At 53.4% G+C, this 115,343-nt stretch carries 100 protein-coding genes, 3 tRNA genes and 4 pseudogenes (1 of these 107 cut by a window edge); 47 read left to right on the forward strand and 60 right to left on the reverse strand.

Features of this window, described 5'->3' with window-relative positions; genetic code table 11:
• Positions 1–17: 17 nt before the first annotated feature.
• From recA to ACHZCX_RS10420, 5 genes and pseudogenes are all read right to left on the reverse strand, one after another.
• On the reverse strand, positions 18–1,052 hold the full coding sequence (recA, locus tag ACHZCX_RS10400; protein WP_324292482.1) for a recombinase RecA: 1,035 nt from the start codon (positions 1,050–1,052) through the stop codon (positions 18–20).
• Between the two features lie 24 nt (positions 1,053–1,076).
• The gene (locus ACHZCX_RS10405) at positions 1,077–2,312 is read right to left on the reverse strand and encodes a CinA family nicotinamide mononucleotide deamidase-related protein (protein ID WP_319587172.1); all 1,236 of its coding nucleotides are present in this window, start codon (positions 2,310–2,312) and stop codon (positions 1,077–1,079) included.
• A gap of 30 nt (positions 2,313–2,342) precedes the next feature.
• Positions 2,343–3,677 (reverse strand): tRNA (N(6)-L-threonylcarbamoyladenosine(37)-C(2))-methylthiotransferase MtaB, encoded by a 1,335-nt coding sequence (mtaB, locus tag ACHZCX_RS10410; protein ID WP_319587173.1) that lies wholly within the window; start codon positions 3,675–3,677, stop codon positions 2,343–2,345.
• A pseudogene (mnmA, locus tag ACHZCX_RS10415) lies at positions 3,674–4,735 on the reverse strand (tRNA 2-thiouridine(34) synthase MnmA); the annotation flags it as partial. The gene mtaB and the pseudogene mnmA, both read right to left, overlap by 4 nt.
• A gap of 86 nt (positions 4,736–4,821) precedes the next feature.
• Complete coding sequence (locus tag ACHZCX_RS10420; RefSeq protein ID WP_319587174.1) at positions 4,822–5,193, reverse strand: helix-turn-helix transcriptional regulator; 372 nt, start codon at positions 5,191–5,193, stop codon at positions 4,822–4,824.
• A gap of 263 nt (positions 5,194–5,456) precedes the next feature.
• Between ACHZCX_RS10420 and ACHZCX_RS10425 the strand changes: the two genes are divergently transcribed.
• The 4 genes from ACHZCX_RS10425 to ACHZCX_RS10440 all read left to right on the forward strand — a co-directional run bounded on the left by ACHZCX_RS10425 (position 5,457) and on the right by ACHZCX_RS10440 (position 8,966).
• Complete coding sequence (locus ACHZCX_RS10425) at positions 5,457–5,828, forward strand: diacylglycerol kinase (protein ID WP_319587175.1); 372 nt, start codon at positions 5,457–5,459, stop codon at positions 5,826–5,828.
• 425 nt (positions 5,829–6,253) lie between these two features.
• Entirely contained in the window at positions 6,254–7,291 is a 1,038-nt protein-coding gene (locus ACHZCX_RS10430; RefSeq protein WP_319587176.1) for an energy-coupling factor ABC transporter permease, read from the forward strand.
• A gap of 95 nt (positions 7,292–7,386) precedes the next feature.
• The gene (gene cbiQ / locus ACHZCX_RS10435; RefSeq protein ID WP_319587177.1) at positions 7,387–8,199 is read left to right on the forward strand and encodes a cobalt ECF transporter T component CbiQ; all 813 of its coding nucleotides are present in this window, start codon (positions 7,387–7,389) and stop codon (positions 8,197–8,199) included.
• Entirely contained in the window at positions 8,196–8,966 is a 771-nt protein-coding gene (locus ACHZCX_RS10440) for an ABC transporter ATP-binding protein (RefSeq protein WP_319587178.1), read from the forward strand. The genes cbiQ and ACHZCX_RS10440 overlap by 4 nt, the downstream gene beginning before the upstream one ends.
• A gap of 82 nt (positions 8,967–9,048) precedes the next feature.
• Here ACHZCX_RS10440 and ACHZCX_RS10445 read toward each other — a convergent pair whose 3' ends face one another.
• Genes ACHZCX_RS10445 through ACHZCX_RS10455 form a run of 3 tightly spaced genes read right to left on the reverse strand, consistent with a single transcriptional unit; the run spans position 9,049 to position 14,171 of the window.
• Complete coding sequence (locus tag ACHZCX_RS10445; protein ID WP_319587179.1) at positions 9,049–12,717, reverse strand: AAA family ATPase; 3,669 nt, start codon at positions 12,715–12,717, stop codon at positions 9,049–9,051.
• The gene (locus tag ACHZCX_RS10450) at positions 12,714–13,952 is read right to left on the reverse strand and encodes an exonuclease SbcCD subunit D C-terminal domain-containing protein (protein WP_319587180.1); all 1,239 of its coding nucleotides are present in this window, start codon (positions 13,950–13,952) and stop codon (positions 12,714–12,716) included. The genes ACHZCX_RS10445 and ACHZCX_RS10450 overlap by 4 nt, the downstream gene beginning before the upstream one ends.
• 18 nt (positions 13,953–13,970) lie before the next feature.
• Positions 13,971–14,171: a DUF1737 domain-containing protein gene (locus tag ACHZCX_RS10455; protein WP_319587181.1), complete on the reverse strand. Its 201-nt coding sequence runs from the start codon at positions 14,169–14,171 to the stop codon at positions 13,971–13,973.
• Between the two features lie 27 nt (positions 14,172–14,198).
• Here ACHZCX_RS10455 and ACHZCX_RS10460 point away from each other — a divergent pair, with 27 nt between their 5' ends.
• On the forward strand, positions 14,199–14,822 hold the full coding sequence (locus ACHZCX_RS10460; protein ID WP_319587182.1) for a DUF309 domain-containing protein: 624 nt from the start codon (positions 14,199–14,201) through the stop codon (positions 14,820–14,822).
• A 139-nt stretch (positions 14,823–14,961) separates the two neighbouring features.
• Positions 14,962–15,038, forward strand: a tRNA-Arg gene (locus tag ACHZCX_RS10465).
• A 495-nt stretch (positions 15,039–15,533) separates the two neighbouring features.
• Here ACHZCX_RS10465 and ACHZCX_RS10470 read toward each other — a convergent pair.
• Together ACHZCX_RS10470 and ACHZCX_RS10475 are read right to left on the reverse strand one after the other, a co-directional pair.
• Positions 15,534–16,439 carry a tyrosine-type recombinase/integrase gene (locus ACHZCX_RS10470; RefSeq protein WP_319585388.1) on the reverse strand — a complete coding sequence of 302 codons (906 nt, stop codon included), beginning with the start codon at positions 16,437–16,439 and terminating at the stop codon, positions 15,534–15,536.
• On the reverse strand, positions 16,366–17,547 hold the full coding sequence (locus ACHZCX_RS10475; protein WP_319585389.1) for a tyrosine-type recombinase/integrase: 1,182 nt from the start codon (positions 17,545–17,547) through the stop codon (positions 16,366–16,368). Before ACHZCX_RS10475 ends, ACHZCX_RS10470 begins: the two co-directional genes overlap by 74 nt.
• Positions 17,548–18,486: 939 nt before the next feature.
• Between ACHZCX_RS10475 and ACHZCX_RS10480 the strand changes: the two genes are divergently transcribed.
• A protein-coding gene (locus ACHZCX_RS10480) for an IS3 family transposase (protein ID WP_319585211.1) occupies positions 18,487–19,634 on the forward strand; the annotation gives its coding sequence in 2 pieces (ribosomal slippage) (positions 18,487–18,745 and positions 18,745–19,634; 1,149 coding nt in all).
• Between the two features lie 49 nt (positions 19,635–19,683).
• Complete coding sequence (locus ACHZCX_RS10485; protein ID WP_319587183.1) at positions 19,684–22,425, forward strand: DUF4347 domain-containing protein; 2,742 nt, start codon at positions 19,684–19,686, stop codon at positions 22,423–22,425.
• Positions 22,426–22,462: 37 nt separating this feature from the next.
• Here ACHZCX_RS10485 and ACHZCX_RS10490 read toward each other — a convergent pair.
• Positions 22,463–23,610, reverse strand: a protein-coding gene (locus tag ACHZCX_RS10490; protein WP_319585211.1) for an IS3 family transposase whose coding sequence is annotated in 2 segments (ribosomal slippage) — positions 22,463–23,352 and positions 23,352–23,610 — 1,149 coding nt in all. Because the reading frame shifts where the segments join, the coding sequence is not laid out codon by codon here.
• A gap of 250 nt (positions 23,611–23,860) precedes the next feature.
• On the opposite strand from ACHZCX_RS10490, the gene ACHZCX_RS10495 reads away from it, so the two are divergent.
• Positions 23,861–24,523, forward strand: coding sequence for a cysteine hydrolase (locus ACHZCX_RS10495; RefSeq protein WP_319587184.1), 663 nt, complete (start codon positions 23,861–23,863; stop codon positions 24,521–24,523).
• A 12-nt stretch (positions 24,524–24,535) separates the two neighbouring features.
• Here the strand turns inward: ACHZCX_RS10495 and ACHZCX_RS10500 are convergent, their stop codons facing one another.
• Both ACHZCX_RS10500 and ACHZCX_RS10505 read right to left on the reverse strand, forming a co-directional pair.
• A complete protein-coding gene (locus ACHZCX_RS10500) occupies positions 24,536–25,633 on the reverse strand; it encodes an IS630 family transposase (protein WP_319587185.1) in 1,098 nt (365 codons plus the stop codon).
• A gap of 289 nt (positions 25,634–25,922) precedes the next feature.
• The gene (locus ACHZCX_RS10505; RefSeq protein ID WP_319587186.1) at positions 25,923–26,282 is read right to left on the reverse strand and encodes a hypothetical protein; all 360 of its coding nucleotides are present in this window, start codon (positions 26,280–26,282) and stop codon (positions 25,923–25,925) included.
• Between the two features lie 767 nt (positions 26,283–27,049).
• Here ACHZCX_RS10505 and ACHZCX_RS10510 point away from each other — a divergent pair.
• From ACHZCX_RS10510 to ACHZCX_RS10530, 5 genes are all read left to right on the forward strand, one after another.
• On the forward strand, positions 27,050–28,186 hold the full coding sequence (locus ACHZCX_RS10510) for an IS4 family transposase (RefSeq protein ID WP_319587187.1): 1,137 nt from the start codon (positions 27,050–27,052) through the stop codon (positions 28,184–28,186).
• A gap of 219 nt (positions 28,187–28,405) precedes the next feature.
• The gene (locus ACHZCX_RS10515; protein ID WP_319587188.1) at positions 28,406–28,672 is read left to right on the forward strand and encodes a hypothetical protein; all 267 of its coding nucleotides are present in this window, start codon (positions 28,406–28,408) and stop codon (positions 28,670–28,672) included.
• Between the two features lie 126 nt (positions 28,673–28,798).
• Positions 28,799–29,227, forward strand: a complete 429-nt coding sequence (locus tag ACHZCX_RS10520) for a hypothetical protein (protein ID WP_319587189.1) — start codon at positions 28,799–28,801, stop codon at positions 29,225–29,227.
• Between the two features lie 346 nt (positions 29,228–29,573).
• Positions 29,574–30,683: a glycosyltransferase gene (locus ACHZCX_RS10525; protein WP_319587190.1), complete on the forward strand. Its 1,110-nt coding sequence runs from the start codon at positions 29,574–29,576 to the stop codon at positions 30,681–30,683.
• A gap of 12 nt (positions 30,684–30,695) precedes the next feature.
• The gene (locus ACHZCX_RS10530; RefSeq protein WP_319587191.1) at positions 30,696–31,010 is read left to right on the forward strand and encodes a hypothetical protein; all 315 of its coding nucleotides are present in this window, start codon (positions 30,696–30,698) and stop codon (positions 31,008–31,010) included.
• Positions 31,011–31,185: 175 nt separating this feature from the next.
• On the opposite strand, the gene ACHZCX_RS10535 is transcribed toward ACHZCX_RS10530, so the two are convergent.
• Both ACHZCX_RS10535 and ACHZCX_RS10540 read right to left on the reverse strand, forming a co-directional pair.
• Complete coding sequence (locus ACHZCX_RS10535; protein WP_319587192.1) at positions 31,186–31,698, reverse strand: PaaI family thioesterase; 513 nt, start codon at positions 31,696–31,698, stop codon at positions 31,186–31,188.
• Between the two features lie 376 nt (positions 31,699–32,074).
• A tRNA-Pro gene (locus ACHZCX_RS10540) sits at positions 32,075–32,152 on the reverse strand.
• Positions 32,153–32,431: 279 nt separating this feature from the next.
• Here ACHZCX_RS10540 and ACHZCX_RS10545 point away from each other — a divergent pair.
• The 3 genes from ACHZCX_RS10545 (at position 32,432) to ACHZCX_RS10555 (ending at position 35,170) form a co-directional block, all read left to right on the forward strand.
• On the forward strand, positions 32,432–33,550 hold the full coding sequence (locus ACHZCX_RS10545) for an AI-2E family transporter (protein ID WP_319587193.1): 1,119 nt from the start codon (positions 32,432–32,434) through the stop codon (positions 33,548–33,550).
• Positions 33,551–33,736: 186 nt separating this feature from the next.
• Positions 33,737–34,537: an undecaprenyl-diphosphate phosphatase gene (locus ACHZCX_RS10550; protein WP_319587194.1), complete on the forward strand. Its 801-nt coding sequence runs from the start codon at positions 33,737–33,739 to the stop codon at positions 34,535–34,537.
• Between the two features lie 9 nt (positions 34,538–34,546).
• On the forward strand, positions 34,547–35,170 hold the full coding sequence (locus ACHZCX_RS10555) for a DedA family protein (RefSeq protein ID WP_319587195.1): 624 nt from the start codon (positions 34,547–34,549) through the stop codon (positions 35,168–35,170).
• On the opposite strand, the gene ACHZCX_RS10560 is transcribed toward ACHZCX_RS10555, so the two are convergent.
• The 5 genes from ACHZCX_RS10560 to ACHZCX_RS10580 are packed head-to-tail and all read right to left on the reverse strand — an operon-like array spanning position 35,167 to position 38,732.
• Positions 35,167–35,634, reverse strand: coding sequence for an SRPBCC family protein (locus tag ACHZCX_RS10560; protein WP_319587196.1), 468 nt, complete (start codon positions 35,632–35,634; stop codon positions 35,167–35,169). The genes ACHZCX_RS10555 and ACHZCX_RS10560 overlap by 4 nt on opposite strands.
• 21 nt (positions 35,635–35,655) lie before the next feature.
• Positions 35,656–36,864 (reverse strand): methyltransferase domain-containing protein, encoded by a 1,209-nt coding sequence (locus ACHZCX_RS10565; protein ID WP_319587197.1) that lies wholly within the window; start codon positions 36,862–36,864, stop codon positions 35,656–35,658.
• Between the two features lie 15 nt (positions 36,865–36,879).
• Positions 36,880–38,307 carry a deoxyribodipyrimidine photo-lyase gene (phrB, locus tag ACHZCX_RS10570; RefSeq protein ID WP_319587198.1) on the reverse strand — a complete coding sequence of 476 codons (1,428 nt, stop codon included), beginning with the start codon at positions 38,305–38,307 and terminating at the stop codon, positions 36,880–36,882.
• A gap of 20 nt (positions 38,308–38,327) precedes the next feature.
• On the reverse strand, positions 38,328–38,519 hold the full coding sequence (locus tag ACHZCX_RS10575) for a hypothetical protein (RefSeq protein WP_319587199.1): 192 nt from the start codon (positions 38,517–38,519) through the stop codon (positions 38,328–38,330).
• Between the two features lie 45 nt (positions 38,520–38,564).
• The gene (locus ACHZCX_RS10580; RefSeq protein WP_319587200.1) at positions 38,565–38,732 is read right to left on the reverse strand and encodes a hypothetical protein; all 168 of its coding nucleotides are present in this window, start codon (positions 38,730–38,732) and stop codon (positions 38,565–38,567) included.
• Between the two features lie 426 nt (positions 38,733–39,158).
• Between ACHZCX_RS10580 and ACHZCX_RS10585 the strand changes: the two genes are divergently transcribed.
• Positions 39,159–40,640, forward strand: a complete 1,482-nt coding sequence (locus ACHZCX_RS10585) for a DegQ family serine endoprotease (RefSeq protein WP_319587201.1) — start codon at positions 39,159–39,161, stop codon at positions 40,638–40,640.
• Between the two features lie 84 nt (positions 40,641–40,724).
• Here the strand turns inward: ACHZCX_RS10585 and ACHZCX_RS10590 are convergent, their stop codons facing one another.
• The 4 genes from ACHZCX_RS10590 to ACHZCX_RS10605 form a co-directional block, all read right to left on the reverse strand.
• Complete coding sequence (locus ACHZCX_RS10590) at positions 40,725–43,982, reverse strand: PAS domain S-box protein (RefSeq protein ID WP_319587202.1); 3,258 nt, start codon at positions 43,980–43,982, stop codon at positions 40,725–40,727.
• Between the two features lie 426 nt (positions 43,983–44,408).
• Positions 44,409–45,242: a UPF0280 family protein gene (locus tag ACHZCX_RS10595; RefSeq protein WP_319587203.1), complete on the reverse strand. Its 834-nt coding sequence runs from the start codon at positions 45,240–45,242 to the stop codon at positions 44,409–44,411.
• Positions 45,188–45,598, reverse strand: a complete 411-nt coding sequence (locus ACHZCX_RS10600; protein ID WP_319587204.1) for a 4Fe-4S binding protein — start codon at positions 45,596–45,598, stop codon at positions 45,188–45,190. Before ACHZCX_RS10600 ends, ACHZCX_RS10595 begins: the two co-directional genes overlap by 55 nt.
• Positions 45,595–46,788 (reverse strand): homocysteine biosynthesis protein, encoded by a 1,194-nt coding sequence (locus tag ACHZCX_RS10605; protein WP_319587205.1) that lies wholly within the window; start codon positions 46,786–46,788, stop codon positions 45,595–45,597. Before ACHZCX_RS10605 ends, ACHZCX_RS10600 begins: the two co-directional genes overlap by 4 nt.
• Positions 46,789–47,000: 212 nt before the next feature.
• Here ACHZCX_RS10605 and acnA point away from each other — a divergent pair, with 212 nt between their 5' ends.
• The 3 genes from acnA (at position 47,001) to ACHZCX_RS10620 (ending at position 51,610) form a co-directional block, all read left to right on the forward strand.
• A complete protein-coding gene (gene acnA / locus ACHZCX_RS10610) occupies positions 47,001–49,682 on the forward strand; it encodes an aconitate hydratase AcnA (RefSeq protein ID WP_319587206.1) in 2,682 nt (893 codons plus the stop codon).
• 45 nt (positions 49,683–49,727) lie between these two features.
• Complete coding sequence (locus tag ACHZCX_RS10615) at positions 49,728–50,015, forward strand: GIY-YIG nuclease family protein (protein ID WP_394708825.1); 288 nt, start codon at positions 49,728–49,730, stop codon at positions 50,013–50,015.
• An 80-nt stretch (positions 50,016–50,095) separates the two neighbouring features.
• Complete coding sequence (locus ACHZCX_RS10620; protein ID WP_319587208.1) at positions 50,096–51,610, forward strand: DUF4080 domain-containing protein; 1,515 nt, start codon at positions 50,096–50,098, stop codon at positions 51,608–51,610.
• A 67-nt stretch (positions 51,611–51,677) separates the two neighbouring features.
• Here ACHZCX_RS10620 and ACHZCX_RS10625 read toward each other — a convergent pair whose 3' ends face one another.
• Complete coding sequence (locus ACHZCX_RS10625; RefSeq protein WP_319587209.1) at positions 51,678–52,469, reverse strand: AcvB/VirJ family lysyl-phosphatidylglycerol hydrolase; 792 nt, start codon at positions 52,467–52,469, stop codon at positions 51,678–51,680.
• A 133-nt stretch (positions 52,470–52,602) separates the two neighbouring features.
• On the opposite strand from ACHZCX_RS10625, the gene ACHZCX_RS10630 reads away from it, so the two are divergent.
• A complete protein-coding gene (locus tag ACHZCX_RS10630) occupies positions 52,603–53,739 on the forward strand; it encodes an IS4 family transposase (RefSeq protein ID WP_319587210.1) in 1,137 nt (378 codons plus the stop codon).
• A gap of 224 nt (positions 53,740–53,963) precedes the next feature.
• Here the strand turns inward: ACHZCX_RS10630 and mprF are convergent, their stop codons facing one another.
• Complete coding sequence (mprF, locus tag ACHZCX_RS10635; protein ID WP_319587211.1) at positions 53,964–56,519, reverse strand: bifunctional lysylphosphatidylglycerol flippase/synthetase MprF; 2,556 nt, start codon at positions 56,517–56,519, stop codon at positions 53,964–53,966.
• 239 nt (positions 56,520–56,758) lie between these two features.
• On the opposite strand from mprF, the gene ACHZCX_RS10640 reads away from it, so the two are divergent.
• Positions 56,759–58,156: an MATE family efflux transporter gene (locus ACHZCX_RS10640; RefSeq protein ID WP_319587212.1), complete on the forward strand. Its 1,398-nt coding sequence runs from the start codon at positions 56,759–56,761 to the stop codon at positions 58,154–58,156.
• Here the strand turns inward: ACHZCX_RS10640 and ACHZCX_RS10645 are convergent.
• A complete protein-coding gene (locus tag ACHZCX_RS10645) occupies positions 58,137–59,009 on the reverse strand; it encodes a methylenetetrahydrofolate reductase (protein WP_319587213.1) in 873 nt (290 codons plus the stop codon). The two genes, ACHZCX_RS10640 and ACHZCX_RS10645, sit on opposite strands and share 20 nt — an antisense overlap.
• A gap of 263 nt (positions 59,010–59,272) precedes the next feature.
• On the opposite strand from ACHZCX_RS10645, the gene ACHZCX_RS10650 reads away from it, so the two are divergent.
• Positions 59,273–59,428 (forward strand): hypothetical protein, encoded by a 156-nt coding sequence (locus ACHZCX_RS10650; protein WP_319587214.1) that lies wholly within the window; start codon positions 59,273–59,275, stop codon positions 59,426–59,428.
• Positions 59,429–59,464: 36 nt separating this feature from the next.
• Here the strand turns inward: ACHZCX_RS10650 and ACHZCX_RS10655 are convergent, their stop codons facing one another.
• The 3 genes from ACHZCX_RS10655 to ACHZCX_RS10665 are packed head-to-tail and all read right to left on the reverse strand — an operon-like array spanning position 59,465 to position 61,304.
• Positions 59,465–59,797: a J domain-containing protein gene (locus ACHZCX_RS10655; protein ID WP_319587215.1), complete on the reverse strand. Its 333-nt coding sequence runs from the start codon at positions 59,795–59,797 to the stop codon at positions 59,465–59,467.
• A complete protein-coding gene (gene plsY / locus ACHZCX_RS10660) occupies positions 59,794–60,405 on the reverse strand; it encodes a glycerol-3-phosphate 1-O-acyltransferase PlsY (protein ID WP_319587216.1) in 612 nt (203 codons plus the stop codon). Before plsY ends, ACHZCX_RS10655 begins: the two co-directional genes overlap by 4 nt.
• Positions 60,406–60,443: 38 nt before the next feature.
• The gene (locus tag ACHZCX_RS10665; RefSeq protein WP_319587217.1) at positions 60,444–61,304 is read right to left on the reverse strand and encodes a hypothetical protein; all 861 of its coding nucleotides are present in this window, start codon (positions 61,302–61,304) and stop codon (positions 60,444–60,446) included.
• A 128-nt stretch (positions 61,305–61,432) separates the two neighbouring features.
• Between ACHZCX_RS10665 and def the strand changes: the two genes are divergently transcribed.
• The 4 genes from def to ACHZCX_RS10685 are packed head-to-tail and all read left to right on the forward strand — an operon-like array spanning position 61,433 to position 64,583.
• Positions 61,433–61,996 (forward strand): peptide deformylase, encoded by a 564-nt coding sequence (def, locus tag ACHZCX_RS10670; RefSeq protein ID WP_319587218.1) that lies wholly within the window; start codon positions 61,433–61,435, stop codon positions 61,994–61,996.
• Entirely contained in the window at positions 61,993–62,934 is a 942-nt protein-coding gene (fmt, locus tag ACHZCX_RS10675) for a methionyl-tRNA formyltransferase (protein WP_319587219.1), read from the forward strand. The genes def and fmt overlap by 4 nt, the downstream gene beginning before the upstream one ends.
• On the forward strand, positions 62,934–64,118 hold the full coding sequence (larC, locus tag ACHZCX_RS10680; RefSeq protein ID WP_319587220.1) for a nickel pincer cofactor biosynthesis protein LarC: 1,185 nt from the start codon (positions 62,934–62,936) through the stop codon (positions 64,116–64,118). The genes fmt and larC overlap by 1 nt, the downstream gene beginning before the upstream one ends.
• 6 nt (positions 64,119–64,124) lie before the next feature.
• Entirely contained in the window at positions 64,125–64,583 is a 459-nt protein-coding gene (locus tag ACHZCX_RS10685; protein ID WP_319587221.1) for a phosphatidylglycerophosphatase A, read from the forward strand.
• Between the two features lie 527 nt (positions 64,584–65,110).
• Here ACHZCX_RS10685 and ACHZCX_RS10690 read toward each other — a convergent pair.
• Complete coding sequence (locus tag ACHZCX_RS10690; RefSeq protein WP_319587222.1) at positions 65,111–65,371, reverse strand: hypothetical protein; 261 nt, start codon at positions 65,369–65,371, stop codon at positions 65,111–65,113.
• On the opposite strand from ACHZCX_RS10690, the gene ACHZCX_RS10695 reads away from it, so the two are divergent.
• Positions 65,370–65,510: a hypothetical protein gene (locus tag ACHZCX_RS10695; protein WP_319587223.1), complete on the forward strand. Its 141-nt coding sequence runs from the start codon at positions 65,370–65,372 to the stop codon at positions 65,508–65,510. The genes ACHZCX_RS10690 and ACHZCX_RS10695 overlap by 2 nt on opposite strands.
• 466 nt (positions 65,511–65,976) lie before the next feature.
• Here the strand turns inward: ACHZCX_RS10695 and ACHZCX_RS10700 are convergent, their stop codons facing one another.
• Entirely contained in the window at positions 65,977–66,282 is a 306-nt protein-coding gene (locus tag ACHZCX_RS10700) for a hypothetical protein (RefSeq protein ID WP_319587224.1), read from the reverse strand.
• Between the two features lie 98 nt (positions 66,283–66,380).
• Here ACHZCX_RS10700 and ACHZCX_RS10705 point away from each other — a divergent pair.
• A pseudogene (locus ACHZCX_RS10705) lies at positions 66,381–66,929 on the forward strand (DUF4372 domain-containing protein); the annotation flags it as partial.
• 109 nt (positions 66,930–67,038) lie between these two features.
• Positions 67,039–68,267: pseudogene (locus ACHZCX_RS10710) on the forward strand (ISL3 family transposase).
• 1,268 nt (positions 68,268–69,535) lie between these two features.
• Here the strand turns inward: ACHZCX_RS10710 and ACHZCX_RS10715 are convergent.
• From ACHZCX_RS10715 to ACHZCX_RS10740, 6 genes and pseudogenes are all read right to left on the reverse strand, one after another.
• Positions 69,536–70,285: a hypothetical protein gene (locus ACHZCX_RS10715; RefSeq protein WP_319587226.1), complete on the reverse strand. Its 750-nt coding sequence runs from the start codon at positions 70,283–70,285 to the stop codon at positions 69,536–69,538.
• A gap of 109 nt (positions 70,286–70,394) precedes the next feature.
• Positions 70,395–70,925 (reverse strand): lipocalin-like domain-containing protein, encoded by a 531-nt coding sequence (locus ACHZCX_RS10720; RefSeq protein WP_319587227.1) that lies wholly within the window; start codon positions 70,923–70,925, stop codon positions 70,395–70,397.
• Between the two features lie 62 nt (positions 70,926–70,987).
• Entirely contained in the window at positions 70,988–72,085 is a 1,098-nt protein-coding gene (locus ACHZCX_RS10725) for an IS630 family transposase (protein ID WP_319587228.1), read from the reverse strand.
• An 85-nt stretch (positions 72,086–72,170) separates the two neighbouring features.
• Positions 72,171–72,692, reverse strand: a complete 522-nt coding sequence (locus tag ACHZCX_RS10730) for a DUF3237 domain-containing protein (protein ID WP_319587229.1) — start codon at positions 72,690–72,692, stop codon at positions 72,171–72,173.
• A 620-nt stretch (positions 72,693–73,312) separates the two neighbouring features.
• Positions 73,313–73,906: pseudogene (locus tag ACHZCX_RS10735) on the reverse strand (IS4 family transposase); the annotation flags it as partial.
• A gap of 7 nt (positions 73,907–73,913) precedes the next feature.
• Positions 73,914–75,143, reverse strand: coding sequence for an ISL3 family transposase (locus ACHZCX_RS10740; RefSeq protein ID WP_319585207.1), 1,230 nt, complete (start codon positions 75,141–75,143; stop codon positions 73,914–73,916).
• A 322-nt stretch (positions 75,144–75,465) separates the two neighbouring features.
• On the opposite strand from ACHZCX_RS10740, the gene ACHZCX_RS10745 reads away from it, so the two are divergent.
• Positions 75,466–76,548 (forward strand): transposase, encoded by a 1,083-nt coding sequence (locus ACHZCX_RS10745; protein ID WP_394708826.1) that lies wholly within the window; start codon positions 75,466–75,468, stop codon positions 76,546–76,548.
• Positions 76,549–76,596: 48 nt separating this feature from the next.
• Here ACHZCX_RS10745 and ACHZCX_RS10750 read toward each other — a convergent pair whose 3' ends face one another.
• The 9 genes from ACHZCX_RS10750 to ACHZCX_RS10790 form a co-directional block, all read right to left on the reverse strand.
• The gene (locus ACHZCX_RS10750; RefSeq protein ID WP_324292483.1) at positions 76,597–77,073 is read right to left on the reverse strand and encodes a putative sensor domain DACNV-containing protein; all 477 of its coding nucleotides are present in this window, start codon (positions 77,071–77,073) and stop codon (positions 76,597–76,599) included.
• 823 nt (positions 77,074–77,896) lie between these two features.
• The gene (locus ACHZCX_RS10755) at positions 77,897–78,694 is read right to left on the reverse strand and encodes a hypothetical protein (RefSeq protein ID WP_319587232.1); all 798 of its coding nucleotides are present in this window, start codon (positions 78,692–78,694) and stop codon (positions 77,897–77,899) included.
• Positions 78,695–78,778: 84 nt separating this feature from the next.
• Positions 78,779–79,300 carry a hypothetical protein gene (locus ACHZCX_RS10760; RefSeq protein WP_319587233.1) on the reverse strand — a complete coding sequence of 174 codons (522 nt, stop codon included), beginning with the start codon at positions 79,298–79,300 and terminating at the stop codon, positions 78,779–78,781.
• A 69-nt stretch (positions 79,301–79,369) separates the two neighbouring features.
• A complete protein-coding gene (locus ACHZCX_RS10765; protein WP_319587234.1) occupies positions 79,370–79,915 on the reverse strand; it encodes a hypothetical protein in 546 nt (181 codons plus the stop codon).
• A 1,412-nt stretch (positions 79,916–81,327) separates the two neighbouring features.
• On the reverse strand, positions 81,328–82,269 hold the full coding sequence (locus tag ACHZCX_RS10770) for an IS3 family transposase (RefSeq protein ID WP_319585350.1): 942 nt from the start codon (positions 82,267–82,269) through the stop codon (positions 81,328–81,330).
• A gap of 74 nt (positions 82,270–82,343) precedes the next feature.
• Positions 82,344–82,670 carry a transposase gene (locus ACHZCX_RS10775; protein WP_319585208.1) on the reverse strand — a complete coding sequence of 109 codons (327 nt, stop codon included), beginning with the start codon at positions 82,668–82,670 and terminating at the stop codon, positions 82,344–82,346.
• Positions 82,671–82,699: 29 nt separating this feature from the next.
• Entirely contained in the window at positions 82,700–84,883 is a 2,184-nt protein-coding gene (locus ACHZCX_RS10780; protein WP_319587235.1) for a VapE domain-containing protein, read from the reverse strand.
• Between the two features lie 840 nt (positions 84,884–85,723).
• The gene (locus tag ACHZCX_RS10785) at positions 85,724–85,966 is read right to left on the reverse strand and encodes a hypothetical protein (RefSeq protein WP_319587237.1); all 243 of its coding nucleotides are present in this window, start codon (positions 85,964–85,966) and stop codon (positions 85,724–85,726) included.
• A gap of 260 nt (positions 85,967–86,226) precedes the next feature.
• The gene (locus tag ACHZCX_RS10790) at positions 86,227–86,937 is read right to left on the reverse strand and encodes a transporter (protein WP_319587238.1); all 711 of its coding nucleotides are present in this window, start codon (positions 86,935–86,937) and stop codon (positions 86,227–86,229) included.
• On the opposite strand from ACHZCX_RS10790, the gene ACHZCX_RS10795 reads away from it, so the two are divergent.
• Positions 86,931–88,078, forward strand: a protein-coding gene (locus ACHZCX_RS10795; protein WP_319585211.1) for an IS3 family transposase whose coding sequence is annotated in 2 segments (ribosomal slippage) — positions 86,931–87,189 and positions 87,189–88,078 — 1,149 coding nt in all. Because the reading frame shifts where the segments join, the coding sequence is not laid out codon by codon here. The genes ACHZCX_RS10790 and ACHZCX_RS10795 overlap by 7 nt on opposite strands.
• 44 nt (positions 88,079–88,122) lie before the next feature.
• Here the strand turns inward: ACHZCX_RS10795 and ACHZCX_RS10800 are convergent.
• From ACHZCX_RS10800 to ACHZCX_RS10820, 5 genes are all read right to left on the reverse strand, one after another.
• Positions 88,123–88,395, reverse strand: a complete 273-nt coding sequence (locus ACHZCX_RS10800) for a hypothetical protein (RefSeq protein ID WP_319587239.1) — start codon at positions 88,393–88,395, stop codon at positions 88,123–88,125.
• Between the two features lie 144 nt (positions 88,396–88,539).
• Positions 88,540–89,577 (reverse strand): energy-coupling factor ABC transporter permease, encoded by a 1,038-nt coding sequence (locus ACHZCX_RS10805; protein WP_394708786.1) that lies wholly within the window; start codon positions 89,575–89,577, stop codon positions 88,540–88,542.
• Between the two features lie 237 nt (positions 89,578–89,814).
• Positions 89,815–90,027 (reverse strand): hypothetical protein, encoded by a 213-nt coding sequence (locus ACHZCX_RS10810; RefSeq protein ID WP_319587241.1) that lies wholly within the window; start codon positions 90,025–90,027, stop codon positions 89,815–89,817.
• Between the two features lie 414 nt (positions 90,028–90,441).
• On the reverse strand, positions 90,442–91,632 hold the full coding sequence (locus tag ACHZCX_RS10815) for a tyrosine-type recombinase/integrase (RefSeq protein WP_319587242.1): 1,191 nt from the start codon (positions 91,630–91,632) through the stop codon (positions 90,442–90,444).
• A 92-nt stretch (positions 91,633–91,724) separates the two neighbouring features.
• Positions 91,725–92,336 (reverse strand): hypothetical protein, encoded by a 612-nt coding sequence (locus ACHZCX_RS10820; RefSeq protein ID WP_319587243.1) that lies wholly within the window; start codon positions 92,334–92,336, stop codon positions 91,725–91,727.
• A gap of 639 nt (positions 92,337–92,975) precedes the next feature.
• Here ACHZCX_RS10820 and ACHZCX_RS10825 point away from each other — a divergent pair.
• Complete coding sequence (locus ACHZCX_RS10825) at positions 92,976–93,476, forward strand: lipocalin-like domain-containing protein (RefSeq protein WP_319587244.1); 501 nt, start codon at positions 92,976–92,978, stop codon at positions 93,474–93,476.
• A gap of 280 nt (positions 93,477–93,756) precedes the next feature.
• Here the strand turns inward: ACHZCX_RS10825 and ACHZCX_RS10830 are convergent, their stop codons facing one another.
• The gene (locus ACHZCX_RS10830) at positions 93,757–94,986 is read right to left on the reverse strand and encodes an ISL3 family transposase (protein ID WP_319585207.1); all 1,230 of its coding nucleotides are present in this window, start codon (positions 94,984–94,986) and stop codon (positions 93,757–93,759) included.
• Positions 94,987–95,198: 212 nt separating this feature from the next.
• Here ACHZCX_RS10830 and ACHZCX_RS10835 point away from each other — a divergent pair, with 212 nt between their 5' ends.
• A complete protein-coding gene (locus ACHZCX_RS10835) occupies positions 95,199–95,483 on the forward strand; it encodes a protease inhibitor I42 family protein (RefSeq protein ID WP_319587245.1) in 285 nt (94 codons plus the stop codon).
• Between the two features lie 23 nt (positions 95,484–95,506).
• The gene (locus ACHZCX_RS10840; RefSeq protein WP_319587246.1) at positions 95,507–96,997 is read left to right on the forward strand and encodes a C1 family peptidase; all 1,491 of its coding nucleotides are present in this window, start codon (positions 95,507–95,509) and stop codon (positions 96,995–96,997) included.
• Between the two features lie 428 nt (positions 96,998–97,425).
• On the opposite strand, the gene ACHZCX_RS10845 is transcribed toward ACHZCX_RS10840, so the two are convergent.
• A tRNA-Phe gene (locus ACHZCX_RS10845) sits at positions 97,426–97,501 on the reverse strand.
• 58 nt (positions 97,502–97,559) lie between these two features.
• Positions 97,560–98,315, reverse strand: coding sequence for a hypothetical protein (locus ACHZCX_RS10850; RefSeq protein ID WP_319587247.1), 756 nt, complete (start codon positions 98,313–98,315; stop codon positions 97,560–97,562).
• Between the two features lie 531 nt (positions 98,316–98,846).
• On the opposite strand from ACHZCX_RS10850, the gene ACHZCX_RS10855 reads away from it, so the two are divergent.
• A complete protein-coding gene (locus ACHZCX_RS10855) occupies positions 98,847–99,932 on the forward strand; it encodes a cytochrome c peroxidase (RefSeq protein ID WP_319587248.1) in 1,086 nt (361 codons plus the stop codon).
• A gap of 261 nt (positions 99,933–100,193) precedes the next feature.
• On the opposite strand, the gene ACHZCX_RS10860 is transcribed toward ACHZCX_RS10855, so the two are convergent.
• Positions 100,194–100,580, reverse strand: a complete 387-nt coding sequence (locus tag ACHZCX_RS10860; RefSeq protein WP_319587249.1) for a hypothetical protein — start codon at positions 100,578–100,580, stop codon at positions 100,194–100,196.
• A gap of 200 nt (positions 100,581–100,780) precedes the next feature.
• On the opposite strand from ACHZCX_RS10860, the gene ACHZCX_RS10865 reads away from it, so the two are divergent.
• Genes ACHZCX_RS10865 through ACHZCX_RS10880 form a run of 4 tightly spaced genes read left to right on the forward strand, consistent with a single transcriptional unit; the run spans position 100,781 to position 103,148 of the window.
• Entirely contained in the window at positions 100,781–101,257 is a 477-nt protein-coding gene (locus tag ACHZCX_RS10865; RefSeq protein ID WP_319587250.1) for an RNA polymerase sigma factor, read from the forward strand.
• Positions 101,254–101,835 (forward strand): glycogen-binding domain-containing protein, encoded by a 582-nt coding sequence (locus ACHZCX_RS10870; protein WP_319587251.1) that lies wholly within the window; start codon positions 101,254–101,256, stop codon positions 101,833–101,835. Before ACHZCX_RS10865 ends, ACHZCX_RS10870 begins: the two co-directional genes overlap by 4 nt.
• Positions 101,832–102,152 carry a hypothetical protein gene (locus tag ACHZCX_RS10875; RefSeq protein ID WP_319587252.1) on the forward strand — a complete coding sequence of 107 codons (321 nt, stop codon included), beginning with the start codon at positions 101,832–101,834 and terminating at the stop codon, positions 102,150–102,152. The genes ACHZCX_RS10870 and ACHZCX_RS10875 overlap by 4 nt, the downstream gene beginning before the upstream one ends.
• 60 nt (positions 102,153–102,212) lie before the next feature.
• Positions 102,213–103,148, forward strand: coding sequence for a hypothetical protein (locus ACHZCX_RS10880; RefSeq protein WP_319587253.1), 936 nt, complete (start codon positions 102,213–102,215; stop codon positions 103,146–103,148).
• A gap of 114 nt (positions 103,149–103,262) precedes the next feature.
• On the opposite strand, the gene ACHZCX_RS10885 is transcribed toward ACHZCX_RS10880, so the two are convergent.
• Positions 103,263–105,020: a bifunctional metallophosphatase/5'-nucleotidase gene (locus tag ACHZCX_RS10885; RefSeq protein ID WP_319587254.1), complete on the reverse strand. Its 1,758-nt coding sequence runs from the start codon at positions 105,018–105,020 to the stop codon at positions 103,263–103,265.
• A 345-nt stretch (positions 105,021–105,365) separates the two neighbouring features.
• Here ACHZCX_RS10885 and ACHZCX_RS10890 point away from each other — a divergent pair, with 345 nt between their 5' ends.
• The 3 genes from ACHZCX_RS10890 (at position 105,366) to ppk1 (ending at position 108,940) form a co-directional block, all read left to right on the forward strand.
• Positions 105,366–106,061, forward strand: coding sequence for a CPBP family intramembrane glutamic endopeptidase (locus tag ACHZCX_RS10890; protein WP_319587255.1), 696 nt, complete (start codon positions 105,366–105,368; stop codon positions 106,059–106,061).
• A 225-nt stretch (positions 106,062–106,286) separates the two neighbouring features.
• The gene (locus ACHZCX_RS10895) at positions 106,287–106,532 is read left to right on the forward strand and encodes a hypothetical protein (protein ID WP_319587256.1); all 246 of its coding nucleotides are present in this window, start codon (positions 106,287–106,289) and stop codon (positions 106,530–106,532) included.
• A 245-nt stretch (positions 106,533–106,777) separates the two neighbouring features.
• On the forward strand, positions 106,778–108,940 hold the full coding sequence (ppk1, locus tag ACHZCX_RS10900; protein ID WP_319587257.1) for a polyphosphate kinase 1: 2,163 nt from the start codon (positions 106,778–106,780) through the stop codon (positions 108,938–108,940).
• Positions 108,941–109,370: 430 nt separating this feature from the next.
• Here ppk1 and ACHZCX_RS10905 read toward each other — a convergent pair whose 3' ends face one another.
• The 3 genes from ACHZCX_RS10905 to ACHZCX_RS10915 form a co-directional block, all read right to left on the reverse strand.
• Positions 109,371–111,095, reverse strand: coding sequence for a lysophospholipid acyltransferase family protein (locus tag ACHZCX_RS10905; protein WP_319587258.1), 1,725 nt, complete (start codon positions 111,093–111,095; stop codon positions 109,371–109,373).
• Positions 111,096–111,143: 48 nt separating this feature from the next.
• Entirely contained in the window at positions 111,144–111,956 is an 813-nt protein-coding gene (locus ACHZCX_RS10910) for a hypothetical protein (RefSeq protein ID WP_319587259.1), read from the reverse strand.
• A 124-nt stretch (positions 111,957–112,080) separates the two neighbouring features.
• The gene (locus ACHZCX_RS10915; protein WP_319587260.1) at positions 112,081–112,995 is read right to left on the reverse strand and encodes an alkaline phosphatase family protein; all 915 of its coding nucleotides are present in this window, start codon (positions 112,993–112,995) and stop codon (positions 112,081–112,083) included.
• 272 nt (positions 112,996–113,267) lie between these two features.
• On the opposite strand from ACHZCX_RS10915, the gene ACHZCX_RS10920 reads away from it, so the two are divergent.
• The 3 genes in view from ACHZCX_RS10920 to ACHZCX_RS10930 are tightly spaced (each overlapping or abutting the next) and all read left to right on the forward strand, a layout consistent with a single transcriptional unit that may run on beyond the window.
• Positions 113,268–114,044, forward strand: coding sequence for a DUF1045 domain-containing protein (locus ACHZCX_RS10920; RefSeq protein WP_319587261.1), 777 nt, complete (start codon positions 113,268–113,270; stop codon positions 114,042–114,044).
• Positions 113,986–115,326, forward strand: a complete 1,341-nt coding sequence (locus ACHZCX_RS10925; RefSeq protein WP_319587262.1) for a PhoH family protein — start codon at positions 113,986–113,988, stop codon at positions 115,324–115,326. The genes ACHZCX_RS10920 and ACHZCX_RS10925 overlap by 59 nt, the downstream gene beginning before the upstream one ends.
• Positions 115,323–115,343, forward strand: the 5' portion of a protein-coding gene (locus ACHZCX_RS10930; RefSeq protein ID WP_319587263.1) for a hypothetical protein. Its footprint extends 681 nt past the window's final position; only the first 21 of its 702 coding nucleotides appear in the window; it begins with the start codon at positions 115,323–115,325; its stop codon lies beyond the right edge, outside the window. The genes ACHZCX_RS10925 and ACHZCX_RS10930 overlap by 4 nt, the downstream gene beginning before the upstream one ends.

Raw genomic sequence — 115,343 nt, forward strand, 5'->3', positions numbered from 1 at the left:
CGAAAACTGGCAGACAGTTACGGGGAAACGGGTTCCTCGATGTCAACCGGCATGCCCAAGGCCAAGCGCAGCTTGTGTTCGATGTTGGCCAGGGTTTCCGGATGCTCCTTGAGAAACTTCTTCGCATTCTCCCGGCCTTGGCCGATGCGTTCCTCCTGATAAGAGTACCAGGCACCGCTCTTGTCGACAATCCCGTGAGTCACACCCAAATCGAGCACATCGCCGGTCCTGGAGATACCCTCGCCAAAAATGATGTCCACCTCCGCATGTTTGAAGGGGGGCGCCACTTTGTTTTTGACGACCTTGATCCTGGTCTGATTCCCGATCGCCTCTTGGCCGTCCTTGATCTGGTTGATCTTGCGGATATCGATGCGGATCGAGCTATAGAATTTGAGGGCATTGCCGCCGGTGGTTGTCTCGGGACTCCCGAACATGACCCCGATCTTCATCCGGATCTGGTTGATGAAGATGAGCACGGTATTGGTACGGCTGAGCACACCGGTGAATTTCCGCATGGCATGCGACATCAGGCGGGCCTGGAGGCCCACGTGCTGATCGCCGACATTGCCGTCGATCTCGGCCCGAGGCACCAGCGCCGCCACCGAGTCAATGACCACCACGTCAATACCGCCGCTGCGGATGAGGATCTCGGCTATCTCCAGGGCCTGCTCACCGAAATCCGGCTGGGAGATGAGCAGATTATCCGTATCCACCCCCAAGCGCTCGGCATAGTTGGTATCCAGGGCATGCTCGGCGTCGATAAAGGCCACATTACCGCCCCGCCGCTGGGCCTCGGCAATGACATGCAGGGCCAAAGTGGTCTTACCCGAAGATTCCGGGCCATAGATCTCAGTCACCCGGCCGCGGGGCAAGCCGCCGACACCCAGGGCCAAATCGACCGAAATGATGCCGGTGGGGATGACCGGGATATTTTCACGCTCGGTGGTTCCCAGGCGCATGATCGAGCCCTTGCCGAACTGCCGGTGGATCTGGGTGATGGCATTGTCGACGCTTTTCAGGCGGCCTTCACTCACTTCATTGGACGCTTTCATGGAATTCTCCTTCTCTGATCTCTATTAGCTTGCAAGTAAAGCGCGGCGCACCATATCCACTGCTGTTTGCGCGGTTTTCTCCTGAATCTGCCGCCGGGAGCCGTTGAACCGGCACAGCCGGTCAACCACTGTGTTTTGATACCAAAGCCCCAGATAAACCGTTCCCACCGGCTTCTCTGCTGTTCCGCCCTCGGGACCGGCAATGCCGGTGGCCGAGACCGTTATATCGCAACCCAGCCGCTGGGCCGCCTGACTGGCCATGGCCTGGGCTGTTTCGGCACTCACCGCCCCGTAACGTGCGAGCAGGGCGGAGTCAATGCCGAGCAACTGCTCTTTCAGTTCGTTGGAATAGACAACCACCCCGCCTTTGAACCAGCGGGAACTGCCCGGCACCTCGGTGATGGCGGATGCAATAAGTCCACCGGTGCAGGACTCGGCCACGCCCAGCATCAATTCCCGCGCCTTCAACAGCTGCCCGGTGACCGATGCCAGGGTATCCTGATTGATTCCGTAGATATTGTGCCCCAAGGCCTTGCGGATAAAGGCGTCGGCCTCTTGGAACCGTGGAGCATCAACACCAAGCTCCAAGTTGTGGGCGGTGAGGCTGACGTGCACCTCTGCGCCGACCGGGTAGTAGCCGATCTGCACCCCGTTTTGTTCCAAGGTATGTAGACGGTTGTTGATCTCGATCTCAAACAGCCCGCAGGTCCGGTAGACCCGCTGGCTAACGGGAACAGCCCGCGCGGTATCAAAGGTCTGCAAACCGGGAAGCACCTTATCGTGCAGCAGTATTTCCATCTGCGGTGGCACGCCGGGCAAAAAATAGATGGGTTTACCCTGATAACGGAGCAGATAGCCGGCCATGCGGCAGTCATCGTCCAGCACCTCGGCGCCCTCGGGCAGTTGGGCCAGTTTGGCGAGCGAAACCGAGGCGTTGCGGTTTTCCTTCCCCATGCGGGACTCGATATTGGCCTGGACGCAGGGGTGAAGAACAGTGTTCAACTCCAGGGCCTTGATGACTGCTTCGTTGGTCAGGTCATCGGTGGTGGCGCCCAAACCACCAGTCACGAGGACAAAATCACACCGATTAATAGCCGCTTTGAGGGTCTCGCCGATGAGGTCCGGGGCATCACCAATAGTATGCATGGCCTGGATCCCATGGCCCAGCAAAAACAACGCTCGGGCCGCATACCCGCTGGTGGTGTTGGTGATGCGGCCCGAGGTCAGCTCATCGCCGATGGCGATTATTTCTCCAATCATTGCTTCGTCCTCACAGGTTGAGGCCCCACCTTACCTGTTTTGGCGACTTTCCTCAAGCAGGTCCTCGGCCAGGATGCCCATGGGCTGTCCGTCCTCAACAGCGGTGAGCCGTACCGGGACGACCCGGCGAATCAGTCCCGAGCCGCCGGCAAACTGGATCGGCAGATAGTTCTCGGAAAACCCCTGCAAGAGGCCGCTTTTCGCCTGCCGACGCTCCACCAGCACCCGATGGATCCGGCCGATATTGTCCCTATACATGGCCTGCCGTTTTTCCGTATCCAGGGTGCGCAGTCGCTGCACCCGCGCCTCTTTGACCGGACCAGGCAGGTGCTGGCCAAAAGATGCGGCCAGGGTACCAGGCCGGCGGGAATAGGGAAAGACATGGAGATAGCTGACCGGCAGCCCGGCCAGGAGATCGTAGGTATTGGCCGCCTCTGCCTCGGTCTCGCCAGGGAAACCGCCGAGGACGTCGCAACCGATGGCGGCCATGGGCAGGGCGTAACGCACCCGCTGGATCACTGCTCCAAATTCGGCGCGGGTGTAGCGTCGATTCATTCGGGCCAGAACCACGTCGTCGCCGCTCTGCAGGGGAATGTGCAGATGGGGCATGAAGTTGGCGTGCGAGGTCATCAGTTCCAGGAGGGTATCGTTGACCTCGGTCGGCTCAATCGAACTGAGCCGCAGACGGAGATCTGGAAAGTCGTTGCAGAGGCGGTCAAGCAGGCTGTAGATGGTCTGCCCTTCGTCCAGATCGAGGCCGTACTTGCCGACATTGATGCCGGTGATCACCAGCTCTTGGTAGCCCTGCTCGACAAAGAGTGCCGTCTGCTGCAGCACCCTGGCCAGAGGCACACTGCGGCTCCGCCCCCTGGTGTAGGGCACGATGCAGTAGGAACAAAAATTGTCGCAACCGTCCTGGATGCGGAGATAGGCCCGGGTGCGGCCCCGGAACCGTTTGACCGGCAGGTCGCAGATTTCCTTTTTCTCGCGGATTTTGCCCATGAGCATGACCAGGTCAGGCGGCTGTTCGGACAAGGCCGCCGCCACCAGCAGATGCTTGTTGCCGTTGCCGACGATGGCCACCGGGTGCTCGGCAAGGTTGAGCACTGTTTCCGGGTCCATCTGGGCATAACAGCCGGTGACGATGATCCGCGCACCGGGACGCTCATGCAGCACGCGGCGAATCAATTGCCGCGACTGCTGACCGGCCTTGGCCGTGACCGTGCAGGTATTGATCACATACACATCCGCCTCGGCCTGAAACGGGACCATTGCACAGCCCAAGGCCTCGAAGCCACTGGCAAAGGCGGCGGACTCGAACTGGTTGACCTTGCAGCCCAAGGTGGTAATGGCGATTCGTTTCATGTGCACGCCTCCGCTCTTTTGCTTGCCCCGATCACCGCACTGCCCACAACCCGATCATCCTGGTAAAAAACCGCGAACTGGCCTGGGGTGATGGCACGCTGCGGGCTATCGAAGACAAGGCGCCAAGTATCCGCGCTGGTTCGGCTCAAGTCGGCACAAGCAGGAAAATGACGGGAGCGCAACTGCACCTGTCCCCGCCAGGGCAAAGGCGGCGGCTCTTGCGTCCAAACCAGCGACAGCAGCGTGCAGCCGGAGTGCAGGAGATCTTGCTGCTTGCCGACAATCACCCGGTTTCTCGGGCCGTCCAGGCCCACCACATACCAGGGGGTGGCATCCGGCAGGCCGAGTCCCCTGCGCTGCCCGATGGTGTAATGCCACACGCCCCGATGTTCACCGATCTGTCTGCCGTCAAGGGTGAGCACCGGACCGGATTGATCGCCAATACCCTGTTCTGCAAGAAACGCAGGTAAACCGGACGTGAGAAAACAGACATCCTGGCTTTCTTCACCGCCAAATTGAAACCCAAGGCCCGCGGCTCGCTCATAGATCTGTGCCTTGGTCCAGTCACCCAAGGGAAAAAGGACTATGCGCAGCTGTTCGGAGGAAAGCCGGGCAAGGAAATAGGACTGGTCTTTGACCTGATCAACGCCGCGTGCAATAAAATAAAGGCCGCTGCGGCTGTGAAGACGGGCGTAGTGGCCGGTGGCGATGCGATCCATCCCGGCACGCCGCATTGCCTGGGCGAGCAGGTCAAATTTAATGGTGGAGTTGCAGTGGATACAGGGATTAGGGGTCAAGCCGGCTTGATACGATTGGGTGAAATAGCCGATGACCTGCTCGGCAAACCGGGCGCGGAGATCGATTTGCGTCAGGGGGATAGATAACCGATCGGCCACCTCCTGCACCCGCCGCTGTTGTGCCTCCAGATTGGCAAGCGGCAACATCATAAAAAATCCGTGGACCTGGTGTCCCTGTTCCTGCAAGAGAGTGGCGGCCATGGTCGAATCCACGCCGCCGCTCATGGCGACGCCAACCTTCAGGGCGACCATGGAAAGGTGGCCATCGACAGCAGAGAGCGGAAAACGGCGGGAAACAGCAGAGTTAAAAAAAGAGACATGGGCGGCAGCACGAACCGGAAATTAAATCACAGCAGCGAAGTCAGCACCTCGCAGTCGCGACAGACGGTCATCTTCTCTTTCCAATTCTTGTCCGCCGTGCACTGGCAGAGGGTGCCGCTGAGAAACCAGCAGAGATGGCCCGCCTGAAACTCCCAGGCCGGGCATTCTTTTTTTTGTTCGCATTTTTTGATGGTCCAGCAATCCTTGCGCTTGGTTGGGTTATCGCTCCGCTTGCTCACCGCCAGAAAATAGAGCTGGCGCTCGACATGAACGGGAATCGATCGCCATCCCTGTTCATAACTCTGCACCGCTTTGAGGGAGACTCCGAGCAGTCCGGCAAGGGCCTTTTGGGTTTTTCCTAATTTTGCCCGCAAGTTAGAAAATATTTCACGATTCATGATTCTGCCCCGGATAGAATAATTCGTGCCTAAGAGATACCACAAGGTGCGGAGACCGGCAATCCCTTTTACCGGCAGTACGCAGGCGGCAAAGTGCGGAAGCTGGAGAGGTGCTTCTTCGGAAAAGTCCCTGGAAAAGAAGGCAGCAATAGTGTATTTTCCCGGTAAAGGAGAACGATGATCACCCTTTCCCGTGATCCCCGATTCTCCCTCCGTACAGGCAAATATCTCCAGGTAAAACATCGGACAAGAGCGTGACAGAGATGAGCGAACAGCAAAAAGTGAACGGTACCGGCCTTGCACGATTGAAACGGGCCATGCACTGCTCGTACCTGGGCCTCTCCGCAGCCTATCGCAACGAGGAGGCCTTCCGCCAGGAGCTGCTTGCCTGCCTGGTGCTGCTCCCCTTGGCCTGCTGGCTTGGCGACACCAACGTCGAACGCGCCCTGCTGGCCGGCAGCTTCATCCTGTTGCTGATCGTTGAACTGCTCAACACCGCCGTCGAGGTGGTGGTCAACCGCATCGGTCTTGACCGCCATGAACTGTCCGGACTGGCCAAGGATCTGGGTTCGGCTGCCGTTTCCATGGCCATTATCAACACCGTGGTCATCTGGCTGCTGGTGCTCTTCACCTAAAAAAAATCCTTTCACCATCATCAGCCGTCTTCCCCGGACAATCCCGTGGGGCAAGGCTTCCTGCCTGAAAAACGATTCACCCGAGGCGGGACAACGCCACCCTTCTTTTATACCCAGACATCATCTGCCTGTTTGCACCCATCATACACTTGATTTCGCCAGCCACCCTCTGAGCACTGGCGGCCGTGCTCTTCTTCTCATATCCCGGATGCTGGTGGTGAATCGCCCCAAACTTCCCGTGTGGCAATAAAATCATCCATGCGCCTTGTCTGAAAATTTTCATGCAATTTCTATTTGACACACGAGAAATGATTTTGTAACACATACCGATATTACCACAGTATATTTTGTGTTACCATTTCCGTCTCCACTTTTGGTCGAACGACAAATAAAAATTGACGGACATTCCCAGAGGAGAAGCAACCATGCATATGGCCGATGCCCTTCTTTCACCCGCCGTAGGCGGCACGCTGTGGGTAGCTACCGCCGGAGCCATTGCTTTCTGCGCCAAAACAGTCCAGCGGGATCTTGATGACCGAAAGATTCCTCTCATGGGTGTTCTGGGCGCCTTCATCTTTGCCGCCCAGATGATCAACTTTACCATCCCGGCCACGGGCTCTTCCGGTCACCTGGGTGGCGGCATGATCCTGGCCATCCTGCTTGGCCCCTCTGCGGCCTTCCTGACTATTGCTTCAGTCCTCACTGTCCAAGCCCTTTTTTTTGCTGATGGCGGCTTACTGGCCTTAGGCTGCAATATTTTCAATCTCGGCATTTTTCCCTGTTTCATCGCCTATCCCTTGATCTACAAACCCCTCGCCGGAGACAGGAAAAGCCCGGTACGCATTGCCATCGGCGCCACCCTCGCCGGAATCGTCGGGCTGCAACTGGGTGCCCTGGGGGTGGTGTTCGAAACCGTCTTGTCCGGGATCTCGGAGTTACCGCTTCATACTTTTCTCTGGGCCATGCTACCGATTCATCTCGCCATCGGACTGGTTGAAGGCTTGGTCACCACGGCCGTGATTTCCTTTGTCTGGAAGGCTCGACCGGAGATCCTTGAGTATTCCGCTACCTCGCGCCCGTTGGGAAATCTACCTATCACCAAAGTACTGACAGGCCTCGCGCTCGCAGCGGCGATCACCGGAGGGGTGTTGTCCTGGTTCGCCTCCTCGTTCCCTGATGGCCTGGAATGGGCGATGGCAAAGACATCGGGCCAGGAAGAGCTGGTAGCTCCAGATAAGGGTATTCATCATTTTCTCGCTGGAATTCAGGAAAAAACCGCTTTTTTGCCTGATTATGCGTTCCAGACCAACGAGCAGGAACCGGCTTCGCAGGAAAAAACGCCGCCCTCTTGGCCAGCTGTGGATACAGGCACAACGGTCTCAGGTCTGGTCGGCGGCGGCCTGACGCTGATGCTGGCGATCACGATTGGCTTTTTGTTCAGGAAACGCAGCCAGATCATATAGCCGATTGTTGCTGACAGCTGCGATCTCCCAGCAGCGGTGGTAGCGTACCATCGCTGCTTTTTTTATGGAGCATGCCCAGGGCAGGAGTCTCACGCATGGCCAAAATCGAATCCGCTTTCCGTGATCTGAGCCATCTCGATACACTCGCCGCCAGGGATTCGATCATCGCCCGGCTTGATCCCCGGATCAAGGTGCTGACTGCGGCTGTGTTTGTGCTCTGTGTCGTCTCCTTCGACAAGTACGTTATTGCCGCGATGCTGCCTTTTGCCTTGTTCCTGAGCCTGATCATGGGGTTGGGCGGCATACCTGCCCACTTTATCCTCAAAAAGCTGGTCCTGGTTTCCCCCTTTGCCCTCCTGCTCGGCATGTTCAATCCTTTTCTGGACCAGCAGACCCTCCTGTACCTTGGCCCTATTCCAATATCCGGTGGCTGGCTGTCCTTTCTTTCCATCCTGCTGCGTTTCTGCCTGACGGTCGGCGCCATGCTGATCCTGATTGCCACCACCGGCTTCAATGGCGTCTGCATGGCCATGGAAAAGATGGGCATGCCCAAGATCTTTGCCGTCCAGTTGCTGCTGCTCTATCGCTATATTTTTGTGCTCATGGATGAAGGCCAACGGATGTACCGGGCCAGGGCGCTCCGTTCCTTTCAGGGACGCGGCACCGATATGAAGACCTTTGGCCATCTGATTGGCGGGCTGCTGCTGCGCACCCTGGATCGTGGCCAGCGCATCCATCTGGCCATGCTCTGTCGTGGTTTCGACGGCACGATCCGCACCCGGAGCACCCCTCGGCTCACCACCCGGGACATTCTGCTGTTCGTCCTCTCCTGCCTCATCCTCATCACCATGCGCCGCTACGATTGCTCGTTGCTGCTCGGTCAGTTACTCACAGGATTTGCCCAATGAGCCATCACATCGTCGAGGTCCAGGATCTGAGCTACACCTATCCGGACGGGACCGCCGCTGTTCGCGGCATCTCCTTTCGGATTCATCATGGCGAATCGGTTGCGGTGGTTGGTGCCAATGGAGCGGGTAAATCGACCCTGCTGCTCCATCTCAACGGCTACCTTACCCCCCAATCGGGCACGGTTCGCATTGGTGATTTCCCCCTCACCAATGCAACACTCAGAGATATCCGCCGGACCGTCGGCATGGTTTTCCAAGATCCTGATGATCAGCTGTTCATGCCGACCGTCTATGAAGACGTCGCCTTTGGCCCCCTGAACCTTGGTTTGCCGCCAGATGAGGTTGAGCTGCGTGTGCAGCAGGCCCTGGCGCGCGTCGGGGTTGCACATCTCCGGGAACGCCCGCCCTACAAGCTGTCCGGGGGCGAAAAACGGGCGGTCTCCATCGCCACCGTGCTGGCGATGTCACCCGATATCCTGGTCATGGATGAACCGTCGTCCAATCTTGACCCCCGCGCGCGCAGAACGCTGATCGAACTCCTAACCGGTTTTCAGCACACCAAAATCATCGCCACCCATGATCTCGACCTGGTGCTCGATCTCTGCAACCGGACCATCGTTCTCCGCGAAGGCCAAATTATGGCCGACGGGCCAACCATCGAAATATTCCAAAACGATCAGATGCTCGAACAATGCCATCTGGAAAAACCCCTGCGTATGCAGGCCTGCCCCCTTTGCAGCCGAAAGTCTGACTCAATGGCCCCCTGAGATTGTGCAAGAGTCTGCGGGAATAATAGTGCGGGCTGTAACGGGAGAACAGACAGGAGCGTTGAGCCCTTGCCGTACTCGTTCAGGAAGAGTGACGGCAGCCCGGACCGAGCAGCCGGCTGTTGCCGCCCGGTCCCGGTAGGACCTGGATGCGAAGATCGATGCGGTCTTTGAGCATCGGTACATGAGAGATGATGCCGATCAGCTTGCCGTCCTGCTGCAGTTCGGTCAGGGTCTGCAGGGCGGAATCCAACGCCTCCTCGTCCAGGGTACCGAACCCCTCGTCGAGGAAGAGGGAATCGACCCGGACATTGTGACTGGCCATGGCGGACAGCCCCAGAGACAGGGCCAGACTGACGAGAAAGCTCTCGCCGCCGGAGAGGTTGCGGGTTGACCGGGTTTCCCCGGCCTGGTAGTTGTCGATCACCTGCAGGGCCAGGGGCTCTTTGGGGTCGCGCAGGAGGATGTAACGATCGTTCATCTTGCGTAACTGGCGGTTGGCATGGCTGATCATGGCGTCAAAGGTCAACCCCTGGGCAAAGACCCGGAACTTCTTGCCGTCGGCTGAGCCGATTAATTGGTGCAAGAGTTCCCAGCGCTCCTGCTCCACCTGCTGGGCGGCCAGAACCTGTTGCTGCACCTCGAACTGCTGTTTGTGCCGACTGTTGACCGCCAGCCGTTCCCGGTCGGCGCCGATCTGCTGTTGCAGGGTCTCAATCTCCCGAGTGAGCGCTTGCTGCTCTTCAAGAAGTTCGATTTGGTCTTTCTGGCCCCGCTGCTGCACCTCCTCCCGTTCCAGGACAGTGGCCTGTTCGGCCTTGCGGGCGGTGAGCACGGCCTGTTCTTTGTCCAACCCCTCCTTCAGTCGACCAAGTTCCGCCAAGGCCTCCGGCGGCAGCAGGCCGCTCCGCAAATCCGCCAAGTCCTCGAATCCAGCTGTGGGCAGACGACCGAGCAGGTCGGCCTCCAGTGCCCGGCCTTGGGGCTGCAGGACGGCCCATTCCTCGGCGCACATCCGCGCCTGTTCGCTCTGGCCGTGCAACTCTTTGTCGATCCCGGTCAGGCGGGTGCGGATTGCCAGTTCCCCCGCTTGGGCCTGTTGCACCAAGGCTTTGAGCTTTTGCTCCTCCAGATTGGGATCGCGGTCACCATAGAGTTCAAACCGCTCTCCTCGCAAGCGCCCTTCTTCCCGGCGCACATCCTCAAGCTCCGTCGTCTGCTGGGACAGGGTCTTATCGATGGTGGTCAGCAACAAGTCAATCTTGTCCTGTTCTGCTTGCACATGGGTTTGGCGCTGCACCAGTTGCTCCTGCCGCTGTTGCTGCTCTTTCCAGGCCTGCTGCCGGATTTCCAGGCGGACCAGTAGTTGATCCGTTTGCTGCGGCGGGCATTCACTGATGTTCAGAGGCTGCAACTGGCTCAGCAATTCAGCGCGACAGCTGTCGATCTGGACACGCTCCTCCTGCGTCTGTTCTTCCAGCCGCTTCATCTCGTTGTCCATTGCTTCGCCAGCATGACGAAACGCTTGTGCCTGCCGGAGCAGGTCGGTGTGTACTGCAGTGGCCTGCTCCAATTGGTTCCGCACGGTATTCACCTCACCTTCCAATCGTTCAACCGCCTGAATGCGCAGCCGCAGAGTTGCCACCAACTCCCGGCCTTGCGCCAGCAAAGAAGCTGTCAGCGCGGTCCGATCCGTACCCGCTTCGTCCCCGAGAAGTGGGAGCAACGGTCCCAGCTGTTGCTCCAACTCCACTCGTTGCTGCCGCCCTTTGTCGACGGCCCTCCCTGCGTGTTCGATATCCTTGGTCAGTCCGACCAGCTCTTCCCGTTTCCGGGTCATTGCCACCAGCATCTGTTCCAGCTCTTTCCGGCTCTGGGCAAGTGCCTCTTCTGACGCCTCGACCACCGGCTGCCCATCGGACCAGGGGTGGTGGGTGGACCCGCACAAGGGGCAGGGAGTGCCGTTTTCCAAGCGGGCTCGCTCTTCTTCGTAACTGTGAATGTGCAGGGCCAATCGGTGGTTCTGCTCACAGGCAACCACCAGTTGCTGCTGGAGTTGCCGTTTTTCCTCCAGGGTCTGCAGCTCAATTGCGTGTTGCTGTGCCTGGGCCTGGGATTCCCTGACCGAGCGACCGAGTGCCGCCATTTCCTCTTCCAGGACCTTCTTCCGGGTCAGGAGTTCACCGGTCTGTTCCAACTGCCGGAGCTGCTGTTCCTCTTGTTCGACCTGCAAACGCCAAAAAGAGAGGGCCTGACCGTCCAGATGACCCTGGATATCTACTTGGAGGTGTTGCTGCCGCTCTCGCAGCGCCACCAAGGCCTGGCCCGACTGCCCCTCCGCCTGGCTCAGACGACTGATATTCTGGGCCGCCGAAGTCCGAGCGTCCAGCTTTTCTTTCCGGGTTTGCTCCAACCGGAGCAGATCGCTTTCCTTTGCCCCCAACTGCAGGAGTTGTTGACGGAAACCGGCCAGATGCTCCACCAGCAGGCTGTCGCTGGCATGCTCCTGTAAAAAGGCCGCGAGTTGCTCTAGTTGCGCGACCATCTCCCCTTGTTTGCGCGCCAGATCCCGCTGCTGCTGCAGGAGTTGATTCCGCTCCTTTTCAACCTGGGGCAGCAGAGCGCTCACCTGAGCAATGGCCTCTTTCTTCTCATGAATGTGAAGATCAAGAGCCCGCACGGCCTTGATCCTGTCGTTCTCCCGGCTCTGGATCTCTTCAGTCTCCTGGACCTGATGGCAGGCCCGAACATGGTCTTCAGCCTCCCGTCGGTGATCCTGCTGGAGCGTGTCGATGACAACGCGAAGTACTTCGCCCTTGGCGCGCAGGCTGGCGATCCGCTCCTGAATGTGCGTGAGGCGGGTATACTCGCCAAGCAAGGACTGGGCGCGCTGGCCGCGATCCAACCTCTCCAGATCACTCTTGGCCTCCTCCCGTCGGCGGGCCAGATCGTGCAAATGTTGATCGACATCAAGGATCTGTTTCTTCAGCAACTCGATCGTCTCTATCCGGCGCAGAGCCTCACCCAGCAGGGTAAGCCGTTGCTGGAGACCAGCCACAGTTGCCGCTCCCATGCCGATCGCAGTCGCCAGCGCCTTTTCTTGCTCATCTTCCAAAAGGACAACCGTACCCATAGCCTCCTGGAGGAGGGCGGTTTTGCTCCGTTCCTCGCTGGTGCGTTCGTGGACGGCGATGGAGATCCGGGAATAGATGCCGGTGCCGGTGATCTGCTCGAGAATCGGGGCGCGCTGATCGGCATCGGCCTCGAGAAAGGCGGCAAAGTCGCCCTGTGCCAAGAGGATCGAACGGGTAAACCGGTCATAATCCATGCCGGTCACCTGCTCCACCAACCGGCCCACCTCTTTGCTCCTGGTTTCCAGCACCTTGCCGCTCCGGGCATCGACAATCTCGTGCCGGGGCGGTTGCAGCTCACCTTCCGCACTGCGGCGGGCCCGGTGCTGTCCCCAATGGCAGCGGTAGCGGCCCTGCCGGGTTTCGAATTCGACCTCGGCAAAACAGTCGCCGGCCCGGCGCGACAGAATCTCGTTGCTGGATTTGCTGATATGGCCGAGCCGCGGCGTCCGGGCAAACAGGGCCAGACAGACGGCGTCGAGGATGGTGGATTTGCCCGCTCCGGTGGGCCCGGTGATGGCGAAGATACCCGAAGCCGCGTATTCGGGCGCGGTGAAGTCGATGGTCCAGGAGCCGGCCAGCGAATTGAGGTTGCGAAGACGGATGGCGAGGATTCTCATGAGCCGCTCTCCGTCTCGCCGTCCTGGCGGGCCAGGGCCTCGCGCACCTCAGCAAAAGCCTCGCGCAGCAGCTGCCGCTGAACCTCCTCTACCCGGTTGCTCTCCAGACAGCGCTCAAAGACCTCGTCAACGCTGAGATCATCGAGCGATTCCGCCGCCTGGCCCTGCTGCAGGGCGAAATCGTAAATGCGGCTGTTGCGGATGCGCAGGACAACCAGCTCCGATCCTTCCACCGCCGCCAGCAGTTGCTCGCGCAGATTGGGGATGATTGCCTGGCCTTGATAGTGCAATTCAACCCAGGCTGGGCTTGCCGCCGCTTTCAACCGCTTCACCCCATCCAGCAACTCCGGCAGATCGCCGCGCAGGGAGACAAACAGTTGGAACGAAGGGACGGGGATCGATTCCACGGCCACCATCCGCCCTTCACAGTGTACCGCGAGGATCTGCTTGCGCTGATCGGCCTCGGAAAAACTCATCGGCAGCGGTGCGCCGGAGTAGCGCCGGGTTGCGGACCCGCCCACCAATTGACCAAGATGGAGGTGACCCAGCGCGAGGTAATCAATACACTCCGGAAAACTGGTCCCCTCGATGCGTTCCAGGCCGCCGACGGACAGCTCGCGTACGCCGTCGCCTTCTTGCGTCTGCCCCCCGGCGACAAAGAGATGGCCCAGAGCCACCAGAGGCAGGTGCGGGTCGATCTCCCGGCGCAATTGGTCGGCGGCCTCGCAAACCTGTTGGTAATGAAGCCGGATCCCGTCGCGCAGCTGCCGCCCCTTTTCCTCCAGCGATTCACCGGCCGCAGCCAGACGGATATCACGATCCCGCAAAAAGGGGACGGCGCAGACCAGCAGTTCGGCCTCTCCCTCCTGGTCCCGCAGCAGCAGGATCTCCTTATCCCGGTTCTCCTCGGACATGCCCACCACATGGATGTCCAACTGCCGCAACAGCTCGCGCGGCGCCTCCAGCAGGGCGGGCGAATCGTGGTTCCCGCCGATGATCACCACATGGCGGCAGCCGGAACCGGCCAGCCGATGAAGAAACCGGTAATAGAGGGCTTGGGCTCGGCTCCCTGGGGTGGTAGTGTCAAAAACATCTCCCGCCACCAGCAGGACATCGATGGTTTCCACCTCGATCAGCCTGACCAGCCAGTCGAGGAAACGGCCCTGTTCCTCGTGGCGCTGCCGCCCGTGAAAGCGGTGGCCCAGGTGCCAGTCCGAGGTGTGGATCAGGCGCATTGTTCGCTTCGCGGCGAATTAATACGCGCCAATCTTGGTATCCATGGTGAAGACTTCGCCCTCAACCGTCTTGACCAGGGCCTGACCGGCAATCACCGTCTTGCCGTCATAGGTCAGGGTAGGACCGCTATGGAGCTGCCAACCGCGATTGAGCTTATCGGAGACGCGTTTGCAGAAGGTCTCGTCGTCCGGGCCGGTAATACAACTGTACAGGATCATTTTTGCACCTTATCTGTAGGAACTAACATGATGAATGATGAAAAAGGCAAGATTGCCGCCGGAGCCAGGGTCACAGACTCCGGCCAATATACTACTGACCAGACCGGAGAACGACAAATGATTCATCACCCTTTCGACCCGTTCCGTGATCGATTGAGCAGGGACATCCGCAACGACCTCTCCGAATCGCTGCTCATCTGCTTGCGGGAACTTCGACTCAGTCACGCCCGCGAGGTGGCGGACCGGTTTCTTGCCGCCAACCCCGGGCCCGAGCAGGTGGCGTATATCGCTCTCCGGCTGGAACGCTACGAACAGTTTCTCGACCAAATCGCTCAGGGGCCGGACGATGTGGTGTGGCAGGGGCTGGTTCTTTGGGATCTCGGCCTGCATTTCGAGGTGCATGAGATCCTGGAACATGCTTGGCTGCGCGCCCGGGGCGAGGAAAAGAGTCTTCTCCAAGCCCTGATTCGGGCCGCTGGGGTGTATATCAAGGGGGAGTACGGCTTTGACGAGGGAGCGGCCAAACTGGCGGCCAAGGCTCTGCCGGTGCTGGTGGCCAACCGGGATCGCCTTGCCACCTATACCGACCCGGATCGGCTGATTACCGCCCTGCGCTCACCCAAGGGAGACGCCCCCCTGCTGCTCGCCTGATCGTTTTTCCTTCCCTCCGGGCTGCGGCAGGGTTGACGACGCCGGCTGTTTCCGAGTAAGGTGACTATTCATTTGCTTGCCACGTCATCACAATGATCAAGCCCCACTTTTCAGGGCTATCTGTACAGCATTCATCGCTGCGCCCGTAGCTCAGCTGGATAGAGCACCGGACTTCGAATCCGGGTGTCGGGGGTTCGAATCCCTCCGGGCGTACCAAGTAGTCAAGGGTTTAGGAGTTTCTCCTAGACCCTTTTTTTTGTTCTCCGGTCGCCCTCCGGTCCGCGCTCGAGATTCCTTTTCCGAACAAGGTTTTTTCTACCCGATTTTTCACGCCCCTTTTCAGCGTACACACCCAAACTCGTAATTCATATCTGTTTTGTATTCAAAACCGACATTGTCATCACTGGACCGGGAATGTTGTATGCAGTTAATCCCAAACGCAACTATTGGTCTTACGTGCAAGGGGTAGGGCCTTCGGATTTCAGCAGAGAACAAGTCCTAGCAGCACCGAAATCGTGATTGACAGTCTATATACGTAACAGATCCTATTTTTCCTTTTAGATTAATCTGTTACTTGCGTCTATTCTCTACCCTTCACATATGATCTGTCAAGATTATTTGCCACCTCGATGGTAGCTCTGTCAAAGTCTGATTCCGAGAATGGGCCTCTACTTATTGCTCGTCGGAGGAATTGGGCTTTGGCAGAGCGGATTATGACCTCGAACTCTCTTCTAGCGGATTGCCCAAAGCCCTTTCAGTGATCACTTCCATGGCTGTGAAGTAATCTTGCTGTACTTTCAGATTTGACAACTTACTGTAACGCTGAGTGGTTTTGATCTTAGTATGACCTAGAATTTCCTGAATGCTCACCAAGTCTGCGTCGGCATTGAGAAGCTGTGTTGCCATAGTATGCCGAAACCTGTGACAGGTAACAGGAATCTCACTAATTTTTGCGTAGTATTCTACTCGTTTCTGTATCGCGCGAACCGATATGGGCTTGCCACGACACCGACCTTTTTCAGCCAGGAATATTCGACTTTCCTTTGTCACAGACCTGTGTTGCAAATAGACCGCCAAAGCACTAGCTGCATCGTTACTGATGAAAACTATCCGATCTTTTGCGCCCTTACCATTTCTGACCATTATCCGGCTGCGTCTGTAATCAATGCAATCGAGAGATAAATTCGCAATTTCGTTAACCCGTAAACCACAACGGAGCATCAGCATAAAAATTGCAAAATCCCGCTTATTGGAAACGAATCTAAAAAATCCCTCTACCTCATTATCGGTTAAATATCTGGGAAGCGGTCGTGATTCCTTGAGCAGGAGACCTCCGATAACTGGATTTTCTAGGATGATATTCTCCTCATCTACCAGATAATCATAAAACAGCCGGATACTCGACAGGTGACAGTTGATGGTACGTGGGGCTACACGTTTTTCAAGCAAGTAGTCAATATACAATCTAATCTCCGCCACAGTCGTCAATTCAACAGCCGTTGAAACCCAACTGAAAAATCGCTGCAAGCGGTGAAGATAGTTTTTAATCGTGAGAGGAGAAAAATTTTTTCTCTTCAAATACTGCCTGTAATTCAGGATTGACTCTGTCATATTCATGGCGACCTCCCTGCTCAATAACTGCCATAGCTTTGAAGTAGGCTTCTTCCTGTGTAAAGTTCGATATCCTTGCATATCGCAGTGTCATGTCAATGTTCAGATGCCCCAGAAGTTGCTGTAAAACTTCCACTCGTAATCCAGCATTCAGCATATTAGTTGCGTAGGTATGTCGCAAAGAATGGAGGCTGTACCCTTTGTGTTCAAGTCCGGCTTTGTGAATAACGCTTTTCATCATCTTCCGCGCTCCTGCATAGGACAGTGATTTCCCCTTGTAACCGTAGAAAAGGTATTCATTAGCCGGGTCTCTGATCGACAGCCACGCGTTCAGTGCCTTCTCTGCTGTGTTGCCGTAATAGACAACCCTACCGTGTAAATTTTTCTCGCCGACGTACAATAAAATTTTTCGTTCTGATTGTACGATATCTGGCAACCGGAGGTTGAGGAGCTCGCCTATTCGCATCCCTGTATGAAGGAGTAAAAGGATAAGAGCTCGATCCCTGGTGTTAGTTACAGTTTGGAGAATTTTGTCCACATCTTCTGCTGGAATTGCTTTGGGGAGAATCTCTGGCAGTCGCAACCGGATCTTTTTCAGCAGTATATCTGCGGGAAGTATATCGTTTCTGACCAGATAATTGAGGAAGGAATATACCGTATGCAGGTGCTGACGGACTGAGTTGATCTTTAACCCACGCTCCTGCTCCCGCTCGACGTATTGAGCAATATCTTTCCTGCTGATCTGCTCAATATGGTGCCGTCCTAACCCATTGAAAAACAACAAAAAGGAATAAAGAGTCCTGCCTGTCTGCCTGATCGAGGATATCGAGTGATTACTACGGTATTTGCTGTAAAGATACGAAACGACGTACTCAAAACCAGGGAGGCTACTTGCTTCTAATCTGTCTGCAGCCCTGTTGAGTGCTCTCCGTCTTTCACTGGGTTGGTGAAAATAGAGAGCGCCGGCGCTAGGAAAGGAGAATGTTTGTAATGATTCAGCTTCAAAAATGGGGCTATCCTGAAGCGGAATGAATAAAGAATGGTTGGTTGAGTAAACCGAACTAAGCCATTCAGTGGGGTAATAATTGTTCGAAAAATCGAGTGAATTGGCCATCACATCCTCCTTCTCTCTTCGAAAAAACAGGATTTTGACAACCGTATTTTATCACTTTCTCGGTCTCAATTTTATTACGTATATACAAGCGATATCTTTACTTGTTTTGGAGGTAATATAAAAAAAATGACGCTGTTTTCGCTGGATTTGTCCTGTTAGTTAATAAACATACATCCACATTTTCGACATACAGCTTCATTGTCTTGTGGGTATAGTTCAATATTTACCAAGTTATCAGTATTACAGTAACTGCAGGCAACCACCAGTCCTTGAAAGTTATCAAGCCCAGTAGCTCGATGAATCATTCTGACGGCAAAGGGGGCACCGTAGAAATTTACCGGTCTTTTCAAAGCTAGCAAGTTCAAGAATCGCATGAAAAAGGAGACAGGTTAGAGGGTAATACCGGTGGTCGAAAGTGATTCGAACAGCCGCCAAACATGATATAAACACCCTTTATCATATGTAGTTTTGAAAAGACAAATTGCGCTAATTAAAAAAGATTCCTTGTGTTATAAAAAAAATTTACGGACAATAAACAAGTTTTGTCAATTTAATACAAGCCAAGGGGGGATCTCCACTCTGTGACGTAGATCCAGGCCAGAAAACACCAAAATTCTGCAAAAAGGGCTTGCGGCTCGTGCGAATAAAACTGAATGCATTGAAACAGTCATATCACTGGATGTCTTCGCCCGCCTGCTGCCAGGGGCCTGCTCCATTTAATGTTGAACTTTGTTTCTCTCTTTGCTGAACAACGCATGCAACCGACTGGTTGCTGATAACAGCGCTTGAGAGAAGCATCACATAGGAGGCAATGATGGCCGATTTACTTTACATGAGCAAAACAACCCAAGAGATCTTTTTCATTGACGGTGAAGAGGTGCCGATTATTGAGACAGGTGTATAAGCAATGAACCAACCTATTTTGCAAGGAGAAGTTCAATGTCAAACCCACCTCATCGTCCACGTCACAGCGCAGAATTTAAGGCCACAGTAGCCCTGGCCGCACTGTCGGAGTCCAAGACTCTGGCTGAACTGGCTACTGAGTACCGGGTTCACCCGACCCAGATCACCCGCTGGAAGCAGGATCTGACCAAGAACGCTTCTGAGCTTTTTGGCAAGGGCAAGAAGAAAGAAGTCAACCATGAGGCCGAAGTGGCCGAGCTCCACCGTCAGATCGGCAAGCTCAAGGTTGAGAACGATTTTTTAGCCAATCTGCCCGGTCTGAACTTGGCCGGGCGCAGAAACAACAGGTGATCGCTATGGGACATCCTGAAGTTTCTGTTCAGCGTTGCTGCCAGCTTTTCGGACTGCCTCGTTCCAACTATTACCGCGGCCTTGGCTTCGGTCTACGTGTTGGTGATTTGGAACTGATGGCCCGGATAGACAAACTCTATATTGAGCACCCCTGGATGGGGAGCCGTTCCTTTGCTGATCACCTCACAACTCCCGAACTCGTGGTGGGAAGAGGTCGTGTCCGTCGCTTAATGCGGGTCATGGGCATCGAGTCTTTAGCTCCCAAGCCGGGCACCAGCAGGCGACAGCCGAAGCATCCGGTCTATCCCTATCTGCTCCGGGGAGTGACCATTGACAGGCCCGATCAGGTGTGGGCGACTGACATCACCTACATCCCTATGGCTCGGGGTTTCATGTACCTGATCGCGATCATGGATTGGGCCACCAGAAAGGTTCTCGCCTGGCGACTATCCAACACTCTGGACACCAGATTTTGCGTTGAGGCTTTGAAAGAGGCTCTCTTTAAATATGGCGCTCCTGAGATATTCAATACTGATCAGGGGTGCCAATTCACCAGCGAAGCGTTCACCTCAGTCCTCAAGGCCTGGAACGTCAAAATCAGCATGGACGGCAAAGGACGATTCAAGGACAATATCTTTATCGAGCGACTTTGGCGCACCCTGAAATACGAAAGGATCTACCTGAAGTCATACGAAACGGGAACTGAGCTTGTCAAGGATCTGACTTCCTGGTTCGGCTGGTATAATGAGAAAAGAAAACATTCGTCACTTGACAAGCAGACTCCAAATGAGGCTTATTCAAAACGAATCGAACAATTGAGCAAGGCAGCCTGAGGCCTGTAACTGTATAATAAAAGCAACATTGCTTATTTCACACCTCAGGATGTCTCACAAACCCCGACCACCTCACGGTGGGCTTGACGATGTCAATGTGCTGATCTCCGGCCTACCTCCTGGGGCCACCTACTTTATTCTTGATCCTGCAACTGACGGCATTGTGCAGATGGCGAATATTGCATCAGGTTACAACGATCTGACTGCAATTCATATATTGTCACATGGTTCCCAGGCCAGCCTGAACCTGGGTTCAACAGTTCTGAATCAGTCTTCGCTGGCAGTATACTCCAGTCAGTTATCAACGATTGGCAATGCCCTCTCGGCAACCGGCGATCTCCTGCTCTATGGCTGCAATGTGGCCCAGGGGGCAACCGGCCAGGACTTCATCGAGCAAATGGCGGCGTTCACCGGCGCCGATGTGGCGGCCTCCACTGATTTAACGGGTTCGGCAGTGCAGGGTGGGGATTGGGTGCTGGAAGCCAGTACCGGGCCGGTGGAAACCGCTGGTCTCGATGGTTCCGGCCTGGGCGACCTTGTGCTGGGCATGACCAGCACTCCGATTCCCTTGCAATATTTTGGACATACTTCGGGTGAATTTACCAATAGGCTTGCCTTTGCCGCGCTGAAGGCGGACGGCAGCGTGGTCACTTGGGGGGATTCAGGTTCCGGCGGCGACAGCAGTACGGTGGCTTCTTCTCTTGCCGGCGTCCAGCAGATCTATTCTACAGGGTTCGCCTTTGCCGCGCTGAAGGCGGACGGCAGCGTGGTCACTTGGGGGGATTCAGGTTCCGGCGGCGACAGCAGTACGGTGGCCTCTTTTCTTACCGGCGTCCAGCAGATCTATTCTACAGAGTACGCCTTTGCCGCGCTGAAGGCGGACGGCAGCGTGGTCACTTGGGGGTGGTCAGGTTTCGGCGGCGACAGCAGTACGGTGGCCTCTTCTCTTACCGGCGTCCAGCAGATCTATTCTACAGGGTTCGCCTTTGCCGCGCTGAAGGCGGACGGTAGCGTGGTCACTTGGGGGGATTCAGGTTCCGGCGGCGACAGCAGTACGGTGGCTTCTTCTCTTGCCGGCGTCCAGCAGATCTATTCTACAGGGCACGCCTTTGCCGCGCTGAAGGCGGACGGTAGCGTGGTCACTTGGGGGGATTCAGGTTCCGGCGGCGACAGCAGTACGGTGGCCTCTTCTCTTACCGGCGTCCAGCAGATCTATTCTAATATGAACGCCTTTGCCGCGCTGAAGGCGGACGGCAGCGTGGTCACTTGGGGGATGTCGGGTTCCGGCGGTGACAGCAGTGCGGTGGCCTCTTTTTTTACCGGCGTCCAGCAGATCTATTCTACAGGGCACGCCTTTGCCGCGCTGAAGGCGGACGGCAGCTTAGTCACTTGGGGGGATTCAAATTTCGGAGGCGACAGCAGTACGGTGACCTCTTCTCTTACCGGCGTTCAGCAAATCTATTCTACAGAGTACGCCTTTGCCGCGCTGAAGGCGGACGGTAGCGTGGTCACTTGGGGATATTCATTTTTCGGAGGTGACAGCAGCGCGGTGGCCTCTTCTCTTACCGGCGTCCAGCAGATCTATTCTAATATGAACGCCTTTGCCGCGCTGAAGGCGGACGGCAGCGTGGTCACTTGGGGGAAATCAGGTGACGGCGGCGATAGCAGTGCAGTGGCCTCTTCTCTTACCGGCGTCCAGCAAATCTATTCTACAGGTGTGGCCTTTGCTGCGCTGAAGGCGGACGGCAGCGTGGTCACTTGGGGGGCAATTGACGGCGGCGATAGCAGTGCGGTGCAAAGCCAACTGGTCAATGTCGTGGGGCTGGCGGATATCAGCAGCGATGACGACTACTCTGTCACCAATAGTTTCACAGCTCCAGATACGGGCATACTGTCTGTGCAACCGGTTGGTACGGAATGGGTAAGACAGGGAAACGGCACCTTTATCTTCTCCGGCAATGCCGCCATCGGCCTCAAGGGAGCTAATCAAACCATGCTCGCCGTCAGCGACGGTACCTATGTACTCGACGGGGATGACCTGACTATCAACGGCACCTTTATCTCCATCATCGATGGCGTATCCCGACCTCTCTTTTCGGGTCAAGTATCGCTCTCCCTGTCCGAGGCCGACGGCACCATCGATCCATCTACAACACAATTTCGAGCAGCCGGCCTCAAACCGACTTTCACCGCTCTTAATCTCGGTAATAATGATCTACGCCTCCAATACGATACGTGGGGACTCCCCGAAGACCTTATATCAGGTCCATTATCACTTGATCCTGGCACCTTGGTCATCACTACCGCCGGCCCGCATCTAGGGGTGAGCGGTAATGTCGAATTTCCCGGCGTCAGCTTTGATCTTTTTGATATCGTGTCCGTCGAGGCCACGGACTGGTCGATAAGCTATGATGCCTTGAGCGATCAGTTTGCCATCCTCGGTGGCTTCAAACTCAAAACCGGCTGGCCCGTTTTTCCAGCCATCAGCGCTGAGCTCACCGGTGACGGCCTGATTATCCATGACGGCAAGGTGGTCGACGTCGCCCTGGAGGTCACCCTGGATAATTTCGACATCAAGGGTTGGGGCTTCAACGATACCGGCTTTAGCCTCGACACTGGAGAAAATAACTTCACTGCCCAAGGAACACTATCTTTACCCTTCGCACCAAGCTACAGTTTTTCTTCTGGATTGGGCTTCACCCTCAGCCCCTTCGAGCTCGACAGTGCTTCCCTGGAGGTGACCCTCCCCGACCTGAGGTGGTCGGGGTTTGTGAGACATCCTGAGGTGTGAAATAAGCAATGTTGCTTTTATTATACAGTTACAGGCCTCAGGCTGCCTTGCTCAATTGTTCGATTCGTTTTGAATAAGCCTCATTTGGAGTCTGCTTGTCAAGTGACGAATGTTTTCTTTTCTCATTATACCAGCCGAACCAGGAAGTCAGATCCTTGACAAGCTCAGTTCCCGTTTCGTATGACTTCAGGTAGATCCTTTCGTATTTCAGGGTGCGCCAAAGTCGCTCGATAAAGATATTGTCCTTGAATCGTCCTTTGCCGTCCATGCTGATTTTGACGTTCCAGGCCTTGAGGACTGAGGTGAACGCTTCGCTGGTGAATTGGCACCCCTGATCAGTATTGAATATCTCAGGAGCGCCATATTTAAAGAGAGCCTCTTTCAAAGCCTCAACGCAAAATCTGGTGTCCAGAGTGTTGGATAGTCGCCAGGCGAGAACCTTTCTGGTGGCCCAATCCATGATCGCGATCAGGTACATGAAACCCCGAGCCATAGGGATGTAGGTGATGTCAGTCGCCCACACCTGATCGGGCCTGTCAATGGTCACTCCCCGGAGCAGATAGGGATAGACCGGATGCTTCGGCTGTCGCCTGCTGGTGCCCGGCTTGGGAGCTAAAGACTCGATGCCCATGACCCGCATTAAGCGACGGACACGACCTCTTCCCACCACGAGTTCGGGAGTTGTGAGGTGATCAGCAAAGGAACGGCTCCCCATCCAGGGGTGCTCAATATAGAGTTTGTCTATCCGGGCCATCAGTTCCAAATCACCAACACGTAGACCGAAGCCAAGGCCGCGGTAATAGTTGGAACGAGGCAGTCCGAAAAGCTGGCAGCAACGCTGAACAGAAACTTCAGGATGTCCCATAGCGATCACCTGTTGTTTCTGCGCCCGGCCAAGTTCAGACCGGGCAGATTGGCTAAAAAATCGTTCTCAACCTTGAGCTTGCCGATCTGACGGTGGAGCTCGGCCACTTCGGCCTCATGGTTGACTTCTTTCTTCTTGCCCTTGCCAAAAAGCTCAGAAGCGTTCTTGGTCAGATCCTGCTTCCAGCGGGTGATCTGGGTCGGGTGAACCCGGTACTCAGTAGCCAGTTCAGCCAGAGTCTTGGACTCCGACAGTGCGGCCAGGGCTACTGTGGCCTTAAATTCTGCGCTGTGACGTGGACGATGAGGTGGGTTTGACATTGAACTTCTCCTTGCAAAATAGGTTGGTTCATTGCTTATACACCTGTCTCAATAATCGGCACCTCTTCACCTCAAACACCACTTTCGATCATAACTCCAACGCCTAAGGCACTAACTTGAGACAGGCGCGACCAGAAAAAGTACTCCTCAAAAATTATTATGCGTTGAATAGTGGGTAGTAAACATTAAATTCCAAATAGCAGTTTCAGTCGTTGGCATGATAAAAACCAGACAATAAAAGGGGGTAGTTATGAAAAATCTTTTCGAAACAGCCGCAATACCCACCGCATTTATCGCTGTAATGATCATGATGTGTCTTGTTGTCGGCGTTGGCGTCAATACCAGTCAGGCACAGACCGTTGTGGATGAATGGAGCGGAGTGAAAATTCCCCCTCCACCAGAGTTGAAGCAGGCCAATATCAAACCCGAGACAACTGCTCTGCTTTTGCTGGATTTCAATTCACAAACATGCAATATGAAAACCCGACCGCGCTGTATCGAATCAATTCCGGCAGTAAAGAAACTCCTTGTTGATGCGCGGTCAAAGGGTGTGTCTATTATTTATAGCCTCTCCCCTGGAGCCGAGGTTAAAGACATTGCGGCGGAACTTACTCCGATGAGTGGAGAGCCAGTGGTTACTTCCGGCCCCGACAAGTATCTTGGCACCGACCTTGAAAAGATACTGAAGGAAAAGAAGATAGAGACGGTTATTGTGACTGGCACAGCGGCGCATGGTGCTGTTCTTTATACAGCAAGTGGTGCTGCTTTTAGGGGGATGAATGTGATAGTTCCGGTTGATGGGTTATCAGCAGAGTCTCTTTTTCCTGAACTTTATACCGTCTGGAATCTTGCCAATGCACCCAGAGTGTCGGCAAAGACTGTCATTACCAAGATGGGACTGATAACTTACTGAATCAGGCACTAACTAGTGTCCCGTGCGGTTAGTCTCGTTGTTTAATGATTGTTTTGCTCTTTCCACTTTATCAAGGATACCATCGGCGCTTTTTGTCCACTTGAAAGGTTTTGCCGTCTTTGAATTATGAGGGCTTATGAAACGGTGGATTTCGTTTCTCAGTTCTTTGACACTGGTAAAAACTCCGCGATAAAGAGAACGACGTTCCAGCTGTCCAAACCAGCCTTCTACAGCATTAAGCCATGATGCGCTGGTTGGGGTAAAATGCATTTTGAAGCGGGGATTGGTCTTGAGCCACTTCTTCACTTCAACCGTTTTGTGTGTACTGCTGTTGTCCAGAATAACGTGGAGGTCAACATCTGACGGCATTGCTTTTTTTATTTGCCGAAGAAAATCGAGAAATTCTTTTGCCCTGTGCCGTGCTGTCGTCCTCCCAATAACCTTACCGGTTACAATGTCAAAGGCAGCGTAAAGGCTGGTGGTCCCGTTTCGCTTATAATCATGTGTCCGACGTTCAATTTGGCCTGGCCGCAACGGGAGCATCGGTTGGGTTCGATCTAATGCCTGAATTTGAGTTTTTTCGTCAACGGATAAAACAACCGCATTTTCAGGAGGATTCATGTACAGCCCAACGACATCTATAACCTTTTCAGCAAAGTGTGGATCATTGCTGATTTTGAATGTCTTGAGCCGATGGGGTTTTAAGTCGGCAGCCTTCCATATTTCCCGCACTTGCCAGGTGGTGACATGAGCCGCTTTCGCCATGAGGCGGACACTCCAATGAGTCGCCTCTCGAGGAATGCATTCCACAGTCATTCTCAGCACTTTCTTGACTTCTTCTTTGGGAAGCTTCTTGGGCTGACCACTTCGAAAACGATCCTGAAGGCCCGTGAGGCCTTGGTCTTTGAATCGCTTCCTCCAGCGGTAGACAGTCAGTGCAGTGGTCCCGAGCTGGCTTGCCACTTGCTCAACTGTCTTTCCAGAAGCCGTCAGCAGGATGATCTCCGCACGGAATACAAGGCTTTGCGCTGTTTTAGGAGAACGCAGCAGGGCTTCGAGGCTCCGCTGCTCGTCTTCATTAATTGTGTAGTTTTCATGTGTGCGTGGCATGACGCACTATAACACATAAATTGATAAATATGTCTAATTAACCGCACAGGAAACTAGGACAAACCCATACAGAAAATCGATGACATCACCTCTTCGCCACCCACCCGACAGTCGGAATAGGCTGGGTTGGGTGGTTGGTGGGTGAAAATTTTGAGGCCGATTTAAGCAAAGAATTTATCTGTGTAAAATCGGGGTTATGCATACGTCGAGCAGTTGGGTGATGGTTGGGTCGCTGGGCAACCGAAGCCATAAATTCACCGCAAACCCTCGAAAACACTCAAACTTCGAATCAGGCTTCCGCTAACTGGTAGTAGGAGTGCATCTTGATCCCCTTGAAACCTTCGTCGTGGACCGTCTGCAGATGCTCAAGCAGGAGGGGATCGTTGGGATGAAGCGAGGGAAAGGGTACGATCCGCTCCGAGCGGATTTCCTTGGACCATTCGAGGATGGGGGCGAACTGCTCCGGACGGGTGGCGATCGAACAGAGCACCGATTGCTCGATACCGGCCCGATCCATGGAGGCAAGCAAACCCGCCACCGTGCCGTCGAGATAGGCCTTGATTCCTCCCTCTTTTTCCAAGGAGGGGATGGCAACCTTGGCGATGGGATCTGGAAAGGCATGGGTGTGGATGTCGATGTAACCGGCCATGGAAGCTCCTGCGTTTTATATATCTTCGACCCTTTTCTGCCCGGCAAGGTCGAACATGATGCCCAGATTGCCGGAAACAGTTTCAGTATATCAGAAAACACGAAAGAGCAACCAGGATTGTTCTCAGCCGTTCGTAGCGAATACTTGCTGGCTTGTGAGCCGAAAAGGTCCATAGCGACCTTCATGCACGCTGGCCACCCAAACGGGCAAGACCAACCAATTGTTTGCGGATCAAGGTTTGCTGTCTGTCAAAGAACTTGGGGCATCATTCATTATTCGGCCACGATCTGATAATCTATGGGAACCGATGGTACGGACCAGCATGCCAAGTGGTGTGGGACGGACGGGAGAGGAACCCGTCCTTACCCGATTAGTTTTTTTGAGTATGAGGCCTCAGTTCTTCAAGATGACGTGCTCATGTTTGAGAATAAAAAAGCAAGATGCGCCGACAGTAGGCGCTGTCGTGAACAGCCGCTCTTGGCCCACCCCTTGACATGAGCTCGCTGGAATCGGTGCCGGGCTTTGCGATGGAACGTGCTCATACTGCTCCTCCGTGGTGGTTAACGTCGGGCGCAGTATGACATCATCACCAGCGCAGCAATAGATGCGGGTATTTTGACGCGACCGGTTGACCGGCTTAACCATTGACCGCAAAAAGGATGGAGGTCACTGCTATCTCATAATTCATCAATAAAAGAGGCTCAGAGAGCTCTTTGGGGTATAATGATTTTGCGAAAAAGATCATACAAACCAAGGAGATCCGAGCCATGGCCCATAGCGATACCGCGCTGAAGCAACTGATTGCACTTATACCGAGATATGAATTCGATGCTCTTGCCAAAGTACATCATGCAGGACAGAAGTTCCGCTCCTACAACCGGTGGAGTCAGTTCCTGGCTCTGCTGATCGGGCAGATGTCCGGCAGAAGAAGTCTCCGGGACATCACCGATAACCTGAAGGCGCAAGGTCAACGTCTCTATCACCTCGGCATGAAAAAAACTTCCAAAGCGACACTGGCACGGGTGAATGCCGAGCAGCCTGCCACCCTCTATCAAATGCTGTTCGCCCGACTGTTGAGCCGATGCCAACTGGCTGCTCCCAAACACAAGTTTTCCTTCCAGGGCAAACTCTACCTCTTGGACGCCACGGTGATCAATCTCTGCCTGTCCGTGTTTCCATGGGCCGAGTTTCGGCAGAAAAAAGGGGCCATCAAGTTCCACATGGGGCTGGATGCCGATGGCTTTATCCCCGCGTTCATGGACATGACCAGCGGCAAGGTGCATGAGATCAACTGGGCCAAAACCCTCAAACTTCCCAAGGGATCCTTTGTCTGCTTTGATCGCGGCTTCACCGATTACGCCTGGTACAACGACCTGACCATAAACTCCATTTTCTTTGTCACCCGCCTGAAAAGCAACGCCGATGTCGAATACCTGCTCAAACGGGCTGGACGTAAAAGCCCCGGCATCACCAATGACCAGTCCATCCGGCTCAAGGGCGTCAAGGAGCCGCTTCGCTTGGTCGCGTACACCGATGCGGAAACCGGTGTCGAATATCGCTTTGTCACCAATGCCCACCACCTGAAAGCCAAGGAGATCGCAGCTATTTATAAGGAGCGCTGGCAGATCGAGCTGTTCTTCAAGTGGATCAAGCAGAATCTGAAGATCAAAACTTTTCTGGGAACATCCAGCAACGCAGTGTTGACCCAGGTGTGGATAGCCCTATGCGTGTACCTCTTGGTCGCTTATCTCAATTTTAAAGCAAAATTGAGTAGTTCCATGCAGCAGATCCTCCGGGTGCTGCAGCTCAACCTCTTCACCAAGAGGAATTTAATCGATCTTTTCAAACCACCTGCTGTTCAACCCCCTGTTTCCCCACAAATTTTACTGTGGGGAAACTTGTGAGACAGCAATGTATGGAGGTATCATTCGCCGAATGAAGTATTCTTCGCGACGAAAGTGAGCAATAGCACGCCACCGCTAGCTATTGCAATCCGCCAGTGAATTAATTTCAAAGCTTCTCATTTACCGTTGACAGGGTTTTATTCATTCACATTATAGTCAAAGAAAATAACGGGACAATTACTTGCTTATCTGAACAACAATGGAACAGAGAGGTTACTCATGGGGATCAAAGAAGAATTTGACTACTTGGTCAAAAAAATAAAAATGGAACGAGATGAACTCAAGCTGAAGGCGCATCTTGCTTCAATGGACGCCAGGAAAGAGCTTGAAGGTGCGGAAAAAAAATGGGACCTTTTGAAAGAAAAAGCCTCAGAAATAGCAGATGACACCATAGAGACTTCCGAGGAGTATATCGTCAAAGCCAAGATCGTGGGCGAAGAACTGAAGGAAACATACAAACGCATTGCCAAACGGCTGTCTGAGTAAGGAAAGCTTTCTTTGGGGGATTGAGCCATTCGATTGGCCCTTATCGCCTTAAAGGGAACTGGCGAAGGTACAAACTTCATATCCACTTACCCCCCCCAATTATAGTACCTTTTCAAGGCTGCAGGGATGACAACCTCATCGAAAAAACCGATCATAGACGGCGATAGAGTATTCAAAGCCACCAATGTCAAAAAAATCCACCCGGTTTACCTCGGACTTGCCGAAGGCCTTTCCGGTGTCGATTTGCTGAGATTTATCAAAATCTATAACGACAGGCTCTGTGCTTCTAATTTGTTGAGCACTGACGGGAAAAAAGAACCCCTCGTTGAGACCAGCAGAAAAGACCTTGTTGGAGTAGAGTTACTCATTGATCCCGCATTTAAAACCGTCCAATTTTTCTCTATAGTCTCGTACAAAAAAGGATCTGGCAGAAAGATGGTGGCTGCCGTTGTCAAGGCTACACCGGAAGATTGGTTGCTGGCGGTGGCCATGGATTGGAGTGGTGGATTCTGGGGAAAAATGAGGGAAGAATACCCGCGAATTATGGTTTTTTAGGGTTTCGCGAGAGGGTTGAGAGGGGTACGTTTCCTTTGTAGGAAGATCAGAAAGAAGATATAATGACCAGCTATTGGCCGGAGAAGGTTTTGGCCATAATATTTTTTTGGTGCTCCACAGTTAGTTGTTCAATATCGACGTCCTGCTGAGCAAGTCGTCGACTTCCCCTTGGCGCATCAGTGCCCGGAGGAAGTGGGCGGAAGACCGAAGGGGGCACTCTTTTTTGATCGTTCGTCCACGGCCCTTAATTTTTTGCCCGCCTTGCTCCACGTTCAGCGTTGAGGCGACCGTATACTTGCAACAGATAGCCCGCCGGAAATGTCCAAAGCGGGACGAGGTATAAATTTTGCGTGTCCAATCTGAACAGAGCCCGCTTGTGGTTCATACCGACGGGAGCCGGGCCTGGGGTGGGCAAGAGATTCGTACCCTGACCGAACTCCGGGAGATGCGTCGAATGGGATTCCGTGTTGCCCTAATCGTGCCCGTCGATTCCGAACTGGCGAGACGGGGCAAAGCCGAGGATTTTCCCGTTCATGCCATTTCATCCTTCGCCAAATTCAGCCTCAGATCCTGGCTGGAACTGTTCCGCATCTTCACCGCAATCAAACCGACGGTGCTCAACACCCACTCCTCCGAGGACTCCTGGATGGCGGGTGCCGTTGCCCGCCTTTTCAGGGTGCCGCTGGTCATCCGCACCCGCCACGTCCTGGCGCCGATCTCCTCTGCCCTCAGTTACAACCTCTTTCCCCAAGTCATCTTTACTTGTGGCGCAACTATTGCTGAACGCATAGTGTCGCAAGGGGTGCGTTCAGATAAAATCGTTGTGCTGCCAACGGGAAACGATGAAAATCGATTTCGTTTTTCAATGGAAAACAGAGAAAAGGTACGCTCGATGTACGGTATAGGGGAGAAAGATATACTCGTCGGCAACATCGGCTTTCTCCGCCGTCTCAAAGGGCACCCTTACATTCTCAAAACAGCAGCAGCCATGCCGGAAAATTACCGGTTTATGTTTGTCGGCGATGGAGAGGAACGCCCAGCCCTTCAAGCAATGGCTCATGAACTGGGAATTGAAAACAGGGTTATTTTCACCGGTCATCAAGAACGCCCGGAAGATTTCTTAAGCGCTTTGGATATTTGCTTTTTTTCATCTCATATAGAAGAAGGCGTTTCCCAGGCCCTTGTCCAGGGACTACTCAACGGCCTGCCTGTGCTGGCCTGCCGAATCCCTTCGACCATGGAACCGCTAAGCCTGATCGAGGATTACCGATTGGTCGATTATGACGATGTTCCCGCCGCCTGCCAAGGTCTGGCCGAATTGGTCAGCCTGCCGCTCCGTGACCCGCAACGAATGACGCGGCAACACCAGGTCATCGCCCATCGCTACGGCCTCCAGCGCATGGTCAAAATTCTGGTGGATACCTATGACCAGTATGGGGTCCGCTGTTTGTCCTGAAAGAGAAAAGCCATGAGAAGAAACTACCAGCAATCGACGACACATCAAGTCTCTCAAAAAAACGAACATCCGGAACGACGTGCACCTATGTCCGACCGCCGGAACGCCTCAGACCGTCGGTCAAATGAAGAAAGACGGTATGACAATCGCTTGGCGCCGCCTAAACAACCCAAGTCGATGAAAGCCTGGATACGCTCCCTTACCAATTCACGTTTAGGCGTGGATCGACGAAAAAAAGCAGATCGGCGTTCCATTGAAGATCGACGCCTGCAACGGTTAGAATCACTCCTGACTCAAGAAGAGCTTGCCGATCTTCTCGGTGATTAACGGTTTCGTTTCCCCGTGGCAACTTCAAGACCTGCCGCTCAATCTTCCAAGCCGCCGTCAGGCTGTCCCATCAGGCACGGACTCTTTCTCTCCGACTTCCTTCTGCATTTTTAACGTTCCCTGCAGGGGCCAAGGGCTCAAAGGAGATGCGTATTCATGCATGCCTTTCTTTCGATCAAGCCCTTTCGCTTTGCTGCAGAACGGGCAGGAACCGCTCCATATATTCAGAACTCATAACCCCAAGGCGAACCGCAGTTTTGGCCGGCATGGCAGCAAAATCACCGGTAGCCCTTGCACAGAGGGTATCTCCGTCAGCGTAAATTGCACCGGTCACTATGATCTGGCGTTCGGATCTACTTTCCTCAATGCTGCCGACCACAGTCAGCTGTTTCCCCACGTGGACAGGTTTCATGAAGTCGACAGTCATGGATTTGGTCACGCCGATTTTCTTCAGCAGATAGATGACCGTCCAGCCCATAATTTCATCCAAAATGGTGGAAATGATCCCGCCGTGAACGGTTTGATCCCACCCGGCCATGGCCGTAGGGACCGTTACCAGGGAATAAACACGCTGCTCGTCTGTCAGGAATTGCATGTGTAGACCGAAGGGGTTTTTTTCGCCGCAACCGAAACAGGTCTGTCCTTCCAGATTCGATATTTTTTTCAGGGCTGCCTGATTGATGATCATGATCGCTTCACTCCTCTTGTTTCAAACTCAACAACAGTCTTGTTGTGATTTTGCCCCTCATTCAGATCGTCTATAACCTCTTGAAAATATAAGATAACCATCCGCACTGCCATTTTGGGCACTCTGCGTTCGCAAGGAAGGGGAAAGGTACGGCATGGTCAACTGGAGGCAGGGCAACAGGGGACATTCCCTTCACGATGAATGCTTATCACATTTGATACGGATTGCCAACCTGAGGGAAATCACCTCACGCAACCGTTGGTTGTTGACCTGGAAAACTCCATGATTTCGAAGGGAAAGGGCAGCTGACTTGGGTTTGAAACAAAAAAAAGCAAAAAAGGGTTCAAGGCAAAAACCTTGAACCCTTTGATATTGTTGGTCGGGGCGGAGTGATTCGAACACTCGGCCTCCTGCTCCCAAGGCAGGCGCGCTAACCAGGCTGCGCTACGCCCCGACGTTTTGTGTTTGATGCGGTCGAAAGGAAAAGTTATCTACACCATTCGGCCCATGCTTGCAAGCCTTTTTCCAGAGAGAGACTGCTAAAAGAGCCGGAAATCCCGATCGATGCGGCCACCTTTTCAACCATCCGCCACCTTTCCCTTTTCTCCGCCGGCCGGTGCCGACTCGCCATATTAGGCTGGCACAAACCCGGGTTGCCCTTTAAGATAGACAAGAATCATTCTTCCGCCGGCTTGCAACCGGCTTACGTAGACGAGCTCCATCAGGAACATCCATGGCAGTCCCACCTCCCCCGATACAACGCATCACCTTTCTTTTCATCTTTTTTGCGGCCCTGCTGGCGCTTGGCCTGGTGCTCTGGCCATTTTGGACCCAACTGTTTCTCGCCTTTCTTCTGGCCAGCGTTTTTTATCCCGCCTATCTCCGGCTATGCGCTCGCATCCGGCCCTGGATCGCCGCTTGTCTCACCTGCCTGCTGATCACTCTGTGCGTCTTTCTCCCCCTGCTGTTCTGTATCGGTGCCCTCTCGGCCGAAATCCCCGGGGTGATTCAACTCGCCAAGGGAAATGACGTCCTTGTCCTGCTGCGGCAAAGTCTGCAAAACAATAGCCTGGTCCACCGGGCCGACGACCTGCTCTCCGGATTCGGCATCCACATGGATTTCGATCGCCTTCCCGGCCTGATCACCGATCTGTCCACCACGGTCGGGGTGTTCATCTATACTCAAGTTTCGGCCTGGGCCACCAATATAGTGCGCTTTATCCTCCAATTTTTGATCGTGATCACCGGCGTCTTTTTTCTCCTGATGGAATACGACCGACTGACCAACTTCCTGCTTCGGCTCTCGCCCCTGCCCGAATCGCAGAACCGCTTTCTCATTGCCCGTTTTTCCACGATCTCCGGAGCCATCCTCGTCGGAAACAGCCTGAGCGGCCTGATCCAGGGCATCTGCGGCGGTCTCTATTTCGCGGCCATGGGTCTAATCTCTCCGGTACTCTGGGGCGCGGTCATGGCGGTGGTTGCTTTCATGCCGATCGTTGGCATCGGCCTAGTCCTGCTGCCGACCGCCCTGATTCTCGCGCTCAAAGGACATGGCTGGCAGGCGCTGGCCACCGTGCTTTTTTACCTGATCCTCACCTTTGCCGTGGACTACCTGTTCAAACCGAAGTTCGTCGGCAAGCAGGCGAACCTGCCGCCGCTGCTGGTCCTGCTCTCTATCATCGGCGGCATGAGCCTGTCTGGCGTCATGGGCATTATCTACGGACCGCTGGCAGTCACCACCTTTTTCACCCTCATTGACATGTACGTCCTTGAATACCAGCCTTATCTCGATCACCGGGATAAAAACGGCCTTCAAGACACCTCCAGCGGCGCGAACGCAGATTCTCTTTAAGCCCCGTCAGCCGCACTCTGGCCTTCTTCCCTTGACAGAAAAAAATCTTTCAGTTAACAGCAGGTGACCTATTCTGACCCCGCCCGAGCCATCCTACCTGAAGCGGCCCCGGAACAGACGACAAGGTCCACACGGTTGCCCGATTACGCACCCCTTCTGCCCCCTTGATTTGGAGTGGTTTCTATCATGGATATTTATGCGCTGATCCAAAGCGTGATTCTTGGGGTCGTTGAAGGCCTGACTGAGTTTCTGCCGATTTCCTCGACGGGGCATCTGATTATCGCCGGTGACCTGTTGGCCTATACCGGCGAGCAGGCCAAGACCTTTGAGATCTGCATCCAGCTCGGCGCAATTCTTGCCGTCTGCTGGCACTACCGGCAGCGGCTGCTGCGAGTAGTGAGCGGACTGACCCGCGAGGCCGGCGCCCAGCGGTTTGTTCTCAATCTGATCGTTGGCGTCCTGCCCTCGGCAATCTTCGGCCTGCTCCTGCACAAGCTGATTAAGGCGCATCTGTTCAACTCGGTGGTGGTGTCTATTGCCCTGATTGTCGGCGGGTTCATCATTCTTCTGGTCGAACGACGCGAGCGCCAACCGCGCATCACCGAGGTCGATCAAATGAGCTGGCTCGATGCCCTCAAACTCGGGCTTGCCCAGGTCTTTTCCCTGATTCCCGGCACCTCCCGCTCCGGGGCGACGATCATCGGCGGCCTGCTCACAGGTCTTTCCCGGAAGGCGGCCACGGAATTTTCCTTTTTCCTGGCCATTCCCACCATGTTTCTTGCCACGGGTTATGACGTCTTCAAGTCCTGGGACACCTTGGCCCAGCAGGATCTTGCCTTCTTTGCCGTTGGTTTTGTCACGGCCTTTTTCAGCGCCCTGCTGGCGATCAAGGGGTTAATCCGGTACGTGGCCCATCACGATTTCAAAATTTTTGCCTGGTACCGTATCATCTTCGGGGCGATTGCCCTAGTCTACTTCCTCCGCTGAAAATCCGTCATGATCACTGAACTCATCAGCAAAATTGCTGTTCAAATCCTCGAGACCACCGCCTATGTCGGCGCCTTCATCCTCATGGCCCTGGAAAGCATGATTGCGCCTGTACCGAGCGAGGCGGTCATGCCCTTTGTCGGTTTTTTGGTCACCGACGGCAAATGGGACCTCTGGCTCGCCCTGTTGGCCACCAGTCTCGGCTCGCTGGTTGGCTCATTGGTCTCCTATTGGATGGGCTATTACGGCGGCAAGCCGCTAGTGCTCAAGGTCGGCAAATATCTGCTGCTCAACCGCCACGACCTGGAACTGACCGAACGCTATTTTAATCAGCGACAGGGACTGCTGACCGTCTTTCTCGCCCGGTTCATCCCAGTAGTCCGCCACTTCATCTCCATCGCCGCCGGTATGGGCAAGATGCCCTTGGTGCCGTTCATGCTGGTCACCGTTATCGGCGCAACCATGTGGAACGGCTTTCTCCTCTACCTGGGCATGCGACTGCGCGAGCACTGGACCGTGGTGCAGAAGTATTCGCATCAGGTGGATATTGTCATCATTGTCGTGGCGGTCATCGGCATCGGCTGGTTCATCCGCTCCCGCTTGGCGGCCCGCAAGCGCAAGCTCAACAATTAGCCTGCGGTCGGCGGTCCAGAGAGAAATTCTTCCAGGCGCTGCCGCCGGTACTCAAAAATCCGCTCCAGGGTCCTGCGGATGTAAAACCGATGGAGCAGTTGCCCCAGTAGGCCAAAGGGCGGCTGATAAAAAACCTGGTCGATCAGCAATACCCCGTCGTTTTCCTGACGAATTTCATGATAATGGTACCAGAAGCGATACGGCCCGAGGCGCTGCTCATCGACAAAGCTCAACCCCTCGCGGATGTGCTTGATTTCGGTCACCCAGGTGTGGGTGCCGAGTAGAGGAATGGTAATCCGGTAGTCGACGATCAGGCCATTGAACATGATGGCCGGAACATCGGTGACGATCCGGAATTGCAGGTCCGGCGGGGTGATCCGGTCCAGATTGGCTGGATTCTGCAGAAAGGCCCAGGCCTGTTCCACTGATGCGGTCACCCGCTGCTGTCGCTCCAGAATGTACATCGCAGTGCTCCTTCGTCTCCCTTACGCCTTCATTCCCCAAACCATGTAGACCGGGTCGCTCACCCAGAGCTCCTGGTGCGGATCGTCCGTTGGCCGGGGCAGGCCGCGCCGCGACAGGGTGTTGATCTTGTTGAACCCGCCGGTTGCATGGAACAGCTCCGCCACCAGGCCAAGCCGCTCGAACTCATGCATTTCCGACCAGAGCCGGATGGCCTTGGGTGGAAACCAGCGGTTGGAAAAGGCAAAGGCCAAGAGGCCGCCTGGCCTGAGAATACGCCGAATTTCGGTCATGATTGCCAAGGGGTTGGTCAGATATTCCACTGAAGCGGTGCAGATGACTGCATCGAAGCTCTCTTTGGTAAAGAAGAGCTGCGGCTCGCCGTTGAGATCCTGCACCACGGTTGCGGTGGCCCGATGGTTTTGCCTGAGTTCCTCTTCGTTCATCCCCAGAACAGTTAGTTCACTCAGTTCCAGCCTGTCCGGCAGGTGGGAAGTCCAACTGCCCATCAGGTCAAGGACTCGGCTGCCAGGGCGAATCAGATCGGCATAACGCCGGCTGATTGCCGCGCGCGCTGTGCTGTCGAGATGATGCACCAATCGCGGTTGCCGGTAGAAGAGCGCGTCCGGCTGTTCATCGCGGCGCGTGAAATTCCCTTTGGTAAACACCCCGCCCTCACCTGTAAACCCTGCCTGCATCCCCGGCCCGTCCGAGCTGATCCGCTCCAGCCAATCCTCGCAACGGCCGCCCCGCTCTTTTTTTTGCGGCGGGTGGATGGCGGCAATCTCGGCCTGCAGGACGAGGTCGCGACCGGCCAGGGGGTGGTTGAGGTCAAAGACCAAACATTCCCCTTCCCTACCCAAACAGCGACAGGGACTGGTTGACGCCCTGTAGACGCCGCTCACGCCACTGAGCAACCCTTGGGGATAAAAACGGCCGGGTGAAGGCGTTAGGCCGTTTCCCTGGCTGTCCGTTCCCAAAAATTGCTCGGGCCGCAGCATAACGCGCTTACGCGTATCAAAAGGGCTCGGAAAACGGCCGGCTGGAATCACTATCGTCTCTCGCTCGCCCACCCCTTTTCCCAACAATCCGTTGGCCAACTGTGGAACCAGAACATCCCGCCAGAAACTGACCGGATCAGCCCAGAGCTGGTCCGTGTGGCTGGCCTTTTCACTGTTCCAGGTCAAGGTGAATTCCACCGCCGCCCGGCTGTACTGGTCAATGTGCTCCATGGTTGCTCCTCGTGCTCAAAGGTCTCCGGATACCGGAAAGAGCGAGGGCTGTCCCGGCGTCCAGGTGCGGATATAACGGTTGACGTCGAACTTGCGGCGGGCGCCGGCCTCGTTCATGTATCGAACGGTGCCAAAAATCGGCCGTTCGGGCCAACCCCGGTCGTGAACCCCGCCGATCGACCAGGCAATGCCGGTGTAGCCGTTGGTTTCGCGGCCATCAAGGGCGTAGCGGTCGTTGAGATGAATGGCAATCCGCATGGCCCGAGCCGGGTCCTCGGTCCATTCCAGGATTTTCTTGCCCCAGTACATGCGCAGGTAGCTGTGCATCGTGCCGGAGTTCACCAACTGATTCTGGGCTGCGTTCCACAACAAATCGTGGGTTTGGGCCCGGTCGAACTGCTCGTCACTGTAGAGGTAAGGACGCGGGTCCCCCTGATGCTGGGCAAGACTGCGGCGCGCCCATTCGGGAAACCCGGCGACCCGATCATAGTCAGGTGTATACAGACAAAAATTATCAGACAGTTCACGCCGAACTACCAGTTCCTCGAGAAACCCGTCCACGGCCTCGCCCTGGAGCCCGCGCTGCCGCACTTCAAGCACAATGGCCTGAGCGGATATCATGCCAAAATGGAGGTAGGGCGAGAGATCGGAACAGGCGTTTCTATTGGGATCGTTGCGCAAGGGGTAGTCGGCCAGGCGGTGATCGACAAAGGTTTCCAGGGTGGCACGGGCAGCAGCCTCGCCGGGCACGAGCCACGAAATCGGCTGGACGCTGGTATCCACCCTGAGTCTAGCGCGCAATGAGGAAAGAACATGACTAAAAACCGGGGGCGTCCACGGAAAAGTATGGGGAGCGAGTTCGGGAAAGGGTTCGAGAAATTCCTGGAGATGCCGGTGAATCCGGGGCCGGAAGGTTCTGGCCATGAATTCCCGGTGGGTTGATGCAATCCAGGCGGGCACAATATTGCGGGAATCGACCTCATGCACTGGGCACAAGAGCTGCTCGAGCAGGGTGTGGTGCCACTGTTTTTTTATCCGCAAGGGATCGAAATCGGTGACCACGAGGGAAGGGCGAATCTCGCCGCATAAACGAAGCATCTCCTCCGCCGGCTCGCCGCTCCGTAGAATCAGGGGAATGTTAGCTGCTCTCAGGCCTTCCGCTGTTTCCTCTAAACCTCCCAGGAGAAAATCGTACTGCCTGAGCGTCGCCCCAAGAAAAGACGGGGCCAGACAAAAAGCCACTGCCACCGGCGTCCCCAGGCGCAGAGCCTGCTGGCGGGCCCAGATGAGCCCCCAATTGTCCTTGGCCCGGAACTCTCTGTGCATCCAATACAGAACAGGACCTGGCCTCTGCTCCGTACCGTTATATATCCGCACCCGCCGTGGATTGACCCGATTGTCCATCTTGTTTGCCAACGCAAAAAAATCCCCGATGGAATCCATCGGGGAGAGAAAGCATCAACTTACCAGCGTTCAATCTGGTTAATATTGGTACAACTGGACCGCTCATGATCTGTTAGGTCACCGATGCTCTGCACCCCGTTCCGAGCGCTATCCAACGAACAACTGAACTCATTGCCGCTGTCATCCTCGACCCATACCAGTGACTCGTATCCAACACTATTGACCCCAGGGTCTCTTTCGATGATTTCCATGACGTTCTCCTTATTATATTAAATATTATATTTGGTTATATAGAGTTACCAGCGTTCAGTGCCGATAATCATGTTGACATCCATACAAGCTCGCCGTTCTTCTTCGTTCAATTCAAAACGATCACGAGTATCGCCCTTGAGCACATCAATCGGACAAACATACTCCTTACCGTTCTTATCTTTGATCCAGGCTAACGATTCATATCCAACCATGGCGTCCTCCGTTGGTTTTTTTTCTCTCTAGTAATATCCTCTTGTCCTACAAGGTAACCAGGAAAATAACCGCCACAATGGGGGATAAAAAGGGTTTTAATGATACCTAATACTATCATTTACCTGTCTAAGCAAAAGGAACCATAGCAGAAGGAAGGTTCAGTGGTTTGCGCACCCCGGATAAGAAGATTGAAAAACTTCTCCAAACCATTTGCGATAAATAAATCTTTACTCTCAGACTGTCGCTGGAACGGATGCATTGCCCACGCCCGGCTTCTTCAGGGTTTCAGCTTCGGCGGCTCTTGACGAACCGGAAGCCCGGTATAATTATCTCAGATACGTTTCAACTCCCTGCTGTTTTCACTGCCAAACCGTCACCCTATCGGGTGACACACCCTTTTCCATGATCAAATGGAGCTTTTTATTATGCACAGACTAACCAAACCCGTAACGAGAACCGTTCTTGCCTCCTGCCTGGTCTGCCTGACCCTGCTGGCTGGCGGACATCATCCCGCCTACGCCCAGAGCGAAGAGGATCTGGTCCTGCTTGATCGTTCGGCCAAGGCCTTTTCCTCGGTCGTGAAAAAAGCCGGCCCCGCCGTGGTCCATGTTGGGGTGGAGAAGGAAACCTCCGCCAAAAACATGGGGCAAATCCCTTCCGACCTGTTCAACGACCCGTTTTTTGAACGATTCTTCGGTCCGCAGTTCCGCCATCCCCGGACCAATCCGAACAACCCCAAGCAAGACAAACAGACTTTCAAGCAGCAGGCTGCCGGATCCGGCTTCATCATTGCCAGTGACGGTTACATCCTCACCAACAACCATGTGGTTGAAGACGCCAGCAAAATCACGGTGCGATTGGCTGATCAACGCGAATTTCCGGCCAAGGTGGTTGGCACGGATCCCCAGTCGGATGTGGCCATCATCAAAATTGAAGGCAAGGACCTGCCGGTCCTGCCCTTGGGCAACTCAGACAAGCTGGAGGTGGGCGAGTGGGTCATTGCCATCGGCAGCCCCTTTGAGCTGAGCCAGACCGTCACCGTCGGCGTGGTCAGCGCCATTGGCCGCAATCGCATGGGCATCACCGATTATGAAAACTTTATCCAGACCGATGCGGCCATCAATCCCGGCAACTCTGGGGGACCGCTGCTCAATATTCGTGGCGAGGCCGTAGGCATGAATACGGCCATCTTTTCACGGAGCGGCGGTTATATGGGTATCGGATTCGCTATCCCCATCAACATGGCCAAGTCCATTGAGCAGCAGTTGCGCAAAAGCGGCAAGGTGACCAGAGGCTGGCTCGGCATCCTCATTCAGGATATCAATGAAGAACTGGCCAAGTCCTTTGGCGGCAAGGTGGGCGGCGGCGCCCTCATCTCCGAAGTGACCGACGGCTCGCCCGCCCAGAAGAGCGGTTTACTCCAGGGTGATATCGTCACCGCGATCAATGGTGAACCGGTCAGCAATGTGGCCGATCTGCGCAACAAAATCGCCATGACCCCACCGAACACCGAGTTGAAACTGCGGATTCTGCGCGACGGTAAGGAAAAGGAGATGGTGGCGAGCGTCGGTGAGCAACCCGCTGACATGGCCTCGATGGCCAAGAAGATGACCGGTTCCACCTTGAGCGAACTCGGCCTCTCCCTCCAGGATCTAACCAAAGAAGTTGCCGAGCAGTTCGGCTACAGCAAGGATCAGGGCGTTCTGATCGCCGATGTCGAGGCCGACAGCCCGGCCGCCGAGCTGGGCTTGCAGGCCGGGATGCTGATCGAGGAGGTCAACCGCACCAGGGTCCGCAGCCTCAAGGAACTGCAGCAGGCCCTGAAAAAGGCGAACAATCCCAAGCAGGTGCTGCTGCGGATCCGTTCCGGCGAGCATAGCCAGTACGTGGTTATGCAGACCAAGTAACGCCTGCATCTTTTCCTTAACAAAACAGCCGGTAGGGAATGCCCTACCGGCTGTCTCTGTTTTTAACGATGAACCGAGCGCCTTTTATTCTCCTGATGCTTCTCCTTCGTTTAAACTGTGCTCGATTCCTTGCAGCAAGACCTGAAGACTAAAAGGTTTCTTGATAAAATGCAGCGTCGTATCCGCCCCTTCCTCCGGCAGGATGTCCGCAGCATAGCCAGACATGAACAAGACCTTGATCTCTGGCCGGCTGAGGGTAATGTGGCGGCTCAACACCCTGCCGTTCATTCCTGGCATAATCACGTCGGTGAGCAGCAGGTCAATCCGCTGGCCCTTGTCGGCGGAGATCGTCAGCGCTTCCTCTGGGGTTGCTGCCACAAACGTGGTATACCCGCTCTGTTCCAACATATCGTTGGTCATCTGGCGGACTGTTTCCTCGTCCTCGACCAGGAGGATGGTGGCGGAGCGTCGCATGGTCAGAGGTTCAGCTCTCTCCTCGACCGTTTCTTGCAACTCCACCTCGCTGCGAGGGAAAAAAACTTTGAAGGTGGAACCGGTGCCCCATTCGCTCTCGACCAGCACCAGCCCCTTGTTTTGCCTCACTATCCCATAGACCGTCGCCAGGCCGAGCCCCGTGCCCTTTCCCGTTTCCTTGGTCGTATAAAAGGGTTCGAAAATATGCTGCCGGGTTTCTGCACTCATGCCGCAGCCGGTATCACTCACAGTGAGTTGGACATAGTCACCGGCCGTGGTCTCAGGATACTGCCTGGCAACGTCCCAATCAAGCCGGGCATTTCCGGTTTCGACAACCAGCGAGCCGCCGCTGTCCATGGCATCACGGGCATTGACGATCAGATTCATGATCACCTGATCTACCTGGGTGGGGTCCATATGGATCGGCCACAGTCCCTCCGTCAGCCTGAGCTCGAAGCGGATGTCCTCACGGATTAACCGCCCCAACCCCTTCCGGACGCTTTTGACCAGGGTGTTCAGATCCAGCACCTGCGGCGAGATCACCTCTTTGCGGGAGAAGGCGAGCAACTGATGGGTGATGTCCCGCGACTGGTTCGCGGCCTTGATGATCTGGTTGATATACCCCCGGGCTTTGTCCGGTGCGGCAGAGCCATTCTTCATAAGGTCAGCATACCCCAGGATGACCGCCAGCTTGTTGTTGAAGTCATGGGCGACACCGCCGGCCAGCCTTCCTATGGCCTCGATTTTCTGGGCCTGACGCAATTGGTCTTCAAGCTTGCCTTTTTCCTTTTCCTCCTTTTTTTTGCTGGTGATATCGACCATGATCCCGCGCCGCCATTGCGGCCCTTCATTTTCAGCCACTACGGTAACGAAATCCTGGACCCATAAGGTGGTGCCGTCTTTGGCAAGGAACCGATATTCCAGTTCATGATCTTCCCTCCTTGCCGTGGAGGCGCGGGAAGCGGCAAATATTTCCTCTCGGTCTTCTGGATGGAGGTGCTGCCACCAGAATCGCTCTCCGTACCACTCCTGTACCGGGTAGCCCAGTAATCGCTCGGCCTGCTTGCTGACATAGGTGAAGGTGAAGGTTTCGGCATCCGCCTCCCAGACAACGCCGTCCACTGAATCAACCAGATTGATGAAGCGGGTGCGCTGCTTGCGCAGTTCCTCTTCAATCCGTTTCTTTTCCGTGATATCCCAGGCGATTCCCATCACCCCGATGACAAGACCGCCAGAATCATAAATGGGGGCCTTTACGGTTTCCACCAACTCCCGATGGCCGTCACTGGCGTAGGTGATCCATTCCTCATTGTGGCACGGCGCCCCGGTGGCAATGGCCTTCTGGTCGTGTTCACGAAAAGAATCAGCAACATCTTTATTGAAAAAGTCATAATCGGTCTGGCCAAGAATTTCAGATTCAGGCGCACCCAACAGACGCTCGAATCGTGCATTACAGGAAAGAAACACCCCTTGAGGATCCTTCATCCAGACCAAGGCAGGGATGGTTTGCAGCAGGTTGCGCAGCCGGGCTCGCTCCTTCTCCAGAACGACGTGCGCCTGTTTCAACTCGGTAATGTCACGGGCGATGAAAAAGAGGCATTCCTCGCCCCTGACCTTGATTGGCGCCAGGAACATCAGGGCATTGCGCTTTTCCCCTGATTTGGTGCCGAGAAGAAACCCATACTTTTCCAGCCGCCCCTGCTCTTTAACAATAGCCACGGCACCGGCCCTGGCTTCCGGCGTCCACAAACCTATCGCCACCGAGGTCCGGCCGATAATCTCGTTCTTTTCCCATCCGGTTATGGTGGTGAAGCCTGCATTCACCTCCAAAAAAGTACCGTCCGCCATACGGGTGATACCGACCATGTCGGGCATCAATTGAAACAAAGACGCGTATTTCTGCTCGGAGAGCCGGAGCTCTTCCTCGGCCCGGCTCCTTTCGGCCATTTCCCGGCGCAAAGCCACGTTGCGTATCCTCTCTCGATTCGGCAGTGACACCAGCCACCAGATGAAGGCGGCGGCAAAAAAGCTGTTGACCAAACCGACGAGGAAAAGGGGAGAATCCAGTGCGCCCCCCCTCGGCCAGCCGTCCTTGGGAACTGCGGCCAGTTGCCACACTCCGCCGGGGACCGAGACCATCAAGCTCACCGGCAGGCGGGCAAAAACCTCTTCTGCCCCCCGCATCATGGAGCCGGCTTGGCCTTGATCATCAACCTTGCGTAACCCAATATCCAGGGTTTGAGATGCCTGCACCCCTCCGGCGTCAAGCAAGGCATCAAAATAGGTGACCACTGATACCACCCCCCAGTAGCGGGCTTCTGACCCTTGCGGCTCCCCTGCGCGGGTAAAAACAGGCACTCGGGCAATCAAGCCTTTGCCGCCTTGAATCAGATCATGGGGGCCGGAAAAGACCGGTAGCCTGGTTTGCATCGCCTGGTGAACGGTTGCAAATTGTTCGGGGATAGACTCGTAGCGAAGGCCAAGGACCTGCCTGTTGCCCTCAAGGGGGTACAGCAGGGTGATGGTGTCGTCGGGCGCAGCGACGATATTGCGAATAGCGGGATAGCCGGTGATCGCCTGGCTGGCCAGGGCATTAAACAGATCCGGACTGATGCCGCCTTGGTAGGCAATCACCCCGGTCAGGCCGGAGGTGGCACTGAAGACCGCATTGACTGTTCCTTCCAAACGGGCGCGGATGGTGGCGAGTTCCTGAATAACCTGGCTGCGGGCATCGCTCAATTGACGTTCCCTGTCCAGGTGTCCTGTCTTGAGACTGATCAAAACGCCGAGTAGGAGGATCAGGACGGCCATAAACCACGGGAGTTGAGCAAGTCGGATGAGGGCTTCCCATACATTCCTCCGTGGCATCACCACCTCCCCCAAACAGCTTGATAGCATTGAGATTGAACCCGATATTATAGATATGTATTCAGAATACCAAGGGCCGCTCCAATGTCAAGGCGCTAAACAGACAAGAGACACACACCGGTTGCCTCGATTTTACCCGCACCTCGGGGACTTTGTTCTCCTTTCAGATATTCGTAACGGAATGTTGTTGTTTCAAATAAGCCTAGAGACGAGGGGGCTTTAGACAAAGGTGAAGGGGTACCAAGTGTTCTGAAGACTGCGAAAGGAGGACACGACTGCACAGTGCGTTGTCCGAAGTGCGACGAGGGGGTGTGATCTTGGGATGATCCGGGAGCCGGAAGTCCTGTCTCCTCCTGAACGACAAAGGGGCACCCTGGCCAGGGTTGTACGTTCAAAGAGTTCCACGGACCTCGCCGGTCCCCGTTCTCAACCCTGGAAATCGGAGCGGAGGTCGCGGGTGATTTTGCTGCGGCCCTCGGCATCCTGATTGCGGATCAGGTCGGGCAGCTGACCCCACATGCCGATCTTCTTGTTCTTAACGGCGAAAATACCATCGATTCCCGGAATGGCGCCGACATCGTTCAACACCGGTGTCAGGTCGTGTTCCGTCTTGATCAGGTTACAGACCAGCGTCACGGCGGAGTCGGCCAAGGCCCCGTCCTTGGCGACCACGGTGGCCAGATCGCACTGGCCAAAACTCAGGGAGTGGCCCATTGTGCTCGACGAGGAACAGAGGGAGAGGGGGAGGTTCTTCGGGCCGATTCGGAAGGCCAGCTGGTTGCCGATGGCGTTGTCGCCGGCATAGATGCCGATGGTGACTTCGGTGTCGGAATGGATGAAAATATCGCCGCCGTTTTCGATGATCGCCTCCCGGCAGCCTGCGGCCATGGCTGCCTCCACGCCCATCTGCGCCAGGGTCCCGGCTACCGAGGCCATGGGGCCGAGCCCGGTGAGGCTGGCAGCGGCGGCCATGCGACGCGCCACCTCGGGCGCCTCCTCAAGGAGAACAACCGGAATAAGGGCGGTCTTGAATTCGGGATGGCGGCCGATATACCGCTCGAGCTTCCGGCGCTCCGAAACCACGGCTCGGGTCACCAGGTCAAAGGCCTCGCAGGCGACCCGCAGGTTCGTGTCTTTCCAGGAAAAGGAGCGATAGACGCGCATGGCTGCACCATTCAACGATCCGTTGCGGATCGCCTTTGTCTCTAGAACGTCGACGAACAGGCGCCAAAGGGACAGGCGGCGATGCAGGCCAGACACTCGACACAGCTTTCCTCGTTGAAGGCGACGGTGCGAGTAGCCCTATCGACGATCGACAGCGCTCCGGTCGGGCAATGGACCACGCAGGCGCCGCACTGGGCGCAGCGACTCTCGTCCCAACGCACCCCCTTGTTGCCCGCATGGATGACCACATCAAAGCCGCCCAAAAAGGCGAAGGCCCGGTCAATATTTTCCGCTGTCCCCGTCACCTCCAGGCTGAGGTATCCCTCTTCCTCGGGGGTCACTTTGGCCCGGAAGATGTTGACGATCAGGTCATATTCCTTGACCAGTTGGTAGACGATCGGCTTCTCGGTCTCGCTCTTGGGAAAATACAAATAGATTTTTTTGGTAATCATCTGACCGGCCCCGTAATATTCAAAGATTGCATGCCCTGATTCAGCGGCAGGCGCTGGCTGGGCTCGGACAGCAGAAAACGGCCGTCCTCAATTTCCGCCTTGAGCAGGTTGCAGATCTTGAGCGCCTTGCTGTAGGAGGAAAGCGAGGTCACCGGCACCTTCTTGCCCAGCAGCTCGACCTCGCCGGAGCGCAGCTCTTCGTAATTGAATCGGCCCAGGACCTTGCCGGTCTTCTCCGGATAGTCCGCAGAATAATCGATGACGCAGGCGGTGATGTCGCGGTCGCGGACCGTGGTCCGCCTGAGGATCTCCGGGTTGAGAATCGGAATGGGGATGCCGACCCCCAGGGCCAGCGACACGCCGTAGCCCTTGAAACTGGTGCCGCGGACAAACTCGGGCAGCATCTCCTTCATGTTGGCGGTCAAGGCGAGTGTTCCCGCCCCCTCCACCGGCACGTCGTTATCGCCGCGCTCCACCAGCGAGCAGTGCTGGGTGCCCTGGGCGTAGACAATGCCCCGTGCCCCGGCCAGCCAGATGCTGGTGCCGACCCCGATGGTCTCATACAGCGGATCGTTCAAGAGCGGCGCCAACTGCCCGGCCGAGCAATAGGTCATGTTGCGCATCTTGGCCCGGAGGATGCCGAGATAGGTGTAGATCCGCTTGTCCGAGACGTTGACCGCGACGTTGTAGTTCTGGTAGCAGTTGCGCGGGTTGACCATGATCGCCTGATTGAGATCATTGATGTCAAACAGGGTGCGGATCTCCCGGCGGGGATAGTCGTCGGTGCCGTAGGAGAGCCCGAACAACTGGAGTTTCTTACCGGCCACCAGATCCTCGATCACATGGCCGCCGCCGTAGCGGAACTCGCCGGGGTGGTACATGTTGGCCGGATCGTTGTGACGCAGTTGGGTGGCGCCCATGTAGACATCGACCGCTGCCACCCCGCAATAGGCCATGACATCGTTGATCCAGGCCTCGGAGATGCGCATCTTGGGTGTACTGTGGCCGAAATTAAGAAAGCAGCCGGACGAGCACATCGGCCCGAAGGTGGCGGTGGTGACCACGTCCACCTCTTTGGCGGCCGCTTCCAGGCCCCGTTTGTCAACGTAATCGATCACCTCTTCAGCCGTGAGGACCACGGCCTTGCCGGATGCAATTTTCTGGTTAATTTCCGCGTAGGTCTTGCTCATAGCGCATTCTCACAGGTAAGGGCCCTCGGGTTCGCCTTAAAAGGCTGTACTATAGGACGTCCGGATAAAAACAGCAAGTTGCCGACGCTCTCGGGCGCGAAAAAGAACCGAGTCTATGGATGAAAATACGGGCGTCTTGTTTTTTGCAAATACGGTAGAATCGTGTATTGATAGTTCTTATCGAAATAATCCCTTCCCAGGAGGAGCCTTATATGACTGCGCCCAAGGATTTCACCCTCTTCAATCCCCGGATAACCCTGCAGGTTGGCGGCAAGGACTACATCGTCTATTCGGTCAAGGCACTGGAAGGCCTCGGCTACGGGCCCATTGAAAGATTGCCCTATTCCCTGCGCATCCTCCTGGAAAACCTTTTGCGCCATCATTGGCTAGGATTGGCGAGCAGTGAAGATATCGACAACCTGGCCTCCTGGCAACCCGATGCGGTCAGCCCTGAGGCCATCCCCTTCATGCCCAGCCGAGTCATTCTCCAGGATTTCACCGGCGTGCCTGCCCTGGTTGATCTGGCGGCGATGCGATCTGCCTTGGCCCGGCACGGCGGCGATCCGGCCACCATGAACCCCTTCATCCCCGCCGATCTGGTCATCGACCACAGTATCCAGGTGGATCGCTCCGCTGACAGCCAAGCCTTTGGGGTCAACGTCGGCCTGGAGATGGAACGCAACCGCGAACGGTACACTATGCTCCACTGGGGCCAGCGGGCCTTCCGCAATTTCCGGGTAGTGCCGCCGGGCACCGGTATTGTTCACCAGGTGAACCTTGAATACCTGGCCTCGGTGGTGACGACCAGCGAGGAAAACGGCCAGCCGGTACTCTCTCCGGACAGCGTGCTCGGCACCGATTCCCATACCACCATGATCAACGGCCTGGGCGTCATGGGCTGGGGCGTCGGCGGCATCGAGGCGGAGGCGGTCCTGCTCGGCCAGCCCTATTCGCTCCAGATCCCCGAGGTGGTGGGAGTGCGCCTCGACGGCACCCTGCGACCGGGAACCACGGCCACCGATCTGGTGCTGACCATTACCCGCTTTCTCCGCACCAAGGGAGTGGTCGGCCGTTTCGTCGAGTTTTTCGGACCGGGACTTGCCGCCTTGAGCCTGCCCGATCGGGCGACCATAGCCAACATGGCGCCCGAATATGGCGCCACCATGGGCTTCTTCCCGGTGGACGCCGAAACCCTGCGTTATCTCCGCGCCAGCGGCCGGCCGGAGTCCCTGGTGCAGTTGGTGGAGACCTACTGTCGGCAGCAAGGCTTCTTCTTTGTCCCGGAGAGCCGCGAGCCGGACTATTCGGTGACTTACGACATCTCCCTCGACACGGTGGTTCCCAGCCTGGCCGGGCCCAAACGGCCCCAGGATCTCTTACCGCTGGCCGGCGTGCGCCAGGATTTTGGCCGCCAATTTGAGCAGCAACTGGCGAGCAGCACTGCGGTTGCCACCGACAAACCCGATCAAACCCTGACCAACGGATCGGTGGTCATCGCCGCCATCACCAGTTGCACCAACACCTCCAACCCGGATGTGATGATCGGCGCCGGATTACTCGCCCGCAAGGCCCGGGCGCGCGGCCTGACCAGCAAACCCTGGGTGAAAACGAGCCTGGCTCCCGGCTCCCGGGTGGTCACCCGCTACCTGGAGCAGAGTGGCCTCCTGCCCGATCTCGAGGCCCTGGGTTTCCACGTGGTCGGCTACGGCTGCACCACCTGCATCGGCAACAGCGGACCGCTTGATAACGACATCGCCGCCGCCATCAAGGAGCACAACCTGGTGGTGGCCGCCGTGCTCAGCGGCAACCGCAATTTCGAGGCCCGCATTCATCCCCAGATCCGCGCCAACTACCTCGGATCACCGCCGCTGGTGGTGGCTTATGCCCTCGCCGGCACCATGCTCATCGACCTGGAAAACGAACTGCTGGGGGTTGATGGCCAGGGACAGCCGGTGTATCTCCGCGACATCTGGCCGAGCGCAGAAGAAATCCGGGTTGCGGTGCGACAGAGCCTCAAACCCGATCTGTTCACCGTCAGCTATAGCTCGGTCTTTGCCGGCGACGCCCAGTGGAATGCGCTTGAGGGCGGCAGCTCTGAGCTCTATCAGTGGGATCCCCATTCTTCCTACATCCGGGAACCGCCCTTTTTCCAGGCGATGACCGCGGAGCCGCAACCGGTCACCGACATCGAGGGCGCCCGCATCCTCGCCCTGTTCGGGGATTCAATCACCACTGACCACATCAGCCCGGCTGGTTCGATCGGGCCGCAGACCCCGGCAGGACTCTATCTCCAGCAACTGGGGATTGCCCCTCCGGATTTCAACAGCTACGGATCCCGGCGCGGCAACCATGAGGTGATGATGCGCGGCACCTTTGCCAATATCCGCATCAAGAACCGGATGGTGGAGCGGGAGGGCGGCTGGACGCAATTGTGGCCCGAGGACGTGGAGATGCCGATCTATGACGCGGCCATGCGCTATCAGCAAACGGGGACGCCGCTGGTGATTTTTGCCGGCAAGGACTACGGCTCTGGTTCATCGCGCGACTGGGCCGCCAAGGGCACCATGCTGCTCGGAGTCAGGGCGGTGATCGCCGCCTCCTTTGAGCGCATTCACCGCTCCAACCTGGTGGGGATGGGCGTCCTGCCACTGCAGTTCCCCGAGGGGACTGACGCCACCACTCTGGTGTTGGACGGCAGCGAAATCATCAGCCTGAGCGGTCTCGCGGGCCCGCTCACCCCTGGGCAGACGGTGGAGCTGTGCATCGACCGGGCCGATGGTCGCCGCCGGATCATTCCGGCAATCCTCCGCCTTGATAATGGGATGGAAATCGACTATTACCGGCACGGCGGCATCCTCCACAAGGTGCTCCGGCAGCGGTTGAAGAAAAAGTGAGTCGGCTCCGTATGAGGCGTGAATCAAATTAGACAGATGCTAACCGTGAAGGTCATTTACAAAATCACCTACCCAAATGGCAAAATATACGTCGGTAAAGACATAACCGACAGTATCAATTACTTTGGAAGTGCCTGCTGCAGTTTGATTGAAAAAGACTTCACAAGAGAACAACGGCTGGATTTCACGATTAGAAAAGAAATTCTGTGGGAATCTGAAACGGCATCGGACAGAGAGGTCGGGCAAAAAGAAGTCGAGTACATCAAACTCTTTAGATCAAATGATCCTGCCATTGGTTACAATCAGTGGCCAAAGTTAAGAAACGGGGAATAAGAACCATCTCAATAGGCTCTTGCGAAGGGTCGCAAAAGGTCTAGCCCTCTAAAGAGTACCTCGGAACACTAATTCACCCCATGCCCGGAATTGTCCTTGCTACCATCAATGCCCGTTATATCCACGCCAGCCTTGGCCTGCGCTGGTTGTATGCCAACCTGCGCGACCTACAGGCACAGGCCAGTTTGCAGGAATTCTGCCTCACCGACCAGATCGCCGATGTGGCCGAAAAGATCCTGGCGAGCAAGCCGGTGATCGTCGGCATCGGCGTCTACATCTGGAACGCGGCCGAGGTGCGGCAACTGGTGGGGATCCTCAAACGGGTGGCGCCGAATACAAAAATCGTTCTTGGCGGGCCGGAGGTCAGCCACCTGCCTCTACGGGTCGATCTGAGTGAGGCCGACTATATCGTCCAGGGCGAGGGGGAGCATGCCTTTCGCGACCTGTGCGCGGCCATCCTTTCCGGCACCCCGCCTGCGGAAAAACTCATCCCTGCTCCCCCGGTCGAGGTCGAGACCCTGACCACGCCCTACCCGTTCTACACCGGCGAGGACTTGGCCCACCGGCTCACCTATGTCGAGGCCTCGCGCGGCTGCCCCTTTACCTGCGAATTCTGCTTCTCCTCCATTGACAAACGGGTCCGCCCCTTTGCCATCGTCCCCTTCCTGGACGAAATGGAAGACCTTTGGCAGCGGGGAGCACGAACCTTCAAGTTTGTCGACCGGACCTTCAACAGCAACCCGGAGGCGGCTGGCCGCATCCTCGATTTTTTCCTGGCCAAGGAGCCTCCTTTTCACGCCCATTTCGAGGTCATCCCGGACCATTTTCCGGAGGTTCTCAAGGAGCGCTTGCGTCGTTTTCCCGCCGGCACCCTGCAACTGGAGGTCGGCATCCAGACCCTGCATCCCGAAACTGCGGTCAACATCAGCCGCAGGCTTGATCTCGACCGGATCAAAGAAAATATCGCCTTCCTCGAACGAGAAACCCCGGCGCACCTCCATGTCGACCTGATCGTTGGCCTGCCCGGCGAATCCATCGAACAATTCGGTCAAAACCTCAACAACCTGGCCGCCCTGACCCGCGGCGAGATCCAGATCGGTATCCTCAAGAAACTCTCCGGCACCGCCATCAACCGTCACGATCGCACCTATGGCATGGTCTATTCCCCGGACCCGCCCTACGAAATTCTGCAAAATAATCTGATATCCTTCACCCAGATGCAGACCATGAAACGGCTGGCCCGGTTCTGGGACCTGGTCTACAACAGCGGCAATTTTCGCCGTACCGCGTCGCTGCTCTGGCCGGAGGGCGATGTCTTCCACGGCTTTCTCGATTTTTCCCGTTGGTTGTACCAGGAAACCCGGGCCACTTGGCAGATCGGGCTCCCCCGCCTCGCTGAACTGCTGTTCCGCTACCTGGTGGAACAAAAGGGGATGGAAAAATCCGAGGTGGCCGACAGTCTGGCCGCTGACATCCTGGTGATCAAGGGGAGGGTGCTGCCGGCAACGATCAAAGAGCATGTCACCCGCCTGCCCGAGGAACGCCACAGCCTCGACAAACCCCTGACCAAGCGGCAGAGCCGCCACCGGGAGTGAGCAAGAGCCGGACTGCAGTTCTCTGGCACAAACACAACAACGCTCCCACCCTCCATGGCGGGGGCATTTACCTTCGTTGAACCGCCGCCATTTCGGTAAAAATCGCCTCAATAACGGCTGCATACTTGTAGTTGTAGTGGTGCCCGCCCGGCATCGGCAACGTCTTGACCGTCTCTCCTGTGAGCAAAGGGCAGATTGAGTTGTCCTCCTCTTTTCCAAAAACACACAGAACCGGTTTGCTGATCCGGGCCGCCTCGGGCAGAACTTCCAAGGCCCCTTCGCGTCGCTCGTCGCCGACCCAATCCATAACGTGCACCTCGACATTGACGAAGGTGCTTGGCCCAAGCAAAACGCACAACTGAATTTTGGCAAGAATGTCAGCCGGCAAACGATTGACGAGAAAAGGAAGCCAGCACGCGCCAAAGGAAAAACCGACGAGGAGCACCTTTTTTTTCCCCCAGGCCTGGAGATAATATCGCGTCATTTTGTCAATATCAGCTGAAACTTCGGCAGGTTGCCGCGTCTTCCAGAAATATTTGAGACTATCGAAACCCACCGTTGAGATGCCGCGTTGCTGGAAAGTCTCCCCAAAAACTTTATCAAGATCGGCCCAACCGCCGTCACCGGAGAGGATGATGGCCAACGTATCGTTCCGGCTATCAGCGGCAGGGAGCTCAATCAACGGCAGATCGGCCACGGCATCGCGACCGGATGGCAACACCCCAGTATTGGAGCCGGCCCAACCGCATGGGACCGCAGCCGCACAGCACAGGCAGACGCTGAGGAATGACAGGCAAACGGATTGGATGAAGGCGACCAGAACCGGGCACTTTTGCACAACAACAGATTGCTGATGCATAACTTCCTCCTTGAACATTTGTCATAGGCAAACACTGCTGTCTCATAAATGATCAATAAAAAGAGGCTCAGAGAGCTCTTTGGGGTATAATGATTTTGCGAAAAAGATCATACAAACCAAGGAGATCCGAGCCATGGCCCATAGCGATACCGCGCTGAAGCAACTGATTGCACTTATACCGAGATATGAATTCGATGCTCTTGCCAAGGTACATCATGCGGGACAGAAGTTCCGCTTCTACAACCGGTGGAGTCAGTTCCTGGCTCTGCTGATCGGGCAGATGTCCGGCAGAAGAAGTCTCCGGGACATCACCGATAACCTGAAGGCGCAAGGTCAACGTCTCTATCACCTCGGCATGAAAAAAACTTCCAAAGCGACATTGGCACGGGTGAATGCCGAACAGCCTGCCACCCTCTATCAAATGCTGTTCGCCCGACTGTTGAGCCGATGCCAACTGGCTGCTCCCAAACACAAGTTTTCCTTCCAGGGCAAACTCTACCTCTTGGACGCCACGGTGATCAATCTCTGCCTGTCCGTGTTTCCATGGGCCGAGTTTCGGCAGAAAAAAGGGGCCATCAAGTTGCACATGGGGCTGGATGCCGATGGCTTTATCCCCGCGTTCATGGACATGACCAGCGGCAAGGTGCATGAGATCAACTGGGCCAAAACCCTCAAACTTCCCAAGGGATCCTTTGTCTGCTTTGATCGCGGCTTCACCGATTACGCATGGTATAATGACCTGACCATAAACTCCATTTTCTTTGTCACCCGCCTGAAAAGCAACGCCGATGTCGAATACCTGCTCAAACGGGCTGGACGTAAAAGCCCCGGCATCACCAATGACCAGTCCATCCGGCTCAAGGGCGTCAAGGAGCCTCTTCGTTTGGTCGCATACACCGATGCGGAAACCGGTGTCGAATATCGCTTTGTCACCAATGCCCACCACCTGAAAGCCAAGGAGATCGCAGCTATTTATAAGGAGCGCTGGCAGATCGAGCTGTTCTTCAAGTGGATCAAGCAGAATCTGAAGATCAAAACTTTTCTGGGAACATCCAGCAACGCAGTGTTGACCCAGGTGTGGATAGCCCTATGCGTGTACCTCTTGGTCGCTTATCTCAATTTTAAAGCAAAATTGAGTAGTTCCATGCAGCAGATCCTCCGGGTGCTGCAGCTCAACCTCTTCACCAAGAGGAATTTAATCGAACTTTTTAAACCAACCGTTGCTCAACGTACTGTTTCTCCGCAGATTTTATTGTGGGAAAATCTATAAGACAGCAATGATAGGCAAAGAAATGGATGCTGAACTTCTTGCAAAAGAACGTCTGCATGCGGTGTCATTTCGACCAACGGGAAAAATCTCGTGTCTCAAAGGAAAAAATTTCTCGTTATCACTTGAAATAACAAGAAAAAACGTTTCGCTCTTTTCTGGATAGTCGGGTCGAAACAAACAATCTTTTCATTGTGCAAAAGGCTCTGCTGAGAACGGCTTGCTCTTTATTTTCCCAGAATGCCTTGGGCGCCCCCGGAGATCAGGGTGGCAATATTGGTTAAAATGCGCGGTAAGGCCATGCCGCCGGGGGATGCTAGATATCGCGGTTCCCAGATCGGGTCGAATTTTTCCTTATAAGCTCGTAATCCCTGAAAATTATAAAAATGTTCGCCATGTTGATAGACCATAGCCCCAACCCGATGCCACAGGGGGGCATGCGGCCGGTTCTCCAATCCGGCCAGAGGCGCCATGCCAAGATTGAACCAGTGATAGCCCTGTTGTTTGCCCCACAGGATCAGGCTGATAAACAGGTAATCCATGGTTGCGTGGGGGGCGCCGGGTAAAAACCGCATCAGATCGATTGATACCTCTTCCTGCTGCGCCCCCAGCCAAACATTGGCGAATGCAACTAATGTGCCCTTGTACCGCACCACGGCCACCGGGTTGGCCCGCAGATAATCCGGCTGGAAAAATCCCAGGGAAAACCCTTTTTCCTTGGTATTTTTTCCGGAAAGCCATGTATCGGAGATGTTTTGCAACTCTGGCATCAGCTGCGATACCTTTGAAGTGTCGATGATTTCAAAGGAGCACCCCTCTTTTTCCGCTCTGCGGTGGGAATAGCGCAACCCGCTTCGCGCCTTGCCTTCAAGGGAAAACTGGGCGAGAGGCACCTTGGCCTCCTCACCGAGTTTGATCAGGGTCAGGCCGAGATCAAGATAGAGGTAGGTGGTATTGTGGCTGATCTCATAAAAAACCGGCCACCCTTCGGCCCGTTCACACACCTCACGGAATCGCCAGATCAGTTCCTGCTGCTCTCGCCGGGGACCTCCAATGGGATCGCCGAGCGCGACCCAGCTCCGCCCTTCCACGGCATACATGATGAAGGCCGTGCCTGAATCGTTGAACAACAAGGTCTTGTCACCCAGCAGCGCCAAATTGGCAAAAGTCTCCACGCTGGTTGCAATCACTGCTTTCGCCTTTTCGATTTCTGCGGCACGGGGTAGTCCGGGAATCTGACGAAGGGGCCGGAGCAGCTTAGCCCCCGCGAACAGGAGCAGCAGCGTTGTCGTGCCGACCAGAGCGCGGAGAAAACGGGGAGCGTCACCGGTAAGGGCAAAATGCCACCAGAGATCGTGGGAGTAATCGACATGTTTGTAGACAAAAAAACCCAGCCACAGTGAACAACCCATGACCAAGAGGATCATGAGGCTCCAACCCGCGCTGAACGGTTCGTTGACTAAGGAGGTTCGCCGGTAAAAATGACGGCGGCAAGGGAGCAGGGCCATAAGCATCAAGCCCAGAAGCATCGCTTCTTCGTAATCCGCTCCCTTGAGCAGTGAAAAAAGGGAGCCGCTCGCCAGCAGCGCCGCCGACAGCAGATAGGCGGCATCGAGCCGTCGCTGCAGCCCCCAGGCGACCAGGAGCAGCCCGGCGCCAACCAGGCTGCCGAAAAAATGGGAAATCTCCAGCACCGGCAGGGGCACGATGGCATGCAGCCAATGCAATCGTCCCGGAACTCCCGGCGTAGCCCCTGAAAACAGCAGGATCGCACCGCCTGCCAGGGTGGAGGCCGCCAGCAGCTGTGGGGTCAACGCAACCCCCCAACGCACCGCCACCCGCATGATCCGGCCGGCAAGTGCCCGTTTGCGAAAAAACTCTATTCCCCCCAGGAGGAGCGTGGCGACCGCCAGCGGAAACAGATAATAGATGCTCCGATAGACGAGAAGTATACCGGCCAGGGTATCCAGCGGCACCTCTGGCATGCTGACGAGAATCAGGGATTCAAAGACGCCGAGCCCGCCGGGAACATGACTGATCAGGGAGACTATCTGGGCCAGGAGATAGATACCCAGCAGATGAAAAAGCGAAAGGGAAGTGGCCGGCGGCAGGAGAACATACAGGACGCTGCCGGCGATAATCCAATCAAGAGTGCCGACCAGGATCTGCGCCAGGGCCAGCCGGGGTTTTGGCAGGGAAAATTGCCAGCCCGCCACGAGAAAAGGGGTTTTCCGGATCATGATCACGATGAGATAACCCGCAACCAGGAGGAGAAAAAAGAGGCCAAGAGGACGAACCGTCCCCAGTGGCAGATCCAACACAGCGGGGATGGCGAGCGGTTCGATCACAAACGCCAATCCGCCGGCGGTGCAGACCCCCAGCCAAAAAGTGGCCACTGTGAAAGATATCACCCGGGCAATTTCTTCTGTCGACAGGCCCCAGGTGGAATAAAGGCGGTAGCGGATCGATCCGGCCGCCAGCAGCGACAGGCCGATATTATTGCTGAAGGCGTAACTGATAAACGAGGTCAGTGCTACCTTGGCCGCTGCAAGCGGATGCTCGATATAAAGGGTCGCCAGCCGGTCATAACCGGTCATGATCAGGTAACTCAAGGCGGTCAGGGCCAGGGCGCTGAGGATCTGCAGGGGACTGAGGGAATGCAGCTGCCGGAGAATGTCATGATAATGAAACGCTCTCAAGGCGTGATGCAGCATCCACAGCGCCCCACCGAACAGGGTCAGGGCAAGAAGAGGCATCAAAAAGGTCAGGCGCACGCTTTTCATGCACATATCTCCCGGGCAATCTCGCAATCACACATTTTACAGAGAAAACAATTTAGCAAAAAAATCTCATTTTTCCTATGATTACAAAAAGAATCCCTGTTCTCCAAACGTGCAGACGTCAGGGCGAAGGTCAGCGGTTCAAGAGTGAAACTTGCGGTCTTGCCGAACGCCTGGTAAAAAATGCGTCTCATGTTTCTGCATACCATGTATCCACTTCACGGCCACCTATCCAATCCGTTGTGAAAACTCTTTCCCTTTTTCGCCACGAGGCCGCTGCCCTCCTCCGGCTGACCGGCCCGCTGGTCCTGGCCCAACTCTCGCAAACAGCCATGGGCTTTGTCGATACGGTCATGGCCGGTCGAGTCAGTGCGGTTGATCTGGCGGCGGTGGCGGTGGGTTCCTCGATCTTTTTCCCGGTCTACCTGTTCCTGATCGGCCTGCTCAGCGCCGTCACCCCGCTGGTGGCGCAGGCGCACGGCCGGGGCGACGGCACTGCGGTGCGGCGATCCATCCGCCAGGGGATGGCCATCGGCCTGGTGACCGGTCTGCTCCTGATGCCGATTCTCTGGCTGATGCAGCCCTTCATGGTCTGGATGGGGGTGAGTCCCGAGGTTATCCCCATCACCGGCCGCTTTCTGTTCGCCATCTCCTGGGGCCTGCCGCTGGGTGGCCTCTTTTTTGCCATCCGTAACGGTGGCGACGGCCTGAGCAAACCACGACTATCGATGTTTGCCGGTTTTCTGGGTCTTTTGGTGAATATTGGCGCCAATTACCTGCTGATTTACGGCAAGTTCGGGCTCCCGGCCCTGGGAGGTGTCGGCTGCGGTTGGGCGACCACCCTGTCGATCCTTGCCATGCTGGGATGCATGGCCCTATTTCTCAAAAAAAGCAGGATCGACGGGACCAACCGGCTCTTCTCAACTCCTCTCACCTGGAAGAGTTCATCGGGAGCATCGCTGGCCTCTTTTCTCCGCCTGGGGGTGCCGCTAGGGTTGGCCCTGTTTGTCGAATGCTCGATCTTCACGGTCATCGCTTTGTTCATCGCCAAGCTCGGTGCCGAGGTAGTAGCCGCCCACCAGATCGCCCTCAATTTCACCTCACAGCTTTACATGCTGCCCTACAGCCTGGCGATGGCCCTGACCGTGCGCATCGGCTTTACCATCGGCCGGAAACGCATCCAACGGATCCGGCGGATTGTCCGCACCGGTCTGGTCCTGGCGCTGGCCGGATCGGTCCTGACCTGTCTGCTCGTCCTTGGCTTTGCACAGGAAATCGCGGCCCTGTACACCGCTGACCCCGCTGTCCGGCAGTTGGCCGCCTCCCTGCTGGTTTTTGCGGCCATCTTCCAGATGCCGGATGCCATCCAAGTGAACTGCGGCGGCGTTCTGCGCGGCTGCAAGGATACGAGGGTGCCGCTGTTGCTGATGCTGCTGGCTTACTGGGGAATCGGGTTGCCGATGGGGTATGGACTGGGATTGGCGCACCTGGGGGGCTTGGAACCGGGCCCCCAGGGCTTCTGGATAGGATTGATCTGCGCTTTGACGGCCGCCGCCGGGCTGCTCGGTTATCGGGTGCTGGTCATGCTGCGCCGGTTGGAGGGGCAGGGGAGACAGCCGGTCACAACAGGCCGTCCATAACCGCCAGGCACATGTCCGCCTTGTTGAGGGTATAGAGATGGACGCCGGGCGCGCCGCCGTCGAGCAATTCTTTAACCTGCGCCCGAGCGTGGGCCACGCCGATCTCGTAGACTGCGCTTGCGCCGCCCTGCTCGTGCGCCTTCATCAGCGAATTGATCAGCCGGCCCGGCACCCGGGCATTGCACATCTCCAAGACAAAACGCAACGAAGCCAGACTGCGGATGGGCAGGATGCCCGGCACCACCGGCACGCTGACCCCCTGCGCCCGCAATCGTTCCACGTAATCAAAATACACCCGGTTGTCGAAATACAGCTGGGTGATAATGAAATCGGCGCCACATTCAACCTTACGCTGCATGACCGCAAGATCAGCTGCAAAGGAAGGGGCCTCGGCATGGGCCTCGGGAAAACCGGCCACACCGATGGCCAACTGCGGGTGGTGGTCATGGATGTACGCCACCAAGTTCGAGGCATGGGGGAAGGTACTGAACAGCTCCGCATCCGTGCCGGTGAAACCGGCGGGACGATCACCGCGCAGGGCCAGAACATTGCTAATTCCCATCGCCTTGATCGCCCCAAGGAAGCCGTCGATTTTGTCCTTATCGGCCGCGACGCCAGTGAGATGGGGCATGATCTCAAAGCCGCAGGTGGCAATCAGCTGCTCGCAGATCTCCAGGGTATTGGATTGGGTGGAACCGCCGGCACCGTAGGTCACCGAGGCAAACAGCGGCTGCAACTGCTTCAGCTCCTGGGCCACTTCGAGAAATCCCGGCCACTCCTCCTGCTTTTTCGGCGGGAAAAATTCAAGGGAAACAAACGGACTGCGCTCTGTGATCAATTGAGGAATCTGCATCCTCGTACTCCTTATGTATGACTGTGCTGGTTGAAGGCTCCTTCTCGAGCCAGGCCACCACGGTTAAAAAACGTTCCTCTTCAGGTTGGCTAGGCTGTCGGCCCTCTGGGCCCTGAAACTGTTAGGAAAAACCAAAGAAAACTGCCTTGTTGCCACTCGCTTTCAACTCTCTCATCCTCTCAACGCCTCCAGGCTAAACACCTCGGAAAAAAAAGCCGATAAGGAATTCAGGAAGTATTCTTGTTTACCACGGAGGGTAAACCATGACACCCAAACAAGCCATCCATATCCTGATGCTCAGCCCCTGTTACTGGCTGCTCAACCTTTCGGCACGCAAACAACTGGTTCGTGAATACTGTGCGTCCTTTGCCGCCTGGCAACCCTGCTCGATCCCGCTCAAAAAACCGCTCGAACCCTGAGTCCGTTGCGCATCGATCCAATCTTGCCCCTGAGCGCTATCGGTTTTTCTTGCCGCTCCACAGCGGATCCTGGCCGAACCGAGCCTGCCACCAGTCTTCGGGATCATACGGATCAAGCCCTTCGGACTGCCCCTCTTCCCGCTTCAAGGGAAATCGATAGTCATTGCAATAGCGCATCAGCAGTTCGTAGGCGGCGGTGATCCGGTACATCTGCTCGCCGCTTTGCACACTTGCTGTCTTGGCCGTGTCCGGATGATGCTGTTTGCTCAGGCGATGGTAGGCTCGTTTGATCTCGGCCAGGGTCACCAGGTCGCCAAGCCCCAACACCTCTCTGGCCTGTTCGATGGCCTGCCAGTCCTTGGCGTTCACGCCTCAACCTTTTTCTTCCAGGTTTTTTCCGTGCCACGCACCAATCGCCCGATGTTTTGATAATGTTTGATCCAGATCATAAGGACAATGAAGGCGGCCAGCCACAGGTTCCACGCCGGGGCCTGGAGGAAAAAGAGCCAGAGCAGAATCGAGGCCGAACCGAGGAGGGAGCCCAGAGAGACAAAACCAAAAAGATACACCGAGGCAACAAAGACCAGCAAACAGCCAAGCACCGCAAGCGGGGCAAGATAGAGAAAGGCGCCGAGTGCGGTGGCCACACCTTTGCCGCCTTTAAAGTGCAGGTAGACCGGAAACATATGCCCCAAAACCGTGGCCGCGCCGCAGAGAGCGATAATCAGGTCGCGGTGAGGGTCGGTTTGCAAGAGCAGGCCGGCGAGAAACATCGGCAGGTACCCTTTGCACATATCAAAAACCAGGGTCAGCGCACCCTTCTTCTTGCCAAGCAAGCGGGTCACGTTGGTGGCGCCGATATTCCTGCTCCCCTGGGTACGGATATCGATACCGCTCTTCCGGGACAGCAGCAGGCCAAAGGGGATAGCCCCAAGAAGATACGCGGCAAAAATACAGAAAATTCCGATGCTATTCATAGAGTTTCGTTGTGTGTTATAAACCGCAGCGCCGGGACTCAGGCCTTATTCTGCCGGAAAACCATCTCCAGTTCGCAGGCTGCGGCATAGGCGGTAATCTCGTCTTGCAGCAGTTGGACATAGGGACAGTCCACCACCGCCAGCAACGTCTGCCGCAGACGGAAGGCCGGTTGTCCCTGGTCTTCAATTGGTTCCACCACATAGGGGAAAATCTGCGGCCGGCGGCAGACCTGGGGCCGATCAGGATAGACATGACAACGACCCGAAGCCTCCAGGTTGGGGCAGCAGCTCGCCTTGGGCAGGATCAGGCTCCAACCCGGCTGCCAGCGGATCAGCGCCGGCTCCGCACGGTCGAAAAAATCACGGCCACTCACTTTGAGCGGGGGTTCGTCGTCAACCCGATGGGCCTGCGACTCAGCAGAATCGATCCGCTCCAGCGGGAAAAAATCGATTTCTCCCGGTTGCAGCGGGATCTCGAAATAGGCCTGGGCCATGCCCGCATCCGGGCCGGAGCAGCAGAGAGTGCAACCGCACGGTGCACAGAGCAGGCTGTTGATTCGCTCCAGTTCCCGGACAAGAATATGTTGCGCCACCAGGGCTCCGGTCGCGACCATGGGGTCAACCGGATGCCCGTCGGAATCAACCACCCGATCGTGCGGTGGTACGCCTGCCTTGAGAGCAACCAGAGGCTGCAGCAAATCCGCGTAGGGCGCAAGCAACGAGGCCGCATCCCCATAGAGGGCATAACCGGTTTCGATGTCTGCAGGCATTTGGCCGATCACCTCCTCCACCGAGGCAAAGTCACCGGTCAGATACAAAAATTGGACAATCCCAACCAGGGGCAGGACTGGTTGTCGCAGCAACGCGAGCCCCGCCTTCAATGCTTCTTTCTCGACCATTTCGCTCCCACCAAGAATTAGGCCCGCACCCTACACAAAAAAATGCCGAAAAACAAGCCGCCACCGCGCCCAACCCAGCCAAGACGGCGCAGACGTCTTTACTTTAGCCCGCAAACTGATTACATACAATGGGGTCAACCCGCACCAAAAAGGTGCTCGCGCACCATGAACAACACATCACTATGGCTATCAGAACGATCATCACTTACCCGCATCCGGTTCTCCGGCAAAAGGCGGAAAAAATAACGATTTTTGACCAGGAATTGAAAAACCTGGTCGCAGATATGGCGGACACCATGTACAAAGCCCCGGGCGTCGGTCTGGCGGCAAACCAGATTGGCGTTGCCCGCCAACTGGTGCTGGTGGACCGCTCCACCGTCGAAAACCAGCGAACGTATATCACCTTGATCAATCCTGAGATCACCGGCGGCGAGGGCAGTGTCATTGACGAGGAAGGCTGCCTGAGCGTGATCGAATGTTACGCCAATGTCAAACGCTTCCGCAAGATCCATGTCACCGCCCAGGATGTGGACGGCAATCCCCTGGAGTTTGATGCCGAAGACCGCTATGCCCGCATCATCCAGCATGAGGTCGATCACCTCTTGGGCACCCTGTTCATCGACCGGCTCAGCTCACTCAAGCGCGCTCTCTATAAAAAGAAGCTGAAGAGAATCCTCCAGGAGGAGGAATGAGCGCACCCTTGCGGATCGTCTTCATGGGCACCCCTGATTTTGCCGTGCCCTCGCTCCAGGCCCTCATAGAAGGCCCGAATCAGATGGTAGCGGTGGTCTGTCAGCCCGACCGCCAGCGTGGCCGGGGCAAGGTACTGAGTCCGCCACCGGTCAAGGTGCTGGCCGAACAGCATGATATCCCGGTGCTCCAGCCGCCGTCGGTGCGCAAGGAGCCTTTTTTAGAGCAGCTCCGTGAGCTCGCGCCGGACCTGCTGGTAGTGGTGGCCTACGGCAAGATCCTGCCAGCTTCTCTGCTGCAGTTGCCCCGCCTGGGGGCGATCAACGTCCATGGTTCGCGCCTGCCCAAATACCGGGGGGCAGCCCCGATCCAGTGGGCGGTGATCAACGGCGAAACCGAGACCGGCATCACCATCATGCAGCTGGATGAGGGCATGGACACCGGCGACATCCTCTTGACCGTGCCGGTGACTATCGGCCCACAGGAGACGGCGGGTGAACTGTTTGACCGCCTGGCCCGGTTGGGCGGCGAAACGCTCGGCCCTGCCATTGAACGACTCAAGCAGGGTCAACTGACACCGCAGCCGCAGGATCACACCCTGGCCAGTGCCGCGCCAATGCTGACCAAGGAAATGGGCCATCTCGACTGGAGCCTGCCTGCCGCCCGGCTCCACTGCCTGATCCGAGGGCTTGATCCCTGGCCCTCGGCCTACGGTTTTATCGACAGCAAGCGCTACCGTTTTTTTAATCCAGAAATCGTCAGATATAAAGCCGCCCAACCGCCCGGCACCCTCTGTCGTGTCGACAATCAGGGACTTTTGATCGCCACCGGCGAAGACTCCCTGCTCATCCGTGAGATACAACCCGAGGGCAAAAAGCGGATGGAGGTTGCGACCTGTCTCCGTGGCGCCCACATTACACCCGGCACACCTATTACCTGATGAACACCGCCTATCTTGACTGTTTTTCCGGGGTCAGCGGCGACATGCTGTTGGGTGCCCTCCTTGATGCCGGACTGCCCGAGGCGTATCTGCGGGAAGTGCTGGCCGCCCTGCCGCTGCACGGTTTCAATCTGGCAGTGGCGCGGAAAACCGTGCAGGGGTTTGCCGCCACTCAGGCGACCGTCGAATGTAACAGCCACGATCATCATTCCCATGAACACCGCCATCTGGCGGAGATCAGCAGCTTGCTCGGCAAAGCTTTAATTCCGGCTCAGATCCGGGACAAGGCCCTGGCAGTCTTCACCCGTTTGGCCGAGGCCGAGGCGGCAGTCCACGGGACCACCATCGAGCAGATTCATTTCCACGAGGTCGGAGCCGTGGACGCTATCGTTGACATTGTCGGTGTGGTGGCCGGTTTCGAATATCTCAAGATTAACCGCCTGATCTGCTCCCCCCTGCCCATGGCCCGGGGTTGGGTCACCTGCGCCCACGGCGATATTCCCCTGCCGGGACCAGCGGTCTGCCGATTATTGGCAGGTGTACCGGTGTATGGTGAAAACATCGACCAGGAGCTGGTCACCCCCACCGGCGCGGCCCTTGTTCGGGAACTAGCCAATGATTTCGGCCCGATGCCGCCGATGCGGCTTGCCCGGACCGGCTACGGTGCCGGCTCAATGGAGCGGCACGACGGACGGCCCAACCTGCTGCGCCTGCTGCTCGGCCAAAGCATGGTGGTGCAGGAAGCTCAGCAGGTCGAGGTGATCGAGACCCATCTCGACGACTGGAATCCGGAACTCTGGCCCCATGTGAGCGAGCGCCTGATGACCGCCGGCGCCCTCGACGTCTGCCTGATTCCCATACAGATGAAGAAGGGGCGGCCGGGCTTTCTCCTGCGGGTGATCGCCGAACCGGCCACCCGGGAGACTGTCACCAACATGGTCTTCAGTGAAACCAGCGCTATCGGCCTGCGTCTGCGGCGAGAAGAGCGCCTGACCCTGCCCCGAGAAATAATCACCGTCACCACCCCCTGGGGCGATCTGCCCGCAAAAAAAATCAACACTCCGACCGGCACGGTCATCACCCCCGAGTATGAGGCCTGCCGCACGCTAGCCGAGGCGCATCACCTTCCGCTGCAGGAAGTGTATGCCGCCGTCCGCCGTCACTCCCCGCCAACGTCTTCCTGAACCGCCATGGACCGTCTGCTGATGTTCATTGCCACCGGGGCCTACAGTGGCTACCTGCCAAAAGCCCCTGGGACCTGGGGCTCAGCGGTTGGGGTGTTGATCTGGCTGCTGCTTAACCGGTTGGGAACAATTCCGTATATCTCCGTCATCGGCACACTCTTTGTCATCGGCATCTTCAGCGCCGGGGCGGCGGAAAAGATTGTCGACCGGCCCGATCCGGGCATTGTGGTCATTGATGAAATCGTCGGCCTCCTGATTGCGCTCAGCCTAGCCCCCGCACACCCGGCCGCTGTTTTCGCCGGATTTTGTTTATTTCGTTTTTTTGATATATGGAAGCCCTTCCCGGTTAACTGGATAGACTGTCATCTGCATGGCGGCCTGGGCATTATGCTCGACGATGTTGTCGCCGGATTGTACGCCTTGCTGGTGCTCGAGCTCGGACTCTGGCTGATCAGGATGTTATGAGAAGAAGGGTCGAAAAACCCTCTACAGGGTACAAGAAGAAGCTTCTATGGCTGGTTACATCGACTCCACACCCATGCCTTTCCTGATCCCATCCCCGAATGGTCCAAGGAGAGCCGCTCGGAGCGGATCGTTCCTTTTTCCACGCTCCACTCCGAGGCCCTCTCTCGCTACCGGAGCTTAGATTCGAAATCTTTATTCTTTTCGAGATGTTGTGATGATTTTTTTGGCCATCAAGCTCCACTCACCCAACTGCCATCCAACTGATCTCGGTATGGTTTTTTTCCCGTTTTTCTTCGATAAATTCTTTATCTAAATCGTCCCCTCAAATTTTGCGCACCACCGACCTACCCCAACCCATGCCGGACTTCTGGATGGGTTGACTGACGGGGTAAAACCTGCAGGTACCGTTGGGTGTTTGTTTTAGCTTCTGGTTGAAAAAAAAAGCCATGAAATAACGGGCAGTACACCCATTTCCTCCTGGCTTTTTTTAGAATTTCTACGTTATCCGTAGGGCTGTTTTGAATTACTTACCAACGGTGATAATCTCCAAGGTAATTATCCATGCAGCGTTGAAAGCGATGGCCGCCAACACGATAGCGATTAGCGCAGTTGTGGTAAGCACGCCTATAGCGCTGTTCGTAGACATGTTGTTCGCGGCTGTGGTGATCTCTGTTGTCATAATAATAGCCATCGCGGCCGCTAGCAGATGCAATTGAAAATGATCCAGCCTCCATTATCGTGCTGAATGCAAGGCCCACTATACAAATAGCTCGGATAAATCGTTTCATGAGTGAACACCTGATAGAAGAGTTTTGCTGCCATCGTCTCTGCCAGAAATTAACAGGATTTATCTTCTTTCATAATAGCCACCGCCTCTATGGTGATCGTATCTACCACGTCCATACCCATCATCATGCCAAGGCCTAGGCCAGCAACACCCGCCAAGCGATACAAGCATTGTCACCAGGACCACTCCCAATATAATTATTTTCTTCATTGCGCTCACCATTGATTTTTTTGTTGAAAGGTTATGTTGTCAACTGAGGGTATTATGTTGGGAGCGGGCGGTTCCATGGCGGTCTTTTTTGTGTGAGATGAAGGAATGTGAACCCCTTGAAAATTAAATTTTATCGCAGGAGATAACTCTTGGATAGCATACGGCATACCATTTTTCTCATGCTGGTCGCTGTGGAATAAAAAATCTATTTAATCAATGTGTTGGCTGAATTGTTTGAGCGCCATTTGGTTTGACAGTAAGGTCTGCTGGATAATTATTACTCGCAGCCAGCCTATGTGTGTATTTGTTACTCACTCCCATTTGCTTCAACTGCATTGAGCAAGTCAGCCAGATATCCGTAATTGTAGCTAGATCACCCAAAAATCAGGCTTTACGTCACAGTCGCCGAGAAGGTCTTCTCTTGTCCATCCAACAGGGCACGAATATTGCCCAAGTCCAGCCTTCACTACTGAAGGCACCACTGCTGTCATTTGTCGAGATGCGGACGTAGGACTTGCTGGTGTCCTCATCAATGCCGATTTCATAGGACAGGTCTCCCCTACCCCTGGCGGTGAGCTTTGAACAGGTTCCTCGGTAGAGTATTCTGATGATCTTGATGGATTTTTTTACCTCTAGTTTGCTGAATTTATTCTCTGGCGCCGGTTTGGTGGAATTTTTTTCATGGTTTTCTCCTGAAATCACTGCTGTCTCATAAATGATCAATAAAAAGAGGCTCAGAGAGCTCTTTGGGGTATAATGATTTTGCGAAAAAGATCATACAAACCAAGGAGATCCGAGCCATGGCCCATAGCGATACCGCGCTGAAGCAACTGATTGCACTTGTACCGAGATATGAATTCGATGCTCTTGCCAAAGTACATCATGCGGGACAGAAGTTCCGCTCCTACAACCGGTGGAGTCAGTTCTTGGCTCTGCTGATCGGGCAGATGTCCGGCAGAAGAAGTCTCCGGGATATCACCGACAACCTGAAGGCGCAAGGCCAACGCCTCTATCACCTCGGCATGAAGAAAACCTGCAAAGCAACACTGGCACGGGTGAATGCCGAGCAGCCTGCCACCCTCTATCAAATGCTGTTCGCCCGACTGTTGAGCCGATGCCAACTGGCTGCTCCCAAACACAAGTTCTCCTTCCAGGGCAAGCTCTACCTCTTGGACGCCACGGTGATCAATCTCTGCCTGTCCGTGTTTCCATGGGCCGAGTTTCGGCAGAAAAAAGGGGCCATCAAGTTGCACATGGGGCTGGATGCCGATGGCTTTATCCCCGCGTTCATGGACATGACCAGCGGCAAGGTGCATGAGATCAACTGGGCCAAAACCCTCAAACTTCCGAGGTTCCCCGCACGAAACGGTGCGTAAAACAGCTTAACAAATTTAAAAGCATGAGTTCTTTTAGGTAGATAAAGGCCGGCCAGCCAATAATCTATCTACAGAGGAACTCATGCTTGTTGAACAGATAATCAAACAGACGGTTGATTTGCAAGGTTTTCGAGTACATACGGTCACCAAAGACTCCGATGGAATAATCGCTGAAATTCGTCCTGATGCCCGCCACAGGGTGCGATGCGGGTCATGCGGACATCCTGCCGTCTACCGGGATCGGCGAGAGGTGCGATTCTTTCGCCACGTGCCTCTGTGGAATATACCTGTCTGGGTCAAATATGTACCTCGTCGGGTGTCTTGTTCTCGATGTGGAGGCGTCCGCACGGAGAAACTTCCCTGGGTGACGGGCAAGCAACGCTTTACTCTTGCCTACAGTTGCTACCTGGCCAAGTGGGCCGAGATGCTGCCCTGGTACTCTGTCGCCAAACTGTTCAGTTGTGCCTGGGGTACGGTTGCCACAGCAGTCAAAAGCGTAGTGAAATATGGCATGGAGCATCGCGATCTCAGCGGCATTACGCATATTGGTATTGATGAGATTTCGCGGAAAAAAGGTCATGTCTACCTCACCAATGTGTACGATCTCCGCTCAAAAACCTTGATCTGGAGCGGGGTTGAAAGAACCAAAGATACCTTGCGCAGCTTTTTCAACTACCTCGGGCCAGAGCGGACAAACAAACTCCAGGGCATCTGTTGCGATATGTGGAAGCCCTATGTCGAGGTGATCAAGGAATGTGCTCCGCAGGCAACTCTTGTTTTTGATAAATTTCATATCGTTCGCCACCTGATGGAAGCGGTTGATCAAGTCCGGCGAGATGAGATCCGAGAAAAAGGAAAGGAACACAAGGAGCTCATGAAGGACAGCCGGTATATCTGGCTTAAGAATCCTTGGAACCTTACGCCGAAGCAAAGGATCAGACTCAGCAGCCTTGAGCATATGAATCTGAAGATCAACAGGGCCTATCTCCTCAAAGAGCGCTTTCGAGATTTATGGTCCTATAAGACAAAAACCTGGGCCAGGAAGCACTTGAAGCAGTGGTTTTGGTGGGCAACGCATTCTCGCCTGGAACCCTTACGCGAGTTTGCCTGGATGGTCCGACGCCATGAAGAAAACATCCTGACCTGGTTCCACATGCCATCAGCAACGGCACTGTCGAAGGGCTCAACAATAAAGCCAAAGTCGTCAGCCACAAGGCCTATGGGTTCAGAACAGCTGACCTCTTTATCTGCAACCTCTACCACTGTATGGGCAACTTACCGGCCATACCGCTCATGCACCGTTTCATGTGAGGAACCAGATGTTCATATCCTTTCATGACAGCCTCCTTGGCTTTTATTATTAAATTAGTCAATCCTAATATTAACATAAACCCTAATAGGTTGATGTCAATTATTTAGCTCCCAAAATCCATTATCTCTGGATTCTTCATTCATCAACTTAGAGTTGAATCGGCGAGTGAAAAATAAGGTATTCCAAACTGATAATCGATTGATCGTTTCCACTATTTTAAAAAATGGACAGGCCGCTCTGTTGACTGTCCGTTTTTAAAACAATAGTTGGTTGTTACAGAATGTTTATTATATTATACAGTTAGACCGTGCTCACTTGTAACATTGTCCGATTACAGGACGTTTTCTTCGTTTTCGTCATCGTTCTTTCTTTCGTCTTTATCCGGATTCCCTACTGTTTACGTCCTTTTTTTAATCTCTGTCAAAATAAACCGAATTATTACGGAATGATACCATGCGCTCGTCACTTGTGGCATAAATACTGCTTCAATAGAGGCAGTCAGCTTTTTATAACTTGATGCCCGATGAACAGAAAAAGAACGCTGATACCGTATCCGAGAAAGGGATAATCAGGAAACATAAGAGGAGCTTGGAATAAACCCAAGAATGAAGTGACTTCATGATCAAATTAAGCAGATGGCATTTTCGACTCATAATAGGCCAGGTGATGATGGGGTTAGTTTTTACCGCAATATTTAGCAGTATAAACGTAACGCCCTCCTACGCCGATGATGGTTATTACCCTAGAGGAAGAGGTGACTGGCATGACCATGACCGCCATAGGCATGGGCGCTGGCATGATAGGGGTAGATATCGGTATTATGATGATGGGTACAGGGAACTCATTTATGTTGATCCTGGCTACACGGAGAGAGTTTATGTGCCGCCACCACCGGTTTACTACTCGCCACCACCACCCGTTTACTATGCACCGCCGCCTGGTATTAGTATTTCCCTTCCACCTATTATTATACGGTGAACTGCCCAGCCTAAAAGCTGAGAGATGACCTGATCTGACAGTTACCAATTTTATATTCCGGTAGTTGTCAGATCAGACAGTAATGGCTACATCTGATATTCTTATTGCCTTCCGGTCAGCGGGCGGGAGCAAGAGCTAGGTAAACGCTACTGCTTGTTTACATGGTTATCTTTCTCGCTCTTACTAGTTAAACGTGCACCGCCTCTTCTTTCCGCACTAATCGCTTGCGCCCTTGATGGGCTTGAACACAAGGACACCTTTCTCAAAACTTTTATGAAATTAGAAATGCTCAAGTATCAAGATATTTTCTCATCTCTTTTTCTACAGATTCAGGCATTCCCCACTTGTACTTACTGAGGATTTGACCGTAGATTTCCCTCTTGGTCCTGTCGCGCGTTGAAGGATCCTCAAGATCTTTTTTGTTACGCCTTAGGATATTTCGGATTTCATCCACATTGTGATAATCAGGATAAACAGCATAAGAGGCGTCAAAGCTTCGAATTGCATCGTCAAACTTATCAGCGAGGAGGAATTCAAAACCCTTTGACTCGTTTACCCTTGCTTGATCAGGATTCTTTCCACGAACAATACTCTGAGCTCTATCGATATCAACTTGGATGGCAGTGGTTAGATTTCGGCTTTTTTCGGCAAGTCCTTTTGACTCTTGAGCCATTAGAGGAGTCGGATTCACCATGGCTATGGTCCCTGAAGCTTTCGCGTTCTCTATTTTTTGATTCTGTTCCTCTATAGATTTTCGAAGCAGAGCATTCTCTTCTCGCAACTTTAGGCTTGCAGAACTCTGTTCATTAAGCTTCTCTTCCGCTGCAGATAAAGCCTCCTTAAGTTTATTGGCCTGTTGTTCAAGTTGATCTACGCCACTTATTTTTTTCCCCTTAAGTTTTACTCCAAATATTTCCGCTTCAATTTCACCACCGAGTAAACTGCCTATCTCTGCATGAAAGCTAAATAGAACAACAACGATTAAAACAGGCCAAACGAGTACCTTGATAAAATTTAGGGTTAACTCAGGCTTGTCCATTACAAAATCTCCACTATAACTATTTTCAGGTAAGAAAACAGTGCTCTATCAATTAAGCATTGTAGTTAGTGACTCCTTTACCAACAAGCGTGTATGCTCCCCCTCTACTTTACTTGACTCGTTTCCAGGTGGGGTAACCTTTGCCGCCAATGGCCGCTGCGGGATTAATGACCTTCATCTCATCTCCAGTGACATTCATAAACAGCTTCTGTTCTTCCCCATCCCAGTTCGGGAAAGTGCTCCCCTCTATGTTAAAGACCACCATATTCTCCTTTGCGTTCGCTATTTTGTAGCTCCCGAACCAGGCAAGTGAACCTTGAACAACGGCTTGATTTTCCTCGGTGGTACCTTTTATTCGGCTAGTAGCGGCGAATTTTGGGAGGCTTGATTTCATCATGATTACCGAGAAACGGCCATTTGGGGTCAAAATCATGGAACCTCTCGGATTGGCCCCGAATACATCGATCTTTTCCCCTTCCTTTTCAACGAAAATCGAGACAAGGGTCCAAGTTCCTTGAATCTGTTTTTCCAAAGCGCCTCCCTTTTCTTTGGCCCAAACATCTGAGATTCCGAACATCACCGCAGTAAAAATGGCAAGGAATTGCACTGCTACTACCAGACCTTTGACGTAACTTTTCATAGTGTTTCTCCTTTCACAGTTTCGCGGTTTTCTATTGTTATCCTGAATCGCAATACAGCCATCTAGTGTCCCGTGCGGTTAGTCTCGTTGTTTAATGATTGTTTTGCTCTTTCCACTTTATCAAGGATACCATCGGCGCTTTTTGTCCACTTGAAAGGTTTTGCCGTCTTTGAATTATGAGGGCTTATGAAACGGTGGATTTCGTTTCTCAGTTCTTTGACACTGGTAAAAACTCCGCGATAAAGAGAACGACGTTCCAGCTGTCCAAACCAGCCTTCTACAGCATTAAGCCATGATGCGCTGGTTGGGGTAAAATGCATTTTGAAGCGGGGATTGGTCTTGAGCCACTTCTTCACTTCAACCGTTTTGTGTGTACTGCTGTTGTCCAGAATAACGTGGAGGTCAACATCTGACGGCATTGCTTTTTTTATTTGCCAAAGAAAATCGAGAAATTCTTTTGCCCTGTGCCGTGCTGTCGTCCTCCCAATAACCTTACCGGTTACAATCTCAAAGGCAGCGTAAAGGCTGGTGGTCCCGTTTCGCTTATAATCATGTGTCCGACGTTCAATTTGGCCTGGCCGCAACGGGAGCATCGGTTGGGTTCGATCTAATGCCTGAATTTGAGTTTTTTCGTCAACGGATAAAACAACCGCATTTTCAGGAGGATTCATGTACAGCCCAACGACATCTATAACCTTTTCAGCAAAGTGTGGATCATTGCTGATTTTGAATGTCTTGAGCCGATGGGGTTTTAAGTCGGCAGCCTTCCATATTTCCCGCACTTGCCAGGTGGTGACATGAGCCGCTTTCGCCATGAGGCGGACACTCCAATGAGTCGCCTCTCGAGGAATGCATTCCACGGTCATTCTCAGCACTTCCATGACTTCTTCTTTGGGAAGCTTCTTGGGCTGACCACTTCGAAAACGATCCTGAAGGCCCGTGAGGCCTTGATCTTTGAATCGCTTCCTCCAGCGGTAGACAGTCAGTGCAGTGGTCCCGAGCTGGCTTGCCACTTGCTCAACTGTCTTTCCAGAAGCCGTCAGCAGGATGATCTCCGCACGGAATACAAGGCTTTGCGCTGTTTTAGGTGAACGCAGCAGGGCTTCGAGGCTCCGCTGCTCGTCTTCATTAATTGTATAGTTTTCATGTGTGCGTGGCATGACGCACTATAACACATAAGTTGATAAATATGCCCAATTAACCGCACGGGACACTAGCTACAATAATACCCGAGAGGGGCGGGTGCTATTTCATCTCAAAAATATCGTATTTGATGGTGTGCCCACGCTGAAGCGATACCATCTTCCCGACCGCCTGGACCTGATTGAGCCAGGCGTATTTGGTCGAAGCAGTATTGAAACGAGGCGCGACCATGAAATACCCGTCGAGATGTGTGACAACCTCCCCTTTGTTCAACCGCTCAGCAGCATTCTTCGGAAATGCCATCACCCCACCGTACTCCATGAAGATGAGTTCGTTGTCATCGGTCTTGATCATCAAGCGTACGTCGAGCCGTGAAGAACCGTCGGGCATATTGTAGAGCCAGTCTCCTGAGGGTGCGACAAGAGTGCCATTGATCTTCGGGCCGCGTAACGTCCCACCACTGACGTTGACGACACGGCGTGCTCCGACCAATTGTGGGATATCCATCATGACTTCGAGGGTCATTAGGTATTCCTGCCGCAATTCGACCGTAGGCTTTAACTCTTGAGCTGAGACTGAGACTGTCATCAAGGCCACGACAACGGCGATAACATAACTTTTCATTGTGGTTCTCCTTTCGCTGTTCCCAGTTTTAATGTCCGCATTGAATATCTCAATCACCTACCATCACACAGATTGTTTTTACAGAACTTCTATATAAACAAGGAGTATTTAAATTTAGTATGCGTAGGTACAGCTCTATTTTCAATAGTGTATATTTGTACATTTTATGGATATTTAAAATACCTACAAATAAAACATCAACCACAAAGTAGGATTGATTCTCGTCAAACCCGGTAAATGAAACTGTTTCAAGTAACCTTTCAGTAAAGCCATGGATAGCTGGGTATAGTGCCTCGTTATTTCATGGCTTTTTTATTTCCACAGGAGGAGGTTCATGAATCGAAGAAGTCTGTACAAACCCCAGAAACCTTTTCGGGAGGATAAATGACCAAAAATCAAAGAACCAGATTAGTGTCCAAAATTGCGATATTCATCATAGCATTCTCATTGTCTATTGTGATCGTTCCATATGAAGCTGTCTTCATAGCACTTTTTTGTGCAATTCAACTCGCCAGGCAAATCTAAACACCCCCCTCGTATGTATTCAATACATAGCCACGGATAACTCGGTATTGCGTCCTGTTGGTTCGTGGCTTTTTTTATTTCAGGACATTGCTGTCTTATAGATTTTCCCACAATAAAATCTGCGGAGAAACAGTACGTTGAGCAACGGTTGGTTTGAAAAGTTCGATTAAATTCCTCTTGGTGAAGAGGTTGAGCTGCAGCACCCGGAGGATCTGCTGCATGGAACTACTCAATTTTGCTTTAAAATTGAGATAAGCGACCAAGAGGTACACGCATAGGGCTATCCACACCTGGGTCAACACTGCGTTGCTGGATGTTCCCAGAAAAGTTTTGATCTTCAGATTCTGCTTGATCCACTTGAAGAACAGCTCGATCTGCCAGCGCTCCTTATAAATAGCTGCGATCTCCTTGGCTTTCAGGTGGTGGGCATTGGTGACAAAGCGATATTCGACACCGGTTTCCGCATCGGTGTACGCGACCAAGCGAAGCGGCTCCTTGACGCCCTTGAGCCGGATGGACTGGTCATTGGTGATGCCGGGGCTTTTACGTCCAGCCCGTTTGAGCAGGTATTCGACATCGGCGTTGCTTTTCAGGCGGGTGACAAAGAAAATGGAGTTTATGGTCAGGTCATTATACCATGCGTAATCGGTGAAGCCGCGATCAAAGCAGACAAAGGATCCCTTCGGAAGTGGTTCCTCACATGAAACGGTGCATGAGCGGTATGGCCGGTAAGTTGCCCATACAGTGGTAGAGGTTGCAGATAAAGAGGTCAGCTGTTCTGAACCCATAGGCCTTGTGGCTGACGACTTTGGCTTTATTGTTGAGCCCTTCGACAGTGCCGTTGCTGATGGGCATGTGGAACCAGGTCAGGATGTTTTCTTCATGGCGTCGGACCATCCAGGCAAACTCGCGTAAGGGTTCCAGGCGAGAATGCGTTGCCCACCAAAACCACTGCTTCAAGTGCTTCCTGGCCCAGGTTTTTGTCTTATAGGACCATAAATCTCGAAAGCGCTCTTTGAGGAGATAGGCCCTGTTGATCTTCAGATTCATATGCTCAAGGCTGCTGAGTCTGATCCTTTGCTTCGGCGTAAGGTTCCAAGGATTCTTAAGCCAGATATACCGGCTGTCCTTCATGAGCTCCTTGTGTTCCTTTCCTTTTTCTCGGATCTCATCTCGCCGGACTTGATCAACCGCTTCCATCAGGTGGCGAACGATATGAAATTTATCAAAAACAAGAGTTGCCTGCGGAGCACATTCCTTGATCACCTCGACATAGGGCTTCCACATATCGCAACAGATGCCCTGGAGTTTGTTTGTCCGCTCTGGCCCGAGGTAGTTGAAAAAGCTGCGCAAGGTATCTTTGGTTCTTTCAACCCCGCTCCAGATCAAGGTTTTTGAGCGGAGATCGTACACATTGGTGAGGTAGACATGACCTTTTTTCCGCGAAATCTCATCAATACCAATATGCGTAATGCCGCTGAGATCGCGATGCTCCATGCCATATTTCACTACGCTTTTGACTGCTGTGGCAACCGTACCCCAGGCACAACTGAACAGTTTGGCGACAGAGTACCAGGGCAGCATCTCGGCCCACTTGGCCAGGTAGCAACTGTAGGCAAGAGTAAAGCGTTGCTTGCCCGTCACCCAGGGAAGTTTCTCCGTGCGGACGCCTCCACATCGAGAACAAGACACCCGACGAGGTACATATTTGACCCAGACAGGTATATTCCACAGAGGCACGTGGCGAAAGAATCGCACCTCTCGCCGATCCCGGTAGACGGCAGGATGTCCGCATGACCCGCATCGCACCCTGTGGCGGGCATCAGGACGAATTTCAGCGATTATTCCATCGGAGTCTTTGGTGACCGTATGTACTCGAAAACCTTGCAAATCAACCGTCTGTTTGATTATCTGTTCAACAAGCATGAGTTCCTCTGTAGATAGATTATTGGCTGGCCGGCCTTTATCTACCTAAAAGAACTCATGCTTTTAAATTTGTTAAGCTGTTTTACGCACCGTTTCGTGCGGGGAACCTCTCTTATAGGGCCCTTTTCAAAAAAATTAACAGTACGAGCCTTTTGCAAAAAGACGAGAACTATCGGTAGCCGAGAGGGGCGACTGCCGCACAATTTTCAGTTTAACAATCTGAAATAATTGAGCTTAATGGCATTTCACGGTAAAGTTTTGTATCCAGCAAAACAGAACCGAGGAGAATGCCATGAAGCTCACGGAAAAGATATCATGGTTGATGGGGCGTGTCCAAAGAAGTCTGTTCCCCCATCTGAACGAATATTTGCCATCGCCGCTTACTGATCAGGAGAAGCGGTTGGTGTCGATCCTGGAGATCGTCCAGGTTGAACGACATGTACCCAGAATCGTCACCCGGTATCGGTATCCCGGTCGCAAGCCTCTTGACCGGCAGGCTTTGGCCCGTGCGTTCGTGGCCAAAGCGCTCTATCGTCATCCGACGACCAGCGATCTGCACCGCGCCCTGCAATCGGCAACCAACCTGCGAAGGATATGTGGATTCAGAGGTTTGAGCAGTCTCCCTTCGGAGGCCACCTTTTCGCGGGCCTTTACCGCATTTGCCGCCGGCAGTCTGGGCCATGTGGTGCATGATGCATTGGTAGCAGAATACCTGTCGCATGAGCTTATCGGTCACATAAGCCGGGATTCCACGGCGATTGTTGGCCGCGAGAAACCGGCGAAGAAGGTTGCCAAAGAGCCGAAGCCGCGCCGCAAAAGAGGCCGTCCCGCCAAGGGCGAACAACGTGAAGCGGACACTTTAATAAAGCGGATGGATCGCCAGGTGGACCAGACCGCAGAGGAGGCCATTGACGAACTACCGATTGTCTGTGACCGCGGGGCCAAGCAGAATGCCAAGGGGTACAAAACAGCATGGAACGGCTACAAGTTGCATCTGGATACCAATGATATCGGTCTTCCGATCAGCGCCCTTGTTACCTCTGCCTCTCTGCATGACAGCCAGGTAGCTATTCCGCTGATCAAACTGACCAGCAAAAAGGTAACCTACCTCTACGACCTGATGGATGCCGCTTACCACGCCCAGCGGATTGAAGAGATCAGCAGGGAGTTTGGGCATGTCCCGATTGTCGATAGAAATGGACGGGGCAAGGAGGTTGTTCCCATGGCGCCTCATGAGGCAGAACGCTACAAGATTCGATCTTGTGCGGAACGGGCGAACAGCAGGCTGAAAGAAGACTTCGGCGCAAGTAATGTCATGGTCAAAGGGCACAGCAAGGTAAAACTCCACCTGATGCTTGGTGTTGTCGTCCTGTTTGCCGATCAGTTGCTTCGACTGGCCGGATAGAATATCAAAGATCAGAAAATGAGGTTTGTACCCAACGGGGCAAATAGTTCATTTTGCAAGAGGCTCAGTACTTCTTATTAATTTGTTTATTTTAAGCTCAGCTATTTTTTCATAATGAATGTATGCAACGATTGTACCTTGACCATCTATGCTTGCTTGAAAAATTCCTGGTCTTTCAGGTCTCGTTTCTGATTCAAAATTAACATAATCGTTGTAACGATCACCTTGATCTATCAGGCCAAATATCATGATTTGATCATCGTCATTGTGATTTATTGCTATAGATGAAGATCTTGGATCAGAAGCCTTTGCTAATTTAATAACATTCGAAATAGTAAATTGTATTTGTTTATCAAATTTCACAAATCCCCATCGATCTGCGACATTTTTTGTAGGACGAGATAATTCGGGGTTATTTGATTCGAGATACACAATGTTAAATATAATTTTTTGAGATTCTTCGGTTTTGATGCTCGCAAAATACATAATTTCGAACAAATTAATTAAAAGCTCCTCGGAAAACACAGGATACTTTTTTTAATTTCTGAAAAAACTAACGAAGCTAGATCTTTAGGGTATTGGACTTGTGCCATAATCTGACAGGCTCATTAAGGTAAAATTTACGAGAAATATTTGGATATATAGCTATATAGCTGTATAAATGCTGTTTCGGTCAAGCCTAAAATCAAACATAACAATTATTCAAAATTGTTTCTTTTGTACCATACGGGGTCGACCTGTACAATATTTTGAATTTATTAGAATTAATGAGGAGCTCTGCCGTGCCACTTTGTGGCTACAGGGAATTGCACCAAGAGCGCTCTCCATAGTTTTGGGGCGAGTTTGATGCCCAACCATAAGCATATAACCAACATCGAATGCGCTGAAAATAAAGATGCGATTTCCAAAGGAACCGTCATGATAACTGGAAGGGGGCACATTGAATCTTTCGAGTGGAAAAGAGACCAAAATGGGCCGCAAATGGACAGAAAGTGACTGCTGGAGGTTAGCGCTAACGAAAAAGCACCTAACTCAAAGAGCTAAGTGCTTGATAGTGTGGTACGCCAGGCAGGATTCGAACCTGCGACCTACGGCTTAGAAGTCTGAAATGGGGGCGAGAAGCAGTTTACTGACCGGCTACTGATCAAATAAAAAAGGGGTCACAGCCAAAAAGCTGTAACCCCTTTAATTTATTGGTGCCGAGACCAGGATCTGAACCAGGGACACACGGATTTTCAGTCCTACTCAACGTCCCGAATGAACCATCTCGATGCGCAGGTTTGAAGCGGCATGGGTTGGTACTGTAAGGGATGGACACAGTATCTCTTCATTATAGTGGTTAGCAGATTTATCTGGGAGGCAAAACTTCATAGCAAAAAGTAACAGTGTCATCGATCTTTCCATGGCAGATATCCCATGTTGCGTGAAAATCTCGTGGACTTCTGACAAGAAATTCAACCCACATATTCTTGCCTACATGGTTATTTTTTATTGTTAAGTCAAAATCGCCAATATTGCTCCACACAACTTCGCCTTCTCTGTCCTTTGGCGAAAATGTGTATTCCAAATCATCTCCCAATGGGTCCGTTGCAGACACTTTAAATTGAAGATAGTCACCAGGCCTGAGTATGCTGCCTGTTGATATCATTTTATGCTCACCTATTGACCAAGTGTTGCCAAGGTTATCCTGGATGCATTCAAACCTTGGATAAAATGAATTGCCAGTTTCCATCTTGCTAAAATACCCAGTTATGTCTGACTTTATTTTTCCACTTATACCTATCGCCAAGTGCTTTTGGTAGGGGAGTAACTCTCGACGATGAGCTTCAGGATTTCTGATTTCATTTAATAAATCTAATAGGACTTCAATCTCTTTTAATTTACCGAATACTTCTGAAAGTCCATTGGCCCAATTTTTTTTTAGAATTGTTTTAAGATCGTAGAAATCAGCATAATAAATCAATCGAGGATCACAATGCCCCAATTTTTTTTCATCTAACAGCCTGCGTTCATCCCATTGCGATATTCGATCCATTGTGACACCACATGACCGACACCACTCAACTCCGATTTGTTTTGATAAAACAAAGTTGAATAGATCCCTGAGAGAATTTTCCGTGCTTTTGAGTGAATCTGAAATGTCCATGCGAATGTCTTGACTGCTAACGACCGGCTTCACGCACGGCGGAATTTTGCCGTCGATTTGAAAGCCGTGGTTGGACCAGTGAATTTACCATAACGCTCCACTCAACTCTTGTGACGCTGACGTAGATTCGCCCTGCCTTGCATTGAAAATTCCCTTTACATGGAGTTTTCTTAGGAACATAGTCTCCCTGGTGTTGATGAGGGCAGGATTCTTCACTAAGGCATTAGCTATCAACCAACGCTCCAAAAACGTTACAGATGATAGACCCTTAGACGCAGGTTTTCTCCGCAGTTTACCATTTGGAGTTCTTGCCGGTATCACGAAGATGAGAGGCGTACCTTTTTCATCAAGTACTTTGTTGTACTTCGTGATGTTCTCGGCATTTAAAGCCTCCTTACACATGGGAAGACGGCAGGCTTGTCCTACATACCAAGGGATGATCCCACCGCCAGTTCTCTTTGCAAAAACGTAGCAGCCACACGATTCCGAGAGACCTTCCTCCCACTCTTCCATGTCATTTCCTAGACATTTCAGCGATTCCTTTGTAATGATTTTCTTATTTCCATGTCGAGTAATCTTGAATGGACCGGATACGTCAAAGTACATTGCCCCTCCAATTAAAAAAATGATTCTAATAAGTCCAAAGCCAATGGTACCCGGCGAAGGCCACTGAGTTTAGGCGCGATTAGCGCAACTCTGCTCCCCGACGTCTGGTTGTCCCGATTGGTCAGCGCCTTTTTCATATATGTTTTTGTATGGTCTGAAATCTAAGCCGTGTTGCTTTTCCTTTACCAGGCATTCATACAATTGAAAATGGGTGGCTCCAATTGGAATGCCGGTCTTCGCTGTCAGAGATTCGAGAGTCCCAAAATAAATAGAATAGATGTCATCAAAGATAGAAATTGCCAGCCATGCTGCCTTTGCATTAAACTGTAATTCCGCTTTTTTGGCCTTAATAATGCAGTTACTTCCCAAATTGTATCGGCTGTTCAATCGACCAGTTCTTTCATATCTGTTTCTTGCCTTTACACTTATGACGTATTTTTCGTTTTCCCTTTCTGCGTACAAATCAGCATAAGGAAAGTTACGTTTATTATCATTCAAGTTTTTAATGTTGTTAAATCCGTTATCAACTAAAGCCTTGATGGCTAAGAGTTCACCCAATGCACCAAGCGATTTCGCTCTTAATGCCGTGTGTTGATTTAACTTAATTTGTCTCATAATTTATTCGTCGGACTATTGTTCGATAGGTCAAAAACTTCACTGATATAACTTGGCGGTTGCAAAAGAGCACGTTTGACGACCTCTGATACTGACTCCTGAGTAATTTTTTTATTTTTGCAGTATGTTGAATTAACCCAATCACCCAACAACTTGGAGCCCTTGCTGGCATTACAAGAGACACAACAAAGTGCTATATTTTCTCTTGTGATGATTCTTTCATCGTTGGTTATGTGTTCCCAAGATAATTTTGATTTTCTAGTGCCACACGATCCGAACTCGATGCCGCAATAAATGCAACGCGTATCCCGTAAGATAACTTCTCTTTCCAACCAGTCAGGTATGTTCCATCTATTCATAGTCACCAGTAGTCCGTTTTGTTAAACCCAACAGCTGTGTTAGGCCAAATATCGCAGAGAATAACTGGTCAGGAAATTAATGGTGAGGTATGCGGCAAGCGGTCCCGGTCAATACAAGGCATCCTTGTATTTGTTAATGTGAACCCCTGCCCTGCGTCAAGGACTTTATCCGAGACGCCCCCGCCGACTTCTCTCCCGCAATATCCTCAGCATTGTCCTCATTTGCGACTTGCTCCCGTGTCCAGCGCCCAAAGTGCCCTTTTCCGTCAGCGCGGACGTTACTTGCTGGCAAGGTGCATTTTCGTCTCTTTATTGAGACAATACTGTGTCTGGTCGCCGCAAATTGCTCCAAAGCAGACGTGGCATTTAGCAACCGATTGATAATCATGGAGCGTGCGATTTTCATTTTCAGATGCCGACCCTAAATACGTCTTTTTTTATATATTATAAAAACGTTACTAGCACCTCTCTCCCTTAATTTAACGGTTTTTCGACCCGGACCGAAGGCGGTGACTCGGCTGCCGGTTTTGGCAGGGCGACTCCAGAGGTGGGCAGATTGCCTCTCTATGCCGTTTTTTCGGGGTGGCCATGGCCTGGGTATGCGTCGGGGCGGTTTTGCGGCAGCGGACCAATAGGGCACCAGTGGGAAGTCGCGTCTCCGGGCCGGGGACTGCTACCGATTTTCGGGGGGCAGGAGGGGGAGCAAGCGTGTCAACTTGTGTATGCAGGGTTCCCTTTTGAGGCTCGGCGATGGCCGGATTAGGTGGCGGGAGGGGGAAGCAGTTTTTTCGGCAACCTCTGATGGCGGCCTCCGAAAATCGACGCGGTTCGCATCTGAAGCTACCACTAAAATTTCCCGTTTCTGCCTCCCCCTCCATCCCCCTTAAATAAACTAGTCGAAAAATATCGAATTTTAGCTGCGGGTACGGGTGGTAGCATCAGGGGGAGCGATGGATTGCCCCCCCCTGACGGAATTTAATTAATATTTATTATCATCTTCATCGATCGATGTAATGGGGCCAGAACTGTTCCGCCTCAGTTGGAAATGGACATTCAAGCTGTTTGCATTAAGGGGTTATGGGGAGCCGTATTATCTCCCCTTGGGGTGATTGGCCCGTAGGCACGAAGTCGTTTTTTCTTTCTCAGTTCCCGGGCTTTTTCCAGTTTTTTGTCTCGCTCTTTGAATATTTCCTGTTCTCTGCCGTTCAATTTGTCCATCGGCGCGATATATCCGATGGCGCTGTGCAACCTGACGTTGTTGTAGTGATGGATAAACCCTTCAACCATTCTTCGGGCATCGTCAAGGGAAAGCGGGACACCGGGACGAATACATTCCCCCTTGATGGTTGCGTGGAACCGTTCCAATTTGCCGTTGGACTGCGGATAATATGGCGATGTCCGCACATGCGTCATTCCCGAGATACGGATGAATTCTTTGAAATCCTTGGCAATAAATTGTGGCCCGTTATCTGAAATGATCCTTGGCCGGGCTTCGGGAAAGTGCTCCTTGGCGCGTTGCAGGATGATCTCCACATCCATTTCCGTCATCTGTTCCCTGATCTCCCAGTGGACAATGAAACGACTGCATCCATCGAGAATGCTGCACAAATAATAAAATGTGCCGCAGATGTTGATATAAGAAATGTCCACATGCCAATGGTCATGGGGCCTGAGCGGTTGCACAAAGCCGGTGCCCTTGAGGCTTTTCTTCCGGTTCCATTTCTGCAGCAACCCTGCCTGGCCTAGAACTCGCCAGGTGCTGCTGGGGCTGACGGCAACGATGTCCTGATCCAGTAGCATAAACGTCAACCGCCGATACCCCTCAAGGGGATTGTTGACAGCAAAATTGACGATCGCTGCCCGTTCCCAAGGTTCAAGCCAGAAATCCCGGGGGATCAGCCCATTATGTTCGTTGGCCTTGCCGTACCGCTTGATCCATGCATAAAACTTGCTCCTGGAAACGGCCAGCCAAGCGATGATCTCTTGCAGGGCCACTTCAGCTTTCTTGCTCCAATGCTTGCTGAAATCAACAACGGTATCACGTGTATCATGAGGAACCCAGCTACCATTCAGAGCTCCCCAAGTTCTTTTTTTAACTGGATATGCTCCTCCAGCAACTCGGAAAGAACTTCATGTTTCCGACGCAATTTATCTTCAAGCTGATGGATTCGTTGTTCTTGTACCTTCTTGGAGTCTTTGTTTTCTAGGGCAAAAGCAGCAGCTCCCTTTTCGAAAAACTGCTTTTGCCAACCGTAGAATGTATTCGGCTGCAGTTGGTATTCATCGCAGAGATCCGATACCGTTTCCCGGCCAACCAGGTGGCGCTTGAGGATGATTACCTTCTCTTCAGGGCTGTAGTTGTGACGTTTCTTTCGCATGGACTTTCCTCCGTTCATAATGGTTTATCATGAACAGCTCAAAAGTCCTATTCCCGTTGAACCAAGACAGAACTACGCTTGAGAGGAGTACGCCATTTATATATCCCCCTGTTTTTCTTGGGTTCACCCAAAAGTTCACGCAATATACCCGTGCATTCTTTGCATTGTGGATTGGTAGGCCTGTCATATTTAATCATATTCAACACCTCGATCGCCGACATCGCCGGATTATCATCTTTGCGGATGAGCCCTAGATCGAGTTTATCCAATAGAAGCTCACGGATCACGCTAATGCTTCGGTGCTCGCTATTGCAGGAGCTAAGGAGAGCCTCTTCCTCCTTGGTTAGCCACCATTCTGCACCATTGTGAAAGTCCACAGCCAGTTGAGCGAACACCTGCTGCATGTCGACACCATGCTTGTAATTGATTTCCTGCACCGGAATCGTCCACCAGCGGGAGTTGCCGGTACTATCTACCAGGAAGTCGGGTTGATTCACCGTAGCGATGAATACTGTTCGCCGTTGATACTCCGATTCTGTTCGGGCATATGGCCGCCGTATCTTATCGGAATTGCTAGTCAAGATTCCCTTCAACCGCGTAATGTCTTTTTTGAAGGAGCCTTCGAGTTCACCAATTTCCACAAGCCAATGGCAAATCGCGCCGATGATTGAATCCTTATTGCCGCCGTCCATGTGGTGGTCGACCTTCACCATCATATTGCACAACCCGAAGTCGGGGACTAACGACAAGACCCAACTGGTTTTGCCTATATTCTGTTCGCCTTGGAAGGTCAGCACTCCCCGAGTTTTGAATCCGCTGGGCATGAGAGCAGCCGCAACGGCACTCAAGAGCCACTTGCAGATCAAAGTATTCCTCAGCGCTATTGGATAGCCTTCCCGTACCGTGATGGTCTCACAGATATCGGATAATCGATCCTTTCCGTCCCAAGGTTTGCTTGCGATCCAGTCGGCAGCGGGATTGTACATATTTCTATCGGCCAACGCCTCCACAATCGCTGGAACTTGACCTGTTGCCATACCGTTCAATGCGACCAGGGTGATGATGTAAGTAATCATCACATTGTCCATATTATCAATGCTACCGACGTGATTTGGCATGGTTATCATCAGCTTCTTCTTGATGACATTGTACCGGACCGTCACACCATAGTAAGCCAGCAAAAATGCGATGTTGGGTATGGTTGCAGGTAATTGTTTTGAGTGAGGATGGGGTGCGTTCGGAAATTTTAACGGGTCGATCGGTTTTGCATTATCGAGGCTAAAGACCGGCTGCTTGCGTTGTTCCAGTTGATTACTCGGATTATTCGGTTCCTTGCATTTTGGTGCAGCACACAACAAAGCCGGGGTGTTTATGTCTTGGGTCGACTCGACAATAGGGTCGACTTCCTCAGGCTTACCCTGTGCTAAAGTATTATTTACCTCCTCCTGGGGGTTTGGGTCTATTGAAGGCGCGACCTCGGCGGTGTGCTCATCAATGGCATCTATAAACGATTGAGTTGCTACTACTAAATCGCCCTTATTCTCAGCGGTCTTTATCGAGAATGAGGTTCCCTTACTCGGTGGTAAAGCCACCAAAATTTCACCAGTTTTGATATTCAGGCGACTCTCTTTGCTGTGCGGTTTGACGGTGACACCAGGGGCAAGTTGGTAGAAGTGAAGCTCCCACTGGTCCATCTTGAACACAAAATTAGATACCATCCCAAATTTATTTTCAATATTTGTAAGCTTGACTATCGAGTCTAGGCCGATAGCCTCAATCACAATGAGGTCATCGCCAATTATGCAATATAGATCATGAGTGGAATTTTTTTTCCAGTGATCACAGATCGTACCCGGACTGAGGTTATCAACCCATCTCGCCATCTCCACTGCGGGCGTCGTGGTGCCGTGTAAAATCGGGACAATCTTAAATCCAAAACCGTACGCATGCATAGCAGCAGGTAACTTATCTTTTGCGGTACACCAATCACGGTCAGCTGAAGGTGATTTTTGAGGTTCATTAGAAAAGGTTTGGCCGGAGGTGACGTTATCCTGTGCAATGTCAATGGTGTCGATTTGAGCATCGCCCACGGAGGATTCAACCTCTTCCATCGCGGGGGATGGTTCTAGTATAGTGACTTCGTCCTGTGAGCCCTCCATAACGTTGGATATGATTTTGGGAGTGGGCGATGCTATCTGTGCCCAAAGTTTATTTTTATCAAGATGTTTCATAGTTACCTTTTTGTATTAAGTGTGGATTAACCAAAATTATTAACAAATACGTTTATTGACGAACGATGAGGATAGTGCTTTTTGGTTGAGGATACGCAACCGTCTGGAATTACTTATTTTTAACTATTTCATCGCGTTCGCCGATTAAGGATTGGTTAATAATTATTTTAACTGAACTGGTTCCGCACTTGCGGGAGGCAACGGCTAAACTCGCCCCTTTTCGAGTGATCTCTGCTGTCTAAACCTAGGCTATATGCCCGGATTTACGGCAGCATTTAGGCAAAAAAAAAGCTATTCCAACGCAAAAGTCCTAGGGCTCAATATAAAATCTGAGCTCTAATTGGCCACTTGGCGCGTAGAATAGCTTTCTGATGTGCTAAAGCACAATGCTGATGGGTAACAACTAAACCACTTCCTATTTCGAGTCAATGCTATTTTTCCAGGTAGAGGTCGGCAACGAAAATAAAACTGGGCGGCATGCTCGCCCATGAGCAGCCTTCGGGGTTTCGGGGTTTCTGCCTCCCCCTCCATCCCCCCCCCCCACACACACCACGATGCAACCGCCAGAAAACGATTTTTCCTGGAAATCATGGGTGGGCGCAGGTGGAGGCGGCTTTTCGGAAAACTCCGGCAGTGTCCCTTGAGGATCGGTTCAGTTTCAGGTGGCGTCCAAAGATTTCGCCTTTTATGCCGCCCCCTCCCTCCCCCCTTCAGGCGTGCTCAGTCGATGGCGCAGAATAAAAAATCCTGCACAAATGGTACTGTTCAGCCACTGCCTGGACGGCTACCTGCATGGACAACGCACCGAATTTGATGACGATTGCCTGTGAAAGAAAAAGGCTATAGGTTGCGGGTGATCTCCCAGGCATCGAGCCCTTCGTCGAGGTAGTCGCGGATGTCGAGGCTGTGGTCAATAGCGGCCTTTATCTCCTCCTTTGCCTGCTCGATTTCTTCCACGGTCAACGAGAGCGCTTCCTTGCCCATACGCTTGACTATGGCGGAGAGGACGGTCTCCATGGTTAGCGCGTAGACAATCTCAGAAGGGTTTAGGGACAGGTGACGGGCTAGCTCTTGGTGTTGCATGGTGGTCTCCTTGGAATAAAAAAAAAGCCCCAGTGACCGTGATGGCCAAAGGGGCTGATGATGGGGGCGGCTGAAGGGATTTCAGCCTATTTCATATAAGATGGCGAGTTATCCTCAAGCGGAAAAAAGTGGGGTCTATGATATGTGGACTAAAAGAAAACCCCTTGACCGGATGGCCAAAGGGCTAGCAAGAAAATGTTGAGAGAAAGCCAGACAGAAAAAACAGGGGATTAAGAAAAATCCATGCCTTTATTCTTTTTTCAGAAAGCTAGTTTGACGGCAACGGACATAGTTGTTTCCTTATCATTATTTCGACCCCACAAACCCTGCTGTACGCCCAAGTTCACACGAAGCCGTTCATTGATAGGCATCACAAGACCAGCAGTTATCGCTAAAACTTGTGAATCCTTTTCATCCGAAAGTAAATCGTGACCGTAATTCAGTTCGAGCTCCGGCTGCAGCCATGGGAGATATTGATACCCCAGTGCCACATCTGCATTAAAGGTACCCCGTGCATTCTCACGTTTGTCACCGAAAGGTAAAGAATAGCCAATATCAGCATTCGCGGTCCATTTTCCCCAATCCTTACTGGCGACCAATGTTTGGTTGAAACATGAAAACTCCTGGCTTGTCCCAGTTTCTTCTCTGCTTGAACTGCTTCCTGTGGCAAGAGTAAACCCCGCTATATAGGCAAGGGAAAGACTCTGTTCCTTGCTTTCAAAAAAACGATACCTGCCGCTTATTTCCAGATCGCCAAAATCATGACCATTTTGGGGGCCAAGTTCTGCATCATCTGGATCAAAATCATTGTCTTTATCCTTGACCCAGACATAACTTCCACCCGCAGCCACATCGAAATTTTCAATAACCCCGGCAGTAACGGTAAGCCCTAAGGTGAAGAGGTGCCGATTATTGAGACAGGTGTATAAGCAATGAACCAACCTATTTTGCAAGGAGAAGTTCAATGTCAAACCCACCTCATCGTCCACGTCACAGCGCAGAATTTAAGGCCACAGTAGCCCTGGCCGCACTGTCGGAGTCCAAGACTCTGGCTGAACTGGCTACTGAGTACCGGGTTCACCCGACCCAGATCACCCGCTGGAAGCAGGATCTGACCAAGAACGCTTCTGAGCTTTTTGGCAAGGGCAAGAAGAAAGAAGTCAACCATGAGGCCGAAGTGGCCGAGCTCCACCGTCAGATCGGCAAGCTCAAGGTTGAGAACGATTTTTTAGCCAATCTGCCCGGTCTGAACTTGGCCGGGCGCAGAAACAACAGGTGATCGCTATGGGACATCCTGAAGTTTCTGTTCAGCGTTGCTGCCAGCTTTTCGGACTGCCTCGTTCCAACTATTACCGCGGCCTTGGCTTCGGTCTACGTGTTGGTGATTTGGAACTGATGGCCCGGATAGACAAACTCTATATTGAGCACCCCTGGATGGGGAGCCGTTCCTTTGCTGATCACCTCACAACTCCCGAACTCGTGGTGGGAAGAGGTCGTGTCCGTCGCTTAATGCGGGTCATGGGCATCGAGTCTTTAGCTCCCAAGCCGGGCACCAGCAGGCGACAGCCGAAGCATCCGGTCTATCCCTATCTGCTCCGGGGAGTGACCATTGACAGGCCCGATCAGGTGTGGGCGACTGACATCACCTACATCCCTATGGCTCGGGGTTTCATGTACCTGATCGCGATCATGGATTGGGCCACCAGAAAGGTTCTCGCCTGGCGACTATCCAACACTCTGGACACCAGATTTTGCGTTGAGGCTTTGAAAGAGGCTCTCTTTAAATATGGCGCTCCTGAGATATTCAATACTGATCAGGGGTGCCAATTCACCAGCGAAGCGTTCACCTCAGTCCTCAAGGCCTGGAACGTCAAAATCAGCATGGACGGCAAAGGACGATTCAAGGACAATATCTTTATCGAGCGACTTTGGCGCACCCTGAAATACGAAAGGATCTACCTGAAGTCATACGAAACGGGAACTGAGCTTGTCAAGGATCTGACTTCCTGGTTCGGCTGGTATAATGAGAAAAGAAAACATTCGTCACTTGACAAGCAGACTCCAAATGAGGCTTATTCAAAACGAATCGAACAATTGAGCAAGGCAGCCTGAGGCCTGTAACTGTATAATAAAAGCAACATTGCTTATTTCACACCTCAGGATGTCTCACAAACCCCGACCACCTCAAAGGACTGTTCTCGTAAAAGGCCTCTGGTATGGGTATTTCCACTGTTGTTCCAAAAACGTTTGGAATGAAGGTATGTGTAGGAGGACTCAATCTCAAAATGTCCGGGATCGACAGGAGAGGCATCCGGCGTATTGATTTTGCCATGTTCCGGGCCAGCGTCTTCACCGGTTTCTTGTACAACGGCACTTGCCGAAGCAGCTTCCTCTGCATGCACTCCTGGCATCCAGGTTAACAGTCCCAATAATACAATCCCAACACAATTCCTGCGCCTAACCATTAGCAATACCCCCATTAATTTGTACGGTCGCAAGCATGAATTTTCTCTTTCACACAGCATAATTTGAGCCGCTGCTTTGAGGAGACATGCAGCAGCTAGAAAAACCGGCTACACCACTTGGCGGCGTTTCCTGAAAAAAAAGCCGATGGCGATTGCGAGGAGCAGAGTCAGGCCGCCGCCGACGAGACCTGATAAAGATGTGCCTTTATCTACAGCTGGCCAAGCAGGTGCCTTTTTTTCCTGAGCAGCTGGCTCGTGTTCGTTGGTCTGGAAAGAATAATCAGGTAGGAAGGCAGTCTTTTCCTGAATGCCGGCGAGAAAATGGTGAAGACCATCTTGCGGTGCCTCCAGTTTTTCCTGACCCGATGTTTTCTCCATCGACCATTCCAGGCCATCAGGAAACGATGAGGCAAACCAAGACAACACCCCTCCGGTGGCCACCGCTGCAAGAGCAAGGACTGTCAGTACGTTGGTGACGGACAGGTTTCCCAGCGGGCGCGAGGTGGCTGATAATTCAAGTATCTCTGGTCTGGCCTTCCAGACAAAGGTAACCACGGCTGTCGTGACCAAACCTTCAACCAGACCGATGGCAAGATGGATTGGCAGCATTGCCCAGAGAAACGCACTCAGGGGCAATTCCGAGATGCCGGAAAAGACCGTCTCGAGTACCACCGCCAGAGCTCCAAGTTGTAGGCCAACAATTCCGGCGAGTGTGGCACCGATGGCAATGCGCCTCGGGCTTGTCCGGTCTCCGGCGATGGGTTTGTAAATGAATGGATAGGCGATGAAGCAGGGAAAGACACCAAGATTAAAGATGTTGCATCCCAAGGCCAGCAAACCCCCATCGGCAAAGAACAGGGCCTGCACAGTGAGGACTGAGGCAATGGTCAGGAATGCAGCATAGGGGCCGAGCAATATTGCCAGAATCATACCTCCGCCAAGGTGCCCAGATGAGCCTGTGGCTGGAATGGTGAAATTGATCATCTGAGCGGCAAAGATAAAGGCGCCAAGAACACCCATCAGGGGAATTTTCCGGTCATCAAGATCCTGCTGTACTTTTTTAGCGCAGAAAGCGATGGTTCCAGCGGTGGCTGCCCACATAGTACCGCCCACAGCGGGGGAAAGAAGTGCGTCGGCCATATGCATAATTGCTTCTCCTTTGACAATGTCCGTAGAATTTTGTACCGCCGTAGAATAAGAGCTTGGCCGGAGTTAATAATACTAATTTCAATCCGGTAACATCTAGGCGTGTTACAAAACATATTTATGTGTGTCAAGTGGAGAGTGAGCCGATTTTCCAAAAAAGTAACACTGTTTGTTACACCTTTAAACCGTTGTTGCGTTACACCGGGGAGTGATTAGCTAGTAGAATAAACCCGAATTTCACCCCATCCATGCATCCAGCATCAAGGAGGAAATATGAAAGGCGATCATGAACACAAGCACGAGCATGAGCACGGTCATGAGCATAAACATGACCACGATCATACCCATGGTGAAACGACTCACAGTCACGAGCATGAGCACAAACACAGCCACGGCCACATGCACGAACATCAGCATGAGCATGATCATTCCGGGGAGCATGGAGCGCATCAGCACGAGCATCCTGGACATGAGAAGGAAGAGCACGGTCACAAGCACTGAGAGGGGGGGGGAAAATCACAAATGCATAGCACCCGCCCGAAGTCCAACAGGACTCCTGGGTACAATAGTGAAAAGGCGTAAAGGGGAAAACAACCTTTTAAGCCAAATAGTTATCGTCAATTTTAGGCGACCATACCGGCTTGCTGCACTAGTACCAGCTATACCAGCGGAGGTTTCCCGTCGTCCTCGCCGTAAAACTGAAAAGGTGAAAATCTGAGAATCTGCCAAAACTGCCGCCCTGGCCCCGCATCGCCCCCGCCAGAATTTCAGTTTTTCGCCCCCACCCCAGGTTTTCGCCCCGGCCTGCCGCCACGGACTCCCCCGCCGGATGCGCACCAGCAGGGGGATTTCTGTGAAAAATATTCACTCCAGAGCGTTCATGATCTCCCTGGCGGTGTTCTCCGTAGCCGTCTTGATTGCGACCTCGGAAACGTGGGCATATTTCTGAGTAGTCTTGTGATCAGCATGACCGAGCATCTTCTGGACTTCAAATAAACTGGCCCCTCCAGCCAGGCTCAGGGAGGCAAATGTATGGCGGAGATCGTGCAGCCGAAAGTTTCCAAGGCCTGCTTTCCTCTTCACCGCCTCGAACGTTTTATTAGGATTTGTCAAATGCATTCCGGGAACGCCGCCGGGGAACACATAAGGATTTCCTGGCAACCTGATTTCCTGGAGATCCTGCAAAACTGCCTGAGCCAGCGAATTGAGGCCTACGAACCTGGACTTATTGTTCTTGGCATTTTCCATTCGAATGCGGACCTGTTGGAAGTCCGGGGCAACATCTTCCCAACGGATCTGTACAACCTCACCCCGCCTCAGACCTGTGAAGAGGAGGAACTTGATCAACAGTGCAGAAATGTTTCCCGTGAAACCATCTAAGACACCCAACAACCGTTTTATTTCTTCCTTCGAGAGGTAGCGTTCTCGTCCAGTGCTCTCCTGGAATTTCTTAATCCTGCTACAAGGATTCTCGCCTTCATACGCTTCAAGTTCGATGGCCAATGAGAAGATCTTCGACATCAGCGACAAATGCCGGTTACTCGTTGCCCCGGAAGACCGCTTCTGAATCTTCATGATATTTTCTTGAACACCTCGCCTGGTGACGGCACTCAATTGGACGTTGCCGAACTCCGGTAGCCAGTCCAGTTTCAACATCCTATCGTCGTCCTTCCACGACTTCTTATGCGCTTTGGCCCATTTCAAATAATGCTCCTCCACAAAATTCCGGAAGGTAGGTGCTGATTTCCTCTTCAAACGTTCCTCCAGGGGATCTAATCCCTTTGAAATCATCCCCCGATAATTCCGAGCGATGCTCCTGACCTCTGGTAAGGGTAGGCAATCGAAGTCAGCGATCTTAATGACCCGTTTCCTACCGTTAAAGATATACCGGAGATGGAAGCTCTTCCTGCCGGTCTTCGACACAAATACTTTCAGACCCACAACCTCACTGTCCGTGTACTCCTGATCGGTCGAAGGCGAATTACGATCATGTATCGGCAATGATTTTATATTTTTGGAGGTAAACTGAAACCTCCGTATCTCTTTTTTGGGCATCTAAACACCTCCTCTCGATGAAAAGAAAGAGGGACCGCTGGAGGGTAAGTCCGTTGGCCCCTTCCCATAGTTGGTTGCCGGGGTGGAAACTGCTACTGCTCCCCCCGCTTTCCTGTCTCACTCCGGTAGTCCGGAACAGTTTTCAGATTCTCACCATCGGGCGGTTGGTCAGCGGGTTCTTTTTTGGTGTTCCCCTTCGCGGACCGCATCAGTTCGGCTCTCTTCTCGGCCTTCTGTTTTGCGGCGATGGCGATGTGATCGGTCAATCTGACGTTCTTTTCGTGCAGCGTTTTGATCCTGAGCAGGACCGGTTCCCAGTCCCCGTTGCTCAACATGACCGGTTTTCCCGGCAATACCACCAGGGCTTTCTCCGCTATAAGGATAGCAGCCAGGTATCCGTAATTGTTGCTAGATCGCCCAAAAAACAGGCTTTCCATCACCGTCGCCGAGAAGGATTTTTCTTGTCGATCCAACTGGGTGCGAATCTTCCCGAGATCGAGCCATTCGTTACTGAAGGCACCGCTACTGTCGTTGCCTGAGATGCGGACGTAGGACTCGCCGCTATCCTCATCGATGCCAATTTCATAGGATAGGTCTCCTTTGCCTCTGGCGGTTAACTTCGGACAGGTTCCCCGGAAGAGTATCCTGATAACTTTGATGGTTTTGTTCATGGCTGGTGCCGGTTTGGCGGAAGTCTTTTTCATGGTTTTCTCCTGAAATAAAAAAAGCCACGCAATAACAGGGCGCGATGCCGAGCTATCCGTGGCTGAAAGGGGCTTGTTACAAATGAGGGCGGTTTAGATTTGCCTGGCGAGTTGGACGGAATAGTAGACTGCCAGAAAGACAGCTACATAGGGGATTAGCACCATAAACATTGAGAATGCTATGACGAACATGGCGATTCGGGACACTAATTTGGTTCTCTGATTTTTGGTCACATTTATCCTCCCGAAGAGGTATCTGGGGTTGGTGCTGATTTACTCATGAATCTCCTCCTGTTGAAATAAAAAAAGCCATGAAATAACGAGGCACTATGCCCAGCTATCCATGGCTCTGCTGAAAGGTTATTTGAAACGGTTTTATTTACAGGATTTGACGAGAATCAATCCTACTTTGTGGTTGATGTTTTTTCGGTGGGTATTTTATGTATCCATACAATGTACAAATATACCCTATTGAAAATATAACTATATTTAAGCATACTAATTTTGAATAGTCTTCGTTTATATAAAAATAATCATTGTGATGGTAGTTGATGTTGTTATTTCAAAAACGGTTACAAGCATGGAACAATGAAAAGGAGAAACAATATGTAAAGTTATGTCAAAGGCCTGGTAGTAGCAGTGCAATTCCTTGCCATTCTTACTGTGGGTGTGATGTTCGGAAACTCAGACGTTTGGGCCAAAGAAAAAGTGGGGGGATTTGAGAAACAGATTCAAGGAACTTGGGTCATTGTCTCGCTTCAGGTTGAAAAAGATGGGGAAAAGATCGATGCGTTTGGCACCAATCCAAGAGGTTCCATGATTTTGACTCCAAATGGCCGTTTCTCGGTAATCCTAATGAATGCAAACCTTCCAAAGTTCGCCGCTAACAACCGGGTAAAAGGCACCACCGGGGAAAACCAAGCCGTAGCTCAAGGTTCACTTGCCTACTTTGGGAACTATAAAATATTGAGCGCAAAAGAACATATGGTGACCTTTAACATTGAGGGGAGCACTTTCCCTAACTGGGATGGCTTTGAACAAAAGTTGGTTATGACTGTCACCGGAGATGAGATGAAGGTCTTGAATCCCACCGCTGCCATTGGCGGTAAAGCCTATCCTGTATGGAAACGTTTCAAGTAGGGGGCAGGGCAACTGGCGGGCTGGTTATAACAGCCAATTTAATGGTATTGTAGATATTGAAAGAACAAGAGAACTAAAAGGCGTTAAAGGCAAAGATGTTTAACGGTAGTGGGGCACAAAGGACCGGCAAAGACAAAAAACAATGAAAAACTAAGACGGGAAAGGCATGGGTGAGAAAAGAAGAAAGGGCAGCCCAACAAGTGCGTGCAGGGGATCGGTTGCATTGCCAGCCGCTTCCCTGCTCCTCCTTACTTGCTGCTGGCAAATCCTATCTGGTTCCTCACATGAAACGGTGCATGAGCGGTATGGCCGGTAAGTTGCCCATACAGTGGTAGAGGTTGCAGATAAAGAGGTCAGCTGTTCTGAACCCATAGGCCTTGTGGCTGACGACTTTGGCTTTATTGTTGAGCCCTTCGACAGTGCCGTTGCTGATGGGCATGTGGAACCAGGTCAGGATGTTTTCTTCATGGCGTCGGACCATCCAGGCAAACTCGCGTAAGGGTTCCAGGCGAGAATGCGTTGCCCACCAAAACCACTGCTTCAAGTGCTTCCTGGCCCAGGTTTTTGTCTTATAGGACCATAAATCTCGAAAGCGCTCTTTGAGGAGATAGGCCCTGTTGATCTTCAGATTCATATGCTCAAGGCTGCTGAGTCTGATCCTTTGCTTCGGCGTAAGGTTCCAAGGATTCTTAAGCCAGATATACCGGCTGTCCTTCATGAGCTCCTTGTGTTCCTTTCCTTTTTCTCGGATCTCATCTCGCCGGACTTGATCAACCGCTTCCATCAGGTGGCGAACGATATGAAATTTATCAAAAACAAGAGTTGCCTGCGGAGCACATTCCTTGATCACCTCGACATAGGGCTTCCACATATCGCAACAGATGCCCTGGAGTTTGTTTGTCCGCTCTGGCCCGAGGTAGTTGAAAAAGCTGCGCAAGGTATCTTTGGTTCTTTCAACCCCGCTCCAGATCAAGGTTTTTGAGCGGAGATCGTACACATTGGTGAGGTAGACATGACCTTTTTTCCGCGAAATCTCATCAATACCAATATGCGTAATGCCGCTGAGATCGCGATGCTCCATGCCATATTTCACTACGCTTTTGACTGCTGTGGCAACCGTACCCCAGGCACAACTGAACAGTTTGGCGACAGAGTACCAGGGCAGCATCTCGGCCCATTTGGCCAGGTAGCAACTGTAGGCAAGAGTAAAGCGTTGCTTGCCCGTCACCCAGGGAAGTTTCTCCGTGCGGACGCCTCCACATCGAGAACAAGACACCCGACGAGGTACATATTTGACCCAGACAGGTATATTCCACAGAGGCACGTGGCGAAAGAATCGCACCTCTCGCCGATCCCGGTAGACGGCAGGATGTCCGCATGACCCGCATCGCACCCTGTGGCGGGCATCAGGACGAATTTCAGCGATTATTCCATCGGAGTCTTTGGTGACCGTATGTACTCGAAAACCTTGCAAATCAACCGTCTGTTTGATTATCTGTTCAACAAGCATGAGTTCCTCTGTAGATAGATTATTGGCTGACCGGCCTTTATCTACCTAAAAGAACTCATGCTTTTAAATTTGTTAAGCTGTTTTACGCACCGTTTCGTGCGGGGAACCTCCTATCTCCCCACCTCCTTACCTCCTCCTACTGACGCTTTCGTTGGGACACTATTGCAAATGCGCTTTCACAGTCTATTTGTATATGAAATGGATTGCTATTTATGGAAATTAGAAAGCTAGAGGTACAGGTTAATAAGGAATTTCTTATCGAATTTGAGTCTATCCCAAGTTCTGGATATGTGTGGTGCCTGGAAGGAGGCCTCGATGAAACATTTCATAATAACGCGAAAACTAAGAGCAAAACAAAGCAAATTGGAGGCAAGGCAATCCAAACATTTACATTTGTTGCCCTGCGCAGGGGTGACTATGAGTTGGTTTTTAGATTAAAAAGGCCTTGGGAAAAAGACATTTTAAATGAAAGGCGATTTCAAGTTCATGTTCAATAAATTTATTAATAAAGGGGGATATTATGCCACAAAATCTTAAGCTGTTACAGGTGAAGCTCAAGAATGTCAATGCAAGTTGGCAGGCTAAAACAACAAAACAAAGCAAACTTGATTTAGTCCAAAAAAAGGCTCTCCTTGGAGTTGTTCCCAACAATGCATTCCTGAATATGGCAAGCGCACAAACTGAAACTCCGAGAACCTTTGCCATAACCGCTTTACCCCAAAACGTCGATTGGCGAAATCATAACGGGGAAAATAAAGTGACTCCCGTGAAGGATCAAGGATTATGCGGCTCATGTGTTTCGTTTGCCACCACCGCTTTAATAGAATCAATGTGTCTAATTGAGCGCAATATTTCATTAGACTTATCGGAAGCTGATTTGCACTTTTGTTCAAGTCATGGAGCAAATTGCGAGGGATGGTTTCCAAGTGATGCATTGGACTCTGCAAAAAATAGAGGGGTTTGCGAGGAAATATATTTCCCTTATAACTCGGCTTTTGTATCAAAGTCCGGGGATGGATGGACAGCGCAATGTGTAGCAAATGTTGCAAGAAATTCTCATGTGACCAAGATTACCTCAAGTGATTGGTATAAAAAGAATTCTTCAAAGAAGAAACATCTGTTAAATTATGGCCCATTAATCGCATGTTTTAAGGTGTATGATGATTTTTTCTCTTATGGAGGAGGAGTATATCATAAAGTGGATGGACAATATATGGGTGATCATGCCGTACTGGTAATTGGTTATTCAGATATTGATACCTGTTGGATATGCAAAAACTCGTGGGGGAAATCATGGGGAGATAGCGGTTACTTTAAAATAAAATACGGTCAATGCGATATCGATTCAAATCCTTTTCACTCCGCAAAAGGTATTCTTTTGAATCTTTTAAATTGTCATGGATCGGTAGACAACAATTGCACTGCAAAGATTCTTGCTATTGATAAAGGTACCTTGTATTGGCTTGATCAAAATACTACCATATTAAACTATGGAAATGTTTTGAGTGGAACACTGAGATGTACTTGGGGGATTGACAATAATTGCAGTGCAAAGATTCTTGCTATTGACAATAGTACTTTTTATTGGGTTGATGAAAATAGCACTATATTAAACTATGGAAATGTAATAAACAGGCAACTCAGCTGCACTGGTTCAATTGATAACAATTGTACTGCCAAGCTTCTGGCTGTTGATAACGGCATGTTCTATTGGGTCGATGAAAACACTACTGTATTAAACCATGGGAAGGTTGTAAATGGAAAGTTAAGCTGCACTGGTTCAATTGATAACAATTGTACTGCCAAGCTTCTGGCTGTTGATAACGGCATGTTTTATTGGGTCGATGAAAACACTACTGTGTTAAACCATGGGAAGGTTGTAAATGGAAAGTTAAGCTGCACTGGTTCAATTGATAACAATTGTACTGCCAAGCTTCTGGCTGTTGATAACGGCATGTTTTATTGGGTCGATGAAAACACTACTGTATTAAACCAGGGGGACATAAGGTAGATCGTTTTGTCAAATATATAAATAAGAAAAACCGGTAAAAAGAATCGGCCCTGCTAGATGCCCTTTAAACGCTAGAAGGAAACCCGTTAAGTGCGGTGAGCTGTTATGCCCTGCTCTCGCTCCCTCTGACCGGAAGGAGACCGGGGTTATCAGGAAAAGGGTGCTACTGAGGAGAGGGCTAATCTAACCGGATTGGCAATACGACTGGTTATCGAATTGTCGGGTTGATTCTGGTGATACCTATTAACCGCAACAATCTATGAGAAACAGAAGGGGGAAGCTGCTTGGTTCTTTATCTTTATAGTGTGAATTCGGTACTTTGATCCTTTTAACTTTGTTCGGGACAAAAAAATCTGCACTCGGACCATAGAACGACCATAGACAAAAAAAGGGGTCACAGCCAAAAAGCTGTAACCCCTTTAATTTATTGGTGCCGAGACCAGGATTTGAACCAGGGACACACGGATTTTCAGTCCGTTGCTCTACCGACTGAGCTATCTCGGCACCCAAAGTTGAAGGCCTGTATACTTAGCAAAAAGACAGCTTTATTGTCAATATTTTTTTATTTTTTATTCTCGGCAAATAAATTTCCAAGATCGATATCGAATTTGTCCAAGGCGGTTCCTGTTTTCACCGAGGGTAAAAACCGTTTGCCAGCAACGCTACCACTTACCAGTTTGGCGGGGGTATCCAGGTCAAGTCCATTGAAGTTGAGATCTTCAAGACCCGATTGGATCTCGGAAGAGGTAGAGGGGGGGGGATGAGATTGCGATAAACTAGCGACAGGTTCCAAATCACTGAGTACCGGTTCTTCTGCAAACTGAATGGGTTCGGATTCTTCCTTGATCGGAGGAGCCAGGTCCGAGATATCGAGATCGCCAAAGTCCATAGAGGGTAATTGGGACTTCATGCCATCGGATTGTTCACCCAAATCAAGCGTGAATTCATCACGAGGAGAAATGTCTCCGATATCATTGAGTTCCATCACGAAATCTTCCTTGCCCCCGGGAAAATCTATTTCTTTTCGCTGCGGTTCCGGGTCAAATTCATGATCGAGTACGAATTCGGTTTCTTCACTTTCCCCGAGTTCAAAAGAATCATCGCTTTCAACCTGGCCCCTTGCTTCCATTCCCCTGGTCTTTTGAGATAATAGCGAGGGGGTGGATTCTTCCCTCGATGTTATTTTCAAAAATAATGGAGTTTCGGCATTATAAGTTGTTCCGTTGATCTCGGCACCAACATCGCCAATATATTTTTGACATTTCTTGCACGTTTCTAGGTGATCAAACGAAATATAGCCGCATTTAGGGCAACGCATAATCTTCGCCTTTTAAGAAAAATAGAGTTGAGCGGTTACGGGGTATATGGGACGACGGAACTCTGTTATCTCGATCATTATCGCACAACCGCCAAGATAAAATCAAGGCGTGAAAAAAAAATATCTCCAGATATTCAATTTCATAAAATATAAGCCTTGTTTTCGTAAATTTTTGTAACCATTCAAGATAATTGGCGACCAGTTATCCTTCCCAGCGCCCAACATGCGGGCAACAATCCTCTCCCATAACCAATGAAGTCAATCCTTCGCTTTGCTAACAGGTCAACTGTCCGGCAGGAAAAATCTTGCTCGAAAAGTCATCTTTTAAAAAATCTGTAACCCTTTCCCTTGATGAACGTTGACTAGATAGACAGTCGGCAGGCGATGAGAACGGCGGAGTTGCAAGGAGCTTCCGTGGTTTCCATATACTGGTGCCGTCTTGTGCTCGCATACCGCGCTTCGAGCGGAAAGCAGGGGAAAAGAAGGTGTGTGCTGCATATCGCAGCGAAGATTCAAAAAAGGAGGCATGAAATGAATAAACGCTTTGCTTGTTGCAGTTTCTTACTGTTTTCGTCGGCCTTTGCCAGTCCCGTATTTGCGGCAGGACTCACTCAGATGGAACAGTTGGGGAAGGTCATGTACCAGGACAAGGATTTCTCCCTCAATAAAACCCAGTCCTGCCAGACCTGTCACCATCATATCTCCGGATTCGCCGATCCCACGAATATGCGCGATCCGGTCAACACGGTGGTTTCGCTGGGGGATGATGGTTTCAGCAAAGGCGGGAGAAATGCCCCCTCCTCCGCCTATGCCGGATTCAGCCCACCGCTTGCGAAGAACGCGGAGGGCGCGTATGTCGGCGGCATGTTCTGGGATGGCCGGGCTACCGGGAAGACGAACCTGGCTGATCCGCTCGCGGAGCAGGCCCAAGGACCGCCGCTCAATCCGGTGGAAATGAATATGCCTGATGAGGGGGCAGTGGTTCAGGTAGTCCGCGAGGCCTCCTATGCCCCCCTTTTCCGCAAGGTATTCGGCAGAACTTCCCTGGATAACGTCGATCGCGCCTTTGACAATATCGCTCGGGCCATCGCCAAGTACGAACGTTCAGCGGAAGTGCAGGCGTTCTCTTCCCTGTTTGATAGTGGCGAACTCAACGTGCAGGAAAAGAGGGGCAAAGCATTGTTTGAGGCCAACTGCGCGAAATGCCACTCTATGGAAACCGTTGAGGGCGCCAAAGGTCCGCTGTTCACCAACTACACTTATGCCAATATCGGCCTGCCTGCGAATACCGAGGATGGGGTAACGGGCGGGGATCTCGGCTTGGGAGGATTTCTTCGCACCGCTGATGTGTTGGAAGAGGAAGCCAAACTCGAAGACGGCAAGTTCAAGGTCCCGACCCTGCGAAATATCGCCTTCTCCGCTCCTTATGGGCACAATGGCTATTTTGCGACCCTGCGGGAAATGGTGGTGTTTAAAAATACACGGGACACGGGCGCATGGCCTGCGCCGGATGTGGCTGAAAATGTGTATGACGATGGAGCGTTTGGTAATTTTGGATTTGCTGATCAGCAGGTCGACGATATAGTCGCCTTCCTTTTGACATTAACCGATAAATAATCAACGTGCGGTCTTGAAAAATCGGAAGCAGAGCAGATGAACGGCTAGGTAGTCTTTGGGGAGTTGGCAAAACCAGCTCCCCAAGTCTTTTATGGAATGAAATAGAACGGACTGGCTTGAAAGCCAGATTCTGGACAGGACACTGTAATTGGTCAAAATATCTGTGGACTAATTCATTGAATACACTCCGAAAAGGTACAGGGGGAGGCCTTCGTTCCCTTTTCGGAGTGGTGGGGCAAGAACGCAACAGCTCCCTTTGGATCAGGCCTCTTCATCCAGACATGAACCATCCTGGAGAATCTGCTTTATCATATCCTTGATTTGCAGCTTATCGGCTGTCAGGAGTTGGACATCATCGTTTACCTCGATTGCATCCTTGCAGGAACCGTCTTTGGATCGGGTGCGATCTGGTGTTCCATCACGGTCGCCTGTTTTTGCTGCTTTGCCTGCCAGCAGCAAATGATCCCCACTCTTCTCGACCGCATCCAGACAAGAACCATCTTTTAATCTACTCTTAGTCTGGGTTCCGGTGCCGGCTCCTTTTCCTGAGGCCGTTCCCTTGCCGTTACCGGCCATTGCAGGTGCTGCCAGCAACATGATTGCTCCGGCTACTACAATTAACTTTCCAACTGTTTTGCTTGCTTGCATGACGATTCTCCTCTTGACGTGATCCGGATACGGCGGATAGCTGATCCATCCTCAATGTGAACGTATCCATCGGTTGTGTTGCACTATCCCCTCAACGCGGGGCAAACGAGAAGGTTACAAACTCTTTTCAAAAATAGAAAAGAGAGCGAAAGGGAAAAAAGCTGTAACCCTTTGAATTGAAAATCGTTAGAGAAGGTAGCATGGATAAATTTCGACAATTCTATACGGAGAACCGGGAAAAGCTTTTTGGCTATCTTCTGCGCAAATCCGGCAGCGTTCATTTGGCGGCCGATCTTGCTCAGGAGAGCTTTACCCGCTATCTTGAGCGGTACCGCAATCACGACTTAAGTGCTGCCCTGCTGTTCACCATTGCCCGGAATAGTTTTTATGATCATGTGCGCCGGCAGCACCCGCAGGTCGCCCTTGATGAATTGCCTCCAGACATGGCGGACGATCAAGAGCGGTTGTATATTATTCGGGAAGAATCCAGGCACGTACTCGACGCGTTGCAACAGCTCGACGAGGAAGATCGTGACATCTTGTCCCTGGTGGTCAGCAGCGGCCTGACCTATGGTGCAATCGCTGTTATTAAGGGCTGCAGCGAAGTGAACATCAAAGTCCGAGTCCACCGGGCACGGCAGAAACTCAGGCAACTACTGCCAGCGGAGCCACTATGAAAGAGTATCTGATCAGTCTGTTTATCGATAACGAATTGGATATGGATGAGAAGATTACCTTTGTCGAAACAGTCCATGACAACCGCCCGTTCACCGACGAGGCCCTCTCCTTACTTCGGCAGGAAAAAAGGTTACGGGCGGAGTTGACGGTTCCGGTGATGGTTCCGGCGATGCCGCCTCTTCCGGAGATAGTGCCGTCCAGATCGGATTTTTTCACCTTTTGGTTCCGGCCACTCGCCGGTTTTGCGGCGGCCATGCTTCTGGTCGGCCTGTTCAGCCTCCTGCAACCCAAGCCAGTCCTCTCTCCCCAGGAGGAACAACACCGTTTCGTGGTCTATCTTCCGGAAAGCAACCAGGCCAGGATCGTCGGCACCTTCACCGGTTGGAAGCCCATTTCCATGGAACGGGTCGGCACCAGCGGTTACTGGACCCTGACCTTGCCGGTGCCCAAGGGTGAGCACCGGTACAGTTATCTGGTCGAGGATGGCCGGCAGATTGCCGATCCAACGGTGGTGGCCAGGGAGCAAGACGATTTTGGTGGGGAAAACTCGGTGATCGAGGTGCAGGTGGCGGTATGATCGGGCGGGTCGCTCTTCTTTGCCTGGCCGCTTTTCTCCAGGGATGTGTTCCCCAGCATTATACAACCATACATGCCAACACGGTTAACCTCTATCTGCAGGCCCCGCAGGCCACGAGCGTGCAGTTTGCCTCCTCGGAGAACTGGTATGCCTTACGTGAAGCCACCAAAAATAAGGACGGGTTCTGGATGATCAACGGTCTGGCGAAAAGAGAATTTCAATATTTTTATATTGTCGACGGTAAATTGCTTCTCCCCGATTGCCGATTCCGGCAGAATGATGATTTTGGCACGGCCAACTGCAGGTATCTGCCTTAGTTGCGATGTTCCAATGCACTAGTGAACACAATTGCCCCTGTGCAATGAGAAGAGGAAGGTATGCGTAATTTGATACGATCGCTCATCATGGTAGTGCTGCTGGCCGCGCCGGCTGGTGCTCAAGATGCCGGAGAAATGGCCGCGGTTGCCTCCCCGCAATCGCGCTCTCTCGTCAGCAGCCTTGTCCGCGCCGGCATGACCGATGCGGATGCGGCGAGCATGGTCCACAGCATGGTTGATGCTCAGTATTCCGGTGAACAGATGGCCGTCATTGGGCAACAGGTCCAGGCGACGGCTGGGGAACGGAGCACTCAGGAGGCGGTGGTCAGTAAAATCCGGGAAGGGATGGCCAAGCGAGTGGGGGTGGAAGGTATTGTCAAGGCTACAGACAGGGTGCGGGAACGGTATGGATTTGCCATGCAGACGGCCAAGACATTGACCAAGGCGCAGTCTGCAGGTCTGGCCGGCATCATCGCCGACAGCCTGAGTTCGGGGCTGAGCCAACAGGATACCAATCAGATCGCCCAGGGATTGCAGGTGCGGTCAGAGCAGATGGACAGGGAAAGACAGTCTGCCTTGGCGGCAGAAACCATGCTCACCGCTCGCGACATGGTGCGTCTGGGCGTTACGTCTCCAGTCACTGCAGAAGTTGTAGGGGAAGCGCTGGCGCGGGGCTACGATGAGGTATCGATGCAGACCCTGAGGCAGACATTCAATGCTCAGCGGATGCAGGGCAACATGGATCAGGTGGCCCAGAGATTCGGTCTGGCCATTCGGCAAGGCGTTAACGCGAGAGACCTGAGCGCTCATGCGGGGGCTAGCGGGAATGGGGCGGGCGGCAAGGGGGCTGGCGGCTCCGGATCGGGAGGTTCAGGGGGGAGTGGTTCGGGAGGAGGTGCAGGTTCTGGAGGGAGTGGTTCGGGAGGCGGAGGTAAGGGCGGCGGTTCAGGTTCCGGGGGAAGCGGTGCTGGAGGAGGTGGTAGAGGGGGCCGTTAAGAGACTAAGGACCCTTAAAAAAAAACGGCTAGTTGCCCTGCCACCAGCATGGAAGCCCTTGTTGTGCGAGCTGTTTGCTGGGGCAGGATGAGCGGGATTGTTCTGCAGCCAGTTCTAATTCAACCGGCTGATCCGTCCCTCAATGTCCGCGTTGATCGGTTGGGGCTGGGTTTGCACATACTGAATCAGGGCCTCGGCGATGAAGGGACCAACCACCGGATTAGCACCCTTGGTCAGCGCGGTAAAGTTGCCGCCACCACCCGCCAGGTATTCATTCACCGCTACGGTGTAGTGTGCTTCCGTTTGCAGCGGAGCGCCATCCTTCATCACCGCGACAATGCGTTGACCGGCCGGGCGACCGGCATCCCAGGTGTAGGATAGGCCGGAAACCTGGAGAAACCGGCCCCGTCCATTGTCCCCGCTCCACTGCTGATTGAGCAGTTCGTAGATCTGTTGACCGGTCATTTCCAATTTGATCAGATTGAGTTTGGCGGGCTGTACCGTAAAGTGATCCCCCTTGGTGATGCCGCCGGATGCGATATCGGCCTCGATGCCTTCGGGATGCATGAAAGCGAAATCGGTGCCCATGACTTGGCGCTGGGCATCGGCCACCAAGTCGCCCAGGGCTGATTCACCCGCTTCGTTGCTGGTTCGGGTAATGGGCTTGGCGGCCCGGGCGATAACCTGCTCGGCGATGGCGTTGCCCATGGCATCCACTTGACTGGCCAAGGCGGCCACCAGGGGATCCGGTTGCAGTCCCGGTCCCTGATCGGCCCAGGTGGTGACAATGGACGACGACATTGCCACCACATCGCTGCTCCCCCGACTGATTTCCAGATCGATGTCGGCATAGCCCGTTCCCTTGGGCCAGCCTTGGACCACCAGCATGGGGCGGCCGCCGGCGTTCTTTATCAAGGTGTTGTGATAGGTATGGGTGTGGCCGCTGAGCACCACATCGACCTCGCCATCCAATCGCTCAACAATCGGGACGATATCTCCGGCCAGCGGGCTGGTTGGCGACGATGTTTCGGTCGTTGCCTGCTGGTAGCCGCCCTGATGGACCATGACGATGATGGTGTGCACTCCCTCGGCCTTGAGCTTGCGGACGTAGAGATTGATGGTGTTCACCTCGTCCAGCACCTGCAGGCCCTCAAGACTTTCCGGGGAGAGAAAAGTGGAAGCGCGGTGAAGGATGGCCCCGATGAAACCAACCGGCACCCCGTCGACCATACGCACCACATAAGGCCTGAATAGCGGCTGCCCCGTGGAGGCCTGCACCAGATTGGCGCAGATGTAGGGGAACGCGGCGCCTTGATAGGGATTTTGCAGGTAGGGGCCCTGGCTGTGGTTGCCGCCTTGGATGAGGCGCAGCATCTCCTGTAGACCCTCGTCCAATTCGTGGTTGCCGGGGATGCCCACCAGGTTGCAATCGCGGCCGTAGTCGCCGCCTGCCTTGCACTGCTCATTGCCCAACATGTTGAAGAACATGATGCCGGGCTCATCCTGGAGGAGTGCCGATTGTGGCTGCGAAGCGCCGACATGATCACCGGCATGGACAATGAACGTCTTGCCCCCGGCCTTGGCGGCGGCTGCCTTGAGATAGGCTGCCAGAACCGGAGCACTGCCCACCGGACGGCCATCAACCGTCAGTCCCGTGGTGATCTGGCTGTGAAAATCGTTGATGGATAACAACTTCAGGGGGATGGTCGCGCCGTGAACGTCGGGGCCGCGCCATGTCACCTTCCTATTCGCCAGGTTTCGCAGGTCGGTATCGCCGGCCGCCTGGCCCTGGGCGGCCGTCAAACCAACCAAGGTACCCATCGCCGCAGCGATCAGGAATCGCCCTACTGTTTTTTTCATCGCTTGTTGCATCTCTTCCTCCCTCGTTTACCTTCCCGCAGACCGGGATGTCGACCCAGCAGCGTCGCCGGATCGGCGGATGTCTTTCGTTTCTTCTCTGCAAGGATCAAAACATGTCCATGTTAGGGCAGGATCAGTGAACGGTGAGGAGGTTGTATGGATATCTTTTGGATTTGTTAAGGGAAAATGAGGAGAGAGCGGCGGGCGGAGTGAACCGGAGGCGATATTGAGCACCCTGGGAAGGGGGGCGTTACAATTCGGTTTTGTTTTTGTTCAATCCGTGTTATTTTTCAGCGAATTAATGGAAAATCAAGGAGTAAATGCGACTCGTGTCGAAAGGGATTGCAGGGCTGCGAAATGAAACAGTTACAAATAAACCCGCTCGGCGGCAATGCAGGCTCAACCATTGCCAATGCACCCGGCCGCAGCTTCCCCTTCCTCAAAAGATGGGACCGGTCTTCAGCCGGCTTCCGTTTCTTTGTTCTGCTGCTGATCAACTGTTATGCACCTGTTTTTCTGATATGGTCGGGCGCGATCCCGTTCGCCTACCGGTTTCATGTGCTGGCCGTTGTTTCGCTGAGTTTCATTGCGCACAGTGTGCACCGCGGCTACCGCTTGCACGATTTGGGATTCACCCTGGAACATAACTGGAATTCGATCCGCTGGAATTTGCTGTTTTGCACCATCGGCGGAATTGGTTTGTATTGCGCCTATCGGGCAGGTTGGCTGATGCCCCGCGAATACAGTTATTCTCTTGCTTGTTTTCTCTTTTATATTGTGATCCTCGCTCCGGTTCAGGAGCTCATTTTTCGGGGCATCCTCTTCGCCGAGATGAAGAGATGCCGGAACATTGCTCCCAAAATGATGATCCTGATTTCAACCATCACCTTTTCTTATCTCCACATCATCTACAACCATCCGGTCTTACTTCTGATCACGTTTGTCAGCGGTCTGGTCTGGGGAATGATTTACCTGCGCTGGCCCTCAATCTGGGGCATCTCGCTTTCCCATTCCCTGCTCGGAGCTTTAGCCATGTTTCTCGGGGTACTGTAGCGTCAGAAAAGGCTTTAGCCTTTGATTTTTTTCAGGAAAACATTTTCTCTTTCCCCACATTCATAGCACTGGTAGATCCCAAAACCAAGACTGCGTTCGGCGGTCATCGGGATCGTTTTGCGGCAGGTAACACATTTGATAGTGTTGGTCTTCGCATCCTTGGTTTGATAGTAGATTCTTGTTTCTTCTTCCGTGTATATGGCATGCTCCATATTTGAAAGAACTGTGGATCTTCAGCAGTTTGAGAGGTGGGCCTGTTTGTTTTCAGGAGCTCTTCCAAGAGCAGACAGAACACTGGAAAAAGAGCGTTTTCTTGAATGTCTGGTCGAGAATCTCTTCATTCTCAAGGATGTCTTCGCCGCAATAAGGGCACTGCTCGGAAGCGATGCAGTTGGCCAGATGTTGAGACCAACTCTTTTGCCCAGAGGGCTTTCTCTTTGTTTTCTTTTCCCGTGGCTCTTTCATGTGTGATTTTTCCTGGTCGCGCGTTTTTGCTGGGGTGTTTTGATGAGCTATGAGCCACGAACTGTAGCATCAAGGAGCCGAGCAGGTGGGTTAGTTTTTGGTTAAAAATCGATGGGAATTCTGCCAAGATCTGGACATCGCTCTGTTAGGTTTTGACTCGAGGATAACCAAAACCTAACTCAATACTAATGCATGACCGGTAGGATGGTTCCTCAAAGAGCTCAGAATCCTTCCAACAAGCACAGCGCGTCATGGAACCCTCCCAAACTTCTCGGACAGCACCACAGGCCTCTCCTCCCCCCTTTGATCTTGAATCCCCCCAATGGTATCTCAACCGTGAATTGACCTGGCTGGCCTTCAACCGGCGGGTGCTGCATGAGGGGCAGGACGATCGCGTCCCCCTGCTGGAAAGGGTCTTTTTTCTGGCGGTGGTCGGTTCCAACCTTGACGAGTTTTTCATGAAGCGGATCGGCGGCCTCAAGCAGCAGGTCGGAGCCGGGGTCAAGGAATTGTCGATAGATGGCCGCCTGCCCCAGGAACAGATCGATGACTGCACCCTGGTGGTGCGCGACCTGCTCCGGGAACAGGAGGAGCTGGAAGTGGAGCTGAAGCGGCTTCTGGCCAGGCGCAAGATCCGCATTGTCCCGTACGCCGACCTCGACCTGGCGGAAAAATCGCTCGCCGAACGCTACTTTCTCGACCAGGTCTACCCGCTGCTCACCCCCCAGGGCATGGACCCGGCCCATCCCTTTCCCTTCATCTCCAACCTGTCGATCAACCTGCTGGTCAGCGTCCGTTACCCGGACAGCGAGCACAGCTACATGAACCGAATCAAGGCCCCGGTGAGTGATGACATGCCACGCTTCCTCAGGTTTGGCGATTCCGGCCACTGGATCACCCTGGAGGATCTGATCGGCAACAACCTCGAAACCCTTTTTCCGGAGATGGTGGTCGAGACCTGCGAGACCTTCCGGGTGACCCGCAATGCCATCACCGAACCCAACCAGGAACAGGCCAACGACCTGCTGCAGGTGATCGAATCAGCCCTGCGGGAACGCAAATTTGCCGAGATTGTCCGGCTTGAGGTCGGATGGGGCATGGAGGAGCATCACCGGGGCATGCTGGCCGACGAACTGGGAGTGAATGAAGAGTGCGATGTCTTTGCGGTCGATGGCATTGTCGGCAAGCGCGATCTGTTCGAGATCGCCCGGCTCGACCGGCCGGAACTCCACTATCTGCCGCACAAGCCCCTCGACAACCCCGAGTTGCTTGACGAAAATCCCAACATCTTCCACGTTATTCGCAAGCACGGTTCGATCCTGCTCCAGCATCCCTACGAGTCCTTTGACACCTCTGTGGAGCGTTACCTCCGGGAGGCAAGTGTGGATCCCAAGGTCAGGGCAATCAAAATGACTCTCTACCGGACCGCCGGCAAGTCACGGGTGATCGAATATCTGATCGATGCCGCCCGCAACGGCAAACAGGTGGCGGTGGTGCTCGAACTCAAGGCCCGCTTCGACGAACAGGCGAACATTCGCTGGGCCGGTTTCCTGGAAGAGGCCGGTATCCACGTCACCTACGGGGTGGTTGGACTCAAGACCCATTGCAAGGTGATTTTTGTCATCCGCAAGGATTACGACGGCCTGCGCCGCTACGCCCACATCGGCACCGGCAATTACCATGCGGGCACGGCCCGGATGTACTGCGATCTCGGCCTGTTCACCTGCGATCCCGACATTGGCGCCGACTTGACCGAGCTGTTCAACTACCTGACCACCGGCTACACCCCGATGCGCCGCTACCGCAAACTCCTCCCCTCGCCCCGGTTGTTGAAAAAGGCCCTGCTGCAGAAGATCGATCGGGAAATTCGCGGCCACAGCGCGGAAGAGCCCGGGTTGATCCAGTTGAAGGCCAACGGACTGGAGGACCGGGAGATCGTCGCCGCCCTCTACCGGGCCTCGCAGGCAGGCGTCCATGTCGATCTGATTATCCGTGACACCTGCCGCCTGCGGCCGGGAATTGCCGGGCTTTCGGACAACATCTGCGTGGTTTCGCTGGTTGGCCGCTTTCTCGAACACACCCGTTTGTTCTATTTCCGCAACCGGGGAGAAGAGGAGTACTTCATCGGTTCGGCTGATTTAATGCAGCGCAATCTCGAGAGCCGGGTGGAGGTCTGCGTGCCGGTGGAATCGCCCAAGTTGCGCAAACAGCTGCGGCAGCTGCTCGATCTGCAGTTGAAGAATAAGCGCAATGTCTGGGAAATGGAGGCCGATGGCACCTATCGCCAACGGTTTGCCAAGGCCCGCGACGGCTCGGTCTGCATTCACCGCCAACTGATCGAGCGGGCGGAAAAACGGCAGGCCAGCGGTCACCGGTCCGCAGGAAAGAAGAAGGGAAGGAAAAAGGTCGGGTAAAGCACCGACGGAGGAAGAGGAGCGGGCGCAGTCTCACCGGAACGCGAGGCATTTTTTAATGCACCACGGCTTCTTCTGTCATCTCGACTGCGGGGAGAGATCTCGTACCGAAAGAGATTTCCCCCTTGTATCTGGGGTCGATATGACAACAAGAATGGCTGGTTAGAGCAGAAAAAGAGCTTGCCGCTTTCCGAAAAGGTTAGTCCCGTCTGGTGGTTGTTGCATTGGATGAGGGCCCCATCGTCCCCGAACAATTTCTTCATTCAAACAAACATCCTGCCGGGACAGCGCTTGCGGGGCTTGGTCTGTTTTTTCCACTGCATACATTTGAGTGTCGTTTCGAGCGGAGCGAGAAATCTCCTAGGGTTTCGGCATTTCTCCCTTGTCGAAATGACGAACAAAAGCGATTCAACCTAAAAACGGTCGGGCATCAGGCTGCCTTGGGCAGGGATTCTTCGATATAGCGCTTGCGTTTGGTCGGTTTCAACTGGTGGGTATCGACCACCACCAGACCGTCAATACAGTTGCTGAAATCCCGATCGACATTGAAGTCGAGAAAGAGGACGCCCCCCGGCGGGCAGAGTTCAGTGTACTGCTTGTACAGGGTGGGGATCGAGATTCCCATGGCCCCGAGCAGGGATTTAAGGTGAATCAGGTCCTGGTGGTAATTGTCGCCGCTAAAGGTCCGGGCCAGATCGGTGACCGGCAGAGAGAATCGGAAAGGGGTGCGCGAGCAGGGCTCAGAGCGATTGTCAGCAAAATAGAGCTTGTAGAAAAAAACGAGCAATTCCTTGGCCATCTGGGGCATGGCGTTGCTGATGCTTACCGGTCCGAACAGATAACGGTACTGCGGATTGCGGCGGAGGAAGGCGCCGATGCCGTACCAGAGATAATCGAGGCTGCGCTTGCCCCAGTACCGTTGCTGGACAAAACTGCGTCCCAGTTCCAACCCCTGTTCAAAGTAGGGGAAATGCGCCGTGTTGAATTGAAAGAGGCTGTGGCTGTAGAGGCCCTCGCATCCCCTGTCCCGCACCACTGCCGCTGCATCGACCAGGCGGTAGGCGCCGACAATTTCCAGATCTTCGGCCGACCAGAGCACCAGGTGACGGTAATAGCGGTCAAATCCGTCCAGATCCCGCCGCTTGCCCGAACCCTCACCCACGGCGCGGAAGGTGATCTCCCGCAGCCGGGAAATTTCCCGCAGCACCGGCGAATTTTCGTCGCCTTCAAAGAGATAGATCTCCTTGCCATCCGGCGTTCTGCCCAATAACTCCCCTGCCTGGACATTTTTCTTCAGCACGATCCGCCGTTCCGGCCGGGCAATGGCGGTTTCGGTCGGAAAGATGCCCTTCTTGCCTACGCCAATGCGGTAGAGGTGCTTGCGGAACAGGTCGATCTTGTCTTTTTCCCGGATTTTGAGACCGTCGTAAGCACCGTACGGAATCAGGCCGCCGATGGTCAGCTTGAGCGGCTGGCGTTGGCGGCGGAACATCTCGCCAATCAGCATCAGGGTGGAAAGCGGTTTGAGCAGCATGGAGGCGGTGTAAAAGGAGAGCGAATTGCGGCCATGCACATGGATGGGCAGGATCGGTGCCTTGGCCCGGGCAGCCAGGCGGAGAAAGCCCTTCTGCCAGCGGCTGTCCCGGATGCCCTGGGGGCCGAAGCGCGAAACTTCGCCCGCCGGAAAAATAATCACCGCCTCCTCGTTGGCCAGGGCCTTGTCAATACGGGCAATCTGCTCCTTGAGGGTGATGCCGGTCATCACCTTGACCGAGAGCAGGCAGGGACGGAGCGGTTGGATCGTCTCCAGAAGGTCGTTGGCGACAATGCGCACATCCGGACGGCTCTGATGCACCAGTCGGAGCAGGGCCAGGCCGTCGAGCGAGCCGATGGGGTGGTTGGCAATGATCATCACCCGGCCGCTGACCGGGATATTTTCCCGGTCGCGATCGGAAACAGAATAGGTGAATTGCAGGGTTTCCAGGACCTGTTCAACGAAATCCATACCTCGGAGATGGGGATACTGCTCGGCAAAGCGGAGAAACTGCTCTTCCCGGAGCAGGCGGCGGAGTGCGGAGCGGATCGGCGGGGTGATCAGCGGCCGGCCGGCCAAGCGGGGATAGTACTGATTGAGGATGGCGTCGACGGTAAACATAAGGCGTTCCTCCTGGAGGATGGGCGCAGAGGTGAAAAAGCGGCGAAATCAGGTAAAGGCCCGGTGTTCTTTGTAGCCCAGCCACTGCTCGCGGAAGGAAAGGGGAAAGAAGGGCCGGCTGCGTTTGTCCGCGCTCCTCCGTTGGATCTCAAGGGCCATGGTCAAGCCCGGCGGGATGGCGGAATTCTTGCCACTGGCTGGCGGGGTCAGCTCGGGAGGGCGAATGGTGACCACCGAAACCGCCTCGGCCCTGGCGGTGAGCAGGCAAAGCAGCCCGGAACCGTGAGTGGCGGGGAGCAGCTTATCGTGCAGGCAGTAGTTGGAGCGGGCGGTGAGGCTCTGCCATTCCTTGAGGGGCACGGTGGCAGGCCGGTCGGCGCAGAGCACCACCGCGCCATATTTATCCCTCAGCAGGGGGTTGAGAAAGAGATCGCGCAGTTGCCGCGCCTGTGCCTGTGGTGCGGCGGCAAGATGGAGATTGAGGGCCAGCACCGAGGCGCCGTTCTTGCGGATCAGGGCGAATTGGACGACTTCCTCCTCCTCCGCGTCGCCGACAAAAAAACTGCCGCTGTTGAGCACCCACACCCCGCTGCCGGTGAGCATGGCCAGTCCCCTGGCTGCATGATTCCCATCTGAGAAGAGTTCGGCTTGATGGCGGCCGGCGGCAAAGCAACTCGATGTCAGGCCCAGTGTTTCCGACAACAGGTGGCTGAAATTTTCCTTGCCGTCCATGGAATGACGGATGGACTGACAACAGAGGAGGTCAATCCCATCCTGGCGCAGGGGCTGAAAGCGGGTGCGCAGGCGATGGGGCGATGCCTGGTTTTGAGTCGCGGCATCGAGGGTCATAACTCTGATCATGGTCGTGGTCTCCTGAGAGAGAGGGGTAAACCAATGGGCACGAACCCTCCATGCGGGGAAAAGGCCACTTCGATTTCTCCGACTATCAGTACAAGGTCTGTGTTTGTATCGGGTGAGGACTGGATCATTCTTTGGTCAGGATTGGTTTGCGCCCCGCTTCGTTTTGGCGTGTGCCGTCCCACTCCTCCCGTTGCCGGGGCCGGGCTGCTTTTTTGCGGGCCAGGGTTTTGAGTTCCAGCGGCTGATGGTGGAAGGCCTCGGCAAGCACCCCGCCTCGCCAGTCGGGATGGGCGGCCAGGCCAAGTATTCCGGCCATGGTCGGGGCGAGATCTAAAAGCGACAAAGGCCGAGCCAGCTCTTCTTCTTGGCGGATTCCCGGCCCTGAGAGGAGCAGGGGGAGGCCGGGTTCGTCCATTGCGGCGATGATCGGCCCGGCGCCGCCGCAACATCCCATCACCATGGTCACATAGTCCTGCCGCAGGCCGACCACGGCCAGATGTTCCAGGAGCAGACCCAGGGCACGGTCAGCCTGTTCGACACTTTCCAGATAGGGTTCCGAGGTGAAACCGAAATGGGTGCCGGCAATATCCGCCCCTTCAAGATAGAGCAGGCAACAGTCCGGCTTTTCCCGTTGTAGGTAACTGGCCGCTTCCGCCGCCAATTCGCGGTCAACATTGCGGATCGACTGGGAATTGATCAGCACTCCGGTCTGCAGGCTGCCCGGAGGAAAGAGCAGGCGCAAACGGTCGTTGGAATAGAAGACAGCACTGTTCTGGTGACGGTAACGCAGCAAGGAAAAGAGAGAAACAGCATGGGGTGAAATCTGAGAGATCCCGGAGTTGCTGTGCACGCCATGTTCCTCCGGTGGCAGGGAGGTCAGCAAGCTGACGAGGGTGGGTAATGTCCGACAGGGACGAAAAGGTTGAAGCCGCCGAGCCAGGACGCCACTGCGGGCAAGGTTGTCGAAGCAGGGGACATGGGCACAGGCCAGGGTGTCGGTGCGGAGGCCATCGATAACAACTACAAGCAGCTTGGGCATGGAGCGCTCCCTTTTGAGGTGAGGCCGCCGCATTGTTGAAGGAAGAAAGTGCGATCGACCGGGATGTCAGTCTTGTACCCGGTGGTTGTTATCGCACGGTTAGCCGGCAATTATGATTTGGTCAGGGGACCGGTCCATGCCCCCTGCCCTGATGCAATCGTAATCGTTTCATAACCTGGGATTAAAACCCAGTGTCCATAATGGGTTGGAAGATGATGGCAGGAGTCGTCATGGAATCTCATTCTCCCTTCCCAATGAAACGCTGATTATTTATGCGCTACGCCATCTATTATGTTCCCCCCGCGACCTCCCCCCTCTTGCATCAGGGCAACCAGTGGCTCGGCCGGGACGCCCTCTGCGGGCAATCCTTCCTGCAGCCTTGTTTTCAGGACATTGAGCCTGACCGCCTCACCGAATTGACCCGAACACCCGCCCGCTACGGCTTTCACGCCACCCTGATGCCTCCCTTCCGTCTCAAGGAGCGGCTGACCGAGACTGAATTGTATGATGCGCTCGCTGATTTCTCGGCCCGGCAAAGGCCGCTGCCCCTGCCCCCGCTGATCGTCGCATCTCTCGACAACTTTTTCTGCCTGCGGCCTGGCCGCCATTCCCCTGCCCTGCAGGCATTGGCTTCTCGATGCACCCGCGAGTTCGACCGTTTCCGCGCCCTTCTCAACCCAAGTGAGCTGGCCCGGCGCAAGGCCGTCCAGCTCAGTGGCCAGGAAAAAAAGAATCTGGAGATCTGGGGCTACCCGTATGTGTTTGAACAGTACCGGTTTCATTTTACCCTGACCTCCCGCATGGCCGAGGGCAAGCACAAGGAGCAGGTGCATGCCGCCCTGATCGAGACCTTTGGGCCTCTTCTCAGTGAGCCCCTGTTAATCGACGCCCTGTGTCTCTTGGTCGAGCCGGAATACGGTCAGCCCCTGCGCTGTCTCCACCGGTTTCCCTTTCCTTTCCCTTCACCCGAACCCGAGGAACGCCCCCATCATGACCAGCAGCTCCTCCAGCAAAACCTTTATCCTGGATACCAATGTCATCTTGCATGACTCGGCCTGCATCAACAACTTCCAGGAGCATGACATCGTCATCCCCATCACCGTTCTTGAGGAACTCGACCAGTTTAAAAAGGGCAACCAGACCATCAACTACCATGCCCGCGAGTTCGTCCGCGCCCTGGACGCCTTAAGCTCGGGCAAGTTGCTCAACGGCGGGGTCCAGATCGGACCGGACAAGGGCCGGGTGTCGATCAAGCTTGAGCAGGCGCTGCACGAGGACCTCCGCCAGCATTTTCCGGCTGCTTCCAAGCCGGATCATCAGATCCTCAACATCGGCTATCACCTCGCCCATGCCGACCAGTCCCGCCGCTCTATCCTGGTGACCAAGGACGTCAACCTGCGGATGAAGGCCAAGGCGGTCGGGCTGATGGCCGAGGATTACACCACCGACCATGTCAAGAATATCGGCGGCTTGTACACCGGCTGCCGCTGTCTGGACGGGGTGGAAGCGGAGTTGGTTGAGGCGCTGCACCGCGAGGAACAGGGCGGTGTTGGGATTGAATCGCTGTCGCTGGATCCAGGTCCCCTGGCCAATGAGTATCTGATTGTCCGCAACGGCCGCAAGTCGGCCCTGGCTACCTACCGTCCCGAGGACAAGAGTATTATCAAGATTCACCGGAAAGCGGTCTATGGCATCAATCCCCGGAACGCCGAACAGAGCTTCGCGGTCCACGCCCTTTGCAACCCGCAGGTTGCGCTGGTCACGGTTTCCGGCAAGGCGGGCACCGGCAAGACCCTGCTGGCCCTGGCAGCAGCCCTGGAGCAGCGGACCCGCTATCGCCAGATCATGCTCGCCCGGCCGATCGTGCCGCTCTCCAACAAGGATATCGGCTATCTTCCCGGTGACATCCAGTCCAAGATCAGCCCCTATATACAGCCGCTCTACGACAATCTGGCGGTGATTCGCGGCCAGTTTTCCGAGCAGAGCGAGATGGGCCAGATGCTATCCCGCCTGCTCGACGACAAGCGGCTGATCATCGAGCCGCTGGCCTATATCCGTGGCCGCAGCCTGGTGAAGATGTACATGATCGTTGATGAGGCCCAGAATCTGACGCCGCACGAGGTCAAGACCATCATCACCCGGGCGGGCGAAGGCACCAAGGTCGTTTTCACCGGCGATATCCACCAGATCGACCACCCCTATCTCGACAGTCAATCCAACGGCCTGAGCCACCTGATCGAAAAGATGCAGGGCCAGCCGCTCTATGCCCACGTCAACCTTGAAAAAGGCGAGCGCTCCGAACTCGCCATGCTGGCCAGTGAACTCCTATGAACCTTGCAAAAACCCCT

The organism is uncultured Desulfobulbus sp., from assembly GCF_963662935.2.
GTDB lineage: Bacteria > Desulfobacterota > Desulfobulbia > Desulfobulbales > Desulfobulbaceae > Desulfobulbus.

What these genes read in the sequence shown, in the direction of transcription:
- ACHZCX_RS10875 (WP_319587252.1), top strand. Translation starts at nt 101,832, where the DNA reads ATGATCGGGCGGGTCGCTCTTCTTTGCCTGGCCGCTTTTCTCCAGGGA.
- ACHZCX_RS10730 (WP_319587229.1), bottom strand. Translation starts at nt 72,692, where the DNA reads ATGAAAAGTTATGTTATCGCCGTTGTCGTGGCCTTGATGACAGTCTCA.
- ACHZCX_RS10645 (WP_319587213.1), bottom strand. Translation starts at nt 59,009, where the DNA reads ATGCAGATTCCTCAATTGATCACAGAGCGCAGTCCGTTTGTTTCCCTT.
- ACHZCX_RS10745 (WP_394708826.1), top strand. Translation starts at nt 75,466, where the DNA reads ATGGGGCGTGTCCAAAGAAGTCTGTTCCCCCATCTGAACGAATATTTG.
- ACHZCX_RS10585 (WP_319587201.1), top strand. Translation starts at nt 39,159, where the DNA reads ATGCACAGACTAACCAAACCCGTAACGAGAACCGTTCTTGCCTCCTGC.
- ACHZCX_RS10495 (WP_319587184.1), top strand. Translation starts at nt 23,861, where the DNA reads ATGAAAAATCTTTTCGAAACAGCCGCAATACCCACCGCATTTATCGCT.
- ppk1 (WP_319587257.1), top strand. Translation starts at nt 106,778, where the DNA reads ATGGAACCCTCCCAAACTTCTCGGACAGCACCACAGGCCTCTCCTCCC.
- ACHZCX_RS10440 (WP_319587178.1), top strand. Translation starts at nt 8,196, where the DNA reads ATGAGCCATCACATCGTCGAGGTCCAGGATCTGAGCTACACCTATCCG.
- ACHZCX_RS10720 (WP_319587227.1), bottom strand. Translation starts at nt 70,925, where the DNA reads ATGAAAAGTTACGTCAAAGGTCTGGTAGTAGCAGTGCAATTCCTTGCC.
- ACHZCX_RS10755 (WP_319587232.1), bottom strand. Translation starts at nt 78,694, where the DNA reads ATGGACATTTCAGATTCACTCAAAAGCACGGAAAATTCTCTCAGGGAT.
- def (WP_319587218.1), top strand. Translation starts at nt 61,433, where the DNA reads ATGGGGTCAACCCGCACCAAAAAGGTGCTCGCGCACCATGAACAACAC.
- ACHZCX_RS10455 (WP_319587181.1), bottom strand. Translation starts at nt 14,171, where the DNA reads ATGATCCTGTACAGTTGTATTACCGGCCCGGACGACGAGACCTTCTGC.
- ACHZCX_RS10925 (WP_319587262.1), top strand. Translation starts at nt 113,986, where the DNA reads ATGACCAGCAGCTCCTCCAGCAAAACCTTTATCCTGGATACCAATGTC.
- ACHZCX_RS10920 (WP_319587261.1), top strand. Translation starts at nt 113,268, where the DNA reads ATGCGCTACGCCATCTATTATGTTCCCCCCGCGACCTCCCCCCTCTTG.
- ACHZCX_RS10425 (WP_319587175.1), top strand. Translation starts at nt 5,457, where the DNA reads ATGAGCGAACAGCAAAAAGTGAACGGTACCGGCCTTGCACGATTGAAA.
- ACHZCX_RS10505 (WP_319587186.1), bottom strand. Translation starts at nt 26,282, where the DNA reads ATGGCCGGTTACATCGACATCCACACCCATGCCTTTCCAGATCCCATC.
- mtaB (WP_319587173.1), bottom strand. Translation starts at nt 3,677, where the DNA reads ATGAAACGAATCGCCATTACCACCTTGGGCTGCAAGGTCAACCAGTTC.
- ACHZCX_RS10855 (WP_319587248.1), top strand. Translation starts at nt 98,847, where the DNA reads ATGAATAAACGCTTTGCTTGTTGCAGTTTCTTACTGTTTTCGTCGGCC.
- acnA (WP_319587206.1), top strand. Translation starts at nt 47,001, where the DNA reads ATGACTGCGCCCAAGGATTTCACCCTCTTCAATCCCCGGATAACCCTG.
- ACHZCX_RS10605 (WP_319587205.1), bottom strand. Translation starts at nt 46,788, where the DNA reads ATGAGCAAGACCTACGCGGAAATTAACCAGAAAATTGCATCCGGCAAG.
- ACHZCX_RS10575 (WP_319587199.1), bottom strand. Translation starts at nt 38,519, where the DNA reads ATGGAAATCATCGAAAGAGACCCTGGGGTCAATAGTGTTGGATACGAG.
- ACHZCX_RS10740 (WP_319585207.1), bottom strand. Translation starts at nt 75,143, where the DNA reads ATGCTTGTTGAACAGATAATCAAACAGACGGTTGATTTGCAAGGTTTT.
- ACHZCX_RS10865 (WP_319587250.1), top strand. Translation starts at nt 100,781, where the DNA reads ATGGATAAATTTCGACAATTCTATACGGAGAACCGGGAAAAGCTTTTT.
- ACHZCX_RS10560 (WP_319587196.1), bottom strand. Translation starts at nt 35,634, where the DNA reads ATGTACATTCTGGAGCGACAGCAGCGGGTGACCGCATCAGTGGAACAG.
- ACHZCX_RS10630 (WP_319587210.1), top strand. Translation starts at nt 52,603, where the DNA reads ATGGCCCATAGCGATACCGCGCTGAAGCAACTGATTGCACTTATACCG.
- ACHZCX_RS10405 (WP_319587172.1), bottom strand. Translation starts at nt 2,312, where the DNA reads ATGATTGGAGAAATAATCGCCATCGGCGATGAGCTGACCTCGGGCCGC.
- ACHZCX_RS10685 (WP_319587221.1), top strand. Translation starts at nt 64,125, where the DNA reads ATGGACCGTCTGCTGATGTTCATTGCCACCGGGGCCTACAGTGGCTAC.
- ACHZCX_RS10910 (WP_319587259.1), bottom strand. Translation starts at nt 111,956, where the DNA reads ATGATCAGAGTTATGACCCTCGATGCCGCGACTCAAAACCAGGCATCG.
- ACHZCX_RS10690 (WP_319587222.1), bottom strand. Translation starts at nt 65,371, where the DNA reads ATGAAACGATTTATCCGAGCTATTTGTATAGTGGGCCTTGCATTCAGC.
- ACHZCX_RS10590 (WP_319587202.1), bottom strand. Translation starts at nt 43,982, where the DNA reads ATGCCACGGAGGAATGTATGGGAAGCCCTCATCCGACTTGCTCAACTC.
- larC (WP_319587220.1), top strand. Translation starts at nt 62,934, where the DNA reads ATGAACACCGCCTATCTTGACTGTTTTTCCGGGGTCAGCGGCGACATG.
- ACHZCX_RS10760 (WP_319587233.1), bottom strand. Translation starts at nt 79,300, where the DNA reads ATGTACTTTGACGTATCCGGTCCATTCAAGATTACTCGACATGGAAAT.
- ACHZCX_RS10515 (WP_319587188.1), top strand. Translation starts at nt 28,406, where the DNA reads ATGGGGATCAAAGAAGAATTTGACTACTTGGTCAAAAAAATAAAAATG.
- ACHZCX_RS10725 (WP_319587228.1), bottom strand. Translation starts at nt 72,085, where the DNA reads ATGCCACGCACACATGAAAACTATACAATTAATGAAGACGAGCAGCGG.
- ACHZCX_RS10550 (WP_319587194.1), top strand. Translation starts at nt 33,737, where the DNA reads ATGGATATTTATGCGCTGATCCAAAGCGTGATTCTTGGGGTCGTTGAA.
- ACHZCX_RS10840 (WP_319587246.1), top strand. Translation starts at nt 95,507, where the DNA reads ATGCCACAAAATCTTAAGCTGTTACAGGTGAAGCTCAAGAATGTCAAT.
- ACHZCX_RS10665 (WP_319587217.1), bottom strand. Translation starts at nt 61,304, where the DNA reads ATGGTCGAGAAAGAAGCATTGAAGGCGGGGCTCGCGTTGCTGCGACAA.
- ACHZCX_RS10695 (WP_319587223.1), top strand. Translation starts at nt 65,370, where the DNA reads ATGAGTGAACACCTGATAGAAGAGTTTTGCTGCCATCGTCTCTGCCAG.
- ACHZCX_RS10510 (WP_319587187.1), top strand. Translation starts at nt 27,050, where the DNA reads ATGGCCCATAGCGATACCGCGCTGAAGCAACTGATTGCACTTATACCG.
- ACHZCX_RS10485 (WP_319587183.1), top strand. Translation starts at nt 19,684, where the DNA reads ATGTCTCACAAACCCCGACCACCTCACGGTGGGCTTGACGATGTCAAT.
- recA (WP_324292482.1), bottom strand. Translation starts at nt 1,052, where the DNA reads ATGAAAGCGTCCAATGAAGTGAGTGAAGGCCGCCTGAAAAGCGTCGAC.
- ACHZCX_RS10850 (WP_319587247.1), bottom strand. Translation starts at nt 98,315, where the DNA reads ATGCGTTGCCCTAAATGCGGCTATATTTCGTTTGATCACCTAGAAACG.
- plsY (WP_319587216.1), bottom strand. Translation starts at nt 60,405, where the DNA reads ATGAATAGCATCGGAATTTTCTGTATTTTTGCCGCGTATCTTCTTGGG.
- ACHZCX_RS10475 (WP_319585389.1), bottom strand. Translation starts at nt 17,547, where the DNA reads ATGGCCAATTCACTCGATTTTTCGAACAATTATTACCCCACTGAATGG.
- ACHZCX_RS10885 (WP_319587254.1), bottom strand. Translation starts at nt 105,020, where the DNA reads ATGCAACAAGCGATGAAAAAAACAGTAGGGCGATTCCTGATCGCTGCG.
- ACHZCX_RS10565 (WP_319587197.1), bottom strand. Translation starts at nt 36,864, where the DNA reads ATGGAGCACATTGACCAGTACAGCCGGGCGGCGGTGGAATTCACCTTG.
- ACHZCX_RS10815 (WP_319587242.1), bottom strand. Translation starts at nt 91,632, where the DNA reads ATGCCCAAAAAAGAGATACGGAGGTTTCAGTTTACCTCCAAAAATATA.
- ACHZCX_RS10765 (WP_319587234.1), bottom strand. Translation starts at nt 79,915, where the DNA reads ATGAGACAAATTAAGTTAAATCAACACACGGCATTAAGAGCGAAATCG.
- ACHZCX_RS10715 (WP_319587226.1), bottom strand. Translation starts at nt 70,285, where the DNA reads ATGGACAAGCCTGAGTTAACCCTAAATTTTATCAAGGTACTCGTTTGG.
- ACHZCX_RS10470 (WP_319585388.1), bottom strand. Translation starts at nt 16,439, where the DNA reads ATGAATATGACAGAGTCAATCCTGAATTACAGGCAGTATTTGAAGAGA.
- ACHZCX_RS10810 (WP_319587241.1), bottom strand. Translation starts at nt 90,027, where the DNA reads ATGCGCTCCATGCTCCCCGGAATGATCATGCTCATGCTGATGTTCGTG.
- ACHZCX_RS10830 (WP_319585207.1), bottom strand. Translation starts at nt 94,986, where the DNA reads ATGCTTGTTGAACAGATAATCAAACAGACGGTTGATTTGCAAGGTTTT.
- ACHZCX_RS10545 (WP_319587193.1), top strand. Translation starts at nt 32,432, where the DNA reads ATGGCAGTCCCACCTCCCCCGATACAACGCATCACCTTTCTTTTCATC.
- cbiQ (WP_319587177.1), top strand. Translation starts at nt 7,387, where the DNA reads ATGGCCAAAATCGAATCCGCTTTCCGTGATCTGAGCCATCTCGATACA.
- ACHZCX_RS10535 (WP_319587192.1), bottom strand. Translation starts at nt 31,698, where the DNA reads ATGATCATCAATCAGGCAGCCCTGAAAAAAATATCGAATCTGGAAGGA.
- ACHZCX_RS10445 (WP_319587179.1), bottom strand. Translation starts at nt 12,717, where the DNA reads ATGAGAATCCTCGCCATCCGTCTTCGCAACCTCAATTCGCTGGCCGGC.
- ACHZCX_RS10420 (WP_319587174.1), bottom strand. Translation starts at nt 5,193, where the DNA reads ATGAATCGTGAAATATTTTCTAACTTGCGGGCAAAATTAGGAAAAACC.
- ACHZCX_RS10555 (WP_319587195.1), top strand. Translation starts at nt 34,547, where the DNA reads ATGATCACTGAACTCATCAGCAAAATTGCTGTTCAAATCCTCGAGACC.
- ACHZCX_RS10890 (WP_319587255.1), top strand. Translation starts at nt 105,366, where the DNA reads ATGAAACAGTTACAAATAAACCCGCTCGGCGGCAATGCAGGCTCAACC.
- ACHZCX_RS10430 (WP_319587176.1), top strand. Translation starts at nt 6,254, where the DNA reads ATGCATATGGCCGATGCCCTTCTTTCACCCGCCGTAGGCGGCACGCTG.
- ACHZCX_RS10620 (WP_319587208.1), top strand. Translation starts at nt 50,096, where the DNA reads ATGCCCGGAATTGTCCTTGCTACCATCAATGCCCGTTATATCCACGCC.
- ACHZCX_RS10580 (WP_319587200.1), bottom strand. Translation starts at nt 38,732, where the DNA reads ATGGTTGGATATGAATCGTTAGCCTGGATCAAAGATAAGAACGGTAAG.
- ACHZCX_RS10805 (WP_394708786.1), bottom strand. Translation starts at nt 89,577, where the DNA reads ATGCATATGGCCGACGCACTTCTTTCCCCCGCTGTGGGCGGTACTATG.
- ACHZCX_RS10600 (WP_319587204.1), bottom strand. Translation starts at nt 45,598, where the DNA reads ATGATTACCAAAAAAATCTATTTGTATTTTCCCAAGAGCGAGACCGAG.
- ACHZCX_RS10500 (WP_319587185.1), bottom strand. Translation starts at nt 25,633, where the DNA reads ATGCCACGCACACATGAAAACTACACAATTAATGAAGACGAGCAGCGG.
- ACHZCX_RS10520 (WP_319587189.1), top strand. Translation starts at nt 28,799, where the DNA reads ATGACAACCTCATCGAAAAAACCGATCATAGACGGCGATAGAGTATTC.
- ACHZCX_RS10650 (WP_319587214.1), top strand. Translation starts at nt 59,273, where the DNA reads ATGACACCCAAACAAGCCATCCATATCCTGATGCTCAGCCCCTGTTAC.
- ACHZCX_RS10870 (WP_319587251.1), top strand. Translation starts at nt 101,254, where the DNA reads ATGAAAGAGTATCTGATCAGTCTGTTTATCGATAACGAATTGGATATG.
- ACHZCX_RS10915 (WP_319587260.1), bottom strand. Translation starts at nt 112,995, where the DNA reads ATGCCCAAGCTGCTTGTAGTTGTTATCGATGGCCTCCGCACCGACACC.
- ACHZCX_RS10820 (WP_319587243.1), bottom strand. Translation starts at nt 92,336, where the DNA reads ATGAAAAAGACTTCCGCCAAACCGGCACCAGCCATGAACAAAACCATC.
- ACHZCX_RS10785 (WP_319587237.1), bottom strand. Translation starts at nt 85,966, where the DNA reads ATGCAACACCAAGAGCTAGCCCGTCACCTGTCCCTAAACCCTTCTGAG.
- ACHZCX_RS10450 (WP_319587180.1), bottom strand. Translation starts at nt 13,952, where the DNA reads ATGCGCCTGATCCACACCTCGGACTGGCACCTGGGCCACCGCTTTCAC.
- ACHZCX_RS10460 (WP_319587182.1), top strand. Translation starts at nt 14,199, where the DNA reads ATGATGAATGATGAAAAAGGCAAGATTGCCGCCGGAGCCAGGGTCACA.
- ACHZCX_RS10905 (WP_319587258.1), bottom strand. Translation starts at nt 111,095, where the DNA reads ATGTTTACCGTCGACGCCATCCTCAATCAGTACTATCCCCGCTTGGCC.
- ACHZCX_RS10780 (WP_319587235.1), bottom strand. Translation starts at nt 84,883, where the DNA reads ATGAAACATCTTGATAAAAATAAACTTTGGGCACAGATAGCATCGCCC.
- ACHZCX_RS10530 (WP_319587191.1), top strand. Translation starts at nt 30,696, where the DNA reads ATGAGAAGAAACTACCAGCAATCGACGACACATCAAGTCTCTCAAAAA.
- ACHZCX_RS10775 (WP_319585208.1), bottom strand. Translation starts at nt 82,670, where the DNA reads ATGAACGGAGGAAAGTCCATGCGAAAGAAACGTCACAACTACAGCCCT.
- ACHZCX_RS10880 (WP_319587253.1), top strand. Translation starts at nt 102,213, where the DNA reads ATGCGTAATTTGATACGATCGCTCATCATGGTAGTGCTGCTGGCCGCG.
- phrB (WP_319587198.1), bottom strand. Translation starts at nt 38,307, where the DNA reads ATGGATTCCATCGGGGATTTTTTTGCGTTGGCAAACAAGATGGACAAT.
- fmt (WP_319587219.1), top strand. Translation starts at nt 61,993, where the DNA reads ATGAGCGCACCCTTGCGGATCGTCTTCATGGGCACCCCTGATTTTGCC.
- ACHZCX_RS10625 (WP_319587209.1), bottom strand. Translation starts at nt 52,469, where the DNA reads ATGCATCAGCAATCTGTTGTTGTGCAAAAGTGCCCGGTTCTGGTCGCC.
- ACHZCX_RS10835 (WP_319587245.1), top strand. Translation starts at nt 95,199, where the DNA reads ATGGAAATTAGAAAGCTAGAGGTACAGGTTAATAAGGAATTTCTTATC.
- mprF (WP_319587211.1), bottom strand. Translation starts at nt 56,519, where the DNA reads ATGAAAAGCGTGCGCCTGACCTTTTTGATGCCTCTTCTTGCCCTGACC.
- ACHZCX_RS10860 (WP_319587249.1), bottom strand. Translation starts at nt 100,580, where the DNA reads ATGCAAGCAAGCAAAACAGTTGGAAAGTTAATTGTAGTAGCCGGAGCA.